Genomic DNA, 113,170 nt, shown 5'->3' with positions numbered 1-113,170 from the left:
CGTCGAGGCACGGGCACCCGCGAACGGGGCCGACTGCCGGGTCCACCCAGGTGCCGATCGCATCGACGTGATGGGGCAGGCCGGCGTCCTCAGGCCCGCCGTCATGCGGGTGGCGCCGGACAGTCTCGTGGCGACGGCGCGGGTCCGGGCCAGGAGGGCGAGCCGCGAGATCACCCCGTGCACCCTGGCCACCATCTGTGCCGTCCTCGCGGCACCGACGAGCGTGGTGACGGCCGCCGATCCACCAAGCGTCACGAGGCTGAGCGCGACGCCGACGGCGGCGAGGGCCGCGCACTCGAGCACGAAGCCCTCCGTCTCGTCGACCAGCTCCTGGTGCGCCGTCCGCACGGCTGTTGCGAGTTCCTCGCACCCTGCCGCGATGTCCCGCGAGGCCTGTGCGATCAGCCGGCCGGATTCTCGGATCACCGTGCTGCGCTCCCGGAAGAGCGCCAGATCCTCGGACTGCAGGCACCGGACGGCGAACGCTGCCTCCGCGCCCGGCCCGTCGATCGCCGCCCGGATGTCGTCGGCGAGCGCCGCCCACGCCGCAGCGGCACTGGCGAGGAGATCCGGGTCACCGGCAGGCCAGATGACGCCGGCAATACCGGCGATGATGTCCCACGAGGGCGGCGGCCACCCGGGGTTGGGGGCTCCGGCGGAGGGGATCCGTGTGCCTGCGCCCTCCTCCACGGCAGCCGGCGTCGGAGGTGTGAAGAACCGGCTCAAACCCATGGACGCCACGTGTTCGGCACTGATGTACCGACCGGCGGCAAGTGTCAGTGCCAGCGCTGTATCGGATGATGCGAGCGCGAGGTCGTGGCAGGCCCGGAGGACCTCGGAGGCCGCAGGATCGTAGGACGCGGCCCATTCGGCGCCCACCGCGGCCCAGCCGGCCATCCCCGAGGTGTGCTGCAGGCTGCTCTCCGCGAGGTGAGCGGCGTCGGCGATCCGCCGGCCCGCAATGGATTCGAGGATTGCCGCCTCGATGTGCCGGTCGGTATCGACCCTCAGGACGCCCACGCGCTCCACCTCTCCCCGTTCCTGCCGCCACCGTAGAACGGGCCCCGACGCGGCAGACCCGCTCGTACCCCGTTGTGGACAAGGACGGCCGTCGGCCGTGACGACGCCGAGGTGCCCGTGTCGAGGTACCTATTTGGCGTCGGCGTAGGAGGCGACGGTGATGGTGGTGATCGAGAACTCGAGCGGGATGTCGCCGAACATCAGTCGGCTGGCGGCCCGGGCGGCGTCGCCGAGGATGCCCTCCGCCTCGACGGCGCGCGCGGCGGGGACGTGCAGCACCACCTCGTCGTGCAGGAAGAAGGCGATGCGGCTGCGGGGGTCCGCGATCGAGCTCGCGTCGAGTCGTCGCCGGATCTCGGCGAGCCAGCACAGGGCCCACTCCGCCGCGGAGGCCTGCACCACGAAGTTCCGCGTGAAACGTCCACGGGCCCGGGCCGAGGCCTCGGCGCCGCGCTGTTCCTCGGCCGTCGTCGAGCGTTGGCCGGTGTGCCATTCCTCCGTTGCCGGAGGGCAGCCCCGGCCCAGATGGCTCGATACGCCCGCACCCGATTCCCCAGCCCTGGCGGCCGCCTCCACGACGCCCATGGCGCGCGGATAGGCGCGGGAGAGCTGCGGCATCAAACGTCCTGCCTCGCCGCTGGTGGCTCCGTACATGGCCCCGAGCATGGCGAGCTTGGCCTTCGCCCGATCACCGTCGAAGCCCTGGTCGGCGATGCCCTGGTAGAGATCCCTGCCGCGGGCTGCGGTGGCAAGAGCGGGGTCACGGCCGAGGGCGGCCAGCACCCGGGGCTCGAGCTGCGCGGCATCGGCGACGACGAACACGTGCCCGTCGTCGGGCCGCACGGCGTCGCGCACCTGGTGGGGTATCTGCAGCGCCCCGCCGCCGCGGGACGCCCATCGCCCCGAGACCACGCCGCCCACCACGTACTCCGGCCGGAAGCGCCCGTCCCTGATCCAGGCGTCCAGCCACGTCCAGCCGTTCGCCGTCAGCAGCCGCGAAAGCTTCTTGTAGGCCAGGAGCGGCCCGATGGCCGGGTGCTGCTGGCGTTCGAGCTCCCAGGACCGCGTGGTCCTGACGTCGATCCCGGCGCGGTGCAGGGCTCGCAGCAGCTCCTGGGGCGAGTCGGGGTTGAGCCCGGGAGCCTGCAGGGTGGTGCGCAGCTCGTCGGCGAGTCGCTCGAGCTCCACGGGGCGGCTCCCCTCGGGCGGGCGCGGGCCGAGATTCCGCTCGAGCAGGTCCTCGTGGACGTCACGGCGCCACGGCAGGCCGAAGTGCTCCATCTCGGTGGCGATGAGGGCGCCTGCGGACTCGGCGGCGACGAGGAGTGCGAGGCGCTGGGACCCCTCGGCTGCGGCGACGGCCGCCAGCTGGGCGGCGAGCTCCTCGACGACGTCGTCCAGGGACGGACCGGAGGCCCGCTGGGGCGCGTCGAACAGGGACTCCTGGTCCGGCGACGCGGGACGGGGCAGGAGCGTCCGGGGCAGGTCGGCGGCCTGGTCCGTCAGCGCTTCGATACGCAGCGCGTCGATGTACCGCGAGGAGCGGCACGACTGCGAGCGGGCGAGGATGGAGCGCGTCAGGGACAGGTCCCAGCACCGCTCCACGTCCACCCCCGCGGTCAGCAGCTCCGGGTACCAGAGGCGGGTGCCCTGCCAGACCCAGCGGGGACGCCGGGTCTCCGCCCGGGCGACGGCGGCTGCGAGCTCCGTCCGCTCCACGAGAATGCGCTCGCCGTCGGGTCGGGCGTCGGCAGCGAGGGGCTGCAGGATCACGGCGGCACCACGGTCGGAGCCAGACGGCGCGGGTGCCACGGCCATGTACATGGGGATATTGTCCGCGGTGGCGGTGTCATTCCTGCAATCGGCGGAGATTGTCCACATAGCTTCCGTCCGTCGCGGGGGCGACGGATGCCGCCGAGAAGGTGGAGGCATGGCGCAGCAGACGTGGACACCGGACGGACGACGGCGTCCCGTGGTGCTCGCGGGTGGGTCGCAGTTCGTGCAGGACCAGGTGGCGAGGGCGTGTGCGGCAGCGGGAGTCCAACCCGTCCTCACGGCCAGCTTCGCCGAAGCGGTGCCGCTCGATCCGCTGGTGCTGCTCGTCGGTCACGAGCAGGCTGCCGGCGGGCGTGCGGGTGTGCATGACGTCATCGTGGTGGGCTCCGCGGAGGACGACGCCGGGGCCTGGAGGAGCGCGGCCGCCCTGGCGTCGTCGCGCGTGGTCATCCTGCCGCAGGGCGCGGGCTGGCTCGCCGAGCATCTCGGACGCCGTCTTGCTCCCGCGGCGAGCGGGCGGGTCGTCGGTGTCCTCGGAGCGGTCGGTGGATGCGGGGTCACCACCGTCACCGCCTGGTGCGCCCGCCACGCGGCGAGACACGGGCGGCGGACACTGCTGGTCGATGGACAGCCGGATGCCGGCGGACTGGATCTCGCCCTCGGGACGGAGGATCGTCCGGGCGTCCGGTGGCGCGATCTCCAGGAGATCCGAGGCACCCTGAACGCCGAACAGCTCGTGGCCGCCCTGCCCGCGGAGGGTGACGTCTCCGTACTGTCCCACGACTCGGGGCCGGAGGACGCACCACTGGCACCGGATGACGGAATGGAGTCGGCTCCCGCGGTCCTCGATGCGGCGCGGAGTGCCTTCGGACTGACGTTCATCGACCTCGGCACCGGCAGCAGATCGGGACTGGCATCAGCCTGCGACCAGCTCGTCCTGCTGCTCCCCTCGCGTCCGCGCGGCGTCGCCGCTGCCAGGAGCGTGCTCCGGACGCACTCCTTTCTTCCCGTCACCGCCGTGCTGCGCGGCCCGGTGACCGACGGCCTGGACACCTGGCTCGTCGCCGACCTCCTGGGTCAGGCGGGCCCTCTGCCGTATCTGCCCCACGTCCGAGGTGCAGCCGCGAGCGAGGCCGCCGGGCAGCTGCTCTCGGCGAGACTTCCATGGCGAGCCCGGAAGCTCGTGGCGGACGTGGTGTCGGTCGTGGAGCCGACGGCATGAGCGAGGGGAACGCGTCGGGTGGTCCGACGCGACGCCAGCGGCGTGCTGCCCTGGGACGGTCCCGGCAGGACAGTGAGCCTTGGATCCAGAACGAGGGCCATGCACCACCGGCCGGAGTCGGAGATCCCTCGCTGGTCGACTCCGTTCGCCGGGCTGTGCTCGCCGGGACGGTCCAGGCGACGGGCGCGGCCTTCGCGGACGCCGTGGGCTCCAGCGGCAGGCTTCTCGGCTCCGAGGGTACGCTCACGGCCCTGGATCGCGTGCGCGCTGAACTCGCGGGGCTGGGTCCGCTCGAGCACCTCCTGGCCGAGGACAGCATCACGGACATCCTCGTCAACGGACCGGACGACGTCTGGATCGACGGAGCCGGAGGGCTGCGCCGGATCGGCCGGGTCTTCGAGACCGAGGAGCAGGTGCGTTCCCTCGCCGTCCGCCTCGTCGCGGCAGGTGGCAGGCGCCTCGACGACGGGTGCCCGGCCGTCGACGTCCGCCTCGAAGGGTTGCGGGTGCACGCCGTCCTGCCACCCGTCTCGACCGCGGGAACACTGCTGTCCATCAGGATCAGGCGGGACCGTGCGTTCTCGCTGGCGGAGCTGGTCGACGGCGGTACGGTCTCACACCTGATGGCCGAGGCGCTGAGGCTGATCATGCGCCGGCGTCTGAACTTCCTCGTGAGCGGCGCCACGGGGACGGGGAAGACCACGCTCCTGTCGGCGCTGCTCGGTCTGGCCGACCCTCAGGAGCGCATCGTCCTGGTGGAGGACGCCGCGGAACTGAATCCCGACCACCCCCACGCCCTCGGTCTCCAGTCCCGGTACGGCAATCTCGAGGGTGCGGGGGTGTTCGACCTCACCGAGCTGGTGCGCCAGGCGCTGAGGATGAGACCGGATCGCCTCGTGGTGGGGGAGTGCCGGGGCGCGGAGGTGCGCGAGCTGCTGGCAGCCATGAACACGGGGCACGACGGCGGCGGAGGAACGATCCACGCCAACTCGGCCGGGGCCGTCCCCGCGCGGCTCAGTGCGCTGGCAGCTCTCGCCGGTCTGGTACCCGAGGTTCTGGCACTGCAGGCCTCCACCGCCCTCGACGTCGTGGTGCACCTCGTGCGGACCGAGCGCGGACGGCGCGTGGAGAGCATCGGTCTCCTGGAACTCGTGGACGGCAGGGGACTGGTCGTCCGGCCTGTCCTTCTCGACACGGGCGAGGAGTGTCGACCCGCGGACGGCTGGAGCGACTTCACCGCCCGGGTGGGCTGGTGCGAGCCCGTCGCAGGGCAGGCACACCCTGTGAAGTGTGGATCCGGCCCGGTCGTGTCCCGGCCGACGTCATCCGGGACACGACCATGACGGCCCTCCTCGTCGCCGGCCTGCTCTCGGCGGCGTGTGCCCTCTGGGCTCCGGCGGTGACGGCTGGCGCCAGGGGGAGTTCCCGCAGGCTGCGGGCGAGGAGCCAACCGGAGGAGCGGCGGACATCGTGGCTCGGGATCCTCGCCGGGGATGTCGTCGTGCCCAGGACCGCGAAGAGCCGCCGGGTGGACCTCTATGAGCTGACGCTCTTCGTGCATCAGCTCGCCGGCCTGCTCCGGGCGGGCCGGGCTCCGCAGCTGCTCTGGAAGGACATGGAGCAGCTCTATCGAGCAGACACCGGTGCGTTCTCCGCACTGGTCCTACCCGTCCTCACCTCGGCGCGACGGGCTGCCGAGCTCGGACTCGGCATTCCGGAGGTCCTGGGCCGGGAGCGCGTGGCTGCGCGAGGTGGGCCCGGAGACGCGGAGGCAGTGGCCCAGGTGGAGCGGATGTGGGTGGAGCTTGCCGCCTGTCTTGGCGTGTCCGAGCGCAGCGGTGCACCACTTGCGGCGATCCTCGAGCAGTATGCCGTGCAGCTCGACGCCCATCTGGACGGCGTCTCGGCCCGGGATACGGCTCTTGCCGGGCCTCGGGCCACGGTGGTCCTCCTCAGTTGGCTGCCGGCGGTCGGCGTGGTCCTCGGATTCGCCCTGGGAGTCGATCCGCTCTGCATTCTGGTGGGGTCCCCGCTGGGACGTCTGGCTCTGGTGAGCGGACTCCTGCTCATGCTGCTGTCGCGGATCTGGTCCCGGAAGCTGGTCCGCCGTGCTGCCGGTGCGCCTCCGTGATGACGGGAGTACTCGTCGGTGGGTTGCTGGCCGTCGCCGCTGTCCTGCTGGGCGCATCCTCGGGGCGCTCCGGGTACTCCGGGCCGCAGGGCAACCCCTACGCGGCGCGGGTGGCGGATGGCGGCACTCGCCACGCGCCGATGATCCTCGACCTGCTGGCCGCAATGCTGTCCGTCGGAGCGTCTGTGGAGCGCGCCGTGGCCATCGTCGCAGCATCCTGTGAGGCCGATATCGGTGCCGCTCTGCTGCGGGTCCATGCGGCTCGAACACTCGGAGCGTCCTGGGACACCGCTTGGGACACGGCCCGGACGGCAAACGCGGTGGAGGGCAGCGCGCCCGGACCCTATTTCGGACGCGGCGGCCGGCGACAGCGGGTGTTGCGGGAAGGCCGGAGGGAGGACTGCCTGGCCGAGGTCCGTCAGGGTCTGCGCTTCGCGACGTCCACGGGAGCTCCGTCGGCGGCTCTGCTTCATGCTCACGCCGCGCAGCTGCGACGGCGGCACAACCGGGCCACTGAGCGCAGGGCCGCAGCCCTCGGCGTCCAGCTCGTGCTCCCGCTGGGTCTGTGCTCACTACCGGCGTTCATCTGCCTGGGGGTCGTTCCCGTGGTGCTGGGTCTGCTGCCCGCGCTCTAGCCCGTGGCCTGCCCCGCCTCGCCGGCGGACCGGGAGGGACACCAGCGGGCCGCATTCGCGCGCTTCCGTCGGATGAATCGACACATTGTGGCTCAGTCCAGCGGACGTTGGTACTTTCGTCGAGATCCGAGCGAAATGGCAGGAGGGAGGATACATTGTGTACGTGACCGGATTGACCGACCTCGACCGCCGTCTCCTGTCCGCACTGCGGGAGGACGGCCGGGCCTCGGTCGCGAGCCTCGCCCGTAGGCTCGGCGTCGCCCGGGCCACCGTGAACAGCCGCCTCGATCGCCTCATCGCGACGGGAACCATCACAGGCTTCACGGCCAGGGTGCGCGACGAGGTCGACCCGCTGGCCATCCATGCCATCGCCTTCATCGCGGTGGAGGGCCGGTCCGCCGACAAGGTGATCCGCCACTTGCGGGGTTTCCCGGAGATCTCTGCGCTGCACACCACCAATGGAGGCTGGGATCTCGTCGCCCAACTGCGGACGGAGAGCCTCGGGGGCTTCGACCAGGTGCTGGGCAGAATCCGCGGCGTCGAGGGCGTCGTCAACAGCGAGACGAGCCTGCTCCTCAGCTCCGTGCTGAGATAGGAGTCAGCAGAAGCGGACCGGCTTCTCCCGTGGTCAAAATGCTTCCTCGGCCCCTGCAGTTCGTACATCTTCTCGAGGAAAAGCTCTCAGTAACCTCATTGTGGATGCATAGTGCCGCTCAATAAGCTCATTGGAGCATAGTTTCACCATGGAAAGGGGGCGCAGATGACGCGCTTCGTCGATGTGCACAATATGATCCGCTGGACAGCCGCCCAGGGGCCAGAGGTCATCATCACCGGGCTCATGCGGTATCTCGAGGACGATTTTCTGCGCTGGGAATCGTTCGACAAAGCGCCCCGCGTGGCCAGCCACACTCCCTTCGGCGTGATCGAACTGATGCCCACCAGCGATCATGAGACCTACGGTTTCAAGTACGTCAACGGGCACCCGTCGAATCCGGCGCGCGGCTTCCAGACCGTCACGGCGTTCGGCGTGCTGGCCGATGTCCACAATGGGTACCCGACGTTCCTGAGCGAGATGACGGTGCTGACCGCACTGCGGACCGCAGCGACGTCCGGCATGGTGGCGAAGAAGCTCGCCCGCCCTGATGCCGGGATCATGGCAATGATCGGCACCGGTAGCCAGTCCGAGTTCCAGGCGCTGGCCTTCCGTGCCGCCCTGGGCATCACCACGCTCAGGGTCTGGGACACGGACCCCGCTGCGATGGAGAAATTCGTCCGCAATATGGCACCGTTGGGCTTCGACATCACCCTCGCCTCCTCGGCGTCCGACGCGGTGCAGGGTGCTGATGTCATCACTACCTGCACCGCCGACAAGACCAATGCGACCATCCTCACGGCGGATCTCATCCTGCCCGGTGTGCACATCAACGCGATCGGTGGTGACTGCCCCGGGAAGACCGAACTTGATTCCGCCGTCCTCGACCGGGGTGATGTCTTCGTCGAGTTCGCGCCGCAGACGCGTATCGAGGGCGAGATCCAGCAGATGCGCGCCGACTTCGCGGTCACCGAATTCTGGGAGGTCCTGAGCAACCGTGTGCCCGGGCGCACGTCGACCGAGCAGATCACCATCTTCGACTCCGTCGGGTTCGCGATAGAGGACTTCTCCGCGCTGCGCTACGTCCGCGACGCCGTGGACGCCTCGGACTTCTTCGAGGACATCGACCTGGTGGCGAATCCGGAGGATCCCAAGGATCTTTTCGGGCTCGTGGGCGCGTTGTCCCCGATCGGGTCCTGAGCCGCGGCACGGCTGTTTTCGGCCCTTCGCGGCAGAGCGGCGGCCCGGGCCGGTCCGTCTGAGCCGACCCAGGTCCATGCCGCATGTGTGCCGATAGGTACGACATCGGAGCCCGGACCTTTTTTGCTCCGGACTTCGGGTACGACGTCCTGAAGATCGCAGGATCCTTGCCGGGCCAGACCGTGCCCGTGGCTAATTCGGAAGCCTGCTCCGACGCGGTGCGCAGCCGCCCTCCTGGAGCTCCTCACGCTGGTGCGCAGGCGTCGACAACTGCATCGACTGTGACTACGGAGAGGGAACCGAGCTGTGCGGCGTTGTCCACTTAACCGAGTCCGCAACAGATGGAGACCCTTCGGATCGCCAGAGTGGAACGAGCGGTGATCGCCGCGCACGGCACGTGGGGTGACGCCTGCGTTCAGAGAAGGAGAAGCCATGACCACGCACACCCAATCGGGCCAACTGGAGCGGACGCTGCCTGAGACGGCGGAGAAGCCGGCAGGATGCGGCACAGCAGTATCGCCCGTCCGATCGATCGCCGGCGTTCAGAACCGTGGGGCCGGGGCCGTCGCGGATGCAGCGGGAGTAGTCGAGCCAACGGGTACGGCGCACGCGGACCATCGGGCAGCCCGGCGTACAGAGGCGCGTCGACGGCGTACCAACGAGCGGGCCATCCGACGCCGGGAAACAGGTCCCGACAGCGAGGCGGGAATGGCCACGGCGGAATACGCCATTGCCACACTCGCCGCGGTCGGGTTCGCGGCGCTCCTCGTCGCGGTCCTGTCGAGCGGCGAGGTCAAGGGACTCCTCATGTCCCTGATCACGTCCGCGCTGAACTTCGGCTGATGGGTAGTGGCCGGGGCGGACCAGCTGACCGGGGTGCGGTACCGGTGGTCCGCCGGCTGTGCGACCCAGCACGGCGCTGCACCCACGCTACGGGCATACCTGGAGGTCCTGGGCCCGGTGCGGCGCGCGCGCCGATGGCCGAAGGCGGCCGTCGATCGGAGCGTGGCGCTGTCACCGCCGAAGTCGCCGTCGCTCTTCCCGCCCTGGTCGTCCTGCTCGCCCTCGTGCTGGGGACCGCGCACCTCGGGACGGTGCAGCTGCGCCTCGAGGAGGCTGCCCGCGCCGGAGCACGGGAGGCCATGCGCGGGGAGGGTGCTGCGTCCGTCCGGGGCACCGTCGAGCGGCTCGCCGGCCAGGACGCATCGGTGGAGGTGACCTCGGGTGCCGGGTGGACCACGGTGGAGGTGAGGAGTGGTGTCGAGGGTCCGGTGGTGGGCCTGCTCGATCTGCAGCTCAGCGCTTCTGCCTCGGGAAAGGTGGAACACGGTGGGTGAGCGGCGGTGGGGCCACTCGCATCCCGGTTCCAGCAGGCAGGACGGCGGCGAGTCGGAGGCCGGCGCGGGAACCGTCCTGATGACCGGCCTCGCCGTGCTGGCGCTGCTGTCGGTAGCGGTGGTGGTTCTTCTGCTGCAGGCGTCGTCCGCCGCGTCGAAGGCGGCGACAGCGGCGGACCTGTCGGCGCTGGCCGCGGCAGACGCCACCCGGGGTCTCGCACCGGGGAACCCGTGCGTGGTCGCCGGTGCGGTGGCAGAACTCCACGGCGCACGCGTCACGGAATGCGGCATCGGCACGACGGGTACGGGCACTGCGCTCATCCGTGTGTCGGTCGATCCAGGGGGTCTCCTGCCCGATGCGACCGGCGCAGCGAGGGCTGGACCACCGCCCTGACGGCTCCGTCGCTCCGAGCCGCGGGTCTGGGGCCGGGCACGGTCCCTGATCGCGGCCGTCTGGCCGGGCGCGGTCCCTGACTCCGGCCGGGGCTGGCCGGCCCCTGCTCCCCGATGTCGAACCGGCGCTCGCCTAGGAGCTCGGGCCGGCGCCGGTTCCGGGGGAGGTGGCGCCGGCGGCCTGCTGCAGGATGAGTGAGAGCACGGCAACGGCGCCACCCTTGCTCAGCGGGTTGTTCCGGTTGCCGCATTTGGGGGACTGCACGCAGGACGGGCACCCGGACTCGCACTCGCAGGCCTCGATCGCGTCGCGGGTGGCTGTCAGCCAGATCTGGGCCGCCTCGAACCCCCGCTCGGAGAAGCCCGCACCGCCCGGGTGTCCGTCGTACACGAAAATGGTCGGCTGGCCCGTGTCGGCATGCAGCGCCGTCGAGACCCCGCCGATGTCCCAGCGGTCGCTCGCGGCGACGAGGGGCAGCAGGCCGATCGCGGCGTGCTCGGCCGCGTGGAGCGCGCCGGGGATCTCCTCCGCCGAGACACCCTCGGCTTCGAGCAGTTCGGGGCTGATCTCGAACCACACGCTCTTGGTGAAGAGATCCCGGGCGGCGAGCTCGAGCGGCTCCTCGCCCATGATCTCGTTGGAGGAGAACGCCTTGCGCTGGAAGGACACCACCTGCGTGGTGACCTGCACGTCCCCGAAGGTCGCGAGCACGCCGCCCCACAGCCGGCTCTCGTCGCGGCCCACCACCTCGATCCGCGTGACGTCGCGTGCCTGGGTGTAGTAGTCAGGCTGTGCCCGGGACACCACGGCGCAGTGGTCCTGCTCGTTCAGTTCCTCCACCACATAGCTGCGGCCCTGATGGACGTACACGGCCCCCGGGTGTGCCTGGTAGTGGCTCTGTGCCGACCCCATGGTGCCCAGCACCGCGCCGGAGGCGGCATCCACGAGCGTGATCGGACCACCGCCGTCGGCCCTGAGGCGAACCATCGATGCGGCGCTCTGGGGATGCGTCCAGAACCACCCGGCCGGCCGACGGCGGAGGAAGCCCTGGTCCACCAGGGTGCCCAGGAGCTGCTCGGAGCGTGCGCCGAACAGGGCGAGGTCCTCACCCGTCAGGGGCAGTTCCGCGGCGGCCGCGCACAGGTGCGGGCCGAGGACGTAGGGATTGGACGGATCGAAGACCGTGGCCTCCACCCCGAGGTCGAAGACGGCCTCGGGGTGATGCACCAGGTAGGTGTCCAGGGGGTCGTCGCTGGCGACGAAGGCGGCGAGGGCGTCCTGGCCCGAGCGTCCCGCCCGGCCGATCTGCTGCAGCAGGGAGGCGCGGGTCCCCGGCCAGCCGGCCACGAGGACGGCGTCCAGACCGGAGATGTCGATCCCCAGCTCCAGGGCGGACGTGCTGGCCACACCGAGGAGCTCGCCGCTGCGCAGCGCCTCCTCGAGGGCGCGGCGCTCCTCGGGCAGGTACCCCGAGCGGTACGCGGCGATCCTGTGCGGCAGGCTCGGGTGCACGTCCTCGAGCATGCGCCGCGTGGTCTGCGCGATGCTCTCCGCTCCCCGCCTCGACCGGACGAACGCGATGGTCCGGACCTGCGCCGAGACGAGATTCGCGAGCAGGTCCGCCGTCTCGGCGATGACCGTCCGGCGCGTCGGTGCGCCGTTCTCTCCCTTCATCCCGGTGAGCCGGGGTTCCCAGAAGGCCACCGTCGTGGAGCCGTGCGGTGAGCTGTCCCGGGTCACCGCCTCCGCGTCCAGGCCGATCAACCGCCCGAAGGACGCGGCGGGATCCGCGGAGGTCGCCGACGCCCCGATGAAGACCGGGTGCGCTCCGTAGCTGGCGCAGACCCGCCGGAGCCTGCGCAGCAGATTGGCCACGTGGGAGCCGAACACGCCCCGATAGCTGTGCGCCTCGTCGATGATCACGTACTTCAACCGCCGGAAGTAGCGGGCCCACCAGGTGTGGTTGGGCAGGATCCCGTGGTGCAGCATGTCCGGGTTGGCCAGGACCAGATTGGCGTGGTCCCGGATCCAGCGGCGGGCGCCCGCCTCCGTGTCGCCGTCGTACGTCTCCGCACGGACGGTCGGCAGCTTCAGTGCGTTGACGGACGAGAGCTGGTCGGCTGCCAGCGCCTTGGTCGGCGCGAGGTACAGGGCCACCGATCCGCTGGGCGCCAGGGTGGCCCGGCTGCCCAGCTCGCTGCGATGGATCTCGTCGAGCACGGGCAACTGGTAGGCGAGGGACTTACCCGAGGCCGTCCCCGTGGCGATGATGGTGTGCGTCCCCGCATGGGCGGAGGAAGCACCCTCCACCTGGTGCCGCCACGGTTCGTGGACACCCCGGGCCGTGAAGGCCCCTACGACGTCGGGATGGGCCCAGTCGGGCCACTCCCCGTGCTCCGCGGCACGGGACGGGATCCGGCGCACGTGGAGCAACTGCTCCGGGGCGGGTCCGCCCCCGAGCAGCGGAAGGAGAGAGTCATGCGCGGCCACGCCGCAATCCTCCCACCGGCTCGCCGGCGAGGAGAGCGGGAAAGGGCCTTATCCTCTGATGACGAACACGTCGGCGAGGTGCTGCCACCCCAGGAACTCGTACAGCGCACGTCCGTCAGCGGAGGCCATCAGCAGTCCGGTGGTCACGTCGTCGGTGAGGACGCCGGCGGTCAGCGCCCGCATGACGAAGCTGGCCAGTCCCCGGCGGCGGAACTGTTCCTCGGTGATGATGCGGTCGTAGACGGCGTAATCGCCCACCACCGACACCGATCCGCGGGCCGCCAGCTCCTCACCGACCCGCACCGACACATGGCGGCAGGGCCCGTCCTCGGAGCGTTCCAGCACGAAGTCCTCGGAGGGCGGGCGCGGGTCCTCCACGTCCTGGCCGTGCATGTCGGCGCTCATGAGGGACTGCTTCCGGTCGGTCACGCGCATGCCGAGCGGATCGGCGGCGTCGAGCAGGTCCTGCATGCGGTTCGTGACGACCGTCAGCACGCGCCGGGGGTCGGCCTTCGTCTCTCTGGCGAACTCGAGGAACTGCTCGGTCGAGGGTTCGAGGAGGAAGTGCTCCGTCTGCTCCTGCGGGTCCGTGGTGACCACGAAGGTGCTGGCGCCGTCGTCGTGCGGTTGCACGCCACGGCACGCGGACCATCCGGTGATCCAGGTCTGGAGGAGTTCGGTATCTACGTGTGCACCCATGCGTGAACGATAGTTGTCGGAGCCCGCGAAACACAGCGAAGCCCTCCGAGGGAGACCGATTCGATACGCAAAGTACGCTTTAAGTCGTGTCGACCAACCGTATTGCCCTTTATTACGCCTTCGCCCCGCTGCCCGATCCCGAGGCCATCCGCCTGTGGCAGCGGACCCTGTGCGAGAAGTGGGGCCTGCGCGGCAGGATCCTCATCTCGAAGGACGGCATCAACGGTACGGTCGGCGGCGAGGTCGGTGCGGTCAAGCAGTACGTGAAGACCACGCGTGAGCATCCCGCGTTCCGTGGCATGGACATCAAGTGGTCCGACGGCGGCGCCGAGGACTTCCCCCGCCTGAGCGTCAGGGTGCGCGAGGAGATCGTCTCCTTCGGTGCCCCCGGTGAACTCCGCGTGGACGGGAACGGCGTGGTGGGCGGCGGGACGCACCTGGCCCCGGAGCAGGTGCACCAGCTGGTCGATGCCAGGCGTGGCTCGGGCCGGGAGGTGGTCTTCTTCGACGGACGGAACGCCTTCGAGGCGCAGATCGGGCGATTCAAGGGTGCCGTGGTCCCCGACGTCCGAACCACCGCCGACTTCGTCCGGGAACTCGACTCGGGCAGGTACGACGACCTCAAGGATTCCCCGATCGTCACGTACTGCACCGGCGGCATCCGCTGCGAGGTGCTCTCCAGCCTCATGGTGAATCGGGGCTTCCGGGAGGTCTACCAGCTCGACGGCGGGATCATCCGCTACGGCGAGACCTACCGTGACGGCGGACTCTGGGAGGGCTCGCTCTATGTGTTCGACAAGCGCATGCACCTCGAGTTCAGCGATGACGCTGTCACCCTCGGATCGTGCGTCCGCTGCCATGCACCCACCAGCACGTTCGAGAACTGCTCGAACAGCGTCTGCCGGAATCTCACGCTGTTCTGCGACCGATGTGCGGGTGACCCGGTGACCCTGCGGTGCCCACAGGGGTGTGAGCCGGACGAGGCCGAGGCGACCATCGCGGGCGCCGCGTGATCCCGCCCGATGCATCCGTCACGGGATGGGCGGACTTCGACGACGACGTTGCCACGGCACCCTCGAGCGAGGACCTCGCATTGCTCGGAGCGCTCGCCGCGGACCTGACGGACCTCGGGTACACGGTCGACGGCGTCGCAGCGCTCCTGGGCGCCCAGGCGGCGGCAGCCCTCGATCGGGGCCAGACCGCGCCGGCGCTGCTGGAATGCCGACGCCTCCTCGGCGGCCCGCGCCGTACCCGCGCCGTTCCCGTTCTGCTCTGGCTGCTCGGGGAGGCCGTGGAGCAGCAGGACCTGCGCGCGGCGTTCCCGGGGACCGGTGTCTCCGGCCTCGAGCATCTCAGGCTGATCGAACCGGTCGGTGCCGAGGCCTCCGGGCCGCACCGGCGCGCCACGGTGGACCTGCGCCCCTACGGCTCCGATGTCGCGGGGAATCTCTGGGTGGCCAGCGATCTAGGGTCGGAGCAGCGCCCCGGTCCCCTGCGCCGGGACCACGTCCTGGGTATCGGTGGTGCCTCGCTGACCCTGGCGCAGACCGTCATGCGGGCACCCGTGGACCGGGCCCTCGATCTCGGCACGGGGTGCGGGATCCAGTCCTTCCACCTCCTCTCCCATGCCCGGCACGTCACGGCGACGGACATCTCGGAGCGGGCGCTCGCCTTCGCACGCTTCAATGTTCTGCTCAACGCCCCGGCCCTGGACGTGGACCCGCAGCACCTCGGGGACCGCATCAGTCTCCGGCTCGGAAACCTGCTCGAGCCCGTCGCTGCGGACCGCTTCCAGCTCGTGGTCTCCAACCCGCCCTTCGTCATCACGCCCCGCACCGGAGGGCCCGAGGACACCTACACCTACCGCGACGGCGGTCTCGCGGGGGACGCGATCGTGGAGAACCTCGTCCGCGACCTCCCCGGTGTGCTCTCGCCCGGCGGGTCCGCGCAGCTCCTCGGCAACTGGGAGATCAGCGGATCCACCGCGTGGGACAGGCGCATCCGTGCCTTCATCCCCGCTGGGCTGGACGCCTGGGTGATCCAGCGCGAGCAGCAGAGCCCTGTGCAGTACGCCGAGACCTGGCTCCGGGATGCCGCCGAGGACCGAGACAGGGAGAGCTATCTTGCCGGCTTCGACGCCTACCTCGACGACTTCGCGTCCCGGTCCGTCGAGGGCGTCGGCTTCGGCTGGATCTGGCTGCGACGCCCCCCTGCCCCGAGCGATCTGGTACGGGTGACCGTCGAGGAGATCACCCACGAGATCGAGCAGCCCGTGGGACCGCATCTCGCAGCCGCCGTGGCGCGCAGCGACTGGCTCGCAGCCCACACCGAGCAGGCCGCGTCGGGGAGTGGGATCGCCGACGAGTTCCTGCTGGTGGCGGACGACGTCACCGAGGAGAGGCACCAGCGTCCGGGCGCCGAGCACCCCGGGATCATCCTGCTGCGCCAGGGAGCCGGGCTCCGGCGCACCACGCTGCTCAGTACGGAACTGGCCGGCTTCGTCTCGGCGTGCGACGGCGACCTCACGGCCGGGCAGATCGCCGGAGCGCTCGCGATGCTGCTGGAGCGGCCCGACGCAGCGTTCATCGCCGAGCTGCTGGTGGACGTGGAGCAGCTCCTGCGGGAGGGGTTCCTGGTCCCGCTGCCCTGAAATTCTCCGGGAAACGCCGATTTCCCGGATGCAGGCAGGCATGACGCATACTGAAGGATGAGGCCCAGCAGCGGGATCCGGACAGGATCCCTCCCGGCTGCCGCGGCATCGAACAGTAGATCGAGGAGAGAAGTGCCGACCAAGGCCACGGACAAGAAGCACGGCAAGAAGCTCGTCATCGTCGAGTCGCCCAGCAAGATCAAGAGCATCTCGGGCTATCTCGGTGAGGGCTTCCAGGTCGCGGCGTCCATGGGGCACATCCGCGACCTCCCGCAGCCCTCGGACCTCCCGGCCGAGCTCAAGAAGTCCTCCGTGGGCAAGTTCGCGGTGGACCTCGACAAGGACTTCGAGCCGTACTACGTCGTGTCCCCGGAGAAGCGCAAGACCGTTGCCGAGCTCAAGGCCGCCCTCAAGGACGCCGACGCGCTCTATCTCGCGACCGACGCCGACCGCGAGGGTGAGGCGATCGCCTGGCACCTGCTGCAGGTCCTCAAGCCCAAGGTCCCCGTCTACCGCCTGACGTTCGGCGAGATCACCAAGGAAGCCGTCACACGCGCTCTGGGGGAGCTGCGCGAGGTGGACATCCCCATGGTCGACGCCCAGGAGACCCGCCGCATCCTCGACCGCCTCTACGGCTACGAGATCTCCCCCGTGCTGTGGCGGAAGGTGGCGCGCGGACTCTCCGCAGGCCGTGTGCAGTCCGTCGCCACCCGCCTCGTCGTGGAGCGCGAGCGTGAGCGCATGGCGTTCCGCACGGCGTCGTACTGGGATCTGACCGGTTCCTTCACGCCGGCGGACGCCGCGAAGGGTTCGGCGTTCCCGGCGAAGCTCGTTGCCGTCGACGGCAGCCGGATCGCCTCCGGCAAGGACTTCTCCGACCGCGGGGAGCTCACGGCGGCGAATTCCGTCCGGCTCGACGAGGAAGCCGCCCGCTCCCTCGCGACAGGGCTGGAGAGTGCCGAGTTCACCGTCCGGTCCCTGGAGACCAAGCCCTACACGCGCCGTCCTGCCGCGCCGTTCACCACCTCGACCCTGCAGCAGGAGGCGGCCCGCAAGCTGCGCTTCAGCTCCAAGGTCACCATGCAGGTGGCGCAGCGCCTGTACGAGAACGGCTACATCACGTACATGAGGACCGACTCGTCCTCGCTTTCCGACCAGGCGATCAACGCCGCGCGCCGGCAGGCCTCGGAGCTCTACGGGCCCGAGTACGTGCCCGAGGCGCGCCGTGTCTACAAGGGCAAGGCCAAGAATGCGCAGGAGGCCCACGAGGCCATCCGTCCCTCGGGCGATTCCTTCCGCACCCCGGCGCAGGTGGCCCAGGGGCTGCGGGGGGACGAGTTCCGTCTGTACGAACTGATCTGGAAGCGCACCGTCGCCTCGCAGATGGCGGACGCCAAGGGCTCCACTGCGTCGCTGCGCCTCGGTGCCGTCAGTGCCGACGGCCGGGACGCCGAGTTCTCCGCCTCGGGCACCGTGATCACCTTCCGCGGCTTCATGGCCGCCTACGAGGAGGGGCGCGACGCCGATCGGGCCGAGGACGGCGCGGACGGGGATGCTCAGGGCAGCCGACTGCCGAATGTCGTCAAGGGCGATGCCCTGGGGGCGACGGCGATCGAGGCGCTCGCCCACGAGACCTCACCTCCGCCGCGCTACACCGAGGCCTCGCTGGTGAAGGTGCTCGACGAGCGCGGCATCGGCCGCCCGTCCACCTACGCGGCGACCATGTCCACCATCATGGACCGGGGCTACGTGCGTACCCGCGGCCAGGCCCTGGTACCGAGCTGGATCGCATTCTCCGTGGTGCGACTCCTCGAGGAGCACTTCAACGACTACGTGGACTACGACTTCACGGCGGAACTCGAGGAGGACCTGGACCGGATCTCGCGGGGCGAGACCGGGCGGGTCGAGTGGCTCACGCAGTTCTACTACGGGGACCGTAAGGACACCGGTCTGCACACGATCGTCAACGACCTCGGCGAGATCGACGCCCGGAGCATCAACTCGGTGGAGATCGCCGAGGGCATCACGCTGCGCGTCGGCAAGTTCGGCCCGTATCTGGAGAAGCCGCTCCCGGCAGATGCGCCCGAGGGCACCGAACCGCAGCGCGCCAACGTACCCGAGGAGCTGGCTCCGGACGAACTCACGGCGGAGAAGGCCGTCGAGCTGATGGAAGCACCCCAGTCCGAGGAACGGGTCCTCGGCACCGACCCGGAGACCGGGCGCTCCATCGTGGCCCGTGACGGCCGCTACGGGCCCTACGTGATCGAGTTGATCCCCGAGGTCACCGCCGAGGAGCTGGCGAAGCAGCCGGTGGAGTACTACAAGAACGGCAAGCCCAAACCACCGAAGAAGCCCACCAAGGTCAAGCCGCGCACGGGATCGCTGTTCGCGTCCATGTCGGTCGACACGGTGACCCTCGAGGAGGCCCTGCGGCTGATGAACCTGCCGCGCGTCCTCGGCACGGATGAGGACGGCAAGGAGATCACGGTGCAGAACGGCCGGTTCGGCCCGTACCTGAAGAAGGGCAGCGATTCACGCTCCATCGGGTCGGAGGAGGAGATCTTCACCATCACCCTCGAGCAGGCGCAGGAGCTCTACAAGCAGCCCAAACAGCGTGGCGGCCGTGCGGTCACCCCACCGCTCGCCGAGTTCGGCGACGACCCGGTGAGCGAGAAGGCGATCGTGGTCAAGGACGGACGTTTCGGCGCCTACGTCACCGACGGCGTCACCAACATCACGGTGCCCGCGTCGATGGCCATCGAGGAACTCACGCGTGAGCAGGCGATCGACATGCTCGCCGAGAAGCGCGCCAAGGGGCCCGCGCCGAAGAAGACCACGCGGCGGGCACCGGCCAAGCGCAAGGCCGCGGCGGCCAAATAGGTCGGCAGGCGGCACGGAACAGACAGGTACGAGCGAGGACTGAGCTGGAAGAGCGGGAACCATGCGTCTAGGTGTGCTGGACATCGGGTCGAACACGGTCCATCTGCTCCTGGTCGACGCCCACCCCGGTGGGCGGCCGCTACCCTTCGCGTCCCACAAGAAACCCCTGCAGCTCGTGGCGTACCTCGAAGGCGACGGCAGTATCTCGCGTGCCGGCCAGGACGAGCTGATCGGCTTCGTCCGGGAGGCACGCGAGTTCGCCACCCGGCACCGGGCGGAGGACTTCCTCGCGTTCTGCACCTCGGCCATCCGTGAATCGGCCAACGGCAGCGAGGTCCTCGCGCGCGTGCGCGAGGAGACCGGCGTCGACCTGCAGGAGCTCTCCGGCGACCAGGAAGCGGCCGCCACCTTCCAGGCCGTCCGCCGCTGGTACGGCTGGGCCTCGGACTCGATCCTCAACTTCGACATCGGAGGCGGCTCCTTCGAAATGGCCATGGGGGTGAACGAGCTCCCGGACGTTGCCCTGTCCGTGCCGTTGGGCGCGGGCAGGCTCACACGTGAGTGGCTCCAGGGCGACCCGCCGTCGGCGAAGAAGGTCAACGCCCTGCGACGGCACATCCGCGCGGTCCTCGGCGAATGCGTGCCGCAGTTCGCCCACCTCGGGACGCCCCACCTCGTGACCGGGAGCTCCAAGACCTTCCGCTCCCTGGCGCGGATGGCAGGCGCGGCACCGTCGGCCGCCGGTCCGTTCGTCCGACGGGAACTGCGCCATGTCGATGTCTCCCTCTGGGCACGACGGCTGTCCGCGATGAGTAGTGCGGAGCGCGCACATCTCGACGGCGTCTCCGAACTCCGCGCTCCGCAGGTCCTTGCCGGCGCACTCGTCGCCGAGTGCGCGCTCGAACTCTTCAAGGCCCCCTCGATCGAGATCTGCCCCTGGGCGCTGCGTGAAGGTGTGCTGCTGCGCAGATTCGACGCGAAGATGTTCGACGCCGTCGAGCCCCTCCCCGGAGCGCGGCTCGGTCATGCCGAGCTCGATTCGGTCCGCCGCCCACCCGTCCACGAGGGGGTCTGACATGGTGGACTCGGACGGGCAGGCGCGCGCCATCCCGGTGGCGCTCTCGAGCGCCTCGGTCTATCCCCTCGCCGTCCACGACGCCTTCGCGCTGGCCCAGGACCTGGGCTACGACGGCGTGGAGGTCATGGTCACCAACAACTCGGTGAGCCAGGACCCGGACCAGCTCAATGTGCTCAGCGACCGGTACGAGATGCCGATCCTGGCGATCCACGCTCCGACCCTGCTGCTGACCCAGCAGGTCTGGGGCAAGGCGTGGACCAAGATCGAGCTCTCGGCCGCGATGGCGGTGGAGGTCGGCGCGAAGACCGTCGTGACCCACCCGCCGTTCCGCTGGCAGACGGGATATGCGGAGGAGTTCGGCGCGGGCATCGCTCGTGTCGCCGACGAGTACGGCGTCGACATCGCCGTGGAGAACATGTATCCGTGGAAAATCCGCGGCCGGGAGGCGAAGGCCTATCTGCCGCACTGGAATCCGGTCCCGGAGCCCTACGAGCGGATCACCTGGGACTTCTCCCACGCGGCCATCGCCGGAATGGACTCCTACGAGGAGATCCGCGGGCTGGGCAGCAGGCTCGCCCACGTGCACCTGACGGACGGCACGCCCAACGGCAAGGACGAGCACCTGCTGCCGGGCCAGGGCCAGCAACGCTGCGCGGAGGCCCTGAACCACCTCGCGACGTCGGCCTGGGACGGCGTCGTGGCGGTCGAGGTGAGTACCCGACGCGCCCGTGGCGCGGGGGAGCGCGAGGACTGGCTGGCCGAGACCCTCGACTTCGCGCGCACGCACCTGCGGCACTGACCGCGATTCCAGCACCGGTCGACACCCGGCCCCCGCCTGGCGGGCATCGACCGGAAGCCTCCCTGAAAAGATCGACCGGAAGCCTCCCTTAAAAGGGAGTGGCGCCGGTGACCGGGCAGGGGTTGGGGGGATCCACTGCTGTCATCGACGCCTGCCGGATCAGGAAGGTCCGGCCCTATCACTCGCACCCCTATGGGGGTGATCCGACTCTAGGTGCCCCACATGTGCCGGAACCGCGCGGTGGCTGGGAGTGAGCTGGGAAGGCCGCGTGGCAGGATGAGCAGCATGACGACGACCTCCCCCCAACGCATCGCGTTCCTCGGATGCGGATCCATGAACGAGTCCATCCTGGCAGGGCTCCTCGCGGCCGGGCTCGATCCCGCGCAGGTCACCGCTACGGTCCGCCGCGCCGAACGTGCCCGTGAGCTGGAGGAGCGCCACGGCGTGCGGGCCCTGGCGACCGGCGAGGACGACGGCGCGAACATCGCTGCCGTGCGCGACGCCGACGTCGTCGTCCTCGGGGTCAAGCCGGTGGGCGTCGTCGCGCTGGCCCGCGAGATAGCCTCCGCGCTCCCGCCCTCCGCCGTGGTCCTCAGCGTCGCGGCAGCCGTCTCCCTCGCGATGATCGAGGACGCGCTGCCGCAGGGCCAGCCCGTCATCCGCTCCATGCCGAACACGCCGTCACGCCTCGGCAGGGGAGTGCTGTCCATCTCCGCCGGATCCTCCGCCGGACCCAAGACCATGGAGCGGGCCCGTGCCCTGCTCGAGCCCGCAGGCACCGTCGTCGAGATCCCCGAGGACCAGGTGGATGCGCTCTCTGCGGTCAGTGGCTCCGGCCCCGCCTACGCCTTCTATCTCGCGGAGGCCATGGCCTCCGCCGGCGTGGACCTCGGGTTGGCTCCGGAGCTCTCCGCGCAGATCGCCCGCGAGACCGTGGCGGGCGCGGGCTTCATGCTGGCCGAGCGGGGCGCCGACGCTGCGGTACTCCGCAAGGCGGTGACGAGCCCGAACGGCACCACGCAGAGCGCCATCGAGGCCTTCGACGAGCTCGGCCTCCCCGGGATCATCACCGACGGCGCCCGCGCGGCGACGGCGCGTGCGGCAGAGATCACGCGGGAGCTGGCAGGACCTCCGGGGAGCTGACGGGACGCAGGGCCCACAGCGCCAGCAGCGCCACCGGGAGGATCACACCCAGCGCCGTGAACAGCCGCAGCGCCGGGGGGCCCTCGCCCGACACTTCCCCGGTAAGGGTCAGGGTCACCGTGATCGAGGAGAACATCATCACCGGCACCAGCGCGGCCAGCAGGACGAGGCACACGACGCGCCGCGTTCCCGCGAGCCGGCGGGCGTGGAGCAGGCCGGCCGGAAGGATCAGCGCGATCCACACCCAGTGGTGGAACCAGGAGATGGGAGAGATCGCGAGCATCACGACGGCGTTGGCGGCGATGGCCCGCACCGCGTCGGCGTCCTCGTCCGCCCGCCGGATCGCCACGTAGCCGATCGCCGTGACGAGCAGGGCGGCCATGGCCCAGACAGGACGCTGCAGCTCCTCCGCGAGACCTGATTGTGCGATCACCGAGTTCAGCGACACATTGTAGAGATCCGCCGTGGCGCCCACGCGCGACGCGTCGAAGAGGGCATCGAGCCAGAACACAGTGGACTCCCGTGGCGCCAGGATCCATCCCACACCCACGGTCCCCGCGAAGGACGCCGTCATCCAGGCCAGCGACCGCCAGTCCCGGCGCGCGAGGAATACCAGCCCGAAGGCCAGCGGTGTCAGTTTGATACCTGCGGCTACCCCGGTGAGGACACCCGAGGGCAGCCTCGTGGAGCGGAGCAGATCGGCCAGCACCAGAATCATCAGCAGCGCGTTGACCTGGCCGAACCCCAGACCTTCGCGCCAGGGCCCGCTGATCCCGATCACCAGCACGGCGAGCACGAGCGCAGGCCTCCGCCACACCGGGCGGGCCGGCCTGCCGACGGTGCTCAGGTAGCGCACGACGACGCCGGCGACCCCCACGAGGCACACCAGGGACAGCGCGGTGAGAAGCACCAGGGCCGCCGTGCCGGGCAGCAGCGCCAGCGGGACGAAGAGGACGGCTGCGAGGGGAGGATAGGTGAAGGGCAGTCCGCGGGTGTCGGTGCGGATCAGCGCATCGTCGTAGAGTTGCTTGCCGTCGGCCTGCCCGAGCAGCGCGAGCGCTCCCTCCCGGTACACGGCCAGATCCAGGCCGTGGATCTGGGCGGCGACCACGACGGCGGCCAGTGCGGCCACGAGGCCGGCCGCCGCCCACCCGGGTGGGAGGACGGCATTGCGCCAGGAGCGTCGCAGCGGGCGTGCGGGCATCCTAGGGGCGGCCGGCAAAACGCTCGAGCAGATCCACGTGGCCGGAGACGATCAGCATGTCCCGTCCCGAGACCTTGGTGTCCGGACGGGCGTAGGTGAAGTCCTCCCCCGGGGACTTCACCCCCACTACCGTGACACCGTACTTCGAACGCACGGCCGACTCTGCGAGCGTGAAGCCCTGGGTCTCCTTCGGCGGATACATCTTCACGATCGCGAAGCCGTCGTCGAACTCGATGAAGTCGAGCATGCGGCCCCCCACGAGGTGCGCCGCACGCTGGCCGGCATCGGCCTCCGGGTAGATGACGTGGTTGGCGCCGATGCGCTTGAGGATCTTCCCGTGGGAGGGCGTGATGGCCTTGACCCAGAGATGGGCTATGCCGAGGTCCACGAGGTTGGCGGCGATGAGCACACTGGACTCGATGGAGGTCCCCACGCCGACGACGGCTGCCGAGAACTCCTGTGCCCCGAGCTGGCGGAGGGCATCGAGATTCGTGGCGTCGGCCTCGACCACGTGCGTGAGCAGGCTCGAGAACTTCTGGACCAGTTGCGGATCCCGCTCGATCGCCAGGACCTCGCGGCCCTGGCGGACCAGTTGCTGGGCCGTCGCGGCGCCGAAGCGCCCGAGGCCGATCACGAGGACGGGTGCGTTGTGTGCTGGTCTTTCAGCCAATGATCGGCCTCTCGTCGGGGTAGCGGTACAGCGTGCTGCGTTGCCTCAGCGCCAGTGCCGAGGCGAGGGTGATGGTGCCCATGCGGCCCGCGAACATCAGCGCCGAGAGGACGTACTTGCCCTCCGGCGGCAGTTCGGAGCTGAGATTGGTGCTCAGGCCGCACGTCGCGAACGCGGAGATGACCTCGAAGACCACCTTGTCGAGCGGCTCGTCGGTCATGGCCAGGAGGAGGCCGCAGCCGATCAGCACCAGGGTTGCGCCCATGAAGATCACGGAGATGGCCACGCGCATGGCCCCCTGCGGGATGGTACGCCCCCACGCCCGAACCTCCGAATCACCCCGAGCCTCGGCCACGATGGCCAGGAACATGACGGCGATGGTGGTGACCTTGATGCCACCCGCCGTGGAGGCGGAGCCGCCACCGGCGAACATGAGGGCATCCGTGAGGAGCATCGTCGTCGGGCTCATGGCGTTCTGGTCCACCAGGTTGAAGCCGCCCGAGCGCATCATGACCGAGGCGAAGACGGCGTGGATCGTCTTGTCCCCGCCGTTCAGCTCCCCGATGGTGCCGACGTTGTCCCACTCCAGCAGCGCCCAGGCGATGGAACCCACCACGAGCAGGATCAGGGAGACGGTGACGGTGAGTTTCGCGTGCAGCGACCACTTGCCGAAGTGGTGGCGGACCTGCACGAGGACCATGACCACGGGGAATCCGAGGCTGCCCAGGAAGACTCCGACCATGAGCGGGGTGAGGATCCACAGATCCGTCTCGTAGGGCACGAGCCCGTCCGTGTGGGGGGTGAAGCCCGCGTTGTTGAAGGCCGAGATGGAGTAGAAGATGCCGTGCCAGAGGGCTTCCCACCAGGGTTCGCCGAGGATCAGGAAGCGCGGGACCAGCACGAGGGCGAGGACGATCTCGATGATCACCGATGTGGTGATGACGATCCGCAGCAGCGTGCCGATCTCGCCGAGGCGGCTCGCGTTGTTCAGGGCGGCCTGTGCCAGCAGCTTCCCGCGGACGCCGAGGCGCCTGCTGACGATCAGCGCCAGCAGGGAGGCGAGGGTCAGGGTTCCGAGCCCGCCGATGAAGATACCGAGCAGGATCACGAACTGCCCGAAGAAGGACCAGTGCGCTGCGGTGGAGACCACGGTCAGTCCGGTGACGCAGACCGCGGAGACGGCGGTGAACAGCGCGTCGTGCAGGGGCGTGGCCGTCCCGCTGCTCGCTGCCATGGGCAGGCTGAGCAGGGCGGTGAACACCAGGATCACGGCGCTGAAGACCATCAGGGCCAGGCGGGCGGGTGAACTGTTGGCGAACGAGTCGGCGAAGTCGCGGATGGAGCCCAGGATCCTGAGGTATCCGTGTCGATCGTCCCTCAGCCACCGTGGCTGTTGACTTGCCATTGACGCCCGCTCCACACCGTCTGCCGGTCCTGCCGCTGAAGCGGTACCGTATCTTCCCGAGTTGCCCTTGCAGTAGTAAAGCATCTCATCGCGGCACGTCGTCCGGGCAACCATCGTCGCGTAGCCTTGCAGGGATGTCCACGCACCCGAGACCAGCGGTCCCCGTCCACGTCGTCTGGGACGATTCCATGCTGGCCTACGACTTCGGCGGGCAGCACCCCATGAACCCCGAGCGGCTGCATCTGACGGCCCGGCTCGCGCGCGAGAGCGGGCTGCTGGATCTCGAGGGCGTGAGCGTCACTGCTCCCTCCGTGGCCTCCGACGAGGACCTCGCGGCAGTGCACAGCGCCGAGTACGTCGGGGCCGTCCGGAGCATCAGCGGCAATCCCGACCGATCCGATGCCGCCCATGGTCTGGGAACCGAGGACACACCTGCGTTCGCGGGCATGCACGAGGCCAGCGCGCGCCTCGCCGGTGGCTCCCTCGGCGCCGCCGAATCGATCCTGGAGGGGACGGCCGTCCGGGCGGTCAACTTCGGTGGCGGCATGCATCATGCCGCCCGATCGCGCGCCAGCGGGTTCTGCATCTACAACGACGCCGCAGCCTCGATCCAGCGCCTGCTCGACCGCGGCGTGCAGCGGGTCCTGTATGTGGACGTGGACGCGCATCACGGGGACGGGACCCAGAGCATCTTCTGGGACGATCCCCGCGTCATGACCATCTCCCTGCACGAGACGGGCATGAGCCTGTTCCCGGGGACCGGTTTCTGCAGCGAGCTCGGTGGGCCGGGCGCGGAGGGCTACGCCGTGAACGTGGCACTGCCCACCGTTGCCGGTGACGCCGCGTTCCTGCGCGCATTCCACGCCATCGTCCCGCAGCTCGCCGAGGCCTTCGCGCCCGAGGTGATCGTGAGCCAGCACGGCTGCGACTCGCATCGCGAGGATCCGCTGACCAACCTCCGGCTCAGCGTCGATGCGCAGCACGCCCTGATGCTCAGTGTGCGGGAGCTGGCCGATCGCCTGTGCGGGGGGCGCTGGATCGCCACCGGCGGCGGCGGCTATGCCCTGGCGACCGTGGTGCCCCGTGCATGGACGCTCCTCGTCGGCGTGGCTGCGGGGGCCCGGATCTCGCCCACGACTGCCGTACCTGCGGCGTGGCGCGACTATGTGCGCGAGCGCCATGGCATCGATGCACCGGCACTGTTCGGCGACGGCGCCGACATCTGGTGGCGCTCCTGGGAGATCGGCTACGACCCGAACGACGATCTGGACCGCACCGTCATGGCCACCCGCAAGGCAGTCTTCCCCCTTCACGGACTCGATCCCTGGTTCGACTGACGCGCCCTGCGGCAGATGATGCCGCGCAACGTATATATCGCTAGGGTGGACATATGGGATTCGACGATGTCTTCGCTGTCATAGCGGAGCGCACACGCAGGCAGATCCTCGAGAATCTGCAGGACGGCGACAAAGCGGTGGGCGAGCTCGTCGTCGAACTGCAGGTCAGCCAGCCGACCGTCTCGAAGCACCTGAAGGTCCTCAGGGAAGCCGGGCTCGTGACCATGCGGGCACAGGGCCAGAAGCGCTTCTACTCACTGGAACGCGCACCCCTCGGCCGGGTTGGAAGCTGGCTCAGCTCCCTCGGTGCCGCGGGTGCCGGCGAGGGTGCGGCTGCCGATCCGGTTGCCGAGACGGCGAGCCGGGCCGCCGCTCTCGCTGCCGGGGACGAACACGGACGGGACATCAGGACCGACGACGACGGCGCGAGGGGGCGCGTCGGAATCGTGTCAGGCCGGGGGACTCTGCGCGATCCAGGGACTGCGCCCGACGGACGGACGGCGCCTGATGCAGGGTCCGCACCCGTCGGCGGAATCGCTCCCGAGGGCGCGGCAGTGGACCGGGCACTCTCCGGTGCCGTGCTGGCCGTCTCGGACGGACAATTCATGCCGGAGGCCGATCGTCCGCAGCCCGGATGGACCGTGGGCCGCGCCGCGGGCCGGGCCGCAGATCTCCTGGCGCACCTGCGGCGCCGCCGCGATACGTCCGTCTAGGGCGATCGGGACCACTGATCTCCAGACGAAAGAAGGATGGCATGGCGGACAGGAAGAACTTCTCGGAGGTGCAGTTCCTGACGGTCGCGGAAGTCGCCGGCATGATGCGCGTCTCGAAGATGACCGTGTACAGGCTGGTGCACGCAGGTGAGTTGCCGGCCGTACAGTTCGGTCGGTCCTACCGTGTCCCGGAGTCGGCGGTCGAGGACTTCGTGCGCAAGGCGCGGGTGGACGGGCGGAGCGAGAGCGCCTGACGCCGGTCCGGGGCGTCCTGCAAACGGATGTACCCTGTAGAGGAGCGTTTCGGGTGGGTCACGACCCTCCTCCGTGTCATCCGGGCAACTGCCACCAGGTACGCGCCGTCAACATCAGCTCTGGTCCCCGAGTCGGACGACCAGCGCTGGCAACCACCAAGTCTGTGAGGACTCTATGGGTTCAGTCATCAAGAAGCGCCGCAAGCGTATGGCGAAGAAGAAGCACCGCAAACTGCTTCGCAAGACGCGTCACCAGCGCCGCAACAAGAAGTAGTCGAGCATCCGGCCCCGGGCCGGAGCAGGCCGATCGGCCCGGATCCCGTCCCCGAGACGTAGGAGCCGGGCCGTCGTCGTTGCCGGGAGATGCGCTGGACGGACCCCGGGCGGGATGTTCATCAGCTGCTTCGGAAACGCGCGAAGCCGCGCCAGAGCCCGTACACGGTTCCGACGACTGTCGCCGCGCGCAGTCCGAGAGTGGCGGCCCGGCGACCGCTGCGGAAATGGTAGACCGGCCAGTTGTTCGTGCGCGCGTGGCGTCGGAGTCTCGAGTCCGGGTTGATGGCCACCGGGTGTCCCACGAGCGTCAGTAGCGGCAGGTCGTTGTAGGAGTCGCTGTACGCCCAGCAGCGGGAGAGATCCAGGTTCTCCCGCTCCGCGAGATCGAGCACGGCGGCTGCCTTCGCAGGCCCGTGCAGAAAATCTCCCACCAGGCGGCCCGTGTAGAGTCCGTCGGCAACCTCGCCCACGGTGCCCAGGGCGCCGGTCAGACCGAGGCGGCTGGAGATGACCCCGGCCACCTCCACCGGGCTGCCGGTGACGAGCCAGACCTGCCGTCGGGAGGAGAGGTGCTGTTCGGCGAGGGCTCGTGCCCCCGGCCAGATCTTCGACGCGATCATCTCGTCGTAGACCTCCTCGCCGAGGGCCAGGATGTCCTCGTGCGCTATGCCGATGGCGAAGGCGAGAGCAGCATCGCGCACCGAGTTGACGTCGGTCAGGGTCTCGCCGCGCATGATGAAGCGCAGTTGCTTCCAGGCGAGCCCGGCAGCGAACCGCAGGGTGAAGGCCCTGCGCTGGTACATCTTCCGTGCGACATGGAACAGGCTCGCCCCCCGCATGAGGGTGTTGTCCACATCGAAGAAGGCCGCTTCGCCCTTCCTCGGCTCCGGAGGCTCTGGGAGGGGCTCGAGGCCCCGGATGGCGTCCGGCATGTTCCGATCCTAGTTCGTCCCACCCCCTTCTGCGCCGGAGCACGGCGGTACCCTCGAGGGATGGAAGAACCCACTGCCGGGCCGGATTCCGGCGTCGTCCTCCTCACCCGTCCCGAGTGCCACCTGTGCGAGGACGCCAGGGCGGTTCTCACGCGGGTGACGGCGGACCTCGGTCTCACCTGGCGGGAGCTCTCCGTGGACGAGGCTCCGGACCTCGGTGCACGATTCGCCGAGGAACTGCCGGTGCTGTTCATCGACGGCGTCCAACGAGATTTCTGGTCCATCGACGAGGGGCGACTGCGCAGGTTGCTCGCACGGGTCTGAAGCCCGGACCAGGCCGGGCGGCGACGTCGGGACCCGGCTTGGTGGCCCCGCCGCCGCGGCATAAAGTGAGGATACTTCCGCCCCGACGAGGGACCCCGGAACCGCTGATCCCGTGGAACGGGCGGCGCGAGCAACGGAGCGACGACAGTGACAATGCCTGACCTGCCAGGGCTTCACGCCGGAGATCCGGCGCGCCGGATACCGCCCGCCTCGGTGGCGCGCCTCACCATCTATCTACGCGCTCTGAACTCACTCATCGCGGACGGAACCGAGCGGGTCTCCTCCGAGGAGCTCGCCGATGCCGCGGGAGTGAATTCGCCGATACTGCGCAAGGACCTGTCCCATCTCGGATCCTACGGAACACGTGGGGTGGGCTACGACGCCCAATTTCTGACCCGGCAGATCTCGTCGGCCCTGGGCCTGACGCTCGACTGGCGCGTGGCGATCATCGGTGTGGGCAACCTGGGCCGGGCGCTCGCCGGGTATCCGGGCTTCGTCTCGCGCGGGTTCGGTATCGTGGCGCTCGTCGACGCCGATCAGCTCGTGGTCGATACCGAGGTCGGCTATCTGCGCGTCAGTGCGGTCGACGAGCTCGAGGCCGTCCTCGAGCGCACGCGGACCAACATCGCCGTGCTCTGTGTGCCCACGTCCGTGGCGCAGGAGATGTGCGATCGGCTCGTGGACGCCGGCATCTCGAGCATTCTCAGCTTCGCGCCGGTGGTGCTGCAGGTACCGGACCATGTCCAGGTGCGCAAGGTGGACATGTCCACGGAGCTGCAGATCCTGGCCTATCACGCACAGCGGGCGCAGGAGCCGGACCTCGGTCCGATCTCCCGCGCCCAGTGAGGCCCCGTTCAGGGGCCGGTGACGAGCTGCGCTACAGCACTCAGTACCCGAGCTTCGGTTGCACGAAGTAGGGCCGCGCGGGCTTCAGGTAGGTCATGATCACACCGATCACGCCGAGCAGCATCACGATCAGGCCGAGGATTGTCGGGAGCGCCGAGGAGTCGGCGACCTGCTGGCCATTGGCCTCGGCAAAATCATTGAGCGTCGGCAGGAGCAGGAGACTTCCGAGCGAGAACACGACGTTCAGCGCGGCGAGGACCGTCGCGGTGATCCGGGCCCAGTTCCGACCCCTCCTGATGAAGACGGCCAGGAGAACGTAGACGGCGGCCATGATCACCGCGAATACCAGGCCGAGCGCGACGCCGAGGGAGGCTCCCGCGACATCGGGCACCTCGGTCGTCAGCGCCGAGAGGATCGCGCTCAAGAGGTAGACGACACCGGCGGCGAGGATCAGGTAGTAGGCCCGCATGACCTCCTTGGGTACCGGCCCCTTGTCAGCGGGAGCGGCGTCGACCGCCGAGGTGGGATAGGCATAGCCCGAGGGCTGGGTCCCCTGGTGTCCGGACTGGCCCTGCTGGTCGAACTGTCCTGCTCCGGTGGTGCCCGGTGTTGTCCAGTCCTGCGCTGCGCCCTGGTCCGGGAGCTGTCCGTCCCGTCCGGTGCCGGGATTGTCCTGTGGCGTACTCATTGCGGCGTCCTCCGTCGTGGTGTGCTCTGATCCACCCGGTGCCCCCATGGACGTACCCGTTGCGGATCCTGTCCCTGCCAGCGTAGTTCGTCGTCGTACGGAAAGCTTTACGCCGACGGCCGGTGTCGCATGAGCGGACACCGGCCGGTCGGGCGGTAGTGGAGGGAGCCGGTACTAGGCAGTCTCGACGGCGGGGGCCACGAAAGCGGCGTCGACGCTGATGGTCACCTTGTCGCCCACCAGCACACCGCCGGCCTCGAGGGCTGCGTTCCAGGTGAGGCCGAACTCCTTGCGGGAGATGGTGGTCGAGGCGGAGATGCCGGCGCGCGTGGCGCCGAACGGGTCCACTGCCACGCCGTTGAACTCGGCGTCGAGGACCACGGACTTGGTGATGCCGCGGATGGTCAGGTTGCCGGTGATGGAATAGGTCTCGCCGGTGCCCTCGTGGGAGGTGGAGATGAAGGTCATCTCGGGGAACTGCTCGACGTCGAAGAAGTCAGCACCCTTGACGTGGCCGTCCCGGTTCTCGTCGCCCGAGGTGAAGGACGCGGTCTTGATCGTCGCGATGATGGTCGAGTCCTCGAGGGTGGAACCGACGGTGAGGGAGGCGTCCACGTCCGTGAAGGTGCCGCGGACCTTGCTGATTCCCGCGTGGCGGACGCTGAAGCCCACCTCGCTGTGCGAGGGATCGAAGGACCAGGTGCCGGTGGTGAGGCCTGAGGGGAGTGCCATGTTGATCTCCTTGGGGTTCGGGGTGTGGATTGCTTGCGATGTGTAGAAGCATGCGTTTGCATGTTTTATTCCGTCCGTCAGCATAACCCCTCCGCCTGCTCGGAGTGTCACTCCCGGAAGCGGATTGGCCGATGCGCCCGGGGATGCGGGAAACTGGACAGCATGCAGCGATCAACCGTCCATCTGGTGCGCCACGGTGAGGTCTACAACCCGGAGGGGGTCCTCTACGGGCGGCTCCCGGAGTTCCACCTCTCCGAGCTGGGTCAGCGCATGGCTCGTCAGGTCGCGGGGTACTTCGAGCAGCGCCAGGAGGACGGAGCGAGGATCGTCCACCTCGTGGCCTCACCCCTGGTCCGTGCACAGGAGACGGCCCGGCCCATCGCCGCTGCGTTGGGCCTGGGGCTCGCGACCGACGAGCGCGTCATCGAGGCGGAGAATCGTTTCGAGGGGATGTCGAAGATCAAGAGCCGCCTCCGTCAGCCACGGTACTGGCCGCTCCTGGTCAACCCGTTCCGACCGTCATGGGGTGAGCCGTACCACGAGCAGGTCGAGCGCGTGATGGCTGCCATGGACGATGCCCGCCGTCGGGCGCTCGAGCTTGCCGGACCGACGGAGGACGGTCGTCCGGCGGAGGCCATCATCGTCAGCCATCAGCTCCCCATCTGGGTCACGCGGCTTGCAGCCGAGCGGCGCAGGCTCTGGCACGATCCTCGCCAGCGGGAATGCACGCTCACCTCCGTCACCTCGTTCGACTTCGACGGCGGCACCGTGCAGCGTGTTCGCTACGTGGAGCCGTCCGCCCACCTGTTGCCCGGTGCGGCGAATGTCCCCGGCGCGTAATAGAATTACTACACGTCGTAGAAATCAATGGAAGAAGCCGTGACCGCAACCGTCCGCTCCGCGAACCGCGCACGCCCGTCCAGGCTGGCGCTCTTCCTGGCGTTCCTGGTGCCCGTCACCCTGATGGCGACGTCCTGTGCCGCCGACGACCCGCTCGCGCAGCAGGCCGCAGCCGGGGACGGCAAGAACTACATCGCCGGTGACGGTTCGGTGACCGAGTACGCCGCGTCCGAGCGGGGCGAGCCCGTGGAGGTGGCCGGGACCCTGTTCGACGGGACAAGTGTCTCCAGCGCCGACTGGGACGACCAGGTCACGGTCCTCAACTTCTGGTACGCCTCCTGCGCCCCATGCCGCCAGGAGGCCCCGGACCTCGTGGCGCTGCACGAGGAGTATGCGCCCCAGGGAGCCGTCTTCTACGGGGTCAACATCAGGGACGAGCAGGCCACCGCCGAAGCGTTCGAGCGGAGCTTCGGCATTCCGTACGAGAGCTTCGACGACACGGACGGCGGAGTACTGCTCGACATGACGCAGTACGTACCACCCCAGGCCGTCCCCACCACCATCGTGCTCGACCGCGAGGGGCGGGTCGCGGCGCGCATCCTCGGGCTCGCCGACCGCAGCACACTCGACGCCCTGATCAGCGATGTCCTGTAGCGTGCCCTGCCCATGATCGCGGTCCTGGCGGCTCCGGCGGCACCCTTCGCTCCCCTCGTCGCAGGGAATGCCTTCGCCGACGCCGTCCTGAACGGGTCGATGCTCCTCGCGCTCCCGGTCGCCCTCCTCGCGGGCCTCGTCTCCTTCGTCTCACCGTGCGTGCTGCCACTGGTCCCGGGATACCTCGGGTATGTCACGGGACTGACCGGCATCGATCTCGAGAAGCAGCGCAAGGGTCGGATGATCGCCGGGATCGGTCTGTTCGTGCTGGGCTTCTCGGTGGTGTTCATGGCCTACGGCACGCTGTTCGGGCAGCTCGGCGCGTTCCTGCGGGTCTCCCAGGGTTGGCTCATCCAGGTTTTCGGGGTCGTCGTGATCCTGCTCGGTGTGGTCTTCATGGGAGGGTTCTCCTGGTTCCAGCGGGAGAGCAGGGTGCACGCGAGGATCCCGGCCGGGCTGCTGGGAGCACCCTTGCTCGGACTCACCTTCGGGCTCGGGTGGGCTCCCTGCATCGGCCCCACCCTCGGCGCTGTCCAGTTGCTCGCCATCTCGGGCAATGACGCCACGGCGCTCAAGGGCGCGGTGCTGACCTTCGCCTACTGCGTGGGGCTCGGTGTGCCGTTCCTGCTGATCGCCCTCGGGGTGCAGCGGGGCATGGGAGCGCTGGCGTTCTTCCGTAGGCACCGGCGGCTGCTGCAGCGCGCGGGCGGCGGACTCCTGATCCTCGTCGGTGTGCTCATGGTCACCGGCGTCTGGAACTTCTGGATCATACGGCTGCAGGATGCGCTGATCAGCGGTGTGGTGTTGCCGATATGAGCAGGCAGGACCATGGCACAGGCGTGGAATCAGGCGCGGACACAGGGCGGCAGGGGAGTGACACGGTGAAGCAGGATACGGACGCGCGGGCCTCGTCGAAGGGGCGGGGCGACGTCGTCGTTCCCGCGCTCGGCGTGGTCGGATCCCTGCGCTGGGCGTGGACCCAGCTCACCAGTATGCGCACGGCGCTCTTCCTGCTCCTGCTGCTCGCGGTCGGGGCCGTGCCCGGATCGTTGTTCCCGCAGCGCCCGGCGAACCCCGCCGTCGTCACCCAGTATCTCCAGGACCACCCCGATACCGGGCCCGTGCTGGATTGGTTCCAGCTCTTCGACGTCTACTCGTCGGTGTGGTTCTCCGCCATCTACCTCCTGCTGTTCATCTCCCTCATCGGATGCGTGGTGCCGAGGGCACGAGCCCATTTCAGGGCCGTCCGCTCCACACCGCCACGCACACCGAGGCGGTTCTCCCGGCTGCCGGTACACGGCACGGTGGAAATTCCGGCCGAGGCGGCGCGGGCGGTGGGCCTCACGCCGTCGTCCGCTGCCCACCAGGCCGCTGCTGTGCTGAAGAAGCGCGGCTACCGCGTGGATGTCCGCGACGACGCGACCGCCCAGCCATCGGTGGGTGCCGAGCGCGGACTCGCGAAGGAGTTCGGCAATCTCGTCTTCCACATCTCGCTGATGGGGGTCCTCGTCGCGGTCGCCATCGGCGGACTGTTCGGGTACACGGGTCAGAAGGTGGTGGTCGAGGGTGACACCTTCGTGAACACCCTGATCGGGTACGACAGCTTCAGCCCCGGATCCAACTTCTCCGACGACCGGCTCGAGCCCTACTCGGTCCGCCTCGACGCCTTCGACGTGCGCTTCGACCGCGAGCAGGAGAGCAACTACGGGCAGCCGCTGGACTTCACCGCGAATCTCACCACGCAGGACGGCCCGGGCGCGGAGGAGGAGCAGCAGATCCTCAAGGTCAATGCGCCGGTCACCATCGGGGGGACGAACGTGTACCTGGTGGGCAACGGCTACGCTCCCGTGGTGACGGTGCGGGACGCCGAGGGGAACATCGCCTCGGAGGGGCCGGTGGTGGCGGTGCCCTCGGACGGGCTCTACACCTCGCTGATCGTCATCAAGGCCCCCGATGCACAGCCCGACCAGCTCGGTTTCGTGGGATTCTTCCTCCCCACGGCGTTCGTCGACGAGGAGGGCGTCTCGTTCTCGCGGGACCCGGATCCGTTCAATCCCCAGCTGAACCTGAACTCGTACTACGGCGACCTGGGTCTCGACGACGGCACCCCCGAGAACGTCTACGTACTCGACACCGAGAAGCTCAACGAGTTGAACAGCCGGAACAACGACGACGGCGGAATCGTGCTGTCGGTCGGTCAGACGTACGATCTTCCCGAGGGCAAGGGCTCCATCACCTTCGACGGGCTGAAGCGCTACATCGCGCTGGACATCCATCACGACCCGGCGAAGGCCGGAGCCTTCGTCTTCGCGATGCTGGCTTTGTTCGGCCTCGCCGCGTCCCTGTTCATCGCGCGGCGCAGGCTCTGGGTCAGGATCTCCGGGCACGACGACGGAAGTATCGTCGCCGAGTACGGGCTGCTGGCACGCGGGGAGGACAACCGGCTCCAGGACGAGGGACTGATGGTCCGGAAGCTGCTCGAGGACCGCTGGTCGGTCCCTGAGGGCACGACGGGGGAATACAGGGTGCAGGAGGCCGCGTCGTCGGCCGCCGGCACGGGGCAGTCGCAGAACACTACAAAGGACAACTGATGCCACTACCAGTCAACGCCGAGCTCGGGCAGGCCAGCGAGCTGTTGATGTTGCTCGCCTCCATCGCCTATGTGGTGGCTTTCATCTTCTTCGTCCTCGATCTCGTGAGGTCGAGCACCACCATCAACGCCGTCGAGGCGCGCCTCGCGAGCGAGCAGGCGGCGACCACGCGATCCCTCGCCAGCGTGGGCGCCGGTGGCGGAGGGTCGACGGTTGCCGAGGCACCCCAGGCGCCGGTCACGGCCGATGACTCCATGGACTACGGTTCGGGTGCCAGGCGCGGAACCGCCCGCATCGCCGTCGCTCTGACCGTGCTGGCCGCCGTCATCCACGGCGCGGCGGTGGTCAGCCGTGCTTTCGCGGCGCACCGCGTGCCGTGGGGCAACATGTACGAGTTCTGCACCACCGGCGCGCTGCTGGTGTCGGTGATCTTCCTCATCACCCTCACCCGCAAGGACCTGCGCTTCGTCGGGTCCTTCGTGGTGGGGCTCGTGGTCGTCATGCTGTGTGCCGCGACCGTCGGCTTCCCCACACCGGTCTCGCGGCTGATCCCGGCACTGCAGAGCTACTGGCTGATCGTGCACGTGTCCATCGCTGTGGCGTCCTCGGCGCTCTTCACCATCACCTTCGCGATGTCGGTGCTGCAGTTGCTGCAGACCTCCCGCGAGGCCAAGCTGCTGGCGGGCAAGGCCGACACCGCGAAGTTCCTTCGTCTCGTACCCTCGGCGCTGAGCCTCGAGAATCTCTCCTACCGGCTCAATGCCATCGCATTCGTGGGCTGGACCTTCACGGTCATGGCGGGCGCCATCTGGGCCGAGCAGGCCTGGGGACGCTACTGGGGCTGGGACACCAAGGAGGTCTGGTCCTTCGTGATCTGGACCGTCTACGCCGGGTATCTGCACGCCCGCGCCACGCGGGGCTGGACCGGAACACGCGCTGCGTGGTTGTCGATCGTCGGCTACCTCTGCATCGTCTTCAATTTCACCATCGTCAACATCTACTTCTCGGGTCTGCACAGCTACGCCGGGGTCTAGTCCGGCACGGTCCGGCCCCGATGCAGCGTCATTGATTGCTGACCAACGTGCAAAGGCCCCGCGGTGCCACACCGCGGGGCTTTTGCATGGGGCTCGTGTCCGGTCGGGGAGACTCCCGATGGGTTCGCCGGTCGCGGCTCCCCTTTGTTCGTCTCTCAGCCCGTTCGGATGACGCGGGGGTCCCTCTTACGAGCAGCGAAGACGAGCAGCCCTGACGCGAGGATGGGCAGGCAGCCCCACCAGAGGCCGGCCTCCGTCCAGGTGCCGCCCGAGGAGAGCGTCATGGTGATGAGGAGGCCACCGATGATGGCGCCGACCTGACCCGAGGCGTTGATCAGCGCGCCTCCGGTGGCCCTGGTGTGAACGGGAAAGCTCTCGCCGGTGAAGAACAAGAGGGCGGAGAACGGTCCGATGAGGAAGAACAGGCCGGCACTGTAGAGCGCGACGATGACGGCGAAGTTCCCGTCGGGAGCCTGAAGCATTCCGAAGAAGGCCACGCTGCTGAGGATCCAGGCGATCCCGATGGTGTTCCGACGCCCGATCCGGTCGCCGAGCCAGCCATGGAAGAGATAACCCGCGAAGGCTGTGGCGTTGGAGATGACCAGAATGGCCAGTGCGCTGTTGAAGGTGATGTTCTTGCCATCGACGGCCGTCAGCAGGGACGTGCCGAGGATCGCGAAAGCCAGGACCCCGATCCAGTTCAGCATGAACGAGGTGCCGATCACCAGGGTGGAGCGCAGCGACTCGCCCTGGAACACCGCCACCAGTGGAGTGGACTGGTTGGTCATGTCTATCCCACTTGCCGAGGCCAGTTCCTTCGCCTCCGTCTGGCGGTCCGCCTTGACCAGTTCCTCGATCCGGCGCCGCGTGGTGAACTGCGGGCTCTCCTTGAGCCAGCGCCCCGCGATGACGATGAAGACTGCAGGAACGGCCGCGATGACGAAACAGAGCGGCCAGCCGCCGATGGGGAACAGGAGATAGACGGATGCCGCGGCGAGCACGGAACCGATGGGCCAGCCGGACTGGACGAGCGAGTAGATGAAACCGCGTCGCCGCGCCTTCGCCGGATCGGTGTAGCTGTGGGCGAACATCTCGTTCAGGTAGGCGGCGTTGATGGCCTGCTCCGCGTAGCCGAGCCCGGCCAGGGACCGGACGAGGATCAGGAAGACGACGCCCACCCCCGCCGCCAGGCCTATGACCAGTCCGGTCGTCGCGGTGAGCACCGACGCCACGGCAGCCCCGGTCACCGCCAGGAGGATTCCCTTCCGCCGACCGATGCGATCCGCGATGGGCCCGATGGCGAAGGCTACGAGAGCCGTCCCAGCGGTGACCCAGGTGTTGACCTGGGTGGACTGGGCCCCGGTCCAGCCGAAGTCATCCGCGAGGACGGGGAGGAGATTGCCGAAGAGCACGAAATCGTAGACCGCGAAGGTCCAGGCGAAGAAGCAGATCCAGGTCGCGATGCGTACGTCTTTCGGAGTGACCTGGGTAGTGGTGGCTTGCGCTTGCTGAGTGATATCCATAGCGGGTTCCTTGTCAGCGGAATGCGGGTAGGTACAGCGACGGTCGTCCCGGGAGCACGTTCACCTCTTCTCCCGGGACGACCTCATTACTGCGTGATTGACCTACGGGGTCAGGACGGTCCGGGAGTTCATCCGCTCCCGGAGTGCGATCGTTCCTTCCGCATCCAGCCGCATGCGGTCTGCTTCCTCGACCAGCACGACGCCGTAGTCGCGCTCAGCGGCGTCGATGGTGGTGAACCCGTCCAGGACGTCCTCGAGGACCTGCTGGGGGTCGCGGCGGGTCGGATGCCCGAAGCCACCACCACTGGGCACCGTGATCTGCAGCGAGTCGCCGGCCTTGAGCTGCCAGCCGGTGACCTTGGACGGCCACGACTCCTCTCCCTCCCGGCCAGGGTTCTTGATGAGGGAGGCGTTCAAGCCCTCATGTCCCTCGAACGCACCCCACGGGACATCGGACTCATGACGTTCACCCTCGCACGTGACCGCTGTGTCCACCAGGAAGGTGTTCTCCCGGACGATACCGATGCCGCCGCGGAACTCGCCTGCGGCGGCAGGTTCGTCACGGAGTTCATAGCGGTCGGTCCGCATCGGGAAGCGCCATTCGAGTTCCTCGATGGGGTTGTTGCGCGTATTAGCGATGAGGTTGTCCACGGAATCGGGCCCGTCGGACTTCGATCGCGCACCGTAGGAGCCCTCGTTGACCTCCAGATACACCCAGTACTCTCCGGCTTTCTCGTCCCAGCCCGAGTACGAGACGAAGTGGATGTGCGCGGAGTTACCGGCAGTGACCCGATCGGGGATGACCGGGGCCAACGCCCTGAGGGCCAGATCCACAGCCCGCTGCACCTGGGAGAACCGGGAGAATGTTGCGGCCGGATACGTCGGATTGAAGATCGTGCCCTCCGGCGCGATCACCTTCAGGGGCTTGAGCATGCCCTCGTTCTGGGGCACGAACACCGGGAAGGCAACCTCGTCCAGGAACATCATCCTTGTGATGAAAGTGAACGCCGAGACCGTGGTTCCCTCGAATGCGCAGTTGTAGGCAGTGGGCACCTGTTCGGAGGATCCGGTGAGGTCGTACGTGATCTCGTCGCCCTCGATGATCACCTTCACGACGATCGGCAGCTTCTTCCCGTAATTGCGTCCGTCGTCGTCCAGGTAGCCGACCTCGGTCTCGTACACCCCGTCCGGGATCTTGGCGATCTCCTGGCGCAGCATGCGCTCCGAGTAGTCGATCCAGTTCTGGCCGGCATCCCGGACCGCTGCAAAACCGTAGCGCTCGATGAGCGCGATGTACCGGGACTTGGCGAGCTCGCACGCTGCGATCATCGCCTGGAAATCGCCCTCATTCGAGGTCGGTGTTCGGCTGTTGTTGAGGATGTGCCGGATCAGGGACTCCTGGCGGACCCCCTTCTCGTAGACCTTGATGGCTCGGAAGATAGTGCCTTCCGACTGGATGTCCTGGATATCCACCATGAGCCCGGAAAAGGCTCCGCCGTTGTCGATCAGCTGACCGGACGCTCCGGCGAAGCCGACGAGTTCCCCGTCGTGGAAGATCGGCTCGATGATCGCCACGTCCGGGGAGTGCGTTGCACCGAGGTACGGGTCGTTGTGCAGGATGACGTCGCCCTCGTGGATGTCGTCACCCAGCACCGACATGACGCCCTTGACGATCTTCGGCATCGAGCCCATGAACATCGGGGTGGAGTCCGATTCGGCCAGCACGTTGCCGTCCTTGTCGAACAGTCCCGCGCCCAGATCCTCGGATTCCCGGATGATGGAGGAGTAAGCCATCCGGAACAGCACCGAGGCCATCTCCTTGGCCGCGGAATTGAGCGCGCCCCCGATGACACGCATGAGGATCGGAGTCGCCAGCTTCTCCACGGTTTCGGTTACGGCCGGGCACGTGATGACGAGATTACCTGCGCCGTCCACGGTGCCCGAGAAGCCCGGCGGAACGACGACGGTGGCGTCGTACTGCTCGATGACGGCGGGACCGGCGAAGTCGGTTCCGACACCCATGCGGTCCCGGTCGTAGAAGCCGGTGTCCAGAGTGGCGGGTTTGCCATCCTGGGTGAAGGTCACGGGGCGCGTCTCCACGAGTGCGTCGTCGAGGTTGCCCGAGTGCTTGGCGATCGGGCTCGGAAGCTCGTCCATGATGGCGCTCGCCTCCACCCGGATATTGATGACTTCCACAGTGCCGTCCTTGAAGCGGTGACCGTACTCCTCGAAGTGGGCGTCGTGGAAGGCGGCCTCGGCCGTGGTCATCCAGTCCTGGTCCACCGGGCCCTCAGGCACGTCGAAGCGGATCTCGTAGCCCTGCCCCTCGTAACGGGCATCGGCCAGCCAATCCAGCTTGCGGCGATCGAGCGGGACCTCCTCGGCGTCGAGCTGGGCCGTGGCCTCCCGCTCGAGGCGTTCGAAGGAAGCCTGGATCGCGGACGGGTCGGCCTCGCGGAACTTGAAGCGATTGGTCGCGACGAACTCGTACTGCTCGTCCGTCGCCAGCAGGCCGGTCGCGGCCATGATGCCCGGGTGGGCCGGGACGAGCACTTGCGGCACTTCCAGCTCGGCGGCGATCTCACAGGCGAACAGAGCACCTGCGCCGCCGGCGGCCACCAGCGTGAAGTCCCGCGGATCGTACCCGCGGCGTACCGAGTTCTGTTCGATGGCCTGCGTCATGCCGAACTTCTGAATCTGAAGTGCTCCGAGGGCGGCCTCCTCCACGGACATGCCGAGCTTGTCGGCGAGTCCCTGCATACACTTCCGCGCGCCGTCGAGATCCAGATCCATCCCGGACCCTGCCAGCACACGGTCGGGACGCATCCGTCCCAGGAGCACCTGGGCGTCGGTCGACGTCGGATCTGTGCCGCCGCGGCCGTAGCAGACCGGACCGGGATCCGCTCCGGCGGACTGCGGGCCCACGCGGAAGACTCCACCTGCGTCGACGTAGGCGATCGAACCGCCGCCCGCGCCGATGGTGTCGATGTCCACCATGGGAACCATGGCCTGGTGATCGCCGATCTTGGTGTCCAGGAGGTGGCGCATGCGCAGCTCGCCCTGGTAGGCCACGCCGATGTCGGCCGAGGTTCCGCCGATGTCGAGGGTGACCACGTTCTTGAAGCCGGATTGCCGCCCTGCCCAGATGCCACCGATCAAGCCGCCGACGGGCCCGGACAGCATGAGGGTGACAGGCCGTTTTGCGGCCTCCTTGATGGGAACCATTCCGCCCGAGGACTGCATCAGAAGAATCTCGCGCTTATAGCCGAGACCTTCCGCCTGGTCCTGCAGCCGGTTCAGGTAGCGGGAGACCCGGGGGCCCACGTAGGCGTTCAGGGCGGTGGTGGAGAACCGCTCGTACTCACGGTAGAGCGGGACGATGTCGTGCGAGAGGGAGAGGAAGGCCTCCGGGAACTCCTCGGTGACGATCTCGCCGATGCGCTTCTCATGCTCCGGGTTCAGGTAGGAATGCAGCAGGCAGACCGCGATGGCTTCGACCCCGGCACTCTTCAGCTCGCGCACCCGGTCCCGGACCTCGTCTTCGTCCAGAGCGACCAACACGTCACCATTGGGTGCCGTGATGCGCTCCTTGACCGTCAGGCGGTGACGGCGCTTGATGAGGGGTTTGGTCTGCCAGGGCATGGACTGCTGCAGGGAGAAGTTGAAAGGCTTCTTGTGCCTGGCGATGTGCAGGATGTCCCGGAAGCCCTCGGTCGTGATCATGCCGACCTCGGCGCCGGTGTGGGTCAGCGCCGTGTTGGTCGCCACGGTGGTGCCGTGGACGAGCTGATCGATCTCCGACAGGGACACCCCGGCCTTCTCGCTGAGCATCTTCAGGCCGTTGATCACTCCCTCTGCGGGATCGTGCGGGGTGGAGGGTACCTTCTCCACGACGGCGATGCGCTGCTCGTCGTCCGAGTAGTACACATCGGTGAATGTGCCGCCGACGTCGACTCCTATGCGCTTCATGATGGATCCTTTCGAGAGGGGACTACCTGGGAAGGTCGAGGGTGAAGTAAGACCGTGGGGCCAGTGCTTCCTGACCCTGCCACGGAGAGGAACGCGTCCGATGGGCCGGTCCCCGCTCCGTCAGTCTGTGTAATGCAGATCACTGAGGTTGCTTAGCGTGCAATCTAGTTCTTTATAGAGCAACTTGCAATGCTCGGACGGTATCTCCTCGATCTTCCGGCGACCCGATCTCCCGCCCAGGCTGCAGTCCCCGCGCGATTCGTTCTGCGGGCCCCGGCAGTATCTGGTGCCGGACCGACCCGTAGGCTATAGTACTTCCCACAGCAACCTAGTTGCTCGTGTAGCAACCCTCTGAACCTCGAAGTGGAGAAGACCATGACAAACACGTCCAGTGACATCGAAGCCCGTCTTGCAGCAGTGCTGGAGGAGGCTTTCGAAGCCGGCGCGGGGATCTACAACGAGCGCGGCTTCAAGCGCCGGATCGGCTACGGCAACCGCCCGGCCGTCATCCACATCGATCTCGCGAACGCCTGGACCCGCCCGGGCCACCCGTTCAGTTGCCCGGGCATGGAGGAGATCATCCCGAATGTGCAGCGGATCAACGAAGCTGCGCGCGCCAAGGGGGTCCCGGTCTTCTACACCACCAATGTGTACAAGAACCGTGATGCCAGCTCCGGTACCAACGACATGGGGCTCTGGTACTCGAAGATCCCCACGGAAACCCTTCCGGCGGGCTCGTACTGGGCGCAGATCGACGACCGGATCGCGCCCGCAGAGGGCGAGGTCGTGATCGAGAAGAATCGCGCGTCGGCGTTCCCGGGGACGAACCTCGAGCTCTTCCTGACCTCCAACCGTATCGACACCCTGATCGTTACCGGCGCGACAGCAGCTGGCTGCGTGCGCCATACCGTCGAGGACGCGATCGCGAAGGGTTTCCGCCCGATCATCCCCAGGGAGACCATCGGCGACCGCGTCCCGGGGGTGGTGCAGTGGAATCTCTACGACATCGACAACAAGTTCGGTGACGTGGAGTCCACGGACTCGGTGGTGGAGTACCTGAACGGCCTCCCGCAGTTCGCGGATACGGTCCCGAAGACGCTCTCGGATCCCCAGCCCGAGGTGGCAGCCCCCGCCGATCCAGCCTGAGTCACCGGCCCGTCGCGGGCCGGCGGCACGGCATCACCGGCTCGGCCCGGCGGCGCAACAGTCCGGCACCCTCCCTGGGTGCCGGACTGTCGCGCCTGGGCTAGGCGCCGACGTCCCGGCTCTCCGGAGATTGGGCCCTGCCCCGATCAACTGCTTGCGGTGTCAGCCGTGCGAACGGATTCCGGCGACGGCTGATCGCGGGTGTGCCCCGAAACCATCACTGATACGGGTGACGCAGCGGCGAACTTCCGAGACCAGACGGGGCACGTCCGACTGTCCGATCCGGGCTCGTGGGGCCGAGAGCGTGACGCATCCGACGAGGGATCCCGCGTAGTCGTACACGGGTGCGGAGATGCCGAATTCCTGGGCGTCGGTGCAGCCGTCGTTGATAGCGAAACCGTCGGTGTGGACCTGGGCCAGGTGTGGTTCCACGTCGCCGTCCAGTGCGTCGCCCGGTACGCGGGAGATCTGCCCGGAATCGAGCAGCGTGGCGACCTCCCCCGAGGGGAGATGCGCCAGGAAGAGTCTGACGGAAGAGCTCTCATACCGGTCGTAGCGCGTGCCGATGTAGGCGGTGTGCTTGACGAACTGGGGGCTGGGAATCTGCTCCACCACCACAGCCTCAGTGCCGTTCCACACCGACAGGGCGCTGGTCTCCCTGGTGTGTTTCGTCAGCTGCTCCAGCTCGCCCTGGGCGAGGCGGCGCACATCGAGTTCGGCCAGCAGCGGACCCGCCAGGCTGATTACCCCTAGGCCAAGGCGGTAACGTCCTGTCGTCGGATCCCGGTGCACGTACCCGGCCTCGGCCAGACCGGAGAGGATCCGTGACACCGTGCTCTTGTGCAGTCCGACACGCTGCGACACGTCGGTGACGCCGAGGGTGGTGTCGTCCACGCCGAAGGCCTCGAGTACCCGCAACCCGTTGAGCAGGGACGCTGCGGCACCCTGGGGACCTTCGCTTCGCCCATTCGCTGTACTGCTCATAGCTTCTCCTGATTGTTTGGCCCCAGGGCTCCACGCTAGTGGAGCCGGAAAACAGCTCTCAGCGGGAGACGGTGCTGGACAACGCCGGTAGCGTCTACTACGACTGGTCGCTGCCCTCGCCGTCGAGCTTCTCGTCAGCGGATCCGGTGTCGCGGGCCTTTGCCTCGCGATCGGCCTGCTCGCGGCGCCGCCGCTCCTGTTCACGGGTCTGCTGGCGCCGCTGCGTCTCGAGATTCTGCAGGAAGGCCGGGTCGTCGTCGGGCGCCACGGGCTTGCGTGGAGCCGGGCGCTGGGGGCCGGAGGGCCCTTCGCTGCGCGGCCGGCCGAACAGGAACCACATCCCCGCGCCGATGAGGGGCAGGAGCAGGATGATCAGGAACCATGCGGTTTTCGAGATGCTCCGCACCTCGTGCTTCGAGCTCATCACGCAGTCGATCAGCGAATAAATGATGACGGCGACCCCCAGGATCGCGGCGAAGAGCAGGAGGCGAGGCATCCTCCAATTGTAGGCGAGTAAACTTGCCCCGTGGCTTTCCTCAAATTCTCCGCCCTCCGCCTGGTCCTGATCATCGTGTTCTACGTAATCGGGGTGCAGCTGGGTCTCGGACTCCTCATGTCCGCAGTGGTGGCGGCGATCCTCGCCTGGTGCGTGACGTATCTCTTCGCCCGCGATCTGCGCAACGACGCAGCGGCAACGCTCCAGCGACGCTTCACCCCGGGCGCCCCTCCGGTACGCTCCGCCGTCGAGCTCGATGATGCTGCTGCAGAGGACGCCCTCGATCCGAACACTCCCGTGAACACCGACCGGAAGCCGCGCAACGGGGCCGTGTAGTGAAGCCCTGCGATCCTGTCGTGAGCTATGCGGGAGTGCGGCTCAGCACGACGCCGGTGGCGAACAGGATGCTGAAGGCGAGGTTGATCAGCCCGGTCTGCTTGAGGACGGGGATCAGGCTTCCGCGCTCCGTCCCGGTGAGCATGCGCCGGCTGGGCGAGACGCCCGTAACGATCAGGAGCAGGACCAGCAGTACCCACGGGTAGTCGGCCGCGAGGAACAGCGGCAGCAGGATCGCGACGGCGAGCATCATCACGTAGGCGATGCGGGCGGCCGTGTCCCCGAGCCGGACGGCGAGGGTCCTCTTCCCCACCACACTGTCGGTCGGGATGTCGCGCACGTTGTTGGCCATGAGCAGGGCCATGGCGATCAGCCCGGTACTCACTGCGCCGATCCAGGCTGCGGCGCTGAGCTGGTTGGCCTGCGTGTACGTGGTGCCGAGCGTGGCCACGAGACCGAAGAAGACGAACACGAAGACATCCCCGAGTCCCCGGTAGCCGTACGGATTCTTGCCACCGGTATAGCCCCAGGCGGCGGCGATGCAGCCGACCCCGACCACGAGCAGCACCCAGGTCTGGGCGAGGATCACGAGGGCGAGCCCGGCGAGCATCGCCAGACCGAAGCACGCGAACGCCGCCAGCTTCACCTGCCGCGCAGGTGCGGCCCCCGAACCGGTCAGCCGCAGGGGCCCCACCCGCTCGTCGTCCGTGCCCCGGATGCCGTCCGAGTAGTCGTTCGCGTAGTTGACGCCGACCTGCAGCAGCACCGACACGATCGCGGCGAGGATCGCGTTGACCGGCTTGAACGATCCGAGTCCGAAGGCGGCGGCGCTGCCGATGATCACTGGAGCGAACGCCATCGGCAGCGTGCGGGGGCGGGCTCCTTCGAGCCATTGCGCGGCAGTAGCCACAGTCAGTCCTTCTGGTCGGATCGGTGATGTCGTATGGTCCCGCACGCTAGGCGCGTTCGAGCAGGGCCCTGATGGTGCGGCGGTCGGGTTTGCCGCCGGGGAGGAGGGGGAACGCGTCGAGTGACAGGATCGCCTTCGGTACCGCATGGGCGCCGAGCTCCACGTGCACGGCCTGACGGATGGTCCCGCTGTCCACGTCGCCGAGGACCGCGGCCGCGACGGCGGAACCCCACTCCGGGCTGTCGATACCGAGCACCATGACCTGGTCGACACCGGGGATGGCCTGGATCACGTCGCCCACCCGGGCTGCGGAAACCTTCAGGGCTCCCGTGACGATGACGTCGTCGAGCCGTCCGTGCACGGTGACCGTCCCGTCGGGGGCGCTCTCGCCGGCGTCGTCCGTGATGAACCAGCGCCGTCCCGAAGTGAACATGAACTTCTCCTTGCTCAGCAAGGCGTCACCGAGATAACCCTCGGCGAGGACGGGCCCGCCGATCCGCAATCGTCCCTCGACGGAGTCCAGCTCCACACCGTCGAGCGGGGTGCCGTCGTAGACACAGCCACCGCACGTCTCGCTCATGCCGTAGGTCTCCACGATCCTCAGGTCATGGCTCCGCGCGAGGGACCGGAGTGCCGGGCCGGCCGCCGCGCCGCCGAGCAGGATCGCGTCGAAGCGGCGCAGGAGGCGGAGGGTCTCCGGCGTCGGGTCGGTCAGGAGCCGGTGGAGCTGCGTGGGGACAAGGGACGTGAAACGCACCCGATCCGTCAGCTCGGCGGCCCCGGCGTTGAACGCCTCGGGCGTGAAGCCGCCGCCGGTGTCCGCGACGGCAGGCCGGGTCCCGGCGAAGAGGGAGCGGACCAGGACCTGGAGCCCCGCGACGTAGTGCACGGGCAGCGTGAGGAGCCACTGGCCCTCGGCCTGCAGCGCGAACGCCGTGCCCATGGCGGAGGCGGCAAGTGCGTCCACCCCGAGCATCGTCTGCTTCGGGACCCCCGTTGAACCCGAGGTGCTGATCACGGCCGCGACGTCGTCGTTCGGCAGCGACCCGAAGGACTGGCCCGGCACCACATGGGGGGCGACGGCCGGCCCCTCACCGGCGAGGGCCGCGGCGAGGGGCTCCAGGAGGTCGAGGGAGTCGAACCCCGCGGGCGTGTGGACGGGCAGGAGTTCCACGCGGCTCCTAGAAGTAGTAGGGGAACGAGGACCAGTCGGGAGCGCGTTTCTCGAGAAACGCCTCCTTGCCCTCCACCGCCTCGTCCGTCATGTAGGCCAGCCTGGTGGCCTCTCCCGCGAAGACCTGCTGGCCTGCCAGGCCGTCGTCGGCGAGGTTGAAGGCGAACTTGAGCATCCTGATGGCCTGCGGACTCTGGGCCGCGATGTCCGCGGCGTACTCGAGAGCCGTCGCCTCCAGCTCCGCGTGATCGACGGCCTCGTTGACCGCGCCCAGGTCCACCATGTCCTGGGCGGAGTATTCGCGGGCCAGGAAGAAGATCTCCCGCGCCTTCTTCTGGCCGATCTGCCGTGCGAGCAGGGCCGAGCCGTACCCGGCGTCGAAACTGCCCACGCTCGCATCCGTCTGCTTGAACCTGCCGTGCTGGGCGGAGGCCAGTGTCAGGTCCGCGACCACGTGGAGGCTATGCCCGCCGCCGGCGGCCCACCCGTTGACGACGGCGATGACCACCTTGGGCATGGTGCGGATGAGTCGCTGCACCTCGAGGATGTGGAGGCGCCCGGCGCGGGCGGGATCGATCGTCTCGGTCGTCTCGCCCTCTGCGTACCTGTAGCCGTCACGGCCGCGGATGCGCTGGTCGCCGCCGGAGCAGAAGGAGTGCCCGCCGTCGCGCGGGCTGGGGCCGTTGCCGGTCAGGAGCACGGTGGCCACGTCGGGCGTCATGCGTGCATGGTCCAGGGCCCGGTACAGCTCGTCCACGGTGCCGGGGCGGAAGGCGTTGCGCACCTCGGGCCGGTCGAACGCGATGCGGACGGTGGGAAGGTCACGGACGACGGCGCCCGCGGTGTCGCGTTCCACCTGCCGGTGATAGGTCAGATCTGCGAGGTCCTCGAATCCCGTGACCACGCGCCAGCGGGTGGGGTCGAAGATATCGGATACCGTGCGGGGGAGCTCGTGGGTCACCCGTCGAGTCTAGCCTCGCGGGCCTGGCCTGGCCTGTCCTGGCCTGTCCTGGCCTGTCCGGGGCGTCGGTGGGCGTTGCTACGCTACCGGCATGGACGCCGTACCCGCAGCCCCGCCCGTCGACGACGTCGTGAAGACTCCCGCTCCGATCCGGTGGGACGGCGCGGTGAACGCGAGGGATCTCGGCGGGACCGGCGGCGTGCAGCCCGGCCGGCTCTACCGGATGGGCCGGCACGAGTGGGTCACCGAGGCAGGCTGGGAGCAGGCCTGGGCCGAGGGGGTACGTACCGTCATCGACCTGCGCAATCCCTTCGAACTCGGTCGGCGGTCGAGCGATCCGGCCGTCCCACCCGGGGCCCTGGACCGGTTCGAGATCCACAATCTGCCCACCGAGGACCAGTCCGACGACGAGTTCATGGCCCTGACCGGCCCCTACCTGAACACCCCGGAGCACTACGGCGAGAATCTGACCCGCTGGCCCGAGAAGTTCGCCGCGATCGCCCGCGCGATCGTCTCCGCCCGTCGCGGCGGCGTGGTGGTGCACTGCGCCGCCGGGCGGGACCGCACCGGGCTCGTGGTGGCGCTGCTCCTGAGTGCCGCCGGGATCCCGCACTCCGCCATCGCCGCCGATTATGCCGCGGCCGTGACCGCCATCAATAACCGCTACCGGGCCCAGGAGGTCCCGCACGAGACTCCGCGCTCGGACGAGGAACTGGCCTCCTGGCTCGCGGAGGCCCAGGGACACCTGCTCGAGCTGCTCGCGTCCCTGGATGCAGCTGAGCTGCTCCGCGCCGGCGGTCTGAGCGAGGAGGAACTCGGCACCCTGCGGACGAGACTGACGGATCCCGACTGGGCCGACTGACCGCGACGGGCCGTGACCGCCCGCCCCGGCTCCGCCCGCCCCGGCTCCGGCCGGCCCGGCTCCGGCCCGGGAGACCGGTCGGTCCGGGACGCGGCGCCCCTTGGGCGTCAGACGGTGGGCGGGCTCGTCGGGATCGGTCGATCGAGGAGCACGTTGGTGATCCGCAAGGTGCAGATGCGCTGACCTGCCTCGTTGCTGAGCAGCACCTCGTGGGTGGTCACCGTCCCCCCGAGATGGATGGGGGTCGCGGTGATCGTGATCAGACCCTCCCGTGCCCCCTTGTGGTGGGTGGCCGAGACGTCCACCCCGACCGCCGTCTTCCCGAGCGTGGAGGCGTGGATCACGGCGGCCCAGGAGCCCACCGCTTCCCCGACGGCCAGGGATGCGCCTCCGTGGAGGAGGCCGAAGGACTGCCGGTTGCCCTCGACGGGCATCGTCGCCACGACGCGATCGACGGACTGTTCGAGGATGCGCACGCCCATCTTCTCGTCCAGTTCGCCGAGTGTGATGGTCCACGGGGTGTACTCGGGCGTCGGCTGCGTCACTGCGGGGTGTCCGTCATCCTGGCGGTGGCGCCGACGGCGTCCGCGGCGAAGGCGTAGTCCCAGGCGACGTCGCGCCACCGGGAGTAGCGGCCGCTGGCCCCGCCGTGTCCGCCGTCCATCTCGGTCTTCAGCACGATCGGCTCGGGCCCCGTCGTCGTCCGGCGCAGCTCGGCCACCCACTTGGCAGGCTCCACGTACAGCACTCGTGTGTCGTTGAAACTCGTGACGGCAGCGATGCGCGGGTACGCCACGGGGCGCACGTTCTCGTAGGGCGTGTACTCCTTCATGTACCGGTACACCTCCGGATCGGTGAGGGGATTGCCCCATTCCTCCCACTCGAGGGCGGATAGCGGCAGGTCCGGATCCAGGATGGTGGTCAGGGCGTCCACGAAGGGGACCTGCGCCACGATGGCACGGTACTTCTCGGGGGCCAGATTGGCGACGGCGCCCATGAGCAGGCCCCCCGCAGAGCCTCCCATGGCGGCGATCCGGTGCTCGTCGACCCACCCCGACGCGGCCAGGAAGGTCGTGGCGTCCACGAAATCGGTGAAGGTGTTCTTCTTCGCGAGCTTCTTGCCCTGCTCGTACCAGGTACGTCCCATCTCGCCGCCGCCACGGATGTGGGCGGTGACGAAGATGATCCCGCGGTCGAGCAGGGACAGCCGGGCGATCGAGAACCCGGGATCCATGCTGACTTCGTAGCTACCGTAGGCGTAGATCACCGCCGGGTTCGACCCGTCCTGCACAAGATCCGCGCGCCGCACCACCGAGAGCGGGATCAGCGTCCCGTCCGCCGCCGGCGCCCACTGGCGTTCGGCGACATACCTGGTGCTGTCGTAGCCGCCGAGCACCTCGGTCTCCTTGCGCAGGTGCAGCGAGCCGTCCTCGAGGACGTAGTCGTACACCCGCGGGGGTGTCAGGTAGGACGCGTAGGACAGCCGGATGATCGGGGAGTCGAACTCGGCGTTCGCGAGATTGCTCGTGAACAGTTCCTCGTCGAAGTCCGGTTCCGCCGGAAGGAATTGCTCCGGCGTGCCGAGGCCGGCGAGCGGGAGGACCTGTACGCGCTCGATCGTGTCCCTGCGGACCGACAGCACCACGTGGCTCCGGGTGAGGGACAGGCCGTCGACGCGCACGGCGTCGTCGTGCGGGACCACCGTGGTCCACTCCTGGTCCGCGAGGGGACGGGCGAACTGATCGGCGGCCACGAGGCTCACCATCGAGTTCTTCGCCCCGCGGTCGTGGGTCAGCAGGTAGTGGGGTGCGCCCGCGATCGTCACGGGCTCGGCGTCGTACAGGATGCGTTCGTCGCGGGAGATCAGGGTGGTCAGTCCGGCGTCGGGACGGGCGAGGTCCAGCACGCGGTACTCGCTGTACTCCGAGCAGCCGATGCTGATCAGGAGCCGGCTCCGATCGGCCGAGATCTCGAAGCCCGTCCACATGGCGACGTCGTCCTCCTGGTACACGACGACGTCGTCCGCCACCGGGGTTCCCAGCACGTGCGCCTTCACCTGGTACGGGCGCCACGAGTCGTCGACCACGGTGTAGTAGAGGCGTGAGCCGTCGGGGGAGAAGGCCACCCCGTAGAAGATGTCGGGGACCTCGTCCGGCAGGAGCTCACCCGAGGCCAGATCCTTGATGCGCAGCGTGAAGCGTTCGTCGCCGGCGTTGTCCTCGCTGTAGGCCAGCAGGGTGCCGTCCTCGGTCACGGCCAGACCTCCCAGGGAGAAGAACGGCTTGCCCTCGGCGAGGTCATTGCCGTCGAGCATGATCTGCTCGCCCGGCACCGCCTGGCCGGGAACCACCGCAGGCGGGGTCCAGTCCCGCGTGGGATCACCGGTGTCCGTGGCGGCGACGCGGCACTGGATCGCGTACTGCCGGCCCTCCTCGGTGCGCGAGTAGTACCACCAACCCCTCTTCCGGGCGGGGACGGACAGGTCCGTCTCCTGCGTGCGGTCCTTGATCTCGCTGAAGATGGCTTCCCGGAGCGGCTCCTGGCCCGCGGTGACGGCGTCGGTGTAGCTGTTCTCGCGCGTCAGGTACTCGACGACGTCGGGGCTGTCCTTCTGCCGCATCCAGTCGTAGTGATCCACGAATGTATCGCCGTGATGGGTGCGCTCGGTCGGCACCCGCGGGGCAGGGTGGGGCACGAGGAGCTCGGGTGTGGTGGCGTCAGCGGTCATGCATTCCATCCTGCCACCCTCCCTCCGCGCCCCCGCAACGCCGGCCCGTGGCGTGGAGGGGCGCGGGTGCCGATGGTTGACCGTGCCGGGCGGGCATGCAATTCTGGAGCAGGCCTTTACAGAACGAGCGTTCAGTAATTCGAGCGGGAGCGGGCCGGTTCTTTCACGACGACGAGGAGACGACCATGGCCGAGGCCTTCCTGGTGGGGGGTGTCCGCACCCCCGTCGGACGCTACGGCGGAGCGCTCTCCAGCATCCGCCCGGACGATCTCGCGGCGCTCACGCTGGCCGCCGTCGTGCAGCGGGCCGGTCTGGACCCGGCCGCCGTCGACGAGGTGATCCTCGGCAACGCCAATGGGGCCGGCGAGGAGAACCGGAACGTGGCCCGCCTCGCGTCCCTGCTCGCAGGGTTCCCCGACACCGTTCCCGGCATCACGGTCAATCGCCTCTGCGCCTCGGGCCTGTCCGCCATCATCATGGCGTCCCACATGATCAAGGCAGGGGCGGCGGACATCGTGATCGCCGGCGGGGTCGAGTCCATGAGCCGCGCGCCGTGGGTCATGGAGAAGCCGGACAAGGCCTTCGCCCGGCCGGGCGCCGTCGCGGACACCTCCATCGGCTGGCGCTTCACCAACCCGGTGCTCGCCGCGCGCGACAAGGCCACGTACTCCATGCCGGAGACGGCCGAGGAGGTCGCGGAGGTCGATCGGATCTCGCGCGATGACGCCGACGCCTTCGCTCTCCGCTCGCACCAGCGGGCGCTCGCGGCCATGGAGGCAGGGCACTTCGCCGACGAGATCCTGCCCGTGCAGGTGAACCGCGGGAAGACGTCCTTCTCCGTGGACACCGACGAGGGACCCCGCGCCGATACGACGCTCGAGGCGCTCGGCAGACTCCGTTCCATCGTCAAACCGGACGGCATCGTCACCGCGGGCAACTCGAGCTCGCTCAACGATGGCGCCTCCGCCGTCATCGTCGCCTCAGAGGCGGCCCTCACACGTCACGGCCTGACCCCGCGTGCGCGGATCCTCGACGGCGCCTCCGCCGGTGTGCCGCCCGAGATCATGGGGATCGGCCCCGTCCCGGCCACGCAGAAGGTCCTCGACCGTACAGGGTTCTCCGTCGGCGATCTCGGTGCCGTGGAGCTCAACGAGGCGTTCGCCACGCAGTCGCTCGCCTGCATCCGGCGGCTCGGACTCGACGAGGAGATCGTCAACCGCGACGGCGGCGCGATCGCCCTCGGGCATCCGCTCGGCTCCTCGGGCTCCCGCATCGCCATCACCCTGCTCGGTCGGCTCGAGCGTGAGCTCGCCGGGTCGTCGCGGCGGCTCGGGCTGGCCACCATGTGCGTGGGCGTGGGGCAGGGCACCGCGCTGCTCGTCGAGGGCGTCTGATGGCCAGTGCCCTGAGGATCACGGACGGCGACGATCGCGTGGTCGTCGAGCTGCACCGACCCGAGGTGCGCAACGCCATCGACCGGCAGATGGTCGACGAGCTGCACGCGGTCTGCGCCTCTCTCGAGCAGGCGCCCCGCATCCTCATCCTGATCGGTTCCGACGGCGTCTTCGCCTCCGGAGCCGACATCGCCGAACTGCGGGAGCGCCGGCGTGACGACGCGCTCGCCGGCATCAACTCGACCCTCTTCGCGCGCATCGCCGCGCTGCCCCTGCCCGTGATCGCGGCCCTGGACGGGCATGCGCTCGGGGGCGGGGCCGAGCTCGCTTTCGCCGCGGACTTCCGCCTGGGCACACCGCGCCTGCGGCTCGGCAACCCCGAGACCGGGCTGGGCATCCTCCCCGCAGCAGGCGCCACCTGGCGGCTGAAGGAGCTGGTGGGAGAACCTTTCGCGAAGGAGATCCTGCTCGCCGGGCGCATCCTGTCCGCGGGGGAAGCCCTCGACGTCAGGCTCGTCAGCTCCCTCCATGAGCCTGAGGATCTCCTGGCGGCTGCCCACGACCTCGCGGACCGGATCGGCCGGCAGGATCCGCTGGCGGTCCGCATCACCAAGAGCGTGTTCCACGCTCCGCGCGACGCCCACCCCGTGATCGACCAGCTGGCGCAGGCCGTCCTGTTCGAGTCCGAGGCGAAATTCGACCGCATGCAGCGGTTCCTGGATCGGAAGAAGAGCTCATGAACGGGATCCCGGCACGGGTCGGTGTGCTCGGCGGAGGGCGTATGGGAGCCGGCATCGCCCACGCCTTCTGCCTCGCGGGTGCCGACGTCGTCGTCGTCGAGCGTGACGACGCCGCTGCGGGAGCCGCCCTCGATCGGGTCTCGACCGCCATTGCCCGCAGCGTGGAGCGAGGCACCACGACGGAGGACGCCGAGGTGCTGAACCATCGGGTGTCCGTGTCCACGGATTACGGCTCCTTCGCCTCGTGCGGTCTCGTGGTCGAGGCCGTGCCCGAGGATCCGGCCCTGAAGCGGGAGGCCCTGCGGTCGGTGGAGGTCGTGCTCGACGACGACGCCTGGCTCGCCACGAACACGTCCTCGCTGTCCGTCGACGCGCTCGCCGGCGCACTGCGGCGACCCGAGCGCTTCTGCGGTCTGCACTTCTTCAACCCGGTGCCCGCCTCCACGCTCATCGAGGTGGTCCTCGGGGCGCAGACGTCCGCCGAACTCGAGGCTGCCACGCGGTCCTGGGTCGCGGCGCTCGGCAAGACCGCCGTCGTCGTGCAGGACACCCCCGGGTTCGCCAGCTCCCGGCTCGGCGTCGCGATCGCTCTCGAGGCGATGCGCATGCTCGAGGAGGGCGTGGCGACGGCCGAGGACATCGACGCCGCGATGGTCCTCGGGTACAAGCACCCCGTGGGTCCGCTGCGCACCACCGACATCGTGGGTCTCGACGTCCGACTCGGCATCGCGGAGTACCTCGAGTCGACCCTCGGGCCCCGTTTCGCCCCGCCCGCCATCCTGCGTGAGTTGGTGGCGCTGGGCCGCCTCGGGCGCAAGAGCGGTGGCGGCTTCTTCGACTGGGACGCCCCGGCGTCGCCGGCCTCCTGACAAGTGCCACCCCCTCCTACCTACCTCGACACCCGCGGTCCGGCCCTCCCGGACGCATCCCGACAGAACCAGTGAAAGGTGAGCGGATCATGACCACCGCCCCGGAGCGAGTACAGATCGACGTCGTCCCCAGTTTCCTCGAGGACGCGTGGTGGACGCCCGATCGGTCTGCCGCGGACGACGACGGCACCGTGGTCCGCGACGCCAGCACCGGTGAGGAGCTCGCGATCGTCAGCACCGCGGGCATCGACACCGCCGCCGCCGTCCGCTTCGCGCGGACCACGGGGCAGACCGAGCTGGGCCGGATGACCTTCCATGAGCGCGCCCTCAAGCTGAAGGAGCTGGCACAGTTCCTCAACGCCCAGCGCGACCCTCTGTACGAGCTCTCGGCGAAGACCGGGGCCACGAGGACCGACTCGATGGTCGACATCGACGGCGGCATTGGTGTGCTGTTCACCTTCGGGTCGAAGGGACGCCGCGAACTGCCGAACTCCCATGTGATCGTCGACGGTCCGGCGGAGGTGCTCTCCAAGGACGGCTCGTTCCTCGGCACCCACATCCACACGCGGATCCCCGGCGTCGCCGTGCAGATCAACGCCTTCAACTTCCCGGTCTGGGGCATGCTCGAGAAGTTCGCGCCCGCGTTCCTTGCCGGTGTGCCGACCATCGTCAAGCCAGCGACCCCCACGGGTTTCCTCACCGCTGCCGTGGTGAAGCTGATGATCGGCACGGCCATCCTGCCCACCGGAGCGCTGCAGCTCATCTCCGGCCCGGCCCGCGACATCCTCGATCACCTCGACTACCGCGATCTCGCTGCCTTCACAGGGTCCGCATCGACCGCCAATACGCTCAAGTCGCACCCGGCCGTCGCGCAGGGCGGTGTGCGCTTCACCTGCGAGACGGACTCCCTGAATGCGGCGATCCTCGGCCCCGATGCTCTCCCCGGTACGCCCGAGTTCGACGCGTTCGTGAAGTCACTCGTCACGGAGGTCACGGTCAAGGCCGGCCAGAAGTGCACCGGGATCCGCCGGTCCATCGTGCCCGAGGCGCTGGTCGACGACGTCGTCCGCGCCGCCGGGGAGCGCATCCGTTCGCGCGTCACGCTCGGAGATCCCCGTGCCGAGGGCGTCACCATGGGTGCGCTCGCATCTTTGGCGCAGCTCGAGGGTGTCCAGGACTCCGTGCGTGAACTCCTCGCCGGCGGAGCGTCCGTGGCCTTCGGCTCGCTCGATGCGCCCGACGTCGTGCTCGCCGACAACACCTCCGGCAAGGCACCGGACGGCGCGTTCATGGGGCCGATGCTGCTCACCTGGGACGACGTCGAGGCCGGGGCGCTGCACTCGGTCGAGGCTTTCGGTCCCGTCGCGTCGGTGATCGGCTACGAGGATCTGCCGCACGCCATCCGGCTCGCGGCGCTCGGCTCGGGATCTCTCGTGGCGACGGTCTGCACCAACGATCCCGCCGTCGCCCAGGAACTCGTGCTGGGTATCGCCGCGCACCACGGGCGCGTGCTGATCCTCAACCGCGAGGACGCCCGCACCTCCACCGGCCACGGCTCGCCCGTGCCCCACCTCGTGCACGGCGGGCCCGGGAGGGCCGGCGGTGGCGAGGAACTCGGCGGCATGCGCTCGGTGCTGCACCACATGCAGCGCACCGCGGTGCAGGGCTCGCCGAACATGCTCACGAGCATCACGGGGGAGTGGCACACGGGGGCCGATCGCCGGTTCGACGACGGCCATCCGTTCCGCAAGGATCTCGCCACCCTGCGCATCGGCGATGCCGTCCGGTCCGAGCTGCGCCGGGTGAGCCTCGAGGACATCAGTGCCTTCGCCCAGACCACCGGCGACACGTTCTACGCCCACACGAACGAGGAGGCCGCTGCGGCCAATCCGTTCTTCCCGGGGATCGTGGCGCACGGTTACCTCCTGCTGTCCTGGGGTGCCGGATTGTTCGTGGACCCGGAGCCCGGGCCGGTTCTGGCGAACTACGGTCTGGAGAATCTGCGCTTCATCACGCCGGTTGCGGCCGGCGACTCCATCCGCGTGACCCTGACCGCCAAGCGCATCACCCCGCGCGAGACGGACGAGTACGGCGAAGTGGCCTGGGACGCGGTGCTGCACAATCAGGACGACGAGATCGTGGCCACCTATGACGTCCTGACCCTCGTGGAGAAATAGCTCCACCTCGGAGCTGCCCCCGCGGTGGCGTGGAGGTTCGTGGGGCGGCGTCGGAGCGGCGTCGTTCGCTCCCACTGTTCGACGCTGAGCGGTGGGATCGGCTGCTCGTTCCCACTGTTCGACGCCGGCCACTGGGAAGGACGCGTTGGTGCACGCCTTCTGGGTGCTCGTGTCCACTGTTCGGGCGTGATTGATGGGATTGTCCGCTCGTTCCCACTGCCGGGCTCCGATCACTGGGAATGAGGCGTGACGCCGTGCGATTGGCGCTGCTCCTTCCCACTGCCCAACGCCGACCACGGGGAGGGACGCACTGCTGCACGCCGTCGAGGTGCTTCTTCCCACTGCCCAACGCCGACCACGGGGAGGGACGCACTGCTGCACGCCGTCGAGGTGCTCGTGCCCACTGCCCAACGCCGACCACGGGGAGGGACGCACTGCTGCACGCCGTCGAGGTGCTCGTGCCCACTGTCGGGCGTGATCGGTGGGATTGTCCGCTCGTTCCCACTGCCGGGCTCCGATCATTGGGAATGAGGCGTGACGCCGTGCGATTGGCGCTGCTCGTTCCCACTGTTCGACGCCGACCACGGGGAGGGACGCACTGCTCGATCCCATTGCGGACCGCCGCGCACTGGGAGCGAGGCGTTGCTGAATCTTTCGGGCTGCTCGTTCCCGCCGTTCGGGCGTGGTTGTCGGGGTTGGCCGCTCGTTCCCATCGCCCGATGCAGAGGACTGGGAATGATGCTTGGGCCAAGCAATCGGGGCTGCTCGTTCCCGCCGTTCGAGCGTGATTGATGGGGTTGTCCGCTCGTTCCCACTGACGGGCTCCGACCACCGGGGTGAGGCGTGTTGCCACGCAATCGGGCCCGTTGGCTCCCACGGCGCGGCATTAGATGGTGGGCATGAAGCACGCGAGTTGGGCGGCGAGTCTCGGTCCGGCGCCCTATCTCTGCGGCGAATGCGAGGCCAGCGCTGTAGTAACGAGACGGATGAACTGATCCGGTTGATTGACCAGGAGGTTACGACTCACACGAAGGATCGGTACACCTCTGGTGGTGAGTAGGTTCCAGCGGCGCCGGTCCTCCTCGAATTCACGGCGTTCACTGTGGAACTCGCGTCCGTCCGCCTCGATGCCCAGGAAGCCATCTACGAACAGGTCGATTCGCCCGACCCCTCTGACATGCACCTGCGATGCCACGGTGAAACCCGCTCGGACGAGGTGGTACCGAGCGACAGTTTCGAGAATGGACTGGGAGTGGGGATCGATCAACTCGATCACGCGCCTGAGTGCACCAGCTCTTCGGCTCTTGGCGACGGTTCTCAACTCGGCGAGATCGACCAACCCAAGCACGACGGCCGACTCGATGACGCACAGGGCGTCGAGTTCCGGGACGCAGCGGGCGCACTGGACGCAGATGGACAGCGTCGAGAGAGGGAGTTTGGATCGGTGGACGCGTAATCGGCTGCTCGGAACGAGCCCGCCATGGTCGACGCTGACGTGCAGGAGAGTCGGAGGTCGCAACACCCATAGCCCGCGCTGCTGGGCTGCACTGATACAGGACAGCTCGGCACCGGCACAGCGCGCCTCCAGTAGGTCCCCGTTCCCACCAGGCAGGGCATAGACACCCCTCGAGGCGCGGACGACCAGCTCTCCATTGCACGCGCGGGCGAGCGCTGTCGTGCTCGCTCCGGCGGCGACGAGCTCGCGTGTCCGCGCCACCCCGCCCAGCTTCATCAGCACCTCGACGACATCCATGCTCCAAGCTTGTCCTGCAGAGGGGAAACGGTCCTGGAGCGCTCCGAGTATGTGGACATCATTCCTGTCCCACCATTGAGCGACGAGCGGCAAGAGAAGCGGTTGACCCCACTGGAGGTCGCCGATCGGTGGGATCGAGGAGCACGCAGGACTCCTTGCGGGCCTCAGGTGGCCCTGATCCCACCGGTCGACGGCGGTTGGTGGGGAGGAACGGTCGATCCCGTTGGACGAGGCCCAGACGTGGGAAGGACGCCCTTTCAGGCGGTTGGCCCCACTGGAGGTCGCCGATCGGCGGGAACGAGAGGGGAGGAACGGTCGATCCCATTGGGCTTGGCCGATCGGTGGGATCGAGGAGCACGCAGGACTCCTTGCGGGTTTCAGGTGGCCCTGATCCCACCGGTCGACGGCGGTTGGTGGGGAGGAACGGTCGATCCCATTGGGCTTGGCCGATCGGTGGGATCGAGGAGCACGCAGGACTCCCTGCGGGCCTCAGGTGGCCCTGATCTCATCGGTCGACGGCGGTTGGTGGGGAGGAACGGTCGGTCCCACTGGCCCAGGCCCAGCAGTGGGAGGAACGCCGCTCCGGACGCCCGGTCCCGCGGGACGAGGCCCAGACGTGGGAGGGACGCCGCTCCGGACGGTCGGTCCCACGGGCCGCGGCCGAGCAGGGGGAAGGGATGGCCGACCCCACTGGATGAAACCGAACGGTGGGAACGAGGAGCGCGCAGGGCCCCGAAAACGACCCAAGAACCCGACCCAGGAAACCCCCGAACGGGGCTAGCGGCAGTGCAGGCCGTCGAAAACCATCAGGATGATGTCGTCGGCCAGCTTCTCCGCGGTGAGGGGCCCGCCCGGCCGGTACCACTCGACGATGGAGTTGATGGTCCCGAAGATGAAACGCGTGGTGGTCCGCGGATCGATGTCCCCGCGGAGGGAGCCCTCCTGCCGGGCGGCATCGACCAGGGCCGCGACCTCCCGGTCGAACGTGCGCCGCCTGTCCAGCGCCTCCCGCTCGATCTCCGTGTTGCCGCGCAGCCGCAGCAGGAGCGTCACGAACGGCAGGCGCTCGGTGAGGACGCCGATGGTGCCGCGCAGCACGAACTCGAGGCGCGCGTCCGCCGCACCGGACCCGGCACGCTCATCCTCGAGGATCGACTCGAGTCCGCCGAGCGCGTGGTCGAGCGCCAGCCGCAGCAGGTCGCCCTTCGACGGGACGTGGTGGTAGATGGCGGACTTGCTGATGCCCAGTTCCTCCGCGAGCATGCCCATGGACGTCGCCTCGTAGCCGTAGCGGTTGAAGGCTGTGACGGCGACGGCGACTACGGACTGCTGGTCGTACCCGGGCCTGCCGCGGCGGGCGGTGGGTGCGGATACGGGGCCGACGGCGGTCATGAAGCCATTTTCGCATGAACGATCGGTCGGTTTGTCATTGACTGCCCGGAACAGCACTCCCTATACTGAACGAACGGTCGGTAATTAAGCCGGGCGTCCAGACGAACGAGGTAGACACCATGACGACCACAGCGATCGACGCGGGTAGCCGCGTGGACGAGGACACTGCCGGAGAGCAGCTCTTCAACGAACTCATCGCACAGGACTCCCGGATCGAGCCACGCGACTGGATGCCTGCGGACTACCGCAAGGCCCTCACGCGGCAGATCTCCCAGCACGCACACTCGGAGATCATCGGCATGCAGCCCGAGGCCAACTGGATCACGCGGGCTCCCTCCCTCAAGCGCAAGGCCGTCCTCATGGCCAAGGTCCAGGACGAGGCGGGCCATGGTCTGTATCTCTACTCGGCCGCCGAGACCCTCGGTACGCCGCGCGACAAGATGACCGAGGACCTCATCGCCGGCAAGGCCCGGTACTCGAGCATCTTCAACTACCCCGTGCGCACGTGGGCGGACATCGGTGCCATCGGCTGGCTCGTGGACGGTGCGGCCATCTGCAACCAGGTGCCCCTCTGCCGTGCCTCCTACGGTCCGTACGGCCGCGCGATGGTCCGTGTCTGCAAGGAGGAGTCGTTCCACCAGCGGCAGGGCTTCGAGATCCTCCTCGAGCTGGCCAACGGCACCCCCGAGCAGCGCGCCATGGCCCAGGACGCCGTGAACCGCTGGTACGCGCCCTCGCTCATGATGTTCGGCCCGCCCGACGAGGACTCGCCGAACTCGCAGAAGTCGATGGAGTGGAAGATCAAGCGCTTCTCCAACGACGAACTTCGCTCGCGCTTCGTGGGCATGATGGTGGAGCAGGTCAAAGTGCTGGGCCTCGAGCTCCCGGATGCGGAGATCCGCTACAACGACGAGACCGGCCGCTGGGAGCACGGGCCCCTCGACTGGAACGAGTTCAAGGAGGTCCTCGCCGGACGCGGTCCCTGCAACGCCCAGCGCATGGAGCGTCGGCGCGAGGCCCACGAGGACGGCGCCTGGGTACGTGAGGCCGCAGCAGCCTACGCCGAGAAGCAGGCCGCCAAGTACGCGCAGGCGGCTTAGGTGACCGGCGGATCGACCACGGGCGACGACGGCGCGAAGGCACCGTCGTCGGGCCCGCAGGAGCCCCGCGAGGCCTGGCCGCTGTGGGAGGTGTTCGTGCGGTCCTCGCGCGGACTCTCCCACGTGCATGCCGGTTCGCTGCATGCCCCCGATGCGCAGATGGCCGTCAGGAATGCCCGCGATCTGTACACGCGGCGCAATGAGGGCGTGAGCCTGTGGGTAGTGCCGGCGACGTCGATCGTCACCAGTGATCCCGATGCGAAGGACCAGTTCTTCGAGTCCCCGCAGGGCAAGGACTACCGTCACGCCACCTACTACACGAAGAGCGAGGGAGTGAAGCACCTGTGAGCGAGGCCAACGCCAGCGCCACGCGCATCACCCCGGGCAACGCACTGCGCCCCGAGGACATCGCGCTCCTGGAGACCAAGCCCGCCGACGCCGTCGCCCAGTATGCCCTCTGGCTCGGCGACGACGCGCTGATCCTGGCGCAGCGCCTGGGCTGGTGGATCTCCCGGGCCCCCGAGCTCGAGGAGGACGTGGCCCTCGGGAACATCGCGCTCGACCAGATCGGCCACGCCCGCTCGTTCCTCACCTATGCCGGCCGCGCCTGGGACAAGACCGAGGACGATCTCGCGTACTTCCGCCGCGAGCCCGAGTTCCGCTCCGTGCATCTCGTGGAGCAGCCCAACGGGGACTTCGCCCGCACCATCGCACGCCAGTTCGTCGTCGCGCTGTACCAGTGGGAGCTGTACTCGCGCCTGGTGGACTCCAGCGATCCGACCCTCGCCGCGATCGCGGCGAAGGCTGTCAAGGAAGTGGATTACCACCGCGACCACAGCATCCAGTGGACCCTGCGCCTCGCGCAGGGCACCGACGAGTCGCGCCGTCGGATGATCGCCGGCCTCAAGCTCACCTGGCCCTATGTGGAGGAGCTGTTCACGGATCACCCGCTCGTCAACGAGCTCGGGGACATTGCCGTGCGTCCCAGCAGTCTCCGCTCGTCCTTCGACGAGGCGGTGAAGCTGGTGCTCGACGAGGCCGATCTGGAGCTGCCCGACGTACCCGGCGCCATCGGCGGCGGACGGCAGGGCCTGCACAGCGAGCACCTGGGCTACATCCTCGCGGAGCTGCAGGTCCTGGCGCGCGAGTACCCCGGAGCGTCGTGGTGACCGTGGAGCAGCTCCGGCCCTCGACGCCCACGGACGCCGCGGTGTGGGACATCGCCGCGACGGTGTGCGATCCCGAGATCCCCGTGCTCACCATCGAGGACCTGGGGATCCTGCGCGCGGCCCACGTGGCCGAGACAGGTCGGGTGGAGGTGACCATCACCCCCACGTACTCCGGCTGCCCCGCGATGGACGCCATCCGCGACGACGTCACCATCGCGCTGGGAGGTGCAGGGTACGACGACGTCGCCGTGCGCCTCGTCCTCGCGCCGGCCTGGACCACCGACTGGATGAGCGACGACGGCAAGGCGAAGCTCGAGGAGTACGGCATCGCCCCGCCCACCGGCACCGCGGCCGCAGGTCCCGTGCGCGTGGGACTCAGCGTCAAGTGCCCGCAGTGCTCGTCCCTGAACACACGCGAGCTGACTCGCTTCGGCTCCACGTCCTGCAAGGCGCTGTACGTCTGCAGCGACTGCAAGGAACCCTTCGACTACTTCAAGGTGCATTGATGGCCGTTGTCCTCGCCCCCTCCACCAAGCGGCGGAGTGCCTTCCACAGCCTCACGGTCCGCGAGGTCCGCCGCCTGACCGACGACGCCGTCGAGGTGACCCTCGATGTGCCGGTCGAGCTGCAGGGCACCTACGACTACCTGCCCGGTCAGTACGTGGCGCTGAGGACCACGCTCGACATCGACGGCGAACCGAAGGAGGTCCGCCGCAGCTACTCGATCTGCGCGGATCCCCGGCCGGGTGAGCTGCGGGTCGCCGTGAAGCGGGATCTCGGCGGGGTCTTCTCCACGTGGGCCAACGAGTCGCTGAAGCCGGGGGACACCCTCGAGGCCATGAGCCCGCTGGGCCAGTTCACTCCGCGCACGACGCCGGGGGACCAGGCCGTCTCGCTGGTCGCCGTCGCGGCCGGATCCGGTATCACGCCGGTGATCTCCATCGCCCGGTCCATGCTCGCGGCCGGCCCGAATGTCCGCTTCGACCTCGTGTACGCGAACAAGGCGGCGATGGACGTCATGTTCCTCGAGGAACTGGCCGATCTGAAGGACCGCTACCCGTCCCGGTTCGCCGTGCACCACGTCCTGTCCAGGGAGCAGCGCATCTCCCCGCTGCTCTCGGGGCGCATCGACGCCGAGAAACTGGAGAAGCTGCTGGCATCGGTGCTGCCGGCCGACCAGGTGGACGAGTGGTTCCTGTGCGGACCGTTCGAGCTCGTGCAGCTGTGCCGCGACTCCCTGGCCGAGCGCGGCGTCGAGGCCGAGAGGATCCGCTTCGAACTGTTCACCACCGGGGAGCCCGCCCGTCCTGAGGGAAATATCGGCCGCCCAGTGGTCGCGGACGAGAGCGGTGAGAGCTACACGATCTCCTTCAACCTCGACGGGCTGAAGGGCTCCGTCCAGAGCCCCACCCACGCGCGCGAGTCGATCCTCAACGCAGCGCTGCGGGTCCGTCCGGACGTACCCTTCGCGTGCGCCGGCGGGGTCTGCGGAACCTGCCGCGCCAAGGTGGTCGAGGGGACGGTGGAGATGGCGGAGAACTATGCCCTCGAGCCCGACGAGGTGGCGAACGGCTTCATCCTGACCTGTCAGGCCCACCCCACCAGCGACGCCGTGTCCGTCGACTACGACGCCTAGGAGCACACCGATGTCAACAGGACCCACCTCCGTGCCCCAGGACGAGAAGACCGGCGACGAGAAGACCCGGGATGAGAAGACCCGGGGCCAGAAGACCGGCGACAGCATGATCCGGCTGACGATCGCCGACGGCATTGCCGAGGTGGTCCTCGACGCGCCGTACCGGCTCAATGCCGTCGACACGCAGGCACTCGACGATCTCTCGGCGGCGTACGACGACGCCGCAGCCGGCGTGCGCGAGGGAACGGTGCGGGCGCTGATCCTGCGCGGCGAGGGCCGGGCCTTCTGCGCCGGTCGCAATCTCGGCACGGTCGAACCGGGCAACGACGACGCCTTCGCGTTCCTCGACACCACCCTGACGCCGTTGCTGCGAAGGATGGCGGACTTCCCGGCTCCCACTTTTGCCGCCGCGCAGGGCGCGTGCCTCGGCGTCGGACTCGGTCTGCTGATCGCGACCGATGTGGTCTACGTGGCGGAGAACGCGAAGATCGGCTCGCCCTTCGCGAATCTGGGACTCGTGCTGGACTCGGGCGGGCACTGGCTGTTCATGGAGCGTCTCGGCGCGCACCGGGCCCTGGACCTCATCTACACGGGAGATCTCATGAGTGGCACGGAGGCTGTCACGGGCGGTCTCTTCAGCCGGGCTGTGCCTGCCGACGAGCTGCTCGAGTTCACCCGGGGCAAGGCCGCCCGCGCGGCGAACGGCCCCCGGCAGGCGCACGTGGCCTCGAAGCAGCTCATCAACAGGATCCGAGACGAGCGTCTCGGATTATGGGACGCCATCAGCGGCGAGAACGATGCGCAGGCCGTACTCGCGGCCTCCGACGACTACCGGGAGGGCCTCGAAGCCTTTCGCGAGAAGCGGGCGCCCCGCTTCGGGGCCTGAAGCCGGGGCCCACCGACGTCGTGCCATGATCCGGCCGGCGCCCTTCCGTGATATCGGGATCTTGGCATCCGGGCCTCCACGGCTCCGCGTGCTGACGTCACAGAGCCGTGAAGGACTCCTCCAGTGCCGCCGCGACGATGAAGAGCTGTTCCTCCTGATCCGGTTTCGCGATGACCTGGACGGAGCGGGGCAGCCCGTCCCCGGTGCCGGGCACCGGGACGCTGAGCGCTGGGAAGCCCAGGACGCTCCAGGCAGAGGTCATCGAGAGCAGCGCCTCCCGCGGACTGTTCCACAGGGTCTCCGGCGGAAAGCTCCGCTGGTCGATGGCCGGAGCACTCACGGGTACGGTGGGCATGAGCAGGACGTCGGCTGTTCTCAGGCGGACCAGGACCCGGGCTCGCAGCCGCTCCTTGTCCGCGAGGGCCAGGACGTACTCCCAGCCCGCGACCCTGGATGCCTCGTGCAGCCGTTCGAGGACCTCACTGCCGAAGAGCTCCGGGGCACGTTCCACGCGCTCGTGGTGGAGGGCGTAGGCCTCGGCGGACTGGATGACCCGGTACGGGTCAGCGCAGGCATCGATTTCCGGGAGGAATACCGTGGGCACTGGTGCACGGTCACGCGTGAGGGCGGCTGCCGCGATCCGGACCGCGTCGGCGGAATCCGCCGACGCACGCTCGGTCAGGGCGCACGTCACCAGGGCGTAGCGCAGCTCGCCGGCATGGATCGCGGCGGGAAGGCCCCGGGGGTCCTCCGTGCCTTCCGCTGCGGGAAATAACCCGCCGCTCGGGGAGAGCGACCGCCAGGCGATGGCGATGTCCTCGGCGGTCGCGGCCAGCGGGCCCACCACATCCAGGGTGGGTGACAGCGGGAAGACGCCGCGACTGCTGAGGGACTGCCCGGTCGGACGCAGGCCGAGGGTCCCGCACAGTGCGGCCGGGACGCGGGTGGAACCTCCGGTATCCGTCCCCAGCGCCAGGGGCAGGAGCCCCGCCGCCACTGCGGCTGCCGACCCGCCGCTCGACCCGCCGGTCATCAGGCCGAGGCGATGCGGGTTGCGTGCAGGGCCCGACGCCGACCGGTCACTCGTGGGACCGTAGGCGAACTCGTGGGTCTGCGTCTTCGCCAGGATCACGGCACCGGCACTGCGCAGTGCCGTCACGACGTCGGCGTCGGCTGTGGGGACGTGGTCGGAGAAGTGCCGCGACCCCATGGTCGTCAGGAGTCCGTTCGTGGCGATCACGTCCTTGATACCGACCGGGATGCCGTGGAGGGGGCCGCGGTCCAGCCCGGCTGCAAGCTCCTCATCGGCTACGGCCGCCGCCTGTGTTGCTCCGTGATCGTCGATGGTGACGAAACAGTTCAGCATCGGACCGTACTTGTGGGCGGCGGCCAGGGCCACCTCGGTGATTTCCAGGGAGCTCGTCTCGCGCGAGCGGATCCTCGCCGCAAGCGTGGAGATGGTCGTCCCACCGAAGGGGCCGACGCCGCCCAGCGCAGCGCCCCCGGTCATGAAGCCCTCGCTTGTTCGGTCTTCGTCCGGATCCCGGGCCTGACGAAGATCATGGCGAACATGCCGATCCCGGTGGCGACGGCGGTGGCAATGAACATGGAGTTGTAGCCGTGCATGGCGACGAGGAACCCCGTGAGGGTCGGGGCCACGATCGTGGCGATGTTCGTGATGAAGTGGCTGATGCCGCCGAAGGTGCCCGCGCGGCTCGGAGCCGTATCGATGATCACGATCCAGTAGACGGCATTCGGCAGGGAATTGAGCGCATTACCGATCGCCATGATCAGAAGAACCATTCCCACGCTGTCCACCGTCGGGATCAGGCAGAAGCACAGGGTAGTCAGCAGGAGGGATCCTGCGGCGAAACCACTGCGGGCGATCCAGAGGCTGCCGGTCCGCCGGCGCAGCCAGTCCGATATTTTTCCGCCGAGGAGAACCGTGAAGCACGCGCCGATCCACGGGATCATGCCCAGATACCAGAGCGAACCGAGATTGAACCCGAATTCGTCCTGGAGGTATTTCGGCGTCCACGTCAGGATCATGAAATTGACGTATTGGAAGGCGAAATACCCCAGAGCATTGAGAACCAGGGTGCGGCTCCTGAAGAAGGACCACCACGGTACTTTCGACTCCTCCGTGGAAAGACTCTTCTCACTCGCCAGCATGTCGTCGGTACTGCGTATCAGGGCGAGTTCCTCAGCGGAGACCCGCGGGTTGTCCTCCGGGAGATCCGTGAACATCCTGCGCCAGAAGATGAGCCACACCAGGCCGATCACGCCGAGTATGACGAACATCCAGCGCCACTGTCCTGTGACCGTCAGCAGGAACACGGCAATGGGGGCTGCCAGGAGTGCGCCCAGGGGAGTCCCCAGGAGGCCAAGCGAAGCGGCGAATCCCCTCTCGCTGACGGTTGCCCAGTTGGCCATGGTGCGATTGATGGTGGAGAACGTGGGCCCTTCGGCCGCACCGAAGAGGACCCGGAAGACCGCGAACTTGGCCAGGGCGGATCCGCCGAAGAATGCCAGTCCGATATCGCCGGCGAATGCCATGGTTATCTCGAAGACCGACCACAGGGACACTGCCCAGAGCCACACCCAGCGTGGACCCTTGCGGTCTGCCAGCGCGCCGCCCACCAGGGCTCCAGCCATGTAGCCGTACCCGAAGTAGCCGAGGACCTGGCCCCAGGCGATCTTGTCGAGGCCGTACTCCTCGATCATCGGGTTCGCAGCATAGGAGATGGCGCCGCGATCCACGTAGTTGATCACCGTGATGACGACGACCATGGCGAAGATGGCGTAGCGGTAAGTACTTCGGGACGGCCTCTCGGCCAGCTGCCATGGCGCGGCGGCAGGTCCGGTTGCTGCAGTATTTCTGGGCATGGGGGACTGTTCTTCCGGGTGAATGACGGTCAGGGGTGTTCCGGGCGACGGGGAGGAGCGACTCGCGGTGCGTGAGGCCCGGCCGGGCCGACCTGGGAAAAAGTAGCACTACGGAGCGCGTCGCGCAATCGTTTGTGTTCCGCACCAGCATGCGCATCGGTGGTGTGGCGGAGGCTGCGTTACAGTGCCATTACCGGACCCGTAGGTGTTCCGAGGGACCCGCGCCCCTGCGGTACAGGCGTCGAGCGGGTCCCTCGGGCCGGTCGGGACGTCTGCAGCAGATCACTCAGAAGGGTAGGACATGACATTTTCCATTGTTGCCGTCGATGCGCGGACCGGAGAACTCGGAGTGGCCGTCCAGTCGAAATTCCTGGCCGTCGGTGCTGTGGTGCCGTACGCGCGCGCCGGCGTCGGCGCGGTTGCGAGCCAGGCCTTCGTCGACGTGACCATCGGTTCCCGCGGCCTCGACCTCCTGGAGCGGGGCGTCGCCCCGGAGGACTGCGTCGAACGCCTCCTGCAGAACGACCCGCTGCGCGAGCAGCGGCAGTTCGGCATGGTGTCCGCGGACGGCCGTCGTGTGGCCTTCACCGGCAGGGAGTGCTTCGACCACGCCTCGTCGCTCCTCGGCGAGGGCTTTGCTGCGCAGGGCAACATCCTGGCCGGCAGGGCCGTGGTCGAGGGCCTGGCTGCGGGATTCCTCGCGAGGCCGGACGCGCCCCTCGCTGCTCGGCTGATCGACGCGCTGGAGCAGGCACAACAGGCGGGCGGCGACCAGCGCGGCCAACAGTCCGCCGCGCTGCTCGTGGTGAAGGAGGGCGGAGGCTATGGCGGGAACCACGACAGGATGCTCGATCTACGGGTCGATGATCATCAGGAGCCCATCGCGGAACTTCGCCGCCTGCACGGACTCCATGATTTCCTGTTCCAGCGAGCCGATCCTGCCTCGGCCCTGACTGTCGACGCCGGACTCCAGGCCGAGCTGCTCACAATGCTCGTGCAGCGCGGCCTGGACACCGGACAGGGATTCGAGGCAGCACTGTTCGCCTACTTCGGGCACGAGAATCTCGAGGAGCGTTGGCTGGGGCCGGAGCGGATCGACGCCGTCGTACTCGACCACCTTCGCAGCCAGGCCGACTGAGCTATCGGACGCCGTCCATCCTGCTGCCGATCCACCTGCGGAGCAGCAGCAGGATGACGCCCACGGCCACGGCCGCCCCGCCCAGGGAGAGGAAATAGGGCACCTCGTTGCTCACGTCGTAGAAGCCGGCCAGCCAGCCGGCTGCAGAGGTGCCGACGGCGATCGAGACGAACCACATGGCCACCATCTGGGTCCGGAAGGCCTCGGGAGCCACCTTCGTGGACAGGGACTGCCCCACGGGTGAGATCAGCAGCTCCGCCATCACGAAGAAGAACATGATCAGGACCAGCCACAGCAGCGGCGTGCTCCCCGGCCCACCGTTGGCGTAGGGCAGGAACAGGAGGAAGGCGGCGCCGATCACCAGGGCACCCAGCGCGAATTTCACGGGGGTGGCTGGCTGTCGGGACCCGAGTTTCGTCCACATCGCGGCGAAGACGCTCGCGAAGACGATGACGAAGATCGGCGGGATCGATTGGACCCAGCTCGGCGGGATCTCCAGGCCGAATACCGACAGGTCGAGCCTCTTGTCGGCGTAGAGGGCGAGGACCGTGAACAGCTGCTGGTACATGGACCAGAAGACCGAGGAAGCGATGAACATGGGGATGAAGGCGACCACTCTGCCGTGTTCCACCCTGCTCAGGGAGGGGCTGGTGAGCATCACGGCGAACAGGGCGACGGCGACCGCCAGGGTCAGCACGGTCACGATGCCCGAGAGTCGACCCACCGTGATCACCCCGAGGAGGGTCAGGACGACGACGAGGGAAACGACCGCGGCGACGATGGCTCCGAAGCGCGCCCGGCCACGCGGGCTCAACGGATTCAGGACCTCGCGACCCGTGCCGCCGATGGTGGATCGCCGCAGCAGCACGTACTGGGCCAGGCCCAGTGCCATGCCGATCGCGGCCGCGCCGAATCCCCAGTGGAAGCCCTTCATGCCCCAGAGGGCACCGGTGACCAGGGGGCCCACGAAGGCGCCGATGTTGACGCCGATGTAATAGATGGAGAAGCCGGCATCCCGGCGTTCGTCGCGCAGGTCGTACATGTCCCCGAGGATGGAGCTGGTGGTCGCCGAGAGCGGACCTGACCCGGCAGCGATCAGGATCAGCCCCACCCCCAACCCCAGGACGCCGGGGACCAGTGCGAGTGACAGGTGCCCCAGCATGATGACGACGGCCGAGAGGACCAGGGCGCGTTCCGCCCCCAGCAGCCGATCGGCCACCCAGGCGCCCAGGACGCCGGACAGATAGACCATGCCACCGTAGGCGCCCACGATCGATGCCGCGGCGATCTCCGACAGCCCCAATCCGTCATCGCCCACCGAGTAGTACAGGTAATAGAGGAGGATGGCTTGAAGACCGTAGAAGCTGAATCGCTCCCACATCTCGACGCCCGCAAGATTCAACAGCCCCAGCGGATGTCCGAGGAATTTCCGGGTAGTCGGATCATCGGTTTTACTCCCGGTACCCACCGGAATCTCGGATTGCATGGGCAAACACTAACAGAGCTCCTCCAGACCGAAGACCACATTCTCGGAACCGATATCGGGGAGGAACATGCCTTCTTCCCCCGCTAGTATTCCCTCATCATTCAGCCGCGCAGTCTCTCCATTCCCGGATCGAAGAGTGGCTCGGCCGTCACCGTTGCGGGAATGCGGCGGCCGAAGTACTCGATCTCCACGGAGTCTCCCATCCCGATGGAATCCGCGAGCCAGGCATAGGCGATCGGTGTCCGGACCGTGTAGCCGTAGGCGGCACTGGTGACGTACCCGGCAGTCTCGTCGTCGACGAACACGGGCTCTTTGCCCAGGACCATGGACGTGCCGTCGTCGATCGTCAGGCACCGCAGCGTCCGAGCCATGGAGGCCTCTGCCGGGGTGGACAGGGCCTCCGCGCCCACGAAACCCGTCTTGTCCCGGGCGATGGAGAAACCGACACCGGCTTCGTGCGGGCGGTGCTCCGAGGTCATGTCCGTGCCCCACAGCCTGTAGCCCTTCTCGATCCGCATGCTGTTGAAGGCCCCGCGCCCGGCCGCGATGATCCCGTATTTCCGGCCGGCCTCGAACAGGAGGTCCCACAGCCTCAGGCCGTAGTCGGCCGTGGTGTACAGCTCCCAGCCGAGTTCGCCCACATAGGAGAGCCGCATCGCCGTGACCGGTATGCCGCCCACCGAGATCTGCTTGGTGCGGAAGTATTTCAGCGCGTCGTTGCTGAGGTCGTCGCTGCTGACCTCGCCGATCACTTCCCGTGCGAGTGGTCCCCACAGCCCGATGCAGCAGGTGCTGCCGGTGATGTCGGTGACCTGCACCCACTGGGCAGGATCAGCGGCGGACTGGTGCCGGGCCTGCACCCGGAGGTAGTCGAAGTCCACGTTGCTGTTGACCCCGAGCTGGAAGTCCTCCGCCGCCAGGCGGGCCACTGTCACATCGCTGCGGATGCCGCCGTCGCCCGCCAGGAGCAGGCAGTACGTCACGGCACCGGGCTTCTTGGTGATGTTGCCGGTGCTGAGCCGGTGCAGCAGCGTCTCGGCTCCGGGACCGGTGACCGAAAGGCGTTTGAGCGGCGTCATGTCGTAGAGCCCGACGGCGGTACGTGTCTTCCAGGCCTCCGCCGCCGAGATCGGGGAGGAGAACAGTGCGGACCATGCGTCGCGCTCCGGCGGCCGCCACTCCTCGGGGAGTTCCTCCAGCAGCACCCTGTTGGCCTCGAACCAGTGTGGGCGCTCCCACGCCGCCGCTTCGAGGAACACCGCGCCGAGTTCCCGCTGCCGGATGTTGAAGGGGCTGACGCGCAGGTCGCGCGGGGACACCCTGGGCTGGAGCGGGTGCAGGATGTCGTAGATCTCCACGAAGTTCTGCTGCGACGCCACACTGACATAGGCGTCGGACGTCTGCACCTCCTCGAAGCGCGTGAGCTCGCAGCCACTCAGATCGGTGCGGGACCGCCCCTCGACCAGCAGTTCGGCCATCGCCCTGGCGACGCCGGCCGAGTGCGTCACCCAGACGGCCTCGGCGACGAAGAGGCCCTCGAGGTCGGGGGATTCGCCCATGAGCGGACCGCCGTCGGGCGTGAAGGAGAAGATGCCGTTGAAGCCGTCCTCGATCCGCGTCGAGCGCAGGGCGGGCAGCAGCTCCTGGCCGTCCGCCCACGAGGGAGCGAAGTCCTCCTCCGTGAAGTCGAGGCGCGAGGGCATCCGGTGGTCCGACATCTCGTCCGCGCCGATCCGGGGCAGCGCGTCCATGTCCACCGGCAGGGGCCGGTGCGCGTAGCTGCCGATACCCATCCGGTCCCCGTGCTCGCGGAAGTACAGATCCCGGTCCTGGTAGCGGAGGATCGGACGGCCGGCGCCATTGGGCATCTCGTTCACGCCGCGCAGCTCACGGAGCGGAGTGGTGGTGACGTACTGGTGGGCCAGGGGCAGCAGCGGCACCGACAGTCCCGCCAGGCGGCCCAGCTCACGACCCCAGAATCCGGCGCAGGAGACCACGATGTCGGCCGGGATGGCCCCCGACGAGGTCTCCACGCCCGTGACCCTGCTCCCCGCCCGCGTGATGCCGGTGACCGTGGTGGACCCGCGGTACTCCACTCCGGCCGACCGGGTTCTGCGGATCAGCAGCTGGGTGGCACGTGCGGCCGACGCGAGTCCGTCCGAGGGGACGAACAGGCCCCCGAGGACCCGGCGACCGTCACCGAGGGACGACGTCGACAGCAGGGGGTACTTCTTCTCGCACTCGTCGGCGTCGATCAACCGACCCTCGAGGCCCCAGGAGGTGGCGAAGCCCAGCCGGCGCTTCAGGTCCTCGAGCCGGGCGGGGGTGGTGGCGATCTCCAGACCGCCCACCTGGTTGTAGCAGGAGATGCCGTCGGCGCTGAGGGAGAGCAGCTTGTCCACCGTGTAGGTGGCGAACTCGGTCATGGCTTTCGAGGGGTTGGTCTGGAAGACCAGGCCCGGAGCATGCGAGGTGGAGCCGCCCGCCAGCTCCAGCGGTCCCTGCTCCACGACGGTGATGTCGGTCCATCCGCGGTCGGTGAGCTCGTCGGCGAGGTTGGTGCCGACGATGCCGGCACCGATGATGACGACGCGTGGTGATGTTCTCATGGGCGAGGCTCCTGGGTCCGCGTCAGCGGAGGACGACGATGTGACATGGGGTGATCAAGTGGTACTTTCCGCCCGCACGCCCGGTGGGAGATTGGGTTCTGCCGTCGACTCCTCGACCATGATGTCGCCGTCGACCACCGTGACCCGGTGGGCGCGGACCGGGAGTTTCGCGGGAGGCGCGTCGACCCCGCCGGTACGGAGATCGAACTTCGAGGCATGGAGCGGGCACTCGACCCAGCAATCCTCCACCCACCCGTCGGCCAGGGAGGCGTCCTGGTGAGTACAGGTGTCGTCGAGGGCGAAGAGCTCGCCGTCCTCCGTATGGAAGACGGCGATAGGGGGTGAGGTGTCCAACCGCAGGGAGTCACCGGGTGCCAGTTCGCTGAGTGGGCAGGCCTTGTGCATGGGGATGACCTCTTCTTCCAGGGTCTTCAGGTCGGTGATCCGCAACACTCTCCTGAGCGGTTGCGTGGACGGAGACTGTGCCACATCCACTCTTCGTACGATGCAGTCTCGCTGTGGACAACATAACGCACGATGAGCAACAAGTCTGGCAGCCATGGCCTGCTTGTCAAGGGCCTTCCGTCCCCGCTCCGCAGGTGCGTCCAGCCTGAGGAAAGAGGTTGACGCAATCTGCTGTGTCGTCCACGCTGTTGCATATAGCGATGAGTGTTGCTGAAGAAGCAGTATGAAGAGGTTGTGTAGATGGAAACCCTTGCGGTTGTAGGAGCATCTCTTGCCGGTCTGTCGGCGGCCAGGGCGGCACGAGCCCGGGGATTCTCCGGACGGCTCATCATGATCGGCGACGAGCACCACCGGCCCTACGACCGCCCACCCCTGTCGAAGGATTTCCTCCTCGGCCGTGTGCAGGCGGAGGACCTGCTGCTGGAGTCGGATCCGCACGAACTGGACGCCGAGTGGATCCTCGGGACGGCCGCCGTGGCCCTCGATACATCGTCGCGGACACTGCTGCTCGAGAACGGGCGGGCACTGACGGCGGACGGCATCGTCATCGCCACAGGCGCCCGTGCACGCAGCCTGCCGGCACTCTCGGGTCTCGCCAATGTCCACACTCTGCGAAGCCTCCCCGACGCACAGCGCCTCGCGCCCGCCCTTCGACCGGGCGGCAGGCTGACGGTGATCGGCGCCGGATTCATCGGCGCGGAAGTCGCCTCGGTGGCGGTCCAGCGCGGCATGCAGGTCACGATTATCGACACCAAGCCCATCCCGTTCCAGGCCCAGCTGGGCCCCGAGATGGGGTCTGTCATGGCGGGGCTCCATGCCTCCCACGGAGTGGAGCTGATCTCGTCCGCAGTGATCGAGAGCTTCGGGAGCAGTGGGTCCGGGGTCACGACCGTTCGGCTGCAGGGCGGGCGCTCCGTCGTCGCCGATACCGTCGTGGTCGGTATCGGATCCGAGCCGAACACCGAGTGGCTCGAGTCGTCCGGATTGTCCCTCGATCGGGGGGTCCTGTGTGATGCCATGGGCCGTACGGGCATTCCCGGGGTCGTCGCCGTCGGGGACTGCGCCGCCTGGTTCGACCCGGAGACCGGACGCCACCGCCGGGCCGAGCACTGGACGGGGGCCTTCGAGCGCGCCGCGCTCGCCGTGGAGGTGCTCCTGGACCCCGGGGCACCGCAGGGACCCACCACGCCCCACTACTTCTGGTCCGACCAGTACGGGGTCAAGCTGCAGTTCGCCGGTGATGTCGCCGGGTACGACCGTCTGGAGATCGAGGCGGGCGACGTCGGATCGGGCAGTTTCCTCGCCGTCTACTACCGGGCAGAGGTGCCGGTCGCGGTCCTCGGGATGAACCAGCCCAAGCTGTTCACCCGGCGGCGTCGATCTCTTCCCGCCCGTGTGCCGGTGGACTCCGCCGTCCTTGCTCCAACCGGACGCGCACCGCGGTCGCTCGCGGACCTCTGGAGCGGAGCGGGCCTCTCCTCACTGATCGGATCGGGTGCGCATTCCGACCGCAGCTCCACCTGATGACCCCTCCCGAGTCCGCACGATCATCACCACCCACCCGTTAGGAGGATGAGTTGTCCGTCGAGGTAACCACCCCCAGTCTGATCCCCACCCTTCCCGGTCACACCTACGTCGACGCAGCAGTCTTCGCGGCGGAGCAGGAGCAGATCTTCGAGCAGATGTGGTTCTGCGCCGTCCGCAGCTCAGACCTGGACAAGCCCGGTGCCTGGCGGACGGTCCAGGTGGGCCGGGAGAGCGTCCTGATCAGCCGCAACCGGAAAGGCGGTGTCCGGGCCTTCTACAACGTTTGCCGACACCGCGGCGTCAGGCTGTGCATGGAGGAGCAGGGTGAGGCCAAGCGTTCGTTCCAGTGCCCGTACCACGCGTGGACCTACGACTTCGACGGCAAGCTCATCGCGGCGCCCAACCTCACCAAGATGCCGGATATCGACCGCGACGACTACGGTCTGGCCAAAGTGCATCTCCGCGAGTATCTCGGTTACGTGTGGGTGTGCCTCGCCGATGAGCCCCCCTCCTTCGAGGAGGACGTCATGGGGGCCATCGAGGAACGGCTCGGTGACGCCAGGGCGATCGAGGGCTACGACGTCGCCAATCTCAGTGTGGGCCGGCGCATCCGGTACGAGGTGAAGGCGAACTGGAAGCTGATCATCGAGAACTTCATGGAGTGTTACCACTGCGCCACCATCCATCCGGAGCTCACGGAGGTGCTGCCGGAGTTCGCAGACGGTCTGGCTGCGCAGTACTTCGTGGGCCACGGCGCCGACTTCGGCGGGGACATCAAGGGTTTCACGGTGGACGGCTCCGAGGGGTTGGAGCGCATTCCCGGCATCGACGAGGACCAGGATCGTCGGTACTACGCCATCACCATCAATCCCACTGTCTTCGTCAACCTGGTGCCGGACCACGTGATCATCCACCGCATGTTCCCTCTGGCCGCCGACTACACGGTGGTGGAGTGCGACTGGCTCTATCTGCCGAGCGTCGTGGAGAGCGGCACGGACGTCAGTGCCTCGGTGGAGTTGTTCCACCGCGTCAACCAGCAGGACTTCGACGCCTGCGAGCGCTGCCAGCCCGCCATGAGCTCGAGGGTCTATGCCAACGGCGGCGTCCTGGTGCCCAGCGAGCACCACATCAGCGCGTTCCACGAGTGGGTCCAGGCCCGGGTGGGAGATGCCATGCTGCGCACCTGAGCCGGGTGCCGCTGGTCGTCGTCCTCGCCTGATTCCGGGCAGGGACGATGGCCTGACGGAGCGTTCAGGCGTCCGCGTGTCCCATCCTGGTGCTGATGCGCCGTCCTGCCTGGCGGAGCTCCTCGACCAGCTCCGGCATCGCCTCCGGATCGAAGCGGAACGCCGGTCCTGAGATGCTGATGGCGGCGATCACGAGATCGAGGTGGCTGACGATCGGTACAGCTACGGCATTCGAGCCGATCTCGAACTCCTCCTTCACAATCCCGTATCCGTCCCGGGCAACCTTGATCAGCTGACGCTCGAGTTCGGCTCGATCGGTGATGGTCCGCGGCGTACGCGCCGGCAATCCGGTCTCCGTGAGCAGGCGCTCCCGCTCGTCCGGGGGCAGCGTGGCCAGCAGGACCTTCCCGCTGGACGTCGCGTGGAGGGGGGTCAGGCTGCCCACCCAGTCGTAGGTGGCCAGCGTGGACGGTCCCATGGCCTGATCGAGATTCACGGCGTAATCGGAGCGCAGCACGGCCAGGTTCACCGTCTCCTTGAACTTCTCCGCCAATCCTTCCAGGACGGGGCGGGCCTCCCTCACCAGACTCAGCCGCCCCGGGATGGAGCTGGCCAGCCGTAGGATGCCGAAGCCGAGCCGGTACTTACCGCGCTCGCTGTCCTGATGAACCAGTTCCCTGTTCACGAGCGAGGCCAGCAGGCGTGAGGCGGTGGACTTGTGGATGTTCATCTCGAGGGCGATGCTGCTCACGCCGGCGTCACCGTCGCGAGCCAGGATCTCCAGGACCGCGAGGGCGCGATCCACCGACTGCACACCACCCTGCGGGCCCGCCTCCGTCTCACCGTCGACATCGCGGTCGTTTCTCAAGGGCATGCTTAATACTCTCAGAATCGGCAGGACCCGTTCCGCACCTCCACGCCCGCGCCGTTCTCCGACGTAGCCCGTCACCGGGGCCGATCATCCCGCGCCCAGGGTCCCGAGGAGACTCTGGAGGGCTTCCTGCTCCGTTGCTGCGTCGGGGTTTCCGGAGCGGACGGACGAGAGGACGGGATCGATCTGGTTGTCGATGAAGGTCCACGCGCGGCAGTCCGCGGCGGTCAGCGCGTCCTGGCTGTCGTCCCAGGCGGTTTCGAGATCGGTGGCGCGGTCGGCGGCGGCTGCCTGGTCGCCCTGTGCGACGAGGTGGAGCGTGTCCGAGGCGATGGTGCGGAACTGCGTGAGGTTCTCCGCCGGGTATGCGCCCTGTGCTGCAGCCCGCGCTTCTGCCTGGGTGAGAGCCGGTGCATCAGCCCCGCACGTCGGTGCCGAACCCTCGTCGGCCAGCGCGCTGGTGTGGGGGAGGCTGTTCGTGTAGACGAGCAGCCCCACGACGGCGACGGCGACGGCGACCAGGACGCCGAGAGTCGTCCGGGGCCGTGCCGGGCCCGCCTTCAGTGCTCGGGAATCCCGTGGACGTTCCACGACATCTGCCCTGCTGATGCCGAGATACACCACGGTGGCGAGGATGGCGGCCAGGAAGAGGATGCTGGTGGCGAAGGTACCGAGCCCGAGACCTCCCTCTGCCGGCGGCAGTCCGAGCCAGTCGCCGATATTGGCGCCCAGGGGGCGGGTGAGGATGTAGGCGATCCAGAAGATGAGCACCGGATCTGCGCCGAAGCGCCAGAGTATCGCCATGATCCCGATGAGGGTCAGGGGTAGCAGGATCGAGAGCCCGGGTCCCCAGCCCGTGAGCTCCAGGGTCCAGTCGCCCAGGGCGGTGCCGAGCGCGAAGGTGGTGAGCACGGCGAGCCAGTAGAACGCCTCGCGCGGGGTGTTCGTGATGCTGTGGATCGAGAGCGTGTGTTCCTTCGTGAACCAGATGAGGAAGACGATCGCGAGTGCACCCGAGAACACCGCGGAACTGACCCAGAGCGGCACACCTGCTTGGTCGGTGAGGATGTCGGTGTAGAGCGTGCCGGTGATGCTCATGACCACGACGGTCAGCCAGTAGGCGCCCGGGTGGTACCGGTCGAGTCGCATCTGGACGGTGAGCACGACGACGGTGATGACGCTGAAGATGACAGCGGTCGCGACCAGGCCCACACCGAGAGCCATGTTGATGTAGTCGGCGAAGCTCTCGCCCACCGTAGTGCAGAGGATCTTGATGATCCAGAACCAAATCGTTATCTCGGGGACCTTGCTCAGCACGTCCCGCACCGTGTGTCCGGGCGTGGGGTTGATCGATTCAGTCTGATGCACGTCGACCTCCTGGCTTTCCTCCGACGTCCGCCGGTGACTACTGCACCCATGACGTCCCCGGCCGGGAACGCAGGGTCGGGTCGACCCGATGCTGGACCAGTATCGGCCGTGGAGGTTGAATGGTTGCTGAGGACGTCGGGAGTGGGGGATCCATTCAGGCTGAGCGGCTATCCTGCGACCGCAGGCACGGGTCCGACCGTTGTGGAAGGCGAGGCTCCAGGAATGGCTTCACACGGGTGGCTCCGGATGACCGGTCGGTCGATCGCTGCCCGGCCTGTGACGGCCGCCTACCTGGCGTCGTTGTGGCTCGTGGGCGTGACGACGGGAAGTCTGCTCTCCGGGCCGCCCGAGGCCCTGGCCTACACCGTCCGGCTCTCGGTGGACTCCGCCGTGTCGAGCCCGTGGACCGTGGGAACAGCCCTGCTTTGGGCGGATTCCCTCGTCGGATATCTGCTGGCCACCATCGCGGTGCTCCTGACGGGGTGGGCCTTCGAACGACGGATGGGAAGTAGCAGATTCCTGCTCGCTGCCCTGGCGGCACACGTGGTCGGGGTCTTCCTGGCGGTCGGCTTCATCCACGCGACGAGGGTCTTGGTCGGAGACTGGACGGCAGCCCTGGTGTCCGAGTCCTTCATGGGGGTGACGGGCCTGGCGTGCGGTGCTGCAGCAGCTGGATCAGCAGTGCTCGGAACGCTGTGGAGGCGGCGCCTGCGGGTGAGCCTGTTCACCGTCGTCGTCCTCCTGGCGCTGTTCAGCGGAACCTTCCAGGACATGCTCAATCTGTTCGCTGCGGTGGTCGGAGCGGTCATGGGGCCCTTGCTGCTGGGCCGCCGCAGCTATCGGCCGCGCGTCGCCGTGAGCCGGAGGGAGGCGCGGGTCCTGGTCGCCCTCCTGGTGGCGGCGTGTGCAGCCGGCCCTGTGATCGCCGCACTGAACACGCAGGCGGCGGGTCCGTTGGCGGTGCTCGAGTACCTCTTCACCGAGGTTCAACCCACCGACCCGGCGACGGTCACGGCGGTGTGCGACGATCCGACCCAGGTGGAGGACTGCGCGGCGGCGACGCTCCAATTACCACCAGCTACGAGAGTGTCGCGGAGGCCGGAGCGGTGCGGCGGTGGCGACAGCGGCTCTTCGTCCGGATCGCCGGATGGGGGGTCGATCCGATCCGGTTCCACGATCTGCCCATGGATCGCACCATCCTCATCGGCCGCACCGTGGAACTGCCTTGATGCAGTCGGGCTGAAGCGGCCCTGCCTTCAGGACGGGGTCTCGCCTTCAGTGCTGATGCATGAGGTCCGTCGAGGTGAGGTTCAAGGTGATGAGCCGGTGCGCCAGGACGCCGGCGAGAAGATCATGGCCGGCCTGGGTCACATGCACACGGTCCGGCAGCTGGTGACTCGCACCGTAGCGGGTCAACCAGTCGCCCGCACTGGTGAAAGCCACCTGATGGTCGGCAGCATGTGCGCCCAGAACCTTGTCCACCGCCGTGCGCCGCGCCCCTCCGTCAGCGGATCCCCTGGCAAGTGTGCCGATCATGACGATCTTCGACGTCGGATACGTTCGGGTGAGCGTCGAGATCACCGCATCGGCTCCTCCGCCGATCTGCGTGTCGGTCGCACCCCGGGTCGCGTCGTTACCGCCGCCTTCCACGCCGATCAGCGCCGGGTCCGTGCATGGTAGGACCCAACGACCCCCGGCGAGCGCTGCTGGGTAGTTGAGGGCTCCGCTGCCATTGCTGGCGACGAAGCCGGTACCTCCAGCTCCGACGAATCGGACGTCGTATCCAGCCTCACGCAACCCTGTCTGGGGCCATGTCCTATCCGCTGCGACACCTGCCGCGCCTCCGGCCCCGCCCGACGTTGCTCGCGTCCTGTCCGGTACATGGTGTCCTCCTCGAGCGACCGGACCGAGGGGGATCGGTCCGGCGTGGAAGTAGCTCCCAGGGCCCAGTGTGCGCCTCGCAGCTTGAACCGACGCTGAGAGTGCCGAGACGGAGGAACCGCGACGGGGCACCACGTGGGCAACGGCCGTGGACCCCGTACCGACCCGGCACAGGTCCTCTCAGCAATCTCTAAGAGCCCAGGCCTGAGAGTGGTGTCATGCACCCGGAGACGGTGCCCGGCCCGGCGAACCACCACATCAGCACTGGTGGAGGGGTCCACGCAAGGTGAGCGAAAGGCAGTAACTCCATGAACACCACTCAGAAGAAGAAGGCCATCGTAGGCTCCGTGGCGGGTCTGGTCCTGGCCGGCGGAACCGCGCTGGGCGGTATCGCCGTAGCCAATGCCAACTCCTCCGGCGCCGCCGCCCCGGGAGCAACCCAGGACGAGCAGGGCGAGCAGAACGATGCGAACGAGGTGGAGGTGGCAGGTTCCATCCCGGTCCCGGAGTCGGCGACCGAGGTGCCCGACGCCGAAGAAGAAGCACAGCTCGCCGAGCTCGCAACCATCGACTCCGCCGCAGCGGAGGCCGCTGCTACGTCATCGGTTCCGGACAGCACGATCGTCAGCACGGTGCTCGGCGACGAAGACGGCTTCCTGGTCTACGACGTCACCGTCAAGGATGGAGCGGGAGCAGTGACCGAGGTGAAGGTCGACGGAGGCAACGCCACCGTCCTGGCCTCCGAGCCCGGCGACGACGAGGGCACTGAGGGTCCCGAGGCCGACGATGCTACGGGGGGCTCCGCGTCACAGAACGACGACGGCGCCGACGGGGAAGTGGACGACTCCTGAGCCAGGTCGACCACCACAGGCAGGGCACATACTCCATCAGCACGAACCAAGGGAAAGCTCATGATGTCACCACTGGCCATGTCTCTACCCGGCGGTCTGGTCCCGGGAGGGGTGACCGACCCGTCAGCGCTGCTCCACAGCGCGGGAGGATGGGTTCTGCTCGTGGTCGCCGCGGTGGTCTTCGTGGAGTCCGGGGCGTTGTTCCCCTTCCTGCCGGGAGACTCCCTCATCTTCACTGCGGGTCTCCTCCACGGTCGGCTGGGCCTTGGGCTGCCCGTCCTCATAGCGGTCATCGTGGGCGCTGCGGTGGCGGGGGACCAGACGGGATACTGGTTGGGGCGCCGCTTCGGACGACGATGGTTCAGTGATGGTGCCCGGGTCCTGAACACTCGGTACCTTGCCGGCGCCGAATCCTTCTTCACCCGGTATGGAGGGCGATCGCTCGTCCTGGCCCGCTTCGTACCTTTTGCGAGGACCTTCGTGCCGCTGGCGGCCGGTACGGCACACTACCGCTACCGCTCCTTCCTGCTGTGGAATGTGGTCGGGGCGGTCCTGTGGGGCGTCGGACTGACCGTCGCCGGCTCACTCCTGGGCGGAGTACCCTTCATCACCGACCACGTCGATCTCATCGCCGTGGTGATTGTCCTCGTGTCCATCGTTCCCACAGCCGTCGAGATCACACGTCACATCAGGAAGAACAGATCAGGACAACTTCCTCCGCAGTCCGTCGAGGAGCAGCTCCAGGATGCCCCGGAGCCCCTTCGTCGCGACGTCGACGTGCCGTGACGGCATCGCCGCACCGGGACGGCTCGCAGCGGGATCGAGCGCCGGACTCCACGCGCGGGTCGGAGGTGCCCCACGGGCACCGTGACCCCTCTTTCCTGCTGCGGCACTGGGTGCTGGGTCCCCTGCTCGTCGGTGTGTTCGTCCTGGGTGCCGGCCTGATCCTGAGGACGAATCTCTTCCTGGCCGCGGCCGATCTGCGCCTCCTGCAGAACATCAGCCATCTCCACAGTGGAACAGGAAATGCTGTTGCGCTGGCGATCCATGCCGGGCTTCGTGGGTGGTCTGCCCTGGTCGTCCTTGCCATCGTGGCGTGTGGTGTCGCGGCACTCACCCGCTCCATGGCGAACGGGCTGATCATCGTCGGCATGACTACGTGTGGATGGGCTGCGACAGCGGTCATGAAGGCGATCGTGGGAAGGGAACGCCCCGATCAGCTGCTGCTGGCTGATTCCCTGCTGCCCGGCGCTCACGGACCGACCTCCTATCCGTCCGGTCACACCGCGTTCGCCGCATCCCTCGCCATCGCGGTGTCGCTGGTGATGTGGCGGACCCGCTGGCGGATCCCCGTCGTCGTGCTCGCCGCTGCGTTCACCGGACTTGTCGCGGTCTCCCGAATCTATCTCGGCGTGCACTATCTCTCCGACGTCATGGCGTCCCTCGCCCTGTCCGGCGCGGTGGCGGTTCTGCTGGCCGGGGTCATGGCATCTGTCCGGCGGTATCGGGCGGGCCTCGCTACGATTGCAACACCCGAGGGTGGAAGGAACCCCTGATGCGCGTGCTGCTGGTCGAGGACGAGAGAGATCTGGCCGAGTCCGTCCGGCGGGGTCTGACGAACGAAGGCTTCGTGGTCGATGTGGCGCACGACGGCATCACCGGCGCCTGGATGGCCGTGGAGAACCCCTACGACGTCGCGGTCCTCGACATCATGCTGCCAGGCAAGCACGGTTATCAGATCCTCAAGGACATCCGTGCGGCGAAGATCTGGACTCCGGTGCTCATGTTGACAGCGAAGGACGGCGAGTACGACCAGACGGACGCCTTCGACCTGGGAGCCGACGACTACCTCACCAAACCGTTCAGCTTCATCGTGCTGGTGGCGCACCTGCGGGCGTTGATCCGCCGCGGGGCGCCGGAACGGCCGGTCGCCCTGAGTGTGGGGTCGCTGGTCCTGGATCCTGTCCGACGCCTGGTGATGCGTCGCGGAGTGGCTGTTCCGGTGACCCCGAAGGAGTACGCGATCGTGCACTACCTGATGCGCCATCACGACCAGGTGGTCTCCAAAGCGGAGATCCTCGACAACGTCTGGGACGCGGCCTTCGAAGGAAGCGACAACGTGGTCGAGGTGTACATCGGCTATCTCCGCAAGAAGCTGGATCTTCCGTTCGACACGACAACTCTGACCACTGTCCGGGGCATGGGGTACTGCCTGGTCTCCGATGAGCGGTGACCACCGTTCCATCGACGGACCACCGGAGCCAGGGACACGGGCGAGCACCGGTCGCCGTAGTTCGCGTGGTTTTTCGGGCTGGGGCGTCCGAGGACAAGCCGTGCTCGCTGCCGTCACGACCATGGCGATTGTCCTCGTACTGGCCGGAGTGGCGTTGCTCCTGGTCCTGCGGTCATCGCTGCTCGACAACGCCCGGGACCTGGCAGTGCAACACCTCGACAGCATGGTCGAACAGATCCGGGAGAACGACTCCGAGGACCTCACCGGTGATCTCCTCGGCGATTCCGTGCGCAGCGGCGGAATGTCGGGTAATCAGGTGACCCAGATCATCGACCCGGACGGAACCATCAATGCGACCACGAACGCATCCGTCGACGACGTTCTTTACGGCGGCGGGCCCCTCGGCCCGGGGCAGTTCTTCTCCTCCGGGGACCCTGGACTGAAGGGCCTTCTCGACTTCGACGACTACGTCGTCGCAGCCCAGGGCGTCCGGACCCCGGACGGGGACAAGGTCGTTGTGGTCGGCGTCACGACTGCCATCGAACGCGATGCCGTCACAACCGTCGGCTGGTTGCTCCTCGGCGGTGTGCCGGTCCTGCTCGCGCTGGCCGGAACCCTCATCTGGTTCCTCGTCGGCCGCGCGCTGCGCCCTGTGGAGCGCATCCGAACAACCGTCGCCGGTATCACCCACCAGCACCTCGACGAGCGGGTGGACATTCCTCCCACCCGCGACGAGATCGAGCGCCTGGCCATCACCATGAACGACATGCTGGGTCGGCTCGAGAGTGCCGATGCGGCACAGCGCCGCTTCGTCACCGATGCCAGCCACGAACTGCGCAGCCCCCTGGCCACCCTCACCACCGGGCTGGAGATCGCCGCCGCGGATCCTTCCCCGACCACCTGGCGCGAGACGTCGACCATGCTGCAGACCCAGGCCAACAGGATGGGATATCTCGTCGACGACCTGCTGACGCTGACCAAGATCGACGACGCCGGTCTGAGATTCGTCATGCAGGACGTGGACCTCGACGATCTCCTCGTCGAGGAGCTGGCCCGCCTGAAGACAGTCTCCCCGTACGTCGTCCATGCATGCATCGAACCTACGCGGATCACCGCCGATCCCCAGCGCATCACCCAGGTCATCCGGAATCTCCTCAACAACGCGGACCGGCACGCCGCATCAGCCATCACCATCGATCTCGGGATCGGGTCCATACCCTCGGTTCCCAGCCTCCCGGCGGATGACGACCGCGCCCGTGACTCCGCTGGACCGACAGTGCTCCTGACCGTCGACAACGACGGCGACAGGATTCCCGCAGCAGACCGTGAGCGTGTGTTCGACAGGTTCGTCCGCCTGGACGCGAGCCGGACCAGGGAGAGCGGCGGCAGTGGACTGGGTCTGGCCATCAGCAGGGAGATCATCCGGGCGCACTCCGGTACGATCGTCGCGACCGAGACAGCGGCCGGCCAGACGCGCTTCGAGGTGGTCCTTCCGCTGCAGAATTCTCCCGCGGCCTTCCGGTCGACGATCCTTCCTCAGATCGGCGATCCTCCACAGCATGAGGACGGATGAGGAGCGGCGCTCATCGCGGGCGCGCTCTGGGGTGGCGGACTTCCCAACCGCCACTGACGACCCACTGACGACCCATCGGCGCCGGACGCCTCATCTCGTGTCGAGATCCTCGAACACGAGGAACGTCTGGGTATCGAGGACGCCCGGCATCGACTGCAGCTGATCGAAGATCAGGCGCCGGAGCCCCACGTTGTCCTCGGCACGGACCAGCAGGATCACATCGAAGTCACCGCCCACCAAAGCTATGTGGTGGATCTCCGGGATTTTTCGCAGCTGGTCCCGCAGCTCCCGCCACGAATGCTGGCGTACCTTCAGCGTGACATAGGCCGACGACCGCAGGCCCGCTTTCGCGGGGTCGATGATCGCCGTGAACTTCGTCAGGACGCCGTCCTCGGTCAGTCTGGCGATACGCGAGTACGCATGGGCCCGCGAGATGTGCACCCGCTCCGCCACCGCCGTCACCGACTGCCGGCCATCTCGCGTCAACTCCGCGAGGATGTTCCGGTCCACCTCGTCGAGATCTCCTGTTCCCACCCGTCCACATCTCCCCACGTAATCCAGCTCACAGTGACAATTCGTCTACAGAATATCCTCTGGTACTCGATACAATCCAGAATTCTACCCGTTCGTGGCGACAAAACCTGCGCCTGGCCATACTTGTCTGACAGAGTATCCAGCGCCGGAGCCAGGCGCTGCCACGTAGGCCGCTGCAGCGGCCGGTGATGGAGGCGGAATGAGTACGGCAACGAACGAAGGCCGCGAGAGCGTATTGGACGGCGTGCGGACGCCGACGGCGGACAGCGCGTTGCTGCCCTCCGCGCACCCGGTGCAACTGGTGGACCCCGAGGGACGACACACGCCCGACGACCGCTATCCATTACCCTCCGGTGAGGATCTCCTGGGCGCGTACGGCCGCCTCGTCTCCGGCCGCCGCATCAATGACCAGGCCAACGCGCTGGTCCGTCAGGGCCGCATGGCGGTCTACCCGTCCTCGCACGGGCAGGAGGCCTGCCAGGTCGCTGCCGCCACCGTGCTCGGCGACGAGGACTGGCTCTTCCCCACCTACCGCGACACGGTCGCCGTCGTGACCCGCGGGGTCGATCCGCTCGAGGTCTTCACCCTGCTCCGCGGCGACTGGCACAGCGGCTACGACCCGTACGAGCACAAGGTCGCAACCCAGGCCACCCCGCTGGCGACGCAGCTCCTGCACGCGGTGGGCGTGGCGCATGCCGCGAAGCTGCGCGGCGAGAGCACCGTGGTGCTCGCGATGTGCGGTGACGGAGCGACGAGCGAGGGCGATTTCCACGAGGCCCTGAACTTCGCGGCGGTCTTCCACGTACCCGTGGTCTTCTTCATCCAGAACAACGAGTTCGCGATCTCCGTGCCCCTCACGAGCCAGACCGTGGCACCCTCGCTCGCGCACAAGGCGATCGGCTACGGCATGCCGGGGGAGCGCGTGGACGGCAACGATCTCGCTGCGCTGCTGTCGGTCCTCGGCTCCGCGGTGAGCAGGGCGCGTGACGGCGGAGGCCCCTCCCTCGTCGAGGCGCACACGTACCGGATGCAGGCCCACACGAACGCCGACGACGCCACGCGCTACCGGTCGGCCGACGACGTCGAGCGCTGGATCCCGAAGGATCCGCTGGTGCGCATGCGCACTTATCTGAAGGGCCTCGAGCTGCTGTCCGACGAGGCGGAGACCGACCTCGCAGCAGCAGCCGACACCATCGCCGCGACAATTCGCAAGGGACTCAACACGGACGTCGAGGTCAACCCGGCCGATCTCTTCGAGTACGTCTACGCGGAGAAGACCACGCAGTTGCGCGAGCAGGCGGAGCAGCTGCGCGAGGAACTGGCCCGGGACGCCGCTCCCGCGGATCCTGCTGTGACCGGGAGCGCGACGAAGGAGAACCAGCGATGACGCAGACCACCGAAGCGCCCGTCGCGGACGGTATCGGCCAGCCCGACGCCACCCCCGCCCGTGCAGCCACGACCACCTCGACCTTCGCGATGGCGCTCAACGCGGCCCTCGCCGACGCCATGGAGGCTGATCCCGCCGTGCTGATGTTCGGCGAGGACGTGGGGCCACTCGGCGGAGTCTTCCGCATCACGGACGGGCTGACCGCCCGGTTCGGCGAGGAGCGGTGTTTCGACACGCCGCTCGCCGAGGCCGGCATCATGGGCATGGCCGTGGGGATGGCGATGAACGGCATGAGGCCCGTGGTCGAGATGCAGTTCGACGCCTTCGCCTACCCGGCCTTCGAGCAGGTGGTCAGCCACGTGGCGAAGATGCCGAACCGCACCAAGGGCAAGGTCCGCCTGCCGATCGTCATCCGGATCCCCTACGCCGGCGGGATCGGCGGGGTGGAGCACCACTGCGACTCGTCAGAGGCCTACTACGCCCACACACCCGGTCTGACGGTCCTCGCTCCAGCGACCGTGCGCGACGCCTACTTCATGCTGCGCGAGGCCATCGCCTCGCCCGATCCCGTGGTGTTCCTGGAACCCAAGAAGCTGTACTGGTCCAAGGAGGAGGTCGACCTCGCCGAGCTCCGCAGGACGTTCGACGACGGCGAGGCACCGCGCCGCATCGGACGCGCCGTCGTCGCCCGCGCCGGGACCGACGCGACCCTCATCAGCTACGGCCCGTCGGTGCCGACGGCGCTCGCCGCTGCTGCTGCGGCCGCCGAGGAGGGACGCTCGATCGAAGTCATCGATCTGCGCTCGATCGTCCCGTTCGACGACGAGACCGTCACCGAGAGCGTCCGACGCACCGGTCGTGCCGTGGTCGTGGCCGAGGCGCCGGGCTTCGCCTCGGTGGCCTCCGAGATCGTGGCGCGGGTGCAGGAGCGCTGCTTCCACTCGCTCGCCGCGCCGGTGCTCCGCGTGACCGGGTTCGACATCCCCTTCCCGTCACCGAAGCTCGAGCACTTCTACCTGCCGAGCGTGGACCGCATCCTCGACGCCGTCGACGCCCTGCAATGGGAGGACTGACATGACCGCCGCTCCAGAGACAGCGAAACTCCTGGTCTTCGCCCTCCCCGACCTCGGGGAGGGCCTCACCGAGGCGGAGCTGGTGACCTGGCTCGTCGCCGAGGGCGACGCCGTCGCCGTCGACCAGCCCATCGCGGAGGTGGAGACAGCCAAGTCCGTGGTGGAGGTGCCCTCGCCCTTCGAGGGGACCGTCGCCGTCCTGCATGGGAGGCCGGGACAAGTGCTCGACGTTGGAGCGCCGTTCCTGTCCGTGCGGCCCGAAGGCTCGGAGGAATCTGATGATGTGGAGGAGTCGATCGCCGCTGGCGACCCCGCCCTCCTCACAGCTGCCGCCGCCGTGCGCGAGGAGGCCGGGGTGCCTGCTGCCGCGACGCAGGACAATGATGAATCACCCGTGGCCGCAGAGGGCTCGGGCAACGTGCTGATCGGGTACGGCACCCCCGGCGGCCTGACCGGGGGGCGCACGCGTCCGCGGAAGGCCGCCGCCAAGCCTGCCGGCCTGGATGCAGGGGCTCCGCCCGCCGCAACGCCGAACGCCGCGACGCCCACCGCCCCACCGGCTGCGGCTTCCACGCCCGCCGACCCGCCGTCGCCCCGCCCAGCATCGACCGTGGCGGGACCAGGAGCGAGAGCTCCGATCTGCATCTCCCCGCTGGTCCGCAGACTCGCGCGTGAGAACGGTCTGAGGCTTGCTGATCTGACGGGCTCGGGGGAGCAGGGCCTGATCCTGCGCCGCGACGTCATCGCGGCGATCTCAGGGAGCGCGGCACCACCCCTCACGGCCGCCGGAGCGCCGGAGGCGGCACAGGCCAGCGCCGACGTCGATGCGGTCGCGGATTCCCGATCCGGTCTGGCCGTCCTGGAGCGCACACCGCTGCGCGGGGTCCGCCGGACCATCGCCGACGCCATGACGCGCAGCAGGCGGGAGATCCCCGAGGCGACCGTCTGGGTCGACGTGGACGTCACGGCCCTGATGGAGCTGCGCGAGGGCATGAAGCGCCGCACCCCCGACGCCGTGCCGGGCATCCTGGCCTTTGTGGCGCGCTTCGTCGTCGCCGGTCTGGCCCGCTACCCCGAGCTGAACAGCCGGATCGCCATCGCCGACGACGGCACGCAGGAGCTCGTCCGTGTGGACGGCGTGAATCTCGGCATCGCCGCGCAGACCGACCGCGGGCTCGTGGTGCCCAGCGTCCGACGTGCGGACACCATGTCGGCGCGCGCACTCGACGCCGAGATCCGTCGTCTCGCTGCCCTGGCGCGCGAGGGCAAGGCGACGCCTTCGGAGCTGTCCTCCGGCACCTTTACCCTCAACAACTACGGCGTGTTCGGGGTGGACGGCAGCGCGGCGATCATCAACTATCCGGAGTCCGCGATCCTCGGCATGGGCCGGATCATGGACCGGCCCTGGGTGGTGGACGGTCAGCTCGCGGTGCGGAAGATCACCGAACTGACGCTCGCCTTCGATCACCGCGTCTGCGACGGTGGCACCGCCGGTGGCTTCCTGCGCTTCGTCGCGGACGCGATGGAGAACCCGGGCGGGCTGCTCGCCGACCTGTAGGACCGCGACGATCCTCACCCCCGCACTACGACGCAACGAACTCGCCGAGCGCGGCCACGAGACGGTCGGCGTCGTCGTCGTCGGTGTAGGGCGCGACGCCGATCCGCAGTGCGGCGGTGTCCTCGAGATTGAGGCGACGGAAGGCTTCGTAGGCGTAGAACGAGCCGGCCGGCGCGAGGATGTTCCGTTCCACGAGGAACCGGTAGGCGTCCGTGGAGGACCGGCCCGGGAAGGTCACCAGCAGTGTCGGCGTCCGATCCTGGGCCTTCGAGTGCATCGTGACGGCGGGGCCGAGGTCCGCCAGCCCTGTCTCGATGCGGGAGCGCATTGCGAGCTCGTGCTCCTCGACCACGTGGGCGGAGGCAAGAAGGCGAGCACGGCGGCCGGTTCCGGCGCCGGGCGCGATCGCCGCGAGGAAATTCACGGCCGCCGTAGCTCCGGCCATGATCTCGTAAGGGAGGGTGCCGAACTCGAACCGCTCGGGCACCTCGTTCGTGGACGGCAGCAGCTTGTCCGGCTGCAGTGACTCCAGCAGTTCCGGGTCGGCTACGAGGACACCGCAGTGGGGCCCGAGGAACTTGTAGGGCGAACAGGCGAAGAAGTCCGCTCCCAGCGCCGTCACATCGACGGCCGCATGGGCGGTGTAGTGCACCCCGTCCACGTAGACCAGGGCGCCGACCGCGTGAGCGGCCTCGGCGATGCGGCGCACCGGCGGTTTGGTGCCGAGCAGGTTCGACGCGGCGGTGATTGCCACCAGCTTCGTGCGCTCTGTTATCGCGGCTGCGACGGACGCGTCGTCGATCTCCGTGGTGTCCGGGTCGAAATCGATCCAGCGCACGGTGGCGCCGACCGATGCGGCAGCTTGCACCCACGGGCGGATGTTGGAGTCATGGTCCAGGCGTGAGACGACGATCTCATCCCCTGGCTGCCAGGTCTTGGCGAGGTGGCGCGAGAAGTCATAGGTCAGCTGCGTTGCGCTTCGCCCATAGACGACACCGCGAGGGTGCGCTCCCAGCAGATCGGCCATGGCTGCCCGGAATTCGCCGACCGCCACTTCGGCGTTGGTTTCCGATCCCGTACCGGAGCCGCGGATGGACAGCGGCCCGGTGAGGGTATCGGCTATCGCGGCTCCCACCATGGTGGGGGTCTGTGTTCCGCCGGGGCCGTCGAAGTGTGCGGTGCCGGTGAGCAGGGCGGGGAAGTGAGCGCGGAGGGCCGCGATGTCCAGGGTCATCCCGCTACCTTCTCAGGTGAAGGTCGATGCGGAAAGGGGCACGGACGCGAGTCGTCGTGGATCATTTCGAGAGACCCACATCGTGTAGCAGGACCAGAGTCACGAATAAGGTAACGGAAGCCGTTCTCGTGGCTGGTCACGGCTTTCCCGGGGAGAGGACTGTCGGGATTCGAGGATGGCGTGATTTTCGAGCTCGTGGCGTAGGGCGGGTACCAGTTTGGTTTGGAACTGCGGCGTCATGTGGACGAGGTCCCGCATCACGGGAGTGTTCCCGATGAAGCTCGGGCACCAATTCTCTGTGCAGAACCAGAGTTCCGGACTCACGTAGAGCGCACCGAGTTCTGCGGCGAGCTCCTGTTCGGCGGTCGCGAAGGTGTGCCACTGCGCGTCGATCTGTCCGGCGCAGAAGGATGGGTCGGCGATCTTCGAATAGCACGTCTGGATGTCGGTGGTGAGGGGTGGGGGCGAGAGGAATATGACGGAGCCCACGGAATCGCTGAAGCGGGACACAATTTCCTGTGTGCTGTCCTTCCACTCCTCCGGACTCATTGGCTCGTCCCGGCCCGCGGGGATTCGCGGCTCGTACGTGTTGGAAATGATCACGACCTCTGGTCGGAGTCTGGTGATAGCCTCCACAGCCTGCGCTTTCCGCCCTTCGCACGCCGCCACGAGTCTCGGGGAAGGATTCTTCACGAGGGTGTCCGTGAAGGTGCAGCCGGACGAAGCGAGGCTGGTGACCGCCCAGCCATCCGCGGATCTGAACACGTCTCGCGCTGTCGACGTCCAGGACATTGCGATCGAGTCGCCGACAACCACTGCGCGTCGGGTGGCATCAGGGTCACCCCACGTGCACTCTCTGATATCCAAGCGTCCGGTACCACCGCAGGCGCTGATTTCTCCGGAAGCCAACGGTCCGTTCATCGCCTCGTCCATACTGGGTTCCAGCTGCGGCCAGTCCTCCTTCTCGAGCGCACTGCGGATCTGCCTCTGCAAAATGGCCGTCTCATCCGACACGGCGGGCGCTTCCTTGCCGGCCAGCTCAATGGCCCGGGCATGCTCTGGTACGAGGGGCACCGCTCCTGTCGCCAGAACGGCCGTGAGGCCGGCAGCTATGGCGGCTCGCTGGAAGCCGGCCCGACGCGCCGTTTCGTGAGCTGCCTTCCTGTCCGGCGTCGTCGTTCCGGCAGCCCCTGCTCTCTGCCCGGAGAGCCACGAGGACCTACGGACCGGGTCCTCGATGAGGTGGTAGGAGAACACCGCGAGGAGGATCATCGCTGCAGCGCAGCCCAGGTAGAATACGGGGCCCCGGCCGAGGAACACGGCGCCGCCGATGATGATCACCGGGAAGTGCCAAAGGTACAGCGAGTAGGAGATGTTGCCGAGGTACCCGCTCACGGGATTGGTGAGGGGCAGCAGGAACCGGTGTCTGTCCGCACCGGTACCGGCCAGGATCACGAGGACCGCACCGAGGACAGGGAGAAGTGCCCACGGTGCAGGGAAGGCCGAGGACGAGTCGACGAGGAACAGCCCGGCCACCATCAGGCCGATGCCCAGCCAGGCCAGCAGCGGACGCACCCTCGCAGCGAGTCGGCTGCACAGCGGTGCGGCGCAGGCCAGAGCCGTACCGGCACCGAGTTCCCAGCCGCGGGAGAACGTGGAGAAGTAGGCCTGGGTTGGTGAGGTCTGCGTTTCCCGGAATGCCCAGGCAAAGGATGCCACGGAGATCAGTCCGATGATGAGTCCTGCGCAGAGCCGGGCTTGCGCGGGACCACCGTTCGGCTGCTTTGCCACCAACGTCAGCACCAGGAGCATCACGGCGGGCCACACGAAGTAGAACTGCTCCTCGACGGACAGGGACCAGAAGTGCTGCAGGGGAGAGACCGGTACGTTCGCCCGGAAGTAGTCGGTGCCAATGGCTGCAAAGCGCCGGTTGGCGTAGAACAGCGCCGCTGCCACGCCGTCCTGCGCCGTCCCGTGGAAGCGGGAGGGCCTGAAAATCGCGTAGGCCCCGAGGAGGGTCACTACGATCACGACGAGCGACGCCGGAATGATGCGCTTGATGCGCCGCCGGTAGAAGTTGCCGAAGGAGATGCGCCCGGCCTTCTCGTACTCCCGGAGAAGGAGCCCCGTAATGAGGAAGCCCGAGATGACGAAGAAGATGTCCACGCCGATGAAGCCGCCGCTCGGCCACCCGATCAGATGATCCAGTACCACCACCACGACCGCCAGGGCGCGCAGGCCCTGGATGTCCGGCCTAATGCGTGTCCTCCCGGACGCAGCCTCTCGCCGGGGCCCCGTGTGAGCGGGATCGGAGGGGGGCGCGGTGTGCATGGGAGCCTCCAGGTAGCGTGCGGACGGGCCCCCTCAACGACTTTACGACACGCTTGGCGCGAGGGCTCTGTAGGAACCGACAGCGGGACGGCCTCACCTATCCGTGCAGCAGACCCGAACCTACGGATCGGGATTGGCCCCGCGACCGTGAACGGAACCAGCGTTGGGCTGGGCGCTCACGAGGCTGTTCCACACCCCGATCGGCGTATGAGACTTCTTCCTGAGCCGTTCCGCTCGTCCCTGTTCGTCGTGGTCGGCGCGCCTGCACTGTGGCTCGACTCCCCTGACTAGGTTGGTCGGATGGGACACGACAGCCGGACGGAACCACCTGTGGCGGCCGGAGAGCGGGAGACACTGACCGGCTTCCTGGACTACTTCCGGGCAACGGTAGTGATGAAGGCCAGTGGCCTCAGCAATACCGACGGCACCAGGCGGCTCGTACCTTCGCTGACGACGGTGTCAGGATCGGTGCAACACCTGACAGACGTTGAACTGTTCTGGTTCCAGGACCGGATTGACGGGCGGCATGACGTGCCCACCCGGTGGTCCGCGGAGGACCCCGACGGCGAATTCCGGGTGAGTGAAGAGGACAGCCTGGTGAACATCATTGGGGACTACGAGGCTGCCTGCCGCCAGTCCCGTGACGTTCTCGAGCGGTATGGGCTGGAGGATCGCTGCCGCGCTGGCGACGGCGGACAGAGCGTGCGGTGGGTTCTGGTGCACATGATCGAGGAAACGGGTAGGCACTGCGGTCATCTGGATATTCTGCGCGAGCTGCTGGACGGATCTACCGGGGATTAGGCCCGGAATCATGGGATCCACCCGCAAGACTTCGGATGCGTCGGGCAGCGGGGGCACAAGAATGCCCCAACGGGACTTCGGTTGCTCGGCGAACGGAAGCGACTCTCCCACAGGTGGACTGGACCGTCCTCTCCCCGTGCCGTGGGGTCGGGTCGACCAGGCCGGCCCAGGCGGATCGCCATGACCGCGGCTCGCCCCGCGACGTGCCCCTCCGCCTGGTCAGCCTGCGCAGGGCAGTCCGGGGACCGAATGACCGTAGGGTGGTGACGGTGACTGAACTGATCAACGCCCCCGCCGAGACGAGCAGTACGCGAGAGGGTTTCGTCCGCGTGCGCGGCGCGAGTGAGAACAACCTCCGCGCCGTCGACGTCGACTGCCCACGCGACGCCGTCGTCGCCTTCACCGGCGTCTCCGGGTCCGGGAAGTCGTCGCTTGCCTTCGGGACCATCTTCGCCGAGGCCCAGCGCCGCTATCTCGAGTCGGTCGCGCCCTATGCGCGGCGCCTCATCCAGCAGGGCAACACACCGCACGTCGGGTCGATCACCGGGCTCCCGCCCGCCGTCGCCCTGCAGCAGCGCCGCGGAACCCCGAGCGCGCGCTCCACGGTGGGTACGCTGACCACGCTCTCGAACTCACTGCGAATGCTCTACTCCCGCGCCGGAACCTATCCCGAGGGAGTCGAGGGCAGGCTGGACTCCGATGCGTTCTCGCCCAATACCGCTGCCGGAGCCTGCCCCCGCTGCCACGGTCTGGGCATCGCTCGCGACGTCACGGAGCAGACCCTCGTCCCCGACCCCTCACTGAGCATCACCGAGGGCGCCATCGCCGCGTGGCCCGGTGCCTGGCAGGGCAAGAACCTCCGGGACATCGTCCGCGAGCTCGGCTATGACATCGACATCCCCTGGCGTGATCTCCCCGAGGAAGCACGCTCGTGGCTGCTGTTCACCGACGAGCAGCCCGTGGTCGACGTCACCCCCCAGCGGGACCGGATCGCCAAACCCTACAAGGGAAGGTTCTGGAGCGCGAAGAGCTACGTCATGCACACCCTGCACGATTCCAAGAGCCAGCAGATGCGGGACCGCGTGCTGCCGTTCATGGAATCCGGCCCCTGCACCCTGTGCGGAGGGACCGGGCTGCGCCACGAGGCGCTCGCGGTGACCTTCGCGGGACTGTCCATCTCCGAGGCGAACGCCCTGCCTCTCGCGGAGCTGACAGCGCACCTCGCGCCGGCCGCCGCCGTCGAGCACCCGACCGCCGCACACCGCTCGTCCAGCTCGGGTGAGCGGACGGAGGTCTCCGTGACCATCAGCCGGGACCTGATCCAGCGGCTCGAGGTGCTGGTGGACCTGGGACTGGGCTACCTGAGCCTCAGCAGGGCCACGCCCACACTCTCTCCGGGCGAGATGCAGCGACTGCGCATCGCCACCCAGTTGCGCTCCGGCCTGTTCGGCGTGATCTACGTGCTCGACGAACCCTCCGCCGGTCTGCACCCCGCCGACGTGGAACCGCTCCTGGGCGTCCTGGAGGCACTGAAGGACGCCGGGAACACCGTCTTCGTGGTGGAGCACAACATGGACGTGGTGCGGCGGGCCGAGTGGATCGTGGACGTCGGCCCACTCGCGGGCCAGGGCGGCGGGACCATCGTCTACAGCGGGCCCGTGGACGGGCTCCAGGACGTGCCCGAATCCCTCACGGCACCGTTCCTGGCACCGACCACCACTCCAGACACCGCCGAGCCGCGCGAGCCCTCGGGCTGGCTCCATCTCGAAGGCATCCACCGCCACAATCTCGTGGGGCTCGACGCCGACATCCCCGTGGGTGTCCTCACGGCCGTCACCGGGGTGTCCGGCTCGGGCAAATCCACCCTCGTCAGCTCGGTCCTCGCCGAGGGCGTCGGGCGGCACGTCCGCAACGACACCCCGGCCGATCTCGAGCCGGCGGACACCGAGCCCGACGAGGACGCCGTGACTGGTGCGGTGGTCGCCGGGATCAGCGGACTCGAGCACATCGACCGCCTGGTCAGCGTGAACCAGAAGCCCATCGGCCGGACGCCCCGCTCCAATCTGGCCACGTACACGGGCCTGTTCGACGCCGTCCGGAAGGCTTTCGCGGCCACCCCGGCTGCTCGCGCCAAGGGCTTCGGGATGGGCCGCTTCTCCTTCAACGTCCCGGGCGGGCGATGCGAGACCTGCCAGGGCGAGGGCTTCGTGTCGGTGGAGCTCCTGTTCCTGCCCGGCAGCTACGGCCCCTGCCCCACGTGTCACGGAGCCCGGTACAACGACGAGACGCTGACCGTCACCCTGGACGGGCGCACCATCGCCGACGTCCTCGGGATGACGGTCGACGACGCCGAGGTGTTCCTGGCGAACATCCCTGCGGCGGCCCGGTCCCTGGAGACACTCCGCGAGGTGGGGCTGGGCTATCTGCGCCTCGGACAGCCTGCCACCGAGCTCTCCGGCGGTGAGGCCCAGCGCATCAAGCTGGCCACCGAGCTCCAGCGTGCCCGCAGGGGCCACACCCTGTATCTGCTCGACGAACCGACGACGGGCCTGCACCCGGCCGACGTCGTCCTGCTCCTCGCGCAGCTCCGGAAGCTCGTGGCAGCGGGGAACACCGTGGTGGTCGTGGAGCACACCATGGCCGTGGTGGCGGCGGCGGACTGGGTGATCGATCTGGGCCCCGGTGGTGGTTCGGCCGGCGGGACCATCGTGGCCACCGGAACGCCCCGGCAGATCGCCGATCTCGACCGTGGAACGAGCATCACGGCGCCCTATCTCGCCGAGTACCTCGACCAGCGGGTCGCCGCCGCCTGACCTGCCGCCCTCACTTCCACGCGGTGACGCGGGGCAGGAACCCGCGAGGGCGCGGACAGGGGGTGACCTGAGGTGCTGCGCACGGCACGGGACCATTTGTTGCAGGGGCCGTTCGGCGGTCTACTGGGACCATGACATTTCGCGGCACCTGGCGGGGCCTCCAGCTCCTCGTCGGTCTGTTCCTGTACGGCTTCTCGCTCGCCATGATGATCAGGGCCACGCTCGGGGTCTCACCGTGGGACGTCCTGGGTCAGGGCGGGGCACTGCAGACCGGCATCCCCTTCGGGTTCATGACCAACATCATCGGGGTGATCGTGCTCGTCCTCTGGATCCCGCTGCGGCAACGCCCGGGTATCGGGACCATCCTCAATGTGCTTCTCGTGGGCCCCAGCGCCGAGGCCGGACTCGCACTCCTGGGCGAGCCGGATCAGCTGTGGGCCCGGATAATGCTGTTCACGGGCGGCCTCGTGCTGCTCGCGATCGCCAGCGGCCTCTACATCGGGGCGAGGCTGGGTCCCGGACCGCGCGACGGGCTCATGACGGGTCTTCACGACCGCCTCGGGTTGCCCATCTGGTTGGTACGCACCGCCATCGAGGGGACTGTCCTGCTGCTGGGCTGGTGGCTCGGCGGCTCCGTGGGTCTCGGCACCGTGGCCTTCGCCCTGCTCATCGGGCCCATGATCAACATCGCCCTCCCGGTGTTCCGCATCCCGGAGCGTCCCCGACGGTCGGACGACGACGACGACGACGCCGTCGGGCGGGGCTCGGCCGCCGACGGCGCAGCACCTGCGGGCGGGACAGTCGCCTGAGCGTTCCTCGGGGCGCTGATCAGCAGCAGACGAAACTCAGAGATAGGGCCGCAGCGGTCTCAGGACCGTCTCCGCGATCCGCGCCGCGGGGTGGCGCCTGCTCCACTCCCCGGCGTCGACGATGCGGCAGTTGGCGCTGTCGACGGTGAAGATCCGCTCCATGTCGGCAGCGAAGTCCTCGTCCTGGATCTCGAGGTCTATCTCGTAGTTGAACCCCAGGCTGAGCCGGTCGATGTTGGCCGTGCCGACGATGGACCACTGGCCGTCGATGCTGGCCGTCTTGGCGTGGATCATCGCGTTCCGGTACAGCAGAATGGTGATGTTCTCCCGCAGGAGCGTGGTGTAGAAGCCGCGGGACAACCAGTCCGTCAGGATATGGTTCGAGACCTCCGGTACGATCACCCGCACATCCACGCCTCGCCTGGACGCCTCGATGAGGGCCTTGAGCACCTGCTGGTCGGGGATGAAGTACGCCGTCGTGAGATGAATGTACGTCTGAGCGCGGCTGATGGCATCCAGGTACACGCTGCGGATCGGGAAGACGCGGTTGACCGGGATGTTGTTGATGGCGCGGATCGGAGGATTCCACGCGGTCGGATTGAGCGGTGAGAGATCGGGATGCTTCGCAGCAAGGCTGTTCCATACCTGCGCGAAGGAATGCCCCAGCTCGAACGCCGTCGTCCCTTCCAGCCGGAGATGGGTGTCGCGCCACTCGGTCGCGTAGAGGGAGCCGAGGTTGTACCCACCCACGAAGCCCAGGCCCTGATCCACCACGAGCAGCTTGCGGTGGGTCAGCCCTGCAGCGCGGCGGGGGCTGTGCAGCAGCGACGGATCAATGGCGGGGAAGCGGAAGACCCGCACAGCGGGGTGGAAACTGTAGAAGGACCGCGGGACCACCAGATTCCCGAAGTGGTCGTAGATCACGTACACCTCGACACCGCGGGCCGCTGCCCTGTTCACCGCGTCGCGGATCTGCCGGCCCACCTCGTCGCCCTTCCAGATGAAGGTTTCCAGCAGGATGCGCGTCTGCGCGCCGTCGATCGCGGTGAGCATGTCCCGATACAGATCGGCGCCGTAGGTGTAGGTGGTGATCCGCGTGTCACCCACCGTGCTGTGGAACGTGCCCGGGCGGGGGAAGCCCGTTCGGCGGGCTCGTCCCTTCTTCTTCACGGCATCCGTGACCAGCAGCACGGCGATGACCACGCCCTGCAGGGCGAGGAAGCCCGCGGCGAGCCAGCCTGCGGTCCTGCGGATCGGAAGAAAACCGGCACTGCGCGTCAGCCACGTCATGCTCGGAGCCTACTCAATCCCGCAGCGCCCCATGCGCAGCCATCGGGCCGTGGACGTCGTGGAGCGGGTCGGCTATGCCTCCGGCTCCTGAGTGGCCTCGGTGAGGAAGCCGCGGAGCAGGGCGGCGGTTCCTTCGAGGTGTTCCAGCATCAGGGTCCGTGCAAGAGTCGGGTCCCCGGCCAGGATCGCCTCGACGATGCTGGTGTGCTGGAGGTCCGAGTGCTCGATGTTCCGCTCCAGGAAGGGGATACGGTCCAGCAGGTCGCTTGTTGCGGCACGTGCCTCGGCAACCGCTGCGGCCAGGCGCGGGGAGCCTCCCAGCTCGGCGATGGTGATGTGCAGGCGTGCATCCAGGGGACGGTACTGTCCGGGGCCGGCCCCCGAGACCGAGCGGAGCCCATCGAGCAGACGGGTGCGGTCCGACGCCGTGAGCGTCGAGTCGGCAGCCAGTGCTGCAGCCGCCGGTTCCACGGCGGCCCGGAAGGCGAGGACATCCTCCACCGCAGCCCGGTCCTGGCTACCCAGTGCCGCACCCCGCGAGGGCAACTCCGGGGCGACGACTGCTCCGCCGTACCGTCCGCGCTGGATACTCAGGTACCGGGCCTGCTGCAGTTCTGCCAGGGCATCGCGCAGGGTGGCCCGGGAGACCCCGAGGACCTTCGCCAGCTCGCGTTCGGCCGGCAGACGTTCACCGGCGGGGAAAAGGCCGATCTTGATACCGCGCAGCAGGTGCTCCACGGTCTCCTCGAAGGCATTGCCCGTCCGGACCGAGCCGAGCAGCCTGTAGCGCGGGTGGAGCTCCGAAGCTGCGTCGTCCGTGATGTTCATGACGCCAGCATCCCATGAAGCGTGCTCCACGAGCTGTGGTCCGATCGGGAACCATTCGAAAACTTCTTACCCTCGAAGGGTTGACGCGGCGATGTGCCCTGGCTCACAGTGAGTCAGGGCAAAGGACTGAAATTGTTCCATTGATCGCCCACCGTACAGATCCAGCAGAGACTCCTCCTTCCCAGAACGGACGACTCATGGCGCGAACATCCCGCATCGACTACGGAGCTGTGGACAAGGATTATCTGGAGCACCGTCGGCTCAGGGGAGGCGCAGCCGGCTGGATCCTGCTGGCGGGCCTCGGCGTCGCCTACGTCATCTCGGGGGACTTCTCCGGCTGGAACCTTGGCCTCGCCGTGGGCGGCTGGGGCGGACTCCTCATCGCCTTCCTGCTCATGGGCCTCATGTACACGTGCATGGTGTTCGGGCTCGCGGAGATGTCCTCCACCCTCCCGACGGCGGGGGCCGGGTACGGTTTCGCGCGTCGTGCCCTCGGACCGCTGGGTGGCTTCGCCACCGGCATGGCCGTGCTCATCGAGTACTCGGTGGCACCCGCCGCCATCGCCACCTTCATCGGAGGCTACATCGAGGCACTCGGGCTCTTCGGACTCACCAACTCGTGGCCCGTCTACCTCGTGACCTACGTGGTGTTCATCGGCATCCACCTCTGGGGTGTGGGTGAGGCGCTGAAGGTCATGTTCGGCATCACCGCGATCGCCGTCATAGCGCTGGTCATCACGGTGATCGGCCTGGTACCGCACTTCCGCACCGACAATCTCTTCGACATCGTCCCGGACGGCTCGACCGGTTCCAGCGCGTTCCTGCCCTTCGGCATCTCGGGTGTGTTGGCTGCGCTGGTCTTCGGGATCTGGTTCTTCCTGGCCATCGAGGGCGTGCCGCTGGCAGCCGAGGAGTCCTCGAACCCCAAGCGGGACATGCCACGCGGCATCATCGTCGCCATGGTGTTCCTCCTCGTCTCCGGAGCAGCGATGCTCGTGCTGGTCCCCGGCACAGCGGGGGCATCGGCCATGGGGGAATCCGATTCGCCGCTCCCCGAGGCCCTCCGGGCGGTCGCCGGTGGCGACTCCGTCCTGGCCGACGTCGTGAATTACGCCGGTCTCGCGGGCCTGGTGGCGAGTTTCTTCTCGATCGTCTTCGCCTACTCCCGACAGCTCTTCGCGCTCTCCCGCGCCGGTTATCTGCCCAGGGCGCTCTCCCTCACCACCTCCCGGCAGACGCCGTGGCTCGCACTCGTGGTCCCGGGAACCATCGGCTTCATCCTGGCGTCGGTGACCGGCAACGGCGGCCTGCTGATCAACATCGCGGTCTTCGGCGCCACGCTCTCGTACGTGCTGCTGAACCTGAGCCACATCATGCTCCGCGTCAAGGAACCCGACCTGGAGCGCGGTTACCGGACACCGGGCGGTGTGGTGACCACGGGTATCGCGCTCGTCCTGGCCGTCGTCGCACTGGTCGCGACCTTCGTCCTGGATGTGGTGGCAGCCAGCATCACCGCCGGGGTGTTCCTCGTGGCCCTGGCGTACTTCTGGTTCTACAGCCGCCACCACCTGGTGGCGAGCGCACCCGAGGAGGAGTTCGCCCTGCTCCAGGACTCCGAGAAGACCCTGAAATAGAGCCTGCATCCCAATGCCCACCCGAGGAGAAAAATGACGTCACATCCGCGCAACGAGAAAATGCTCACCGTGGACCAGCTCCGGCAGTCCATCGACGACGGCGAGATCGACAGTGTGATCCTGGCCTTCACCGATATGCAGGGGCGCCTGCAGGGGAAGGTCATCCACGGCGGGTTCTTCCTCGAGTCCGCCCTGGAGCACGGCTCCGAGGCCTGCAACTACCTCCTGTCCGTCGACACGGAGATGAACACCGTTGCCGGGTACGCCATGTCCAGCTGGGACAAGGGCTACGGGGACATGGAGTTCGATCTGGATCTGGACACCATCCGGCGCGTGCCCTATCTGGAGAAGACGGCCATGATCCAGGCCGATCTCAACTACACCACCGGTGAGCGCGTCTCCGTCTCCCCACGGAGTCTCCTGCGCTCCCAGCAGGAGAAGGCCGTGGCCCTGGGGTACCGGGCCGTGTCCGGGACGGAACTGGAGTTCATGATCTACAACACCAGCTACGAGGAGGCGCAGCGCAGCAACTATCTCGAGCTGACACCCGCGAATCTCTACAACGTCGACTACTCGATCCTCGGGTCCATGCGGGTGGAACCACTGCTGCGCGACATCCGCAACACCATGTTCGAGGCCGGAATGATCGTCGAGTCGGCCAAGGGCGAGTGCAACTTCGGGCAGCACGAGATCGCCTTCCGGTACGACGACGTCATCACGACGGCGGACAACCACGTCTTCTACAAGCTCTCAGCCAAGCAGATGGCGGCGCAGCGCGGGCAGTCGGTGACCTTCATGGCCAAGCCGAACGCACGCGACGGATCCTCCTGCCACATCCACATGTCCCTGCGCGGCACCGAGGGGGACCTGGTCTTCTGGGACGCCGACACGGGGGAGCGCACCGCGCTGTACAACCACTTCATTGCCGGAGTGCTGGCTACCATGCGGGATTTCACCCTCTTCTATGCGCCCAACATCAACTCCTACAAGCGCTTCGCGAAGGGCTCCTTCGCCCCCACGGCCGTGGCTTGGGGCCTGGACAACCGCAGTTGCTCGGTGCGCCTGGTGGGCAAGGGGCACTCGGCCCGGATGGAGAACAGACTGCCCGGAGCGGACGCGAACCCTTACCTCGCGCTGGCCGCGATGCTGGCCGGCGGCCTCTACGGGATCGAGCACGAACTGGAACTGCCGCCCATGACCGAGGGGAACGCCTACGACTCCGATGCGGAGCACGTACCCCACACCATGGCGGAGGCCAGGGAACTCTTCGCCAACTCCGCGATCGCCCGGGAAGTCTTCGGGGAGGAGGTCGTGGAACACTACACGCACTACGCGGACGTGGAGCTGGAGCAGTTCAATGCGGCCATCACGGACTGGGAAGTCCACCGCGGATTCGAGCGCCACTGATGGGAGGTGCCACCCAGTCCAGGCCCAGGATCGGCCTGACCACCTACTGGCAGGAAGCGTCGTGGGGTGTGTGGGAGGACCGCGCCGCCATCGTCCCGGGGAAGTACGTCACCGGGGTGGTGGCCGCGGGCGGAACCCCTCTCCTGCTGCCGCCGGTGGGTACCGACGAATCGGTCCTCGCCGTGCTGGACGGCCTGATCGTGATCGGCGGGGTGGACGTGGACCCCGCCAACTACCAGGCGGACCCGCACCCCACCACCGCGGCACAGCCCGAGCGAGACGACCACGACATCAGGCTCACCCGGGCAGCGCTGGAGACCGGGGTGCCGCTCTTCGCGATCTGCCGTGGCGCGCAGATCCTGAATGTGGCCCTCGGAGGCACCCTGTTCCAGCACGTGCCCGATCTGCTCCCGGAATCGCGCTACCAGCCCTCGCCAGGGGTCTACGGCACCGTGGAGTTCACCACGGAGCCGGGTACCCTGACGGCCGGGCTGCTCGGGCACGTGGGTACGGCTCCGTGCTATCACCACCAGTCCGTGGACCGTCTCGGAGCCGGACTCCGCCCTACCGCGTGGGCGCCCGACGGGACCATCGAGGCCGTCGAGTGCACCGACGCGCCCGGCTGGGCCCTGGGCGTGCAGTTCCACCCCGAGGAGAACCCGGCGGACGCCCGGCTCTTCAAGGGGTTCGTGGACGCGGCCGCCCGCTACCACCACCGTCAGGAGAGCCTCACGTGAGCAGCTTCACCGTCCTCAACCCCTCCACCGGTGCCGCGATCCAGGATGTTGCGCTGGCCGACGTCGCCGCCACCGACAGGGCCATCGAGGCAGCGGCCACCGCCTTCGCGTCCTGGCGCGCCGTGGCTCCGGCCGATCGTGGCCGGCTGCTGCGACGGTTCGCCGACGTGGTGGACTCCGATCTGGAGCACCTCGCCACCCTGGAGGTGGCCAATGCCGGGCACACCATCGGCAATGCACTCTGGGAGGCCGGCAATGTCCGGGACGTGCTGACCTACTACTCCGCGGCTCCCGAACGGCACTCCGGTCGGCAGATACCGGTGGCCGGGGGAGTGAACATCACCTTCAACGAGCCGCTCGGGGTGGTGGGGGTGATCGTCCCGTGGAACTTCCCCATGCCGATCGCCGGCTGGGGGTTCGCGCCCGCGCTCGCTGCCGGCAACACCGTGGTTCTCAAGCCCGCCGAGCTGACGCCCCTGACTGCGATCCGGCTGGGTGAACTGGCCTTGCAGGCGGGCATTCCCGAGGGTGTGTTCACCGTGGTGCCAGGCAAGGGGTCAGTGGTGGGCGAGCGCTTCGTCACCCACCCGTCGGTGCGCAAGGTCGTCTTCACGGGGTCGACCGCCGTCGGGAAGCGGGTGATGGCCGGATGCGCCGAGCAGGTCAAGCGCGTCACGCTGGAACTCGGGGGCAAGAGCGCCAACATCATCTTCGCGGACGCCGATCTCGACAGGGCTGTCGCCAGCGCCCCGGGCGGCGTGTTCGACAACGCCGGGCAGGATTGCTGCGCCCGTTCCCGCATCCTCGTCCAGCGCTCCGTCTACGAGAAGTTCCTCGGTCTGCTCGAGCCCGCGGTCAAGGCCTTCCGGGTCGGTGACCCTTCCGAGGAGACCACGGAGATGGGACCGCTCATCTCGGCGGACCAGCACGCCACGGTGTCGTCCTTCGTGTACGACGGCGACGGCCGGCCCAATGCCGAGGTCGCGTTCCAGGGGACTGCGCCGACCGGGGAGGGCTTCTGGTTCCCGCCGACGGTCCTCACGCCGTCGGATGCCGGGGCGCGATCCCTGCGGGAGGAGATCTTCGGACCGGTGGTCGCCGTCGTGCCCTTCGACGACGAGGCCGATGCCCTGCGCATCGCCAATGACTCGGACTTCGGGCTCTCCGGATCCATCTGGACGTCCGACGTCGGTCGGGCGCTGCGGGTCTCGCGTGGCGTCGAGGCGGGGAACCTCTCGGTGAACTCGCACTCCTCGGTCCGCTACGCCACGCCGTTCGGGGGCTACAAGCAGTCGGGTCTGGGCCGTGAGCTCGGCCCTGATGCCCTCGATGCCTTCAGCGAGGTCAAGAATGTCTTCATCTCGACCGACTGACTGCCGACCACCCATTCGTCACCACGCAAGGAACCAAGGAGTGCCATGGCTGAGGACAGCGCTGCCCCCTACAACGGGTTGATCAGCAATCGACTGAAGGATCGCAGTGCGGTGATCACCGGTGGGGCGTCCGGGATAGGGCTGGCGACGGCCCGGCGCCTGGCCCACGAGGGGGCCCGCGTTGTCATTGCGGACATCTGTTCCGACGAGGCGGGTCAGGAGGCGGCGGACTCGGTGGGAGGGATCTTCGTGCGCACCGACGTCACGCAGGAGGACGACGTCGTCAGCCTCTTCAGGACCACCAGGGACACCTACGGGCGGGTGGACATCGCGTTCAACAATGCGGGGATCTCGCCCCCGGAGGACGCCTCGATCCTCGAGACGGGAATCGACGCGTGGCGACGGGTGCAGGAGGTCAATCTGACCAGCGTCTACTACTGCTGCAAGCACGTCATTCCGTACATGCAGCACCAGGGCAAGGGCTCGATCATCAACACGGCCTCCTTCGTGGCCGTCATGGGCGCCGCGACCTCGCAGATCTCCTACTCCGCGTCAAAGGGCGGCGTGCTCTCGATGAGCCGCGAGCTCGGCGTCGAGTTCGCCCGGCAGGGCATCCGCGTCAACGCCCTGTGCCCCGGTCCGGTCAACACACCCCTCCTGACGGAGCTGTTCGCGAGCGACCCGGAGCGCGCGGCCCGCCGACTGGTCCACGTGCCGCTGGGCCGGTTCGCGGAGCCCGACGAGCTGGCCGCGGCCGTGGCGTTCCTCGCCTCGGACGACTCCTCCTTCATCACCGCGAGCCAGTTCCTCGTCGACGGGGGGATCGCCGGCGCCTACGTCACGCCGCTGTGACGCTTGTGCCCCTCGAGTTGGAGGGGCTCCGCGCGGGGACTCGCTCCCGGATCGGGAACCCATCAGACTGAGGTCATGGAGTGGACGCGTGCGAGGGACTGGCTCATCGGTGCCGCCGGCCTGCTGATCGTGCTGGTGGTGGCGCTGGCCGTCGTCTGGTTCATGATCAGCGAACCTGCCGGACGGAGCGGGCCGGGAGCACGTCCGTCGCCGAGCGGCGAAGGACCGGTCGCTGCCGGGCCGCCCGAGGAGCTCCGGGAGGACGACGTGTGGCTGGCCGACGTCGTCCTGGAGGCGGGAACAGCGGTGAGCGGGGGTACCACGCTGCGGGACATCGACGCCGTGGGGCGGGACGTGGTCACCGGGCCCGGCGGGCTCATCGCGGGTGGGCTCGAGCTGGATGCCACGGTGCCGTTCGACGTCGTCGCCGAGGAGCTCGGCGGCGGGGCGATCGTCCGGCCCGGGGACGGCGGGGAGGCCGAGGTTGTCCGGACCGTGGAGGTGCTGGGCCGGGAGGTGCGCGTGGTCGCGTCGGGCACGGTGGAGGTCGTGACCGGTCGGCTCGTCGTCGAGCCACGGTCCATCGACATCGGCGGGCCCGGATTCCTCTCCGATGCCCTGGCCGCGGTCGCGCGCCGTGCCGTGACTATCGAGCACGACGTCGAGGGTCTCCCCGAGGGCCTCGTGCTGCAGGATGTCGGCGTCAGGGACGACGGCTTCCGCGCGACCTTCCGCGGCGAGGACGTGGTGCTCGCCCCCTAACTGCAGCGAGGACACCTGGCTCCGTGCATCGGCTGAGGCTCTTCCGTCCTCAGCAGGCTGCCAGGTCGTCCATAGCGTTGGGGCTGAAGAGGTTGTCGAGGAGGCACGCCTGTTCGGCGGTCAGCAGCTGTCGTCCGGCGGCGACGAGCTGACGGTGCCACCACCTGGCCAGGCGTTCCTCGCCGGCGTTCACGGGCCGGATCGAGGACGGGGTCCGCCCGTAGTGGGCATGGAAGGCCGCCAGATCCTCCAGGTGACGCTTCCACGAGAGGTCGGCGCGTCGCGCCCGGGTCCTGGTCGCCTCGTCGACCATCAGCGGGGCCCTGCCCCGAGGATGATGGTGTCGTCGGGGCCTGTATTGGAGGGCGAAAGACGGTTCAGCACACTTACCTGTCCGATCCCGAAGGACGAAGAAATGGATAAGCTCGCTTCTGAACTCGGTGCAGGCTCCCCCAAAGCCGGCACGAGGACCATCATAAGCACCGGATTCCCACCCGCCCGAATGGACGGCATCCTCGCCTGCTGCTGTTGACCGGCTGTGCCGGGTGTGTATCGCCGGACCAGCAGCGCCGGTCAGGCCTGGGTCTGCGCCGGCGGCATGGACCCCAGGAACTGACGGGGATCGAGTGCCGGCCGGTTCGATCCGAGCAGGCGGGTACGGAACGAGTCGTTGATACTGCCCACATAGAGCCAGCCCATGAGTTGTTCGTGCGCGGCGAGTCCGTGTGCGGCACGCACCGCCGGAGCGTTCGTCAGCAGGCCCGTCCGCCACATGACCCCCCAGCCGGCTCGCCACAGCGCCAGCTCCAGCAGATGCGCGGCACCGGCGGCCGTGGCGTGCTGTTCCCACGCCGGCACCTTGGGGTGCTCCTTCGGGCTCACGACGACGGCGATCAGCAGTTCTGCGCGGAAAGGCTTCGCGTTGTGCTCACCGGGCCCACGAATCGTTCCCGCCGCCTCGTCGAGTGCTTCGCCGAGCCGCCTCCGGTCATCACCGCGCAGGGTGATGAGTCGCCAGGGCCGGAGTGCCTTGTGGTCGGCAACCGGGGTGACCGCTGCCAATAGCTCGAGGAGTTCGGTGTCGGAGGGAGTCTCTGGACCCACCTTCGAGACCGAGCGCCGTGTCGCCATCGCGTCGAGGACCGGATCGGAGGAGAACGTCATACCCTTCATTCTCACCCGTCGTCCCCCTGCTCCCCGACGTCGGTTCACACCGGCGGTCGTCCTGGCTGGACCGGCTCAGTGCGGAGGGGCTACTCCGAGCCACCGCAGAGCCTCCAGTCGATCGGAGAAGTACTCCGTCCGGCTGGGGGAGCGCAGGGTGAAACTCGCGATGATCTCGTCCATCGGGCTGTTCCCCATGACGGCGATCCGCGTTGGGTGCCTGTAGCGGCTGATGCGTGCCCGGCCCTCGAGGCTCACGCCGAGCAGGGACCGCATGTGGATGAGCATCGGCTTCGACTGCCAGTCCGCCACCTCGCGCAGACCTGCACGGAACACGAGCAGGTCTGCATCCGTCACGTCATGACCGGCGCGGAGCACCACTTCCATCCACCGCCGGTGATCGAGGATCTCGCAGTGCTCCAGAACATGTCTGATGGGCTCGGAACGCTGCGCCGTGCTGTCCGCTGTCATGGGCCCCCCGGTCCGTGTCTGGTACTGAACCGTCAGAGCACCATGCCCAGGGCGAAGGGCCCGATGAGAACGGTGAACATGGTGATGAGGATGACCCCGACGATGTTGAGGACAATACCTCCGCGCACCATCTCCGAGATCTTCACGTTCCCGGTCGCGTAGACGATGGCATTGGGCGGAGTGCCGACGGGAAGCATGAAGGCACAGGTGGCTGCCAGTGCCGCGGGAATGAGCAGCGTGGTGGGGTCCATCCCGATCCCGATGGCGACCCCGCCGAGGATGGGAATGAAGGTGGCGGCGGTGGCGGTATTGCTGGTGATCTCGGTCAGCAGCAGGACGATCGTGACGACGACGGCGAGCAGCAGGACGATCGGCAGTGCCCCGAGACCGCTCACGCGCTCCCCGAACCAGGCGTCGAGTCCGGTGGCGGCGACGGCGCCGGCCAGCGAGAGGCCTCCACCGAAGAGCAGGAGCACGCCCCAGGGCAGTCCTTCCTCGGCATCCTTCCAGACGAGGGTCATGCTCCCGGCCTTGTCTGCCGGGATCATGAAGAGGACGATCCCGGCGCCGATGGCGATCACGGTGTCGTTGAACTCCCCGAGCCACGGCAGTGCGCTGCTGACTGCGCCGATGTTGGAGACGAGGCCCGGGACGATCCAGAGGAACGCCGCGCTGCAGAAGACCACGAGGACGGTCTTCTCGCCCTGGCTCATCCGCCCCAGCTTGCTGATCTCCGTATCGATCAGCTGCTTGCCTCCGGGGATCTCCTCCAGCGAGAACTTGAAGATCACGCGGGTGATGAGCAGCCAGGCCAGGCCGATGAAGACGATCACGATGGGGACGCCGAGCAGCATCCACTGCACGAATCCCACGTCCTCGCCCAGCTCGGTGCTGATGTAGCCGGCCACGATCGCGTTCGGGGGACTGCCGAGCAGGGTTCCGAGACCGCCGATGGTCGCAGCCCAGGCAACCGAGAGGACGAGCGCGACACCGAAGATGCGGATCTGCTTGTCATCCACCACGTTGCTGATGGCCTTGCCCGCGGCGAGGTCGGCGCCCGTCTTCCCCTCCTCGGCGTTGGCCCCATGGCTGTTCTCGACGACGAGTGTGAGCACGCTCAGTGCGATCGGCAGCATCATGAGGGTCGTGGCGGTGTTGGACACCCACATCGACAGGAAAGCCGTGGAGATCATCAGGCCGAGGATGATCCGGCGCGGATGGGTGCCCACGCGTCGGAGGGTCAGCAGCGCGATGCGCCGGTGGAGATTCCACTTCTGCATGGCGATGGCGATCAGGAACCCGCCGAGGAACAGGAAGACGATCGAGTTCGCGTACGGCGCGGTGGCCTCCGCCACCGTGATGACGGTGAACATCGGCAGGAGCACGATCGGCAGGAGCGAGGTGACGGACAGTGGCACGGCCTCCGTCATCCACCACACGGCCATGAGGCCGGCGATCGCAGCGACTACGCGCCCGTCGTTCGAGAGATCGGAGCCGCCGAGCAGGAGGTAGATCGCCACGGCCACGGCGATGCCGATCCCGCGGAGCATCCAGATCCTGCCGATCGACCGCGTGGACTCGCCGTCCTCCATCACCGCGTTCCCGCCCGCTGCCACTTGTCCGGACTGATGACTCATCTGGTTCCCTCCGCGCGCCATGTGTTCTGGATCACGATGTTACAGGTCCGTTACTGCAGTGTGCTCGCCCGTACGCAGCTTCTTGGCGCGCCGTCGACAGCCATGCAAATGTAGGTCGATGAGCGAGCTGTCGGACGTCCAACCGAGCGAGGTGGTGCCAGATCGCCACCGCGTCATCGATCTTGCCCTCGTGTTCGGCGGCGGCATGGGTGGTACCTTGGCGCGATTCGGTATCTCCGAGCTCCTTCCCACGCCGACCGGCCTTCCACTCGGGATCTTCCTGATCAATATCTCGGGTGCCTTTCTGCTGGGTCTGTTCCTCGAGACCCTGGTGCACCGCGGCCCCGACGAGGGACGCCGCCGCTCCGTCCGGCTCCTCGCCGGCACCGGTTTTCTCGGCGGGTTCACCACCTACAGCGCCTTCGCCGTGGATTCGCTGCTGCTGCTCGGCACCGGTCGCGTCCTCGAAGGTGTGACCTACGTGGTCGGCTCCGTGGTGCTGGGCCTCGGAGCCGGCGCCCTGGGTGTCCTCCTCGGGAGCAGGGCGCAAAGGACGGCTCCATGAGCGTGGGCCTCGTACTCGTGCTCGCCGTGGCGGGCGGTCTCGGATCGGTGGCGCGCTTCGTGCTCGACGACGTCGTCGGCTCGCGTTCCTCGGGCCGGTTCCCGGTCGGAACCATGACCATCAACATCAGTGGCTCGTTCCTGCTCGGCATCGTCACGGGCCTGGTGCTCGTGGCCGCCGTACCACCGGCCTGGATGCTCGTGGCCGGTACCGGCTTCCTCGGCGGCTACACCACGTTCAGTACCGCGAGCATCGACACGGTACGCCTGCTCCGGGCCGGCCGGGTGGGAGCGGCGCTCGTCTCCGGCGCAGGAACCGCCGTGACGGCACTGCTCGCCGCGGGGTTCGGACTCACCCTCGGGATCCTGCTCGTCCAGCTCTGACGGGCCGATCTCGCGGGACCGCGCGACGGCGTGCGACTGGGGAGTGCTCCTAGTCGAGGACGAAGCCGAGAAGGACTGTGACGAAGAGGTAGAGCCAGAACAGGACGGCCATAAGACAGGGCGCGAGGGGAAGCCAGTAGCGCCTGTTCCCGCGGAGCTGCAGGATACTCCAGGCTCCCACCAGCAGCGGGGTGAGGAGCAGGGCCGATGCACCCGTGGCGGCCAGGAGCACGAACGCCACGACGAGGACGCCGACGGAGATCAAGGGGCCGCGCCAGGGGTGAGCGCCGGGCCCGGCTGCGGACGATGTGCTCATGGTGTCCTTCCTCGACAGCGATCTCCGCTGTCCGCCGGCGGCTAGCTGTTCCTCGAGCGACCGGCCCCTGTGACCAGTGGCTGAAGACCGTTCGCGGCCTTCCCGCCGAGGCGGGCCGAGATCTGACGGGCTGCGGCCGCGCAGGCCTCTCCGAGATCCTGCAGGCTGTCCGGTCCGATGCGGAAGCGTGGCGCCGGGATGAGCACGGCGGCCACGAGATCACCGCGATGGTCATGGACGGGGGCGGCCACACCCACCTCGTCGGTGGAGGACTCGCCGTAGTTGATGGCCCAGCCCCTGACCCGGGCCTCCTCGAGCCGGCGCAGATACGCGTCGACGGCGGCGTCGCCCGGACCGGGATGCGTGATCGAGCCGTCGCGCAGCATCGACGCGACCCGCTCGTCGGATTCCGCGCTCAGGAAGACCTGCACGGACGCACTCATCGCGTCCCGGTACCTGGCCCCCAGTGGTGTGGTGTGCTTGATCTGGTGGTGGCTCGCGATCTGCTCCACGCACATGGACTGGCCGTCGCTCCAGAGCATGAGTGCGCTCGTCTCGCCCGTCTGCTCCGCCAGGGCACGCAGCACGGGGTAGGCCACCTGGCGCTCCTCCAGCTCCGCCAGCAACGGACCCGCGACGGCGATGAGGCCGAGGCCCAGCCGGAATCTCCGGGTCTCGGGATCGCGCTCCACCAGGTGTTCCTGCTCGAAGGTGGCGAGGATCCGGGACACCGTGCTCTTGTGGAGGCCGACCCTGTTGGCGATCTCGGTGACACCCAGGAGGGGTTCGTCCGCCGTGAAGGACCGGAGCACCGCGATGGCATTGATGATGACGGAGGCACTCTTGGGCTCGGTGGTCGCAGTCACGTAATCAGCTGAAGTCATGATGGGGACCATCCTTGCGTATCTGGCGGAAGATCGGCGGCATATGTCCGTTTCGGTTCTTGCTCCGGCCGGGCCGTGGCCCTTCGCGGATCGGAAGGCCCGATCGGTCACAAGATGGTGCGGACGGTCCGCTCGAAGTGCGTGACGTGGGCGGCGGACAGCGCGGCGGACCTGTCCGCATCACCGGCGAGGATGGCGTGGAGAAGCTCGACATGTTCTGTGATGTGCCCGGAGATGGACGGCAGGCGGTTCAGCACCAGGCACCAGATGCGCGTGGCGAGGTTGTCGAGCCTGATGAGTGATTCCTCGAGGTGGTGATTGCCGGCCGCACGGTAGATCAGGCGATGCACCTCGAGGTCGTACTGCATGAGCTCGTGGCGGTCCTGGTGGGCGTCCATCGACGTGATGGCCGCAACCACCTGCTCCAGCTCGAGCCGGATGCCGGGATCTGTGTTCAGCGCGGCGCTGCGGGCAGCCAGTGGTTCCAGCACCTGACGCACCTCGGAGATCGCGGCGAGTTCAGTGATGTCGACGATGGTCGCGAAGGTACCCCTGCGGGGGTAGGACACAACCAGGTGGTCCGTCTCCAGACGCTTGAGGGCCTCGCGGAGGGGCGTCCTCCCGAATCCCAGCTCCGCTGCCACCCGGGCCTCGTTGATGGGCTCGCCGGGTGCGATATCCAGCATGATGAGCCGGTCGCGGAGGATCCCGTAGGCACGCTCGGCCAGGGATACGTCCTCGGTCGTGATCACGCTGGTACTGCCCATTGTCCCCATCCCTCACCGATAGTCCGAGGCCCCTGGTCCTGGCCACCGGTGGCCCCACTTTACCGCGCGGTCAGGCCGGTCCGTTCCGCGAGGACGGGCCGGGAGCGCGGATGCCTCTGGCGCGCTCCCGACCCGTCGGACGGGAGGGGCGGTGCGGCATCCTCTGCCGCACCGCCCTTCCCGTCCTGTTACGCCGGTATCAGGCGCTGATGATGTTGTGCTCGGGGCCGAACGGGAACTTGGTGATGTTCTCCGCTCCGTTCTCCCCGACCACCAGGATGTCGTGCTCGCGGTAGCCGCCGGCACCGGGCTGGCCATCGAGCACGGTGATCATCGGTTCCATGGAGACCACCATGTCCGCTTCCAGGACGGTGTCGATGTCCTCGCGGAGCTCGAGGCCCGCTTCGCGTCCGTAGTAGTGGCTCAGCACACCGAAGGAGTGCCCGTACCCGAAGGTGCGGTTGGCCAGCAGTCCGTGCCCGATGTAGATCTCGTTCAGCTCGGCGGCGATGTCCTTGCAGACGGCACCGGGCTTGATGAGTTCCAGGCCACGTTCGTGGACCTCGACGTTGATGTTCCAGAGCTCGAGCGAGCGCTCATCCGGCTCACCGAAGAACAGGGTGCGCTCCAGGGCCGTGTAGTAGCCGGAGGTCATGGGGAAGCAGTTCAGCGACAGGATGTCGTGTTCCTGGATCTTGCGGGTCGTGGCCCAGTTGTGTGCTCCGTCGGTGTTG

105 protein-coding genes (2 of these 105 running past the window's edge) are annotated in these 113,170 nt (G+C 68.1%); 62 read left to right on the top strand and 43 right to left on the bottom strand.

The features are described 5' to 3' along the window. Positions 1 to 1,020: the 5' portion of a WXG100-like domain-containing protein gene (locus tag FQ377_RS01865; protein WP_148599538.1), read on the bottom strand. 465 nt of this gene lie to the left of the window's left edge; only the first 1,020 of its 1,485 coding nucleotides appear in the window; its start codon is at positions 1,018 to 1,020; its stop codon lies off the left edge, out of view. A 129-nt stretch (positions 1,021 to 1,149) separates the two neighbouring features. Beyond that, positions 1,150 to 2,844, bottom strand: a complete 1,695-nt coding sequence (locus tag FQ377_RS01860) for a bifunctional 3'-5' exonuclease/DNA polymerase (protein ID WP_148599537.1) — start codon at positions 2,842 to 2,844, stop codon at positions 1,150 to 1,152. Positions 2,845 to 2,950: 106 nt separating this feature from the next. Between FQ377_RS01860 and ssd the strand changes: the two genes are divergently transcribed. The 9 genes from ssd (at position 2,951) to FQ377_RS01815 (ending at position 10,307) form a co-directional block, all read left to right on the top strand. Further along, positions 2,951 to 4,018 (top strand): septum site-determining protein Ssd, encoded by a 1,068-nt coding sequence (gene ssd, locus FQ377_RS01855; RefSeq protein ID WP_187393220.1) that lies wholly within the window; start codon positions 2,951 to 2,953, stop codon positions 4,016 to 4,018. Beyond that, positions 4,015 to 5,361 carry a TadA family conjugal transfer-associated ATPase gene (locus FQ377_RS01850; RefSeq protein WP_148599535.1) on the top strand — a complete coding sequence of 449 codons (1,347 nt, stop codon included), beginning with the start codon at positions 4,015 to 4,017 and terminating at the stop codon, positions 5,359 to 5,361. Before ssd ends, FQ377_RS01850 begins: the two co-directional genes overlap by 4 nt. Further along, complete coding sequence (locus FQ377_RS01845) at positions 5,358 to 6,149, top strand: type II secretion system F family protein (protein WP_148599534.1); 792 nt, start codon at positions 5,358 to 5,360, stop codon at positions 6,147 to 6,149. The genes FQ377_RS01850 and FQ377_RS01845 overlap by 4 nt, the downstream gene beginning before the upstream one ends. Continuing rightward, positions 6,149 to 6,784, top strand: coding sequence for a type II secretion system F family protein (locus FQ377_RS01840; RefSeq protein ID WP_148599533.1), 636 nt, complete (start codon positions 6,149 to 6,151; stop codon positions 6,782 to 6,784). Before FQ377_RS01845 ends, FQ377_RS01840 begins: the two co-directional genes overlap by 1 nt. 163 nt (positions 6,785 to 6,947) lie before the next feature. Beyond that, positions 6,948 to 7,379, top strand: a complete 432-nt coding sequence (locus FQ377_RS01835; protein ID WP_148599532.1) for an Lrp/AsnC family transcriptional regulator — start codon at positions 6,948 to 6,950, stop codon at positions 7,377 to 7,379. A gap of 165 nt (positions 7,380 to 7,544) precedes the next feature. After that, positions 7,545 to 8,576 (top strand): ornithine cyclodeaminase, encoded by a 1,032-nt coding sequence (locus FQ377_RS01830; protein WP_148599531.1) that lies wholly within the window; start codon positions 7,545 to 7,547, stop codon positions 8,574 to 8,576. A gap of 432 nt (positions 8,577 to 9,008) precedes the next feature. Further along, a complete protein-coding gene (locus FQ377_RS15075) occupies positions 9,009 to 9,419 on the top strand; it encodes a DUF4244 domain-containing protein (RefSeq protein ID WP_262364209.1) in 411 nt (136 codons plus the stop codon). A gap of 134 nt (positions 9,420 to 9,553) precedes the next feature. After that, complete coding sequence (locus FQ377_RS01820) at positions 9,554 to 9,913, top strand: TadE family type IV pilus minor pilin (protein ID WP_148599530.1); 360 nt, start codon at positions 9,554 to 9,556, stop codon at positions 9,911 to 9,913. Beyond that, a complete protein-coding gene (locus FQ377_RS01815; RefSeq protein ID WP_262364208.1) occupies positions 9,906 to 10,307 on the top strand; it encodes an Rv3654c family TadE-like protein in 402 nt (133 codons plus the stop codon). The genes FQ377_RS01820 and FQ377_RS01815 overlap by 8 nt, the downstream gene beginning before the upstream one ends. 132 nt (positions 10,308 to 10,439) lie before the next feature. Here the strand turns inward: FQ377_RS01815 and FQ377_RS01810 are convergent, their stop codons facing one another. Continuing rightward, entirely contained in the window at positions 10,440 to 12,797 is a 2,358-nt protein-coding gene (locus tag FQ377_RS01810) for a DEAD/DEAH box helicase (protein WP_148599529.1), read from the bottom strand. A gap of 48 nt (positions 12,798 to 12,845) precedes the next feature. Further along, complete coding sequence (locus FQ377_RS01805) at positions 12,846 to 13,496, bottom strand: GNAT family N-acetyltransferase (RefSeq protein ID WP_148599528.1); 651 nt, start codon at positions 13,494 to 13,496, stop codon at positions 12,846 to 12,848. 86 nt (positions 13,497 to 13,582) lie between these two features. Here FQ377_RS01805 and trhO point away from each other — a divergent pair, with 86 nt between their 5' ends. From trhO to proC, 6 genes are all read left to right on the top strand, one after another. After that, positions 13,583 to 14,509, top strand: a complete 927-nt coding sequence (trhO, locus tag FQ377_RS01800; protein ID WP_148599527.1) for an oxygen-dependent tRNA uridine(34) hydroxylase TrhO — start codon at positions 13,583 to 13,585, stop codon at positions 14,507 to 14,509. After that, positions 14,506 to 16,146, top strand: a complete 1,641-nt coding sequence (locus FQ377_RS01795) for a DUF7059 domain-containing protein (RefSeq protein ID WP_262364207.1) — start codon at positions 14,506 to 14,508, stop codon at positions 16,144 to 16,146. The genes trhO and FQ377_RS01795 overlap by 4 nt, the downstream gene beginning before the upstream one ends. Positions 16,147 to 16,278: 132 nt before the next feature. Next, positions 16,279 to 19,026 carry a type I DNA topoisomerase gene (gene topA, locus FQ377_RS01790; protein WP_148599526.1) on the top strand — a complete coding sequence of 916 codons (2,748 nt, stop codon included), beginning with the start codon at positions 16,279 to 16,281 and terminating at the stop codon, positions 19,024 to 19,026. Positions 19,027 to 19,087: 61 nt separating this feature from the next. After that, positions 19,088 to 20,101, top strand: coding sequence for a Ppx/GppA phosphatase family protein (locus FQ377_RS01785; RefSeq protein ID WP_148599525.1), 1,014 nt, complete (start codon positions 19,088 to 19,090; stop codon positions 20,099 to 20,101). 1 nt (position 20,102) lies between these two features. After that, positions 20,103 to 20,903, top strand: coding sequence for a sugar phosphate isomerase/epimerase family protein (locus tag FQ377_RS01780; RefSeq protein WP_148599524.1), 801 nt, complete (start codon positions 20,103 to 20,105; stop codon positions 20,901 to 20,903). 285 nt (positions 20,904 to 21,188) lie between these two features. Then, complete coding sequence (gene proC / locus FQ377_RS01775; protein ID WP_262364206.1) at positions 21,189 to 22,046, top strand: pyrroline-5-carboxylate reductase; 858 nt, start codon at positions 21,189 to 21,191, stop codon at positions 22,044 to 22,046. Here proC and FQ377_RS01770 read toward each other — a convergent pair. Genes FQ377_RS01770 through FQ377_RS01760 form a run of 3 tightly spaced genes read right to left on the bottom strand, consistent with a single transcriptional unit; the run spans position 22,012 to position 25,325 of the window. Further along, positions 22,012 to 23,250 carry a glycosyltransferase 87 family protein gene (locus tag FQ377_RS01770; RefSeq protein ID WP_148599522.1) on the bottom strand — a complete coding sequence of 413 codons (1,239 nt, stop codon included), beginning with the start codon at positions 23,248 to 23,250 and terminating at the stop codon, positions 22,012 to 22,014. The two genes, proC and FQ377_RS01770, sit on opposite strands and share 35 nt — an antisense overlap. Before the next feature lies 1 nt (position 23,251). Next, entirely contained in the window at positions 23,252 to 23,920 is a 669-nt protein-coding gene (locus FQ377_RS01765; protein ID WP_148599521.1) for a potassium channel family protein, read from the bottom strand. Beyond that, positions 23,913 to 25,325, bottom strand: a complete 1,413-nt coding sequence (locus FQ377_RS01760; protein WP_148599520.1) for a TrkH family potassium uptake protein — start codon at positions 25,323 to 25,325, stop codon at positions 23,913 to 23,915. The genes FQ377_RS01765 and FQ377_RS01760 overlap by 8 nt, the downstream gene beginning before the upstream one ends. A 134-nt stretch (positions 25,326 to 25,459) precedes the next feature. Here FQ377_RS01760 and FQ377_RS01755 point away from each other — a divergent pair, with 134 nt between their 5' ends. The 4 genes from FQ377_RS01755 to FQ377_RS01740 all read left to right on the top strand — a co-directional run bounded on the left by FQ377_RS01755 (position 25,460) and on the right by FQ377_RS01740 (position 27,903). Further along, positions 25,460 to 26,662, top strand: coding sequence for an acetoin utilization protein AcuC (locus FQ377_RS01755; RefSeq protein ID WP_148599519.1), 1,203 nt, complete (start codon positions 25,460 to 25,462; stop codon positions 26,660 to 26,662). 53 nt (positions 26,663 to 26,715) lie between these two features. Next, positions 26,716 to 27,375, top strand: coding sequence for an ArsR/SmtB family transcription factor (locus tag FQ377_RS01750; protein ID WP_148599518.1), 660 nt, complete (start codon positions 26,716 to 26,718; stop codon positions 27,373 to 27,375). 41 nt (positions 27,376 to 27,416) lie between these two features. Beyond that, positions 27,417 to 27,629: a helix-turn-helix domain-containing protein gene (locus FQ377_RS01745; protein ID WP_148599517.1), complete on the top strand. Its 213-nt coding sequence runs from the start codon at positions 27,417 to 27,419 to the stop codon at positions 27,627 to 27,629. Positions 27,630 to 27,804: 175 nt separating this feature from the next. After that, the gene (locus FQ377_RS01740; RefSeq protein ID WP_003792170.1) at positions 27,805 to 27,903 is read left to right on the top strand and encodes a 30S ribosomal protein bS22; all 99 of its coding nucleotides are present in this window, start codon (positions 27,805 to 27,807) and stop codon (positions 27,901 to 27,903) included. 121 nt (positions 27,904 to 28,024) lie between these two features. Here the strand turns inward: FQ377_RS01740 and FQ377_RS01735 are convergent, their stop codons facing one another. Further along, a complete protein-coding gene (locus FQ377_RS01735; RefSeq protein WP_148599516.1) occupies positions 28,025 to 28,837 on the bottom strand; it encodes an HAD family hydrolase in 813 nt (270 codons plus the stop codon). A gap of 60 nt (positions 28,838 to 28,897) precedes the next feature. Here FQ377_RS01735 and FQ377_RS01730 point away from each other — a divergent pair, with 60 nt between their 5' ends. Both FQ377_RS01730 and FQ377_RS01725 read left to right on the top strand, forming a co-directional pair. Further along, on the top strand, positions 28,898 to 29,161 hold the full coding sequence (locus FQ377_RS01730) for a glutaredoxin family protein (RefSeq protein WP_148599515.1): 264 nt from the start codon (positions 28,898 to 28,900) through the stop codon (positions 29,159 to 29,161). A gap of 153 nt (positions 29,162 to 29,314) precedes the next feature. Continuing rightward, entirely contained in the window at positions 29,315 to 30,007 is a 693-nt protein-coding gene (locus FQ377_RS01725; protein WP_148599514.1) for a redox-sensing transcriptional repressor Rex, read from the top strand. A 40-nt stretch (positions 30,008 to 30,047) separates the two neighbouring features. Here the strand turns inward: FQ377_RS01725 and FQ377_RS01720 are convergent, their stop codons facing one another. Both FQ377_RS01720 and FQ377_RS01715 read right to left on the bottom strand, forming a co-directional pair. Further along, a complete protein-coding gene (locus FQ377_RS01720) occupies positions 30,048 to 30,695 on the bottom strand; it encodes a hypothetical protein (RefSeq protein ID WP_148599513.1) in 648 nt (215 codons plus the stop codon). 174 nt (positions 30,696 to 30,869) lie between these two features. After that, on the bottom strand, positions 30,870 to 31,427 hold the full coding sequence (locus FQ377_RS01715; RefSeq protein WP_148599512.1) for a YceI family protein: 558 nt from the start codon (positions 31,425 to 31,427) through the stop codon (positions 30,870 to 30,872). Between the two features lie 162 nt (positions 31,428 to 31,589). Here FQ377_RS01715 and FQ377_RS01710 point away from each other — a divergent pair, with 162 nt between their 5' ends. From FQ377_RS01710 to ccsB, 5 genes are read left to right on the top strand one after another with little or no spacing between them, the layout of a single operon-like run. Continuing rightward, positions 31,590 to 32,267: a histidine phosphatase family protein gene (locus tag FQ377_RS01710; protein ID WP_148599511.1), complete on the top strand. Its 678-nt coding sequence runs from the start codon at positions 31,590 to 31,592 to the stop codon at positions 32,265 to 32,267. A gap of 27 nt (positions 32,268 to 32,294) precedes the next feature. After that, the gene (locus FQ377_RS01705; protein ID WP_148599510.1) at positions 32,295 to 32,921 is read left to right on the top strand and encodes a TlpA family protein disulfide reductase; all 627 of its coding nucleotides are present in this window, start codon (positions 32,295 to 32,297) and stop codon (positions 32,919 to 32,921) included. A 12-nt stretch (positions 32,922 to 32,933) separates the two neighbouring features. Continuing rightward, positions 32,934 to 33,737 (top strand): cytochrome c biogenesis CcdA family protein, encoded by an 804-nt coding sequence (locus FQ377_RS01700; protein WP_148599509.1) that lies wholly within the window; start codon positions 32,934 to 32,936, stop codon positions 33,735 to 33,737. After that, positions 33,734 to 35,512 (top strand): cytochrome c biogenesis protein ResB, encoded by a 1,779-nt coding sequence (gene resB, locus FQ377_RS01695; protein WP_148599508.1) that lies wholly within the window; start codon positions 33,734 to 33,736, stop codon positions 35,510 to 35,512. Before FQ377_RS01700 ends, resB begins: the two co-directional genes overlap by 4 nt. Next, complete coding sequence (gene ccsB / locus FQ377_RS01690) at positions 35,512 to 36,546, top strand: c-type cytochrome biogenesis protein CcsB (protein WP_148599507.1); 1,035 nt, start codon at positions 35,512 to 35,514, stop codon at positions 36,544 to 36,546. Before resB ends, ccsB begins: the two co-directional genes overlap by 1 nt. Before the next feature lie 155 nt (positions 36,547 to 36,701). On the opposite strand, the gene FQ377_RS01685 is transcribed toward ccsB, so the two are convergent. Next, positions 36,702 to 38,069, bottom strand: a complete 1,368-nt coding sequence (locus FQ377_RS01685; protein ID WP_148599506.1) for an MFS transporter — start codon at positions 38,067 to 38,069, stop codon at positions 36,702 to 36,704. Positions 38,070 to 38,171: 102 nt separating this feature from the next. Further along, on the bottom strand, positions 38,172 to 42,038 hold the full coding sequence (locus FQ377_RS01680) for a hydantoinase B/oxoprolinase family protein (protein ID WP_148599505.1): 3,867 nt from the start codon (positions 42,036 to 42,038) through the stop codon (positions 38,172 to 38,174). A gap of 375 nt (positions 42,039 to 42,413) precedes the next feature. Here FQ377_RS01680 and FQ377_RS01675 point away from each other — a divergent pair, with 375 nt between their 5' ends. Continuing rightward, positions 42,414 to 43,184: an N-carbamoylsarcosine amidohydrolase gene (locus FQ377_RS01675; RefSeq protein WP_148599504.1), complete on the top strand. Its 771-nt coding sequence runs from the start codon at positions 42,414 to 42,416 to the stop codon at positions 43,182 to 43,184. 162 nt (positions 43,185 to 43,346) lie between these two features. On the opposite strand, the gene FQ377_RS01670 is transcribed toward FQ377_RS01675, so the two are convergent. Then, the gene (locus FQ377_RS01670; RefSeq protein ID WP_148599503.1) at positions 43,347 to 44,168 is read right to left on the bottom strand and encodes an IclR family transcriptional regulator; all 822 of its coding nucleotides are present in this window, start codon (positions 44,166 to 44,168) and stop codon (positions 43,347 to 43,349) included. A gap of 97 nt (positions 44,169 to 44,265) precedes the next feature. Continuing rightward, on the bottom strand, positions 44,266 to 44,664 hold the full coding sequence (locus FQ377_RS01665) for a PLDc N-terminal domain-containing protein (protein ID WP_148599502.1): 399 nt from the start codon (positions 44,662 to 44,664) through the stop codon (positions 44,266 to 44,268). Between the two features lie 30 nt (positions 44,665 to 44,694). Between FQ377_RS01665 and FQ377_RS01660 the strand changes: the two genes are divergently transcribed. Next, a complete protein-coding gene (locus tag FQ377_RS01660) occupies positions 44,695 to 45,000 on the top strand; it encodes a DUF4229 domain-containing protein (RefSeq protein WP_148599501.1) in 306 nt (101 codons plus the stop codon). Positions 45,001 to 45,025: 25 nt separating this feature from the next. Here FQ377_RS01660 and FQ377_RS01655 read toward each other — a convergent pair whose 3' ends face one another. The 3 genes from FQ377_RS01655 to FQ377_RS01645 are packed head-to-tail and all read right to left on the bottom strand — an operon-like array spanning position 45,026 to position 48,045. Beyond that, positions 45,026 to 45,910 carry a 1,4-dihydroxy-2-naphthoate polyprenyltransferase gene (locus FQ377_RS01655; RefSeq protein ID WP_148599500.1) on the bottom strand — a complete coding sequence of 295 codons (885 nt, stop codon included), beginning with the start codon at positions 45,908 to 45,910 and terminating at the stop codon, positions 45,026 to 45,028. A 46-nt stretch (positions 45,911 to 45,956) separates the two neighbouring features. Next, positions 45,957 to 47,084, bottom strand: a complete 1,128-nt coding sequence (locus FQ377_RS01650) for an AMP-binding protein (protein ID WP_148599499.1) — start codon at positions 47,082 to 47,084, stop codon at positions 45,957 to 45,959. Between the two features lie 7 nt (positions 47,085 to 47,091). Continuing rightward, positions 47,092 to 48,045 carry a 1,4-dihydroxy-2-naphthoyl-CoA synthase gene (locus tag FQ377_RS01645; protein WP_148599498.1) on the bottom strand — a complete coding sequence of 318 codons (954 nt, stop codon included), beginning with the start codon at positions 48,043 to 48,045 and terminating at the stop codon, positions 47,092 to 47,094. Positions 48,046 to 48,136: 91 nt separating this feature from the next. On the opposite strand from FQ377_RS01645, the gene FQ377_RS01640 reads away from it, so the two are divergent. Next, complete coding sequence (locus FQ377_RS01640; protein ID WP_148599497.1) at positions 48,137 to 48,907, top strand: tyrosine-protein phosphatase; 771 nt, start codon at positions 48,137 to 48,139, stop codon at positions 48,905 to 48,907. A 107-nt stretch (positions 48,908 to 49,014) separates the two neighbouring features. On the opposite strand, the gene FQ377_RS01635 is transcribed toward FQ377_RS01640, so the two are convergent. After that, positions 49,015 to 49,389, bottom strand: a complete 375-nt coding sequence (locus tag FQ377_RS01635) for a PaaI family thioesterase (protein WP_262364266.1) — start codon at positions 49,387 to 49,389, stop codon at positions 49,015 to 49,017. A gap of 59 nt (positions 49,390 to 49,448) precedes the next feature. Further along, positions 49,449 to 51,635: a S9 family peptidase gene (locus tag FQ377_RS01630; protein WP_148599495.1), complete on the bottom strand. Its 2,187-nt coding sequence runs from the start codon at positions 51,633 to 51,635 to the stop codon at positions 49,449 to 49,451. Between the two features lie 185 nt (positions 51,636 to 51,820). Between FQ377_RS01630 and FQ377_RS01625 the strand changes: the two genes are divergently transcribed. From FQ377_RS01625 to paaZ, 4 genes are all read left to right on the top strand, one after another. Then, on the top strand, positions 51,821 to 53,029 hold the full coding sequence (locus tag FQ377_RS01625; protein ID WP_148599494.1) for an acetyl-CoA C-acyltransferase: 1,209 nt from the start codon (positions 51,821 to 51,823) through the stop codon (positions 53,027 to 53,029). Then, a complete protein-coding gene (locus FQ377_RS01620) occupies positions 53,029 to 53,769 on the top strand; it encodes an enoyl-CoA hydratase/isomerase family protein (protein WP_148599493.1) in 741 nt (246 codons plus the stop codon). Before FQ377_RS01625 ends, FQ377_RS01620 begins: the two co-directional genes overlap by 1 nt. Beyond that, complete coding sequence (locus FQ377_RS01615; protein WP_148599492.1) at positions 53,766 to 54,638, top strand: 3-hydroxyacyl-CoA dehydrogenase family protein; 873 nt, start codon at positions 53,766 to 53,768, stop codon at positions 54,636 to 54,638. Before FQ377_RS01620 ends, FQ377_RS01615 begins: the two co-directional genes overlap by 4 nt. A gap of 89 nt (positions 54,639 to 54,727) precedes the next feature. Further along, the gene (gene paaZ / locus FQ377_RS01610; protein ID WP_148599491.1) at positions 54,728 to 56,815 is read left to right on the top strand and encodes a phenylacetic acid degradation bifunctional protein PaaZ; all 2,088 of its coding nucleotides are present in this window, start codon (positions 54,728 to 54,730) and stop codon (positions 56,813 to 56,815) included. A 940-nt stretch (positions 56,816 to 57,755) separates the two neighbouring features. Here the strand turns inward: paaZ and FQ377_RS01605 are convergent. Together FQ377_RS01605 and FQ377_RS01600 are read right to left on the bottom strand one after the other, a co-directional pair. Then, positions 57,756 to 58,568 (bottom strand): type IV toxin-antitoxin system AbiEi family antitoxin domain-containing protein, encoded by an 813-nt coding sequence (locus tag FQ377_RS01605; RefSeq protein WP_148599490.1) that lies wholly within the window; start codon positions 58,566 to 58,568, stop codon positions 57,756 to 57,758. A 777-nt stretch (positions 58,569 to 59,345) separates the two neighbouring features. After that, positions 59,346 to 59,960 (bottom strand): TetR/AcrR family transcriptional regulator, encoded by a 615-nt coding sequence (locus tag FQ377_RS01600; protein WP_148599489.1) that lies wholly within the window; start codon positions 59,958 to 59,960, stop codon positions 59,346 to 59,348. Between the two features lie 119 nt (positions 59,961 to 60,079). On the opposite strand from FQ377_RS01600, the gene paaA reads away from it, so the two are divergent. The 6 genes from paaA (at position 60,080) to FQ377_RS01575 (ending at position 64,751) form a co-directional block, all read left to right on the top strand. Then, positions 60,080 to 61,060, top strand: coding sequence for a 1,2-phenylacetyl-CoA epoxidase subunit PaaA (gene paaA / locus FQ377_RS01595; protein WP_187393219.1), 981 nt, complete (start codon positions 60,080 to 60,082; stop codon positions 61,058 to 61,060). Then, positions 61,061 to 61,408, top strand: coding sequence for a 1,2-phenylacetyl-CoA epoxidase subunit PaaB (paaB, locus tag FQ377_RS14780; protein WP_187393218.1), 348 nt, complete (start codon positions 61,061 to 61,063; stop codon positions 61,406 to 61,408). Further along, complete coding sequence (gene paaC, locus FQ377_RS01590) at positions 61,405 to 62,229, top strand: 1,2-phenylacetyl-CoA epoxidase subunit PaaC (protein WP_148599488.1); 825 nt, start codon at positions 61,405 to 61,407, stop codon at positions 62,227 to 62,229. Before paaB ends, paaC begins: the two co-directional genes overlap by 4 nt. Then, positions 62,226 to 62,735, top strand: coding sequence for a 1,2-phenylacetyl-CoA epoxidase subunit PaaD (paaD, locus tag FQ377_RS01585; RefSeq protein WP_395858452.1), 510 nt, complete (start codon positions 62,226 to 62,228; stop codon positions 62,733 to 62,735). The genes paaC and paaD overlap by 4 nt, the downstream gene beginning before the upstream one ends. Next, a complete protein-coding gene (gene paaE, locus FQ377_RS01580) occupies positions 62,735 to 63,865 on the top strand; it encodes a 1,2-phenylacetyl-CoA epoxidase subunit PaaE (RefSeq protein ID WP_148599486.1) in 1,131 nt (376 codons plus the stop codon). The genes paaD and paaE overlap by 1 nt, the downstream gene beginning before the upstream one ends. A gap of 106 nt (positions 63,866 to 63,971) precedes the next feature. Then, positions 63,972 to 64,751, top strand: a complete 780-nt coding sequence (locus tag FQ377_RS01575) for an enoyl-CoA hydratase/isomerase family protein (RefSeq protein WP_148600040.1) — start codon at positions 63,972 to 63,974, stop codon at positions 64,749 to 64,751. A 97-nt stretch (positions 64,752 to 64,848) separates the two neighbouring features. On the opposite strand, the gene FQ377_RS01570 is transcribed toward FQ377_RS01575, so the two are convergent. Both FQ377_RS01570 and FQ377_RS01565 read right to left on the bottom strand, forming a co-directional pair. Continuing rightward, positions 64,849 to 66,261, bottom strand: a complete 1,413-nt coding sequence (locus FQ377_RS01570) for an amidase (protein WP_148599485.1) — start codon at positions 66,259 to 66,261, stop codon at positions 64,849 to 64,851. Next, entirely contained in the window at positions 66,258 to 67,637 is a 1,380-nt protein-coding gene (locus FQ377_RS01565) for an MFS transporter (protein ID WP_222861819.1), read from the bottom strand. Before FQ377_RS01565 ends, FQ377_RS01570 begins: the two co-directional genes overlap by 4 nt. 301 nt (positions 67,638 to 67,938) lie before the next feature. Between FQ377_RS01565 and FQ377_RS01560 the strand changes: the two genes are divergently transcribed. Next, a complete protein-coding gene (locus FQ377_RS01560; RefSeq protein ID WP_148599484.1) occupies positions 67,939 to 68,775 on the top strand; it encodes a DUF1028 domain-containing protein in 837 nt (278 codons plus the stop codon). A gap of 1 nt (position 68,776) precedes the next feature. Here FQ377_RS01560 and FQ377_RS01555 read toward each other — a convergent pair whose 3' ends face one another. The 3 genes from FQ377_RS01555 to FQ377_RS01545 all read right to left on the bottom strand — a co-directional run bounded on the left by FQ377_RS01555 (position 68,777) and on the right by FQ377_RS01545 (position 73,275). Next, positions 68,777 to 70,261: a peptide MFS transporter gene (locus tag FQ377_RS01555; protein ID WP_148599483.1), complete on the bottom strand. Its 1,485-nt coding sequence runs from the start codon at positions 70,259 to 70,261 to the stop codon at positions 68,777 to 68,779. 101 nt (positions 70,262 to 70,362) lie between these two features. Then, the gene (locus tag FQ377_RS01550; RefSeq protein ID WP_148599482.1) at positions 70,363 to 72,870 is read right to left on the bottom strand and encodes a GcvT family protein; all 2,508 of its coding nucleotides are present in this window, start codon (positions 72,868 to 72,870) and stop codon (positions 70,363 to 70,365) included. A 54-nt stretch (positions 72,871 to 72,924) separates the two neighbouring features. Continuing rightward, the gene (locus FQ377_RS01545; RefSeq protein WP_148600038.1) at positions 72,925 to 73,275 is read right to left on the bottom strand and encodes a bifunctional 3-phenylpropionate/cinnamic acid dioxygenase ferredoxin subunit; all 351 of its coding nucleotides are present in this window, start codon (positions 73,273 to 73,275) and stop codon (positions 72,925 to 72,927) included. 300 nt (positions 73,276 to 73,575) lie between these two features. On the opposite strand from FQ377_RS01545, the gene FQ377_RS01540 reads away from it, so the two are divergent. Then, positions 73,576 to 74,859, top strand: a complete 1,284-nt coding sequence (locus tag FQ377_RS01540) for an NAD(P)/FAD-dependent oxidoreductase (protein WP_148599481.1) — start codon at positions 73,576 to 73,578, stop codon at positions 74,857 to 74,859. A gap of 53 nt (positions 74,860 to 74,912) precedes the next feature. After that, positions 74,913 to 76,049: an aromatic ring-hydroxylating oxygenase subunit alpha gene (locus tag FQ377_RS01535; protein WP_148599480.1), complete on the top strand. Its 1,137-nt coding sequence runs from the start codon at positions 74,913 to 74,915 to the stop codon at positions 76,047 to 76,049. A gap of 64 nt (positions 76,050 to 76,113) precedes the next feature. On the opposite strand, the gene FQ377_RS01530 is transcribed toward FQ377_RS01535, so the two are convergent. From FQ377_RS01530 to FQ377_RS15265, 3 genes are all read right to left on the bottom strand, one after another. After that, the gene (locus FQ377_RS01530; RefSeq protein WP_148599479.1) at positions 76,114 to 76,923 is read right to left on the bottom strand and encodes an IclR family transcriptional regulator; all 810 of its coding nucleotides are present in this window, start codon (positions 76,921 to 76,923) and stop codon (positions 76,114 to 76,116) included. An 84-nt stretch (positions 76,924 to 77,007) separates the two neighbouring features. Further along, positions 77,008 to 78,288, bottom strand: a complete 1,281-nt coding sequence (locus tag FQ377_RS01525) for a COG4705 family protein (protein WP_262364204.1) — start codon at positions 78,286 to 78,288, stop codon at positions 77,008 to 77,010. A gap of 359 nt (positions 78,289 to 78,647) precedes the next feature. Beyond that, positions 78,648 to 79,097 carry a hypothetical protein gene (locus tag FQ377_RS15265; RefSeq protein WP_187393217.1) on the bottom strand — a complete coding sequence of 150 codons (450 nt, stop codon included), beginning with the start codon at positions 79,095 to 79,097 and terminating at the stop codon, positions 78,648 to 78,650. 297 nt (positions 79,098 to 79,394) lie between these two features. Here FQ377_RS15265 and FQ377_RS15260 point away from each other — a divergent pair, with 297 nt between their 5' ends. Continuing rightward, on the top strand, positions 79,395 to 79,517 hold the full coding sequence (locus FQ377_RS15260; RefSeq protein WP_395858451.1) for a hypothetical protein: 123 nt from the start codon (positions 79,395 to 79,397) through the stop codon (positions 79,515 to 79,517). Positions 79,518 to 79,563: 46 nt separating this feature from the next. Here FQ377_RS15260 and FQ377_RS15255 read toward each other — a convergent pair whose 3' ends face one another. Next, positions 79,564 to 80,301, bottom strand: coding sequence for an SGNH/GDSL hydrolase family protein (locus FQ377_RS15255; RefSeq protein WP_395858460.1), 738 nt, complete (start codon positions 80,299 to 80,301; stop codon positions 79,564 to 79,566). 176 nt (positions 80,302 to 80,477) lie between these two features. Between FQ377_RS15255 and FQ377_RS01515 the strand changes: the two genes are divergently transcribed. The 5 genes from FQ377_RS01515 to FQ377_RS01495 all read left to right on the top strand — a co-directional run bounded on the left by FQ377_RS01515 (position 80,478) and on the right by FQ377_RS01495 (position 84,826). Beyond that, positions 80,478 to 81,020: a PepSY domain-containing protein gene (locus FQ377_RS01515; RefSeq protein ID WP_148599478.1), complete on the top strand. Its 543-nt coding sequence runs from the start codon at positions 80,478 to 80,480 to the stop codon at positions 81,018 to 81,020. 60 nt (positions 81,021 to 81,080) lie between these two features. After that, positions 81,081 to 81,806: a DedA family protein gene (locus tag FQ377_RS01510; RefSeq protein ID WP_148599477.1), complete on the top strand. Its 726-nt coding sequence runs from the start codon at positions 81,081 to 81,083 to the stop codon at positions 81,804 to 81,806. Then, positions 81,803 to 82,576, top strand: a complete 774-nt coding sequence (locus FQ377_RS01505) for a phosphatase PAP2 family protein (RefSeq protein WP_187393215.1) — start codon at positions 81,803 to 81,805, stop codon at positions 82,574 to 82,576. Before FQ377_RS01510 ends, FQ377_RS01505 begins: the two co-directional genes overlap by 4 nt. Further along, positions 82,576 to 83,253, top strand: a complete 678-nt coding sequence (locus FQ377_RS01500; RefSeq protein WP_148599475.1) for a response regulator transcription factor — start codon at positions 82,576 to 82,578, stop codon at positions 83,251 to 83,253. Before FQ377_RS01505 ends, FQ377_RS01500 begins: the two co-directional genes overlap by 1 nt. A gap of 100 nt (positions 83,254 to 83,353) precedes the next feature. After that, positions 83,354 to 84,826 (top strand): sensor histidine kinase, encoded by a 1,473-nt coding sequence (locus tag FQ377_RS01495; RefSeq protein WP_187393214.1) that lies wholly within the window; start codon positions 83,354 to 83,356, stop codon positions 84,824 to 84,826. A gap of 90 nt (positions 84,827 to 84,916) precedes the next feature. On the opposite strand, the gene FQ377_RS01490 is transcribed toward FQ377_RS01495, so the two are convergent. Next, positions 84,917 to 85,360: an Lrp/AsnC family transcriptional regulator gene (locus tag FQ377_RS01490; protein ID WP_262364202.1), complete on the bottom strand. Its 444-nt coding sequence runs from the start codon at positions 85,358 to 85,360 to the stop codon at positions 84,917 to 84,919. Between the two features lie 199 nt (positions 85,361 to 85,559). Between FQ377_RS01490 and FQ377_RS01485 the strand changes: the two genes are divergently transcribed. The 3 genes from FQ377_RS01485 (at position 85,560) to FQ377_RS01475 (ending at position 89,378) form a co-directional block, all read left to right on the top strand. Next, positions 85,560 to 86,747 (top strand): thiamine pyrophosphate-dependent dehydrogenase E1 component subunit alpha, encoded by a 1,188-nt coding sequence (locus FQ377_RS01485; RefSeq protein ID WP_148599472.1) that lies wholly within the window; start codon positions 85,560 to 85,562, stop codon positions 86,745 to 86,747. A gap of 89 nt (positions 86,748 to 86,836) precedes the next feature. Then, entirely contained in the window at positions 86,837 to 87,820 is a 984-nt protein-coding gene (locus tag FQ377_RS01480) for an alpha-ketoacid dehydrogenase subunit beta (protein ID WP_316245912.1), read from the top strand. 1 nt (position 87,821) lies between these two features. Then, entirely contained in the window at positions 87,822 to 89,378 is a 1,557-nt protein-coding gene (locus tag FQ377_RS01475; RefSeq protein WP_148599470.1) for a dihydrolipoamide acetyltransferase family protein, read from the top strand. Positions 89,379 to 89,403: 25 nt separating this feature from the next. Here the strand turns inward: FQ377_RS01475 and FQ377_RS01470 are convergent, their stop codons facing one another. Beyond that, positions 89,404 to 90,612 (bottom strand): cysteine desulfurase-like protein, encoded by a 1,209-nt coding sequence (locus tag FQ377_RS01470; protein ID WP_148599469.1) that lies wholly within the window; start codon positions 90,610 to 90,612, stop codon positions 89,404 to 89,406. A 99-nt stretch (positions 90,613 to 90,711) separates the two neighbouring features. Further along, complete coding sequence (locus FQ377_RS01465; protein ID WP_148599468.1) at positions 90,712 to 92,943, bottom strand: acyltransferase family protein; 2,232 nt, start codon at positions 92,941 to 92,943, stop codon at positions 90,712 to 90,714. A 300-nt stretch (positions 92,944 to 93,243) separates the two neighbouring features. Here FQ377_RS01465 and FQ377_RS01460 point away from each other — a divergent pair, with 300 nt between their 5' ends. The 3 genes from FQ377_RS01460 (at position 93,244) to yczE (ending at position 97,366) form a co-directional block, all read left to right on the top strand. After that, a complete protein-coding gene (locus FQ377_RS01460) occupies positions 93,244 to 93,744 on the top strand; it encodes a DinB family protein (protein WP_148599467.1) in 501 nt (166 codons plus the stop codon). Between the two features lie 269 nt (positions 93,745 to 94,013). Then, the gene (locus tag FQ377_RS01455; protein WP_148599466.1) at positions 94,014 to 96,557 is read left to right on the top strand and encodes an excinuclease ABC subunit UvrA; all 2,544 of its coding nucleotides are present in this window, start codon (positions 94,014 to 94,016) and stop codon (positions 96,555 to 96,557) included. A gap of 131 nt (positions 96,558 to 96,688) precedes the next feature. Then, positions 96,689 to 97,366, top strand: a complete 678-nt coding sequence (gene yczE / locus FQ377_RS01450; RefSeq protein WP_187393212.1) for a membrane protein YczE — start codon at positions 96,689 to 96,691, stop codon at positions 97,364 to 97,366. A 36-nt stretch (positions 97,367 to 97,402) separates the two neighbouring features. On the opposite strand, the gene FQ377_RS01445 is transcribed toward yczE, so the two are convergent. Together FQ377_RS01445 and FQ377_RS01440 are read right to left on the bottom strand one after the other, a co-directional pair. Further along, positions 97,403 to 98,656, bottom strand: coding sequence for a phospholipase D-like domain-containing protein (locus FQ377_RS01445; protein WP_187393211.1), 1,254 nt, complete (start codon positions 98,654 to 98,656; stop codon positions 97,403 to 97,405). 72 nt (positions 98,657 to 98,728) lie between these two features. Beyond that, positions 98,729 to 99,484 carry a FadR/GntR family transcriptional regulator gene (locus FQ377_RS01440; RefSeq protein ID WP_148599465.1) on the bottom strand — a complete coding sequence of 252 codons (756 nt, stop codon included), beginning with the start codon at positions 99,482 to 99,484 and terminating at the stop codon, positions 98,729 to 98,731. A 197-nt stretch (positions 99,485 to 99,681) separates the two neighbouring features. Between FQ377_RS01440 and eat the strand changes: the two genes are divergently transcribed. The 6 genes from eat to FQ377_RS01410 all read left to right on the top strand — a co-directional run bounded on the left by eat (position 99,682) and on the right by FQ377_RS01410 (position 106,249). Then, a complete protein-coding gene (gene eat, locus FQ377_RS01435; RefSeq protein ID WP_148599464.1) occupies positions 99,682 to 101,118 on the top strand; it encodes an ethanolamine permease in 1,437 nt (478 codons plus the stop codon). Positions 101,119 to 101,151: 33 nt separating this feature from the next. Then, positions 101,152 to 102,525 carry a glutamine synthetase family protein gene (locus FQ377_RS01430; protein ID WP_148599463.1) on the top strand — a complete coding sequence of 458 codons (1,374 nt, stop codon included), beginning with the start codon at positions 101,152 to 101,154 and terminating at the stop codon, positions 102,523 to 102,525. Continuing rightward, on the top strand, positions 102,525 to 103,262 hold the full coding sequence (locus FQ377_RS01425) for a gamma-glutamyl-gamma-aminobutyrate hydrolase family protein (protein ID WP_148599462.1): 738 nt from the start codon (positions 102,525 to 102,527) through the stop codon (positions 103,260 to 103,262). Before FQ377_RS01430 ends, FQ377_RS01425 begins: the two co-directional genes overlap by 1 nt. Beyond that, the gene (locus FQ377_RS01420; RefSeq protein ID WP_148599461.1) at positions 103,259 to 104,635 is read left to right on the top strand and encodes an aldehyde dehydrogenase family protein; all 1,377 of its coding nucleotides are present in this window, start codon (positions 103,259 to 103,261) and stop codon (positions 104,633 to 104,635) included. The genes FQ377_RS01425 and FQ377_RS01420 overlap by 4 nt, the downstream gene beginning before the upstream one ends. Positions 104,636 to 104,680: 45 nt before the next feature. Next, positions 104,681 to 105,487, top strand: a complete 807-nt coding sequence (locus FQ377_RS01415) for a 3-oxoacyl-ACP reductase (protein ID WP_222861818.1) — start codon at positions 104,681 to 104,683, stop codon at positions 105,485 to 105,487. Positions 105,488 to 105,562: 75 nt separating this feature from the next. Then, entirely contained in the window at positions 105,563 to 106,249 is a 687-nt protein-coding gene (locus FQ377_RS01410; protein ID WP_148599460.1) for an LmeA family phospholipid-binding protein, read from the top strand. A gap of 49 nt (positions 106,250 to 106,298) precedes the next feature. Here FQ377_RS01410 and FQ377_RS01405 read toward each other — a convergent pair whose 3' ends face one another. From FQ377_RS01405 to FQ377_RS01390, 4 genes are all read right to left on the bottom strand, one after another. After that, a complete protein-coding gene (locus tag FQ377_RS01405; RefSeq protein ID WP_148599459.1) occupies positions 106,299 to 106,562 on the bottom strand; it encodes a helicase associated domain-containing protein in 264 nt (87 codons plus the stop codon). 260 nt (positions 106,563 to 106,822) lie between these two features. After that, positions 106,823 to 107,413: a nitroreductase family protein gene (locus FQ377_RS01400; protein WP_262364201.1), complete on the bottom strand. Its 591-nt coding sequence runs from the start codon at positions 107,411 to 107,413 to the stop codon at positions 106,823 to 106,825. Positions 107,414 to 107,488: 75 nt separating this feature from the next. Continuing rightward, positions 107,489 to 107,884 carry a hypothetical protein gene (locus FQ377_RS01395; protein WP_148599458.1) on the bottom strand — a complete coding sequence of 132 codons (396 nt, stop codon included), beginning with the start codon at positions 107,882 to 107,884 and terminating at the stop codon, positions 107,489 to 107,491. Between the two features lie 32 nt (positions 107,885 to 107,916). After that, the gene (locus FQ377_RS01390; RefSeq protein WP_148599457.1) at positions 107,917 to 109,521 is read right to left on the bottom strand and encodes an SLC13 family permease; all 1,605 of its coding nucleotides are present in this window, start codon (positions 109,519 to 109,521) and stop codon (positions 107,917 to 107,919) included. Positions 109,522 to 109,639: 118 nt separating this feature from the next. On the opposite strand from FQ377_RS01390, the gene FQ377_RS01385 reads away from it, so the two are divergent. Next, complete coding sequence (locus FQ377_RS01385; protein ID WP_148599456.1) at positions 109,640 to 110,086, top strand: fluoride efflux transporter FluC; 447 nt, start codon at positions 109,640 to 109,642, stop codon at positions 110,084 to 110,086. Then, positions 110,083 to 110,469, top strand: a complete 387-nt coding sequence (crcB, locus tag FQ377_RS01380; protein WP_148599455.1) for a fluoride efflux transporter CrcB — start codon at positions 110,083 to 110,085, stop codon at positions 110,467 to 110,469. The genes FQ377_RS01385 and crcB overlap by 4 nt, the downstream gene beginning before the upstream one ends. Before the next feature lie 49 nt (positions 110,470 to 110,518). On the opposite strand, the gene FQ377_RS01375 is transcribed toward crcB, so the two are convergent. From FQ377_RS01375 to FQ377_RS01360, 4 genes are all read right to left on the bottom strand, one after another. Further along, complete coding sequence (locus tag FQ377_RS01375) at positions 110,519 to 110,785, bottom strand: hypothetical protein (protein ID WP_148599454.1); 267 nt, start codon at positions 110,783 to 110,785, stop codon at positions 110,519 to 110,521. A 41-nt stretch (positions 110,786 to 110,826) separates the two neighbouring features. Beyond that, positions 110,827 to 111,669, bottom strand: coding sequence for an IclR family transcriptional regulator (locus FQ377_RS01370; RefSeq protein ID WP_148599453.1), 843 nt, complete (start codon positions 111,667 to 111,669; stop codon positions 110,827 to 110,829). 107 nt (positions 111,670 to 111,776) lie between these two features. Beyond that, positions 111,777 to 112,445, bottom strand: coding sequence for a GntR family transcriptional regulator (locus FQ377_RS01365; protein ID WP_148599452.1), 669 nt, complete (start codon positions 112,443 to 112,445; stop codon positions 111,777 to 111,779). A 190-nt stretch (positions 112,446 to 112,635) separates the two neighbouring features. Beyond that, positions 112,636 to 113,170, bottom strand: the end of a protein-coding gene (locus tag FQ377_RS01360; protein WP_148599451.1) for an aminopeptidase P family protein. 722 nt of this gene lie beyond the right edge of the window; the window shows 535 of its 1,257 coding nt (coding positions 723–1,257); its start codon lies off the right edge, out of view; it ends in the stop codon at positions 112,636 to 112,638.

It is taken from the genome of Arthrobacter echini (assembly GCF_008107445.1).
Lineage (GTDB): Bacteria > Actinomycetota > Actinomycetes > Actinomycetales > Micrococcaceae > Arthrobacter_D > Arthrobacter_D echini_A.
The sequence above is the reverse complement of the archived record's forward strand: the minus strand, read 5'-3'. Positions and strand labels throughout refer to the sequence as shown.

Bases quoted from the DNA above. Each gene is read 5' to 3' on its own strand.
- FQ377_RS01710 (WP_148599511.1), top strand. From the start codon at position 31,590: ATGCAGCGATCAACCGTCCATCTGGTGCGCCACGGTGAGGTCTACAAC.
- paaE (WP_148599486.1), top strand. From the start codon at position 62,735: ATGGCCGTTGTCCTCGCCCCCTCCACCAAGCGGCGGAGTGCCTTCCAC.
- FQ377_RS01500 (WP_148599475.1), top strand. From the start codon at position 82,576: ATGCGCGTGCTGCTGGTCGAGGACGAGAGAGATCTGGCCGAGTCCGTC.
- FQ377_RS01390 (WP_148599457.1), bottom strand. From the start codon at position 109,521: ATGAGTCATCAGTCCGGACAAGTGGCAGCGGGCGGGAACGCGGTGATG.
- FQ377_RS01735 (WP_148599516.1), bottom strand. From the start codon at position 28,837: ATGCCGGACGCCATCCGGGGCCTCGAGCCCCTCCCAGAGCCTCCGGAG.
- FQ377_RS01550 (WP_148599482.1), bottom strand. From the start codon at position 72,870: ATGAGAACATCACCACGCGTCGTCATCATCGGTGCCGGCATCGTCGGC.
- FQ377_RS01720 (WP_148599513.1), bottom strand. From the start codon at position 30,695: ATGAGTACGCCACAGGACAATCCCGGCACCGGACGGGACGGACAGCTC.
- FQ377_RS01715 (WP_148599512.1), bottom strand. From the start codon at position 31,427: ATGGCACTCCCCTCAGGCCTCACCACCGGCACCTGGTCCTTCGATCCC.
- FQ377_RS01730 (WP_148599515.1), top strand. From the start codon at position 28,898: ATGGAAGAACCCACTGCCGGGCCGGATTCCGGCGTCGTCCTCCTCACC.
- FQ377_RS01430 (WP_148599463.1), top strand. From the start codon at position 101,152: ATGACGTCACATCCGCGCAACGAGAAAATGCTCACCGTGGACCAGCTC.
- yczE (WP_187393212.1), top strand. From the start codon at position 96,689: ATGACATTTCGCGGCACCTGGCGGGGCCTCCAGCTCCTCGTCGGTCTG.
- FQ377_RS01575 (WP_148600040.1), top strand. From the start codon at position 63,972: ATGATCCGGCTGACGATCGCCGACGGCATTGCCGAGGTGGTCCTCGAC.
- FQ377_RS01780 (WP_148599524.1), top strand. From the start codon at position 20,103: ATGGTGGACTCGGACGGGCAGGCGCGCGCCATCCCGGTGGCGCTCTCG.
- FQ377_RS01395 (WP_148599458.1), bottom strand. From the start codon at position 107,884: ATGACAGCGGACAGCACGGCGCAGCGTTCCGAGCCCATCAGACATGTT.
- FQ377_RS01545 (WP_148600038.1), bottom strand. From the start codon at position 73,275: ATGCACAAGGCCTGCCCACTCAGCGAACTGGCACCCGGTGACTCCCTG.
- paaZ (WP_148599491.1), top strand. From the start codon at position 54,728: ATGACCACCGCCCCGGAGCGAGTACAGATCGACGTCGTCCCCAGTTTC.
- FQ377_RS01615 (WP_148599492.1), top strand. From the start codon at position 53,766: ATGAACGGGATCCCGGCACGGGTCGGTGTGCTCGGCGGAGGGCGTATG.
- paaA (WP_187393219.1), top strand. From the start codon at position 60,080: ATGACGACCACAGCGATCGACGCGGGTAGCCGCGTGGACGAGGACACT.
- FQ377_RS01555 (WP_148599483.1), bottom strand. From the start codon at position 70,261: ATGCAATCCGAGATTCCGGTGGGTACCGGGAGTAAAACCGATGATCCG.
- FQ377_RS15075 (WP_262364209.1), top strand. From the start codon at position 9,009: ATGACCACGCACACCCAATCGGGCCAACTGGAGCGGACGCTGCCTGAG.
- FQ377_RS01570 (WP_148599485.1), bottom strand. From the start codon at position 66,261: ATGACCGGGGGCGCTGCGCTGGGCGGCGTCGGCCCCTTCGGTGGGACG.
- FQ377_RS01635 (WP_262364266.1), bottom strand. From the start codon at position 49,389: ATGGGCGTGCGCATCCTCGAACAGTCCGTCGATCGCGTCGTGGCGACG.
- FQ377_RS01600 (WP_148599489.1), bottom strand. From the start codon at position 59,960: ATGACCGCCGTCGGCCCCGTATCCGCACCCACCGCCCGCCGCGGCAGG.
- FQ377_RS01605 (WP_148599490.1), bottom strand. From the start codon at position 58,568: ATGGATGTCGTCGAGGTGCTGATGAAGCTGGGCGGGGTGGCGCGGACA.
- FQ377_RS01440 (WP_148599465.1), bottom strand. From the start codon at position 99,484: ATGAACATCACGGACGACGCAGCTTCGGAGCTCCACCCGCGCTACAGG.
- FQ377_RS01665 (WP_148599502.1), bottom strand. From the start codon at position 44,664: ATGCCTCGCCTCCTGCTCTTCGCCGCGATCCTGGGGGTCGCCGTCATC.
- FQ377_RS01745 (WP_148599517.1), top strand. From the start codon at position 27,417: ATGGCGGACAGGAAGAACTTCTCGGAGGTGCAGTTCCTGACGGTCGCG.
- FQ377_RS01860 (WP_148599537.1), bottom strand. From the start codon at position 2,844: ATGTACATGGCCGTGGCACCCGCGCCGTCTGGCTCCGACCGTGGTGCC.
- FQ377_RS01830 (WP_148599531.1), top strand. From the start codon at position 7,545: ATGACGCGCTTCGTCGATGTGCACAATATGATCCGCTGGACAGCCGCC.
- FQ377_RS01530 (WP_148599479.1), bottom strand. From the start codon at position 76,923: ATGCCCTTGAGAAACGACCGCGATGTCGACGGTGAGACGGAGGCGGGC.
- FQ377_RS01410 (WP_148599460.1), top strand. From the start codon at position 105,563: ATGGAGTGGACGCGTGCGAGGGACTGGCTCATCGGTGCCGCCGGCCTG.
- FQ377_RS01770 (WP_148599522.1), bottom strand. From the start codon at position 23,250: ATGCCCGCACGCCCGCTGCGACGCTCCTGGCGCAATGCCGTCCTCCCA.
- FQ377_RS01750 (WP_148599518.1), top strand. From the start codon at position 26,716: ATGGGATTCGACGATGTCTTCGCTGTCATAGCGGAGCGCACACGCAGG.
- FQ377_RS01700 (WP_148599509.1), top strand. From the start codon at position 32,934: ATGATCGCGGTCCTGGCGGCTCCGGCGGCACCCTTCGCTCCCCTCGTC.
- resB (WP_148599508.1), top strand. From the start codon at position 33,734: ATGAGCAGGCAGGACCATGGCACAGGCGTGGAATCAGGCGCGGACACA.
- FQ377_RS01670 (WP_148599503.1), bottom strand. From the start codon at position 44,168: ATGAGCAGTACAGCGAATGGGCGAAGCGAAGGTCCCCAGGGTGCCGCA.
- crcB (WP_148599455.1), top strand. From the start codon at position 110,083: ATGAGCGTGGGCCTCGTACTCGTGCTCGCCGTGGCGGGCGGTCTCGGA.
- FQ377_RS01480 (WP_316245912.1), top strand. From the start codon at position 86,837: ATGGCGCTCAACGCGGCCCTCGCCGACGCCATGGAGGCTGATCCCGCC.
- ssd (WP_187393220.1), top strand. From the start codon at position 2,951: ATGGCGCAGCAGACGTGGACACCGGACGGACGACGGCGTCCCGTGGTG.
- FQ377_RS01485 (WP_148599472.1), top strand. From the start codon at position 85,560: ATGAGTACGGCAACGAACGAAGGCCGCGAGAGCGTATTGGACGGCGTG.
- FQ377_RS01510 (WP_148599477.1), top strand. From the start codon at position 81,081: ATGATGTCACCACTGGCCATGTCTCTACCCGGCGGTCTGGTCCCGGGA.
- FQ377_RS01365 (WP_148599452.1), bottom strand. From the start codon at position 112,445: ATGGGGACAATGGGCAGTACCAGCGTGATCACGACCGAGGACGTATCC.
- FQ377_RS01625 (WP_148599494.1), top strand. From the start codon at position 51,821: ATGGCCGAGGCCTTCCTGGTGGGGGGTGTCCGCACCCCCGTCGGACGC.
- FQ377_RS01685 (WP_148599506.1), bottom strand. From the start codon at position 38,069: ATGGATATCACTCAGCAAGCGCAAGCCACCACTACCCAGGTCACTCCG.
- FQ377_RS01680 (WP_148599505.1), bottom strand. From the start codon at position 42,038: ATGAAGCGCATAGGAGTCGACGTCGGCGGCACATTCACCGATGTGTAC.
- FQ377_RS01640 (WP_148599497.1), top strand. From the start codon at position 48,137: ATGGACGCCGTACCCGCAGCCCCGCCCGTCGACGACGTCGTGAAGACT.
- FQ377_RS01620 (WP_148599493.1), top strand. From the start codon at position 53,029: ATGGCCAGTGCCCTGAGGATCACGGACGGCGACGATCGCGTGGTCGTC.
- FQ377_RS01705 (WP_148599510.1), top strand. From the start codon at position 32,295: ATGGAAGAAGCCGTGACCGCAACCGTCCGCTCCGCGAACCGCGCACGC.
- FQ377_RS15265 (WP_187393217.1), bottom strand. From the start codon at position 79,097: ATGACCGCTCCGACCACCGCAGCGAACAGATTGAGCATGTCCTGGAAG.
- FQ377_RS01385 (WP_148599456.1), top strand. From the start codon at position 109,640: ATGAGCGAGCTGTCGGACGTCCAACCGAGCGAGGTGGTGCCAGATCGC.
- FQ377_RS01630 (WP_148599495.1), bottom strand. From the start codon at position 51,635: ATGACCGCTGACGCCACCACACCCGAGCTCCTCGTGCCCCACCCTGCC.
- eat (WP_148599464.1), top strand. From the start codon at position 99,682: ATGGCGCGAACATCCCGCATCGACTACGGAGCTGTGGACAAGGATTAT.
- FQ377_RS01415 (WP_222861818.1), top strand. From the start codon at position 104,681: ATGGCTGAGGACAGCGCTGCCCCCTACAACGGGTTGATCAGCAATCGA.
- FQ377_RS01370 (WP_148599453.1), bottom strand. From the start codon at position 111,669: ATGACTTCAGCTGATTACGTGACTGCGACCACCGAGCCCAAGAGTGCC.
- FQ377_RS01805 (WP_148599528.1), bottom strand. From the start codon at position 13,496: ATGGGTGCACACGTAGATACCGAACTCCTCCAGACCTGGATCACCGGA.
- FQ377_RS01540 (WP_148599481.1), top strand. From the start codon at position 73,576: ATGGAAACCCTTGCGGTTGTAGGAGCATCTCTTGCCGGTCTGTCGGCG.
- FQ377_RS01785 (WP_148599525.1), top strand. From the start codon at position 19,088: ATGCGTCTAGGTGTGCTGGACATCGGGTCGAACACGGTCCATCTGCTC.
- FQ377_RS01675 (WP_148599504.1), top strand. From the start codon at position 42,414: ATGACAAACACGTCCAGTGACATCGAAGCCCGTCTTGCAGCAGTGCTG.
- FQ377_RS01425 (WP_148599462.1), top strand. From the start codon at position 102,525: ATGGGAGGTGCCACCCAGTCCAGGCCCAGGATCGGCCTGACCACCTAC.
- FQ377_RS01565 (WP_222861819.1), bottom strand. From the start codon at position 67,637: ATGCCCAGAAATACTGCAGCAACCGGACCTGCCGCCGCGCCATGGCAG.
- FQ377_RS01465 (WP_148599468.1), bottom strand. From the start codon at position 92,943: ATGCACACCGCGCCCCCCTCCGATCCCGCTCACACGGGGCCCCGGCGA.
- FQ377_RS01560 (WP_148599484.1), top strand. From the start codon at position 67,939: ATGACATTTTCCATTGTTGCCGTCGATGCGCGGACCGGAGAACTCGGA.
- FQ377_RS01400 (WP_262364201.1), bottom strand. From the start codon at position 107,413: ATGACGTTCTCCTCCGATCCGGTCCTCGACGCGATGGCGACACGGCGC.
- FQ377_RS01405 (WP_148599459.1), bottom strand. From the start codon at position 106,562: ATGGTCGACGAGGCGACCAGGACCCGGGCGCGACGCGCCGACCTCTCG.
- FQ377_RS01375 (WP_148599454.1), bottom strand. From the start codon at position 110,785: ATGAGCACATCGTCCGCAGCCGGGCCCGGCGCTCACCCCTGGCGCGGC.
- FQ377_RS01850 (WP_148599535.1), top strand. From the start codon at position 4,015: ATGAGCGAGGGGAACGCGTCGGGTGGTCCGACGCGACGCCAGCGGCGT.
- FQ377_RS01740 (WP_003792170.1), top strand. From the start codon at position 27,805: ATGGGTTCAGTCATCAAGAAGCGCCGCAAGCGTATGGCGAAGAAGAAG.
- proC (WP_262364206.1), top strand. From the start codon at position 21,189: ATGACGACGACCTCCCCCCAACGCATCGCGTTCCTCGGATGCGGATCC.
- FQ377_RS01725 (WP_148599514.1), top strand. From the start codon at position 29,315: ATGCCTGACCTGCCAGGGCTTCACGCCGGAGATCCGGCGCGCCGGATA.
- FQ377_RS01755 (WP_148599519.1), top strand. From the start codon at position 25,460: ATGTCCACGCACCCGAGACCAGCGGTCCCCGTCCACGTCGTCTGGGAC.
- FQ377_RS01845 (WP_148599534.1), top strand. From the start codon at position 5,358: ATGACGGCCCTCCTCGTCGCCGGCCTGCTCTCGGCGGCGTGTGCCCTC.
- FQ377_RS01840 (WP_148599533.1), top strand. From the start codon at position 6,149: ATGACGGGAGTACTCGTCGGTGGGTTGCTGGCCGTCGCCGCTGTCCTG.
- FQ377_RS01460 (WP_148599467.1), top strand. From the start codon at position 93,244: ATGGGACACGACAGCCGGACGGAACCACCTGTGGCGGCCGGAGAGCGG.
- FQ377_RS01760 (WP_148599520.1), bottom strand. From the start codon at position 25,325: ATGGCAAGTCAACAGCCACGGTGGCTGAGGGACGATCGACACGGATAC.
- FQ377_RS01470 (WP_148599469.1), bottom strand. From the start codon at position 90,612: ATGACCCTGGACATCGCGGCCCTCCGCGCTCACTTCCCCGCCCTGCTC.
- FQ377_RS01515 (WP_148599478.1), top strand. From the start codon at position 80,478: ATGAACACCACTCAGAAGAAGAAGGCCATCGTAGGCTCCGTGGCGGGT.
- FQ377_RS01820 (WP_148599530.1), top strand. From the start codon at position 9,554: ATGGCCGAAGGCGGCCGTCGATCGGAGCGTGGCGCTGTCACCGCCGAA.
- ccsB (WP_148599507.1), top strand. From the start codon at position 35,512: ATGCCACTACCAGTCAACGCCGAGCTCGGGCAGGCCAGCGAGCTGTTG.
- FQ377_RS01445 (WP_187393211.1), bottom strand. From the start codon at position 98,656: ATGACGTGGCTGACGCGCAGTGCCGGTTTTCTTCCGATCCGCAGGACC.
- FQ377_RS01475 (WP_148599470.1), top strand. From the start codon at position 87,822: ATGACCGCCGCTCCAGAGACAGCGAAACTCCTGGTCTTCGCCCTCCCC.